Annotated in this window: 122 protein-coding genes, 1 tRNA gene and 1 pseudogene (2 of these 124 cut by a window edge); 37 read left to right on the top strand and 87 right to left on the bottom strand. The window is 40.1% G+C overall.

The genetic code is table 11. The features are described 5' to 3' along the window. The 3 genes from DFR63_RS09290 to DFR63_RS09280 all read left to right on the top strand — a co-directional run. Positions 1-89, top strand: partial view of a pyridoxamine 5'-phosphate oxidase family protein gene (locus DFR63_RS09290; protein ID WP_115885672.1) — the 3' portion only. Its footprint begins 433 nt before the window's first position; the window shows 89 of its 522 coding nt (coding positions 434-522); its start codon lies off the left edge, out of view; it ends in the stop codon at positions 87-89. Between the two features lie 89 nt (positions 90-178). Continuing rightward, positions 179-697: a GNAT family N-acetyltransferase gene (locus tag DFR63_RS09285; protein WP_115885671.1), complete on the top strand. Its 519-nt coding sequence runs from the start codon at positions 179-181 to the stop codon at positions 695-697. A 21-nt stretch (positions 698-718) separates the two neighbouring features. Next, on the top strand, positions 719-1,924 hold the full coding sequence (locus DFR63_RS09280; protein ID WP_245954169.1) for a CynX/NimT family MFS transporter: 1,206 nt from the start codon (positions 719-721) through the stop codon (positions 1,922-1,924). Between the two features lie 62 nt (positions 1,925-1,986). Here DFR63_RS09280 and DFR63_RS09275 read toward each other — a convergent pair whose 3' ends face one another. From DFR63_RS09275 to DFR63_RS09265, 3 genes are read right to left on the bottom strand one after another with little or no spacing between them, the layout of a single operon-like run. After that, positions 1,987-2,211 carry a DUF896 domain-containing protein gene (locus tag DFR63_RS09275; protein WP_115885669.1) on the bottom strand — a complete coding sequence of 75 codons (225 nt, stop codon included), beginning with the start codon at positions 2,209-2,211 and terminating at the stop codon, positions 1,987-1,989. Positions 2,212-2,229: 18 nt separating this feature from the next. Beyond that, positions 2,230-3,201, bottom strand: a complete 972-nt coding sequence (locus DFR63_RS09270; protein WP_115885668.1) for an LLM class oxidoreductase — start codon at positions 3,199-3,201, stop codon at positions 2,230-2,232. A gap of 15 nt (positions 3,202-3,216) precedes the next feature. Next, complete coding sequence (locus DFR63_RS09265) at positions 3,217-3,699, bottom strand: RrF2 family transcriptional regulator (protein WP_115885667.1); 483 nt, start codon at positions 3,697-3,699, stop codon at positions 3,217-3,219. Between the two features lie 168 nt (positions 3,700-3,867). Between DFR63_RS09265 and DFR63_RS09260 the strand changes: the two genes are divergently transcribed. After that, on the top strand, positions 3,868-4,407 hold the full coding sequence (locus tag DFR63_RS09260) for a VOC family protein (protein ID WP_115885666.1): 540 nt from the start codon (positions 3,868-3,870) through the stop codon (positions 4,405-4,407). Between the two features lie 15 nt (positions 4,408-4,422). Here the strand turns inward: DFR63_RS09260 and DFR63_RS09255 are convergent, their stop codons facing one another. The 8 genes from DFR63_RS09255 to DFR63_RS09220 all read right to left on the bottom strand — a co-directional run bounded on the left by DFR63_RS09255 (position 4,423) and on the right by DFR63_RS09220 (position 12,787). After that, positions 4,423-5,022, bottom strand: a complete 600-nt coding sequence (locus DFR63_RS09255; protein ID WP_115885665.1) for a response regulator transcription factor — start codon at positions 5,020-5,022, stop codon at positions 4,423-4,425. Between the two features lies 1 nt (position 5,023). Then, positions 5,024-6,145 (bottom strand): sensor histidine kinase, encoded by a 1,122-nt coding sequence (locus tag DFR63_RS09250; protein ID WP_115885664.1) that lies wholly within the window; start codon positions 6,143-6,145, stop codon positions 5,024-5,026. A gap of 101 nt (positions 6,146-6,246) precedes the next feature. Then, positions 6,247-7,275, bottom strand: a complete 1,029-nt coding sequence (desA, locus tag DFR63_RS09245) for a Delta(5) desaturase DesA (protein WP_115885663.1) — start codon at positions 7,273-7,275, stop codon at positions 6,247-6,249. A gap of 105 nt (positions 7,276-7,380) precedes the next feature. Next, the gene (locus DFR63_RS09240; protein ID WP_115885662.1) at positions 7,381-8,148 is read right to left on the bottom strand and encodes an aspartate dehydrogenase; all 768 of its coding nucleotides are present in this window, start codon (positions 8,146-8,148) and stop codon (positions 7,381-7,383) included. A gap of 111 nt (positions 8,149-8,259) precedes the next feature. After that, complete coding sequence (locus tag DFR63_RS09235; RefSeq protein ID WP_170133375.1) at positions 8,260-9,480, bottom strand: Nramp family divalent metal transporter; 1,221 nt, start codon at positions 9,478-9,480, stop codon at positions 8,260-8,262. Positions 9,481-9,502: 22 nt separating this feature from the next. Beyond that, positions 9,503-10,444, bottom strand: a complete 942-nt coding sequence (locus tag DFR63_RS09230; protein ID WP_115885661.1) for an agmatinase family protein — start codon at positions 10,442-10,444, stop codon at positions 9,503-9,505. Positions 10,445-10,532: 88 nt separating this feature from the next. Beyond that, the gene (locus DFR63_RS09225) at positions 10,533-11,372 is read right to left on the bottom strand and encodes an NAD(P)H-hydrate dehydratase (RefSeq protein WP_115885660.1); all 840 of its coding nucleotides are present in this window, start codon (positions 11,370-11,372) and stop codon (positions 10,533-10,535) included. A gap of 137 nt (positions 11,373-11,509) precedes the next feature. After that, complete coding sequence (locus tag DFR63_RS09220; protein WP_115885659.1) at positions 11,510-12,787, bottom strand: O-acetylhomoserine aminocarboxypropyltransferase/cysteine synthase family protein; 1,278 nt, start codon at positions 12,785-12,787, stop codon at positions 11,510-11,512. 161 nt (positions 12,788-12,948) lie between these two features. Between DFR63_RS09220 and DFR63_RS09215 the strand changes: the two genes are divergently transcribed. Next, the gene (locus DFR63_RS09215) at positions 12,949-13,746 is read left to right on the top strand and encodes a carbon-nitrogen family hydrolase (protein WP_115885658.1); all 798 of its coding nucleotides are present in this window, start codon (positions 12,949-12,951) and stop codon (positions 13,744-13,746) included. On the opposite strand, the gene DFR63_RS09210 is transcribed toward DFR63_RS09215, so the two are convergent. From DFR63_RS09210 to DFR63_RS09145, 14 genes are all read right to left on the bottom strand, one after another. Next, positions 13,741-14,343, bottom strand: a complete 603-nt coding sequence (locus DFR63_RS09210; protein ID WP_162842334.1) for an RBBP9/YdeN family alpha/beta hydrolase — start codon at positions 14,341-14,343, stop codon at positions 13,741-13,743. The genes DFR63_RS09215 and DFR63_RS09210 overlap by 6 nt on opposite strands. 381 nt (positions 14,344-14,724) lie before the next feature. Continuing rightward, entirely contained in the window at positions 14,725-16,041 is a 1,317-nt protein-coding gene (locus tag DFR63_RS09205; RefSeq protein WP_115885656.1) for a purine-cytosine permease family protein, read from the bottom strand. A gap of 13 nt (positions 16,042-16,054) precedes the next feature. Beyond that, positions 16,055-16,381, bottom strand: coding sequence for a cupin domain-containing protein (locus DFR63_RS09200; RefSeq protein WP_115885655.1), 327 nt, complete (start codon positions 16,379-16,381; stop codon positions 16,055-16,057). A 6-nt stretch (positions 16,382-16,387) separates the two neighbouring features. Beyond that, positions 16,388-18,067 carry a hydantoinase B/oxoprolinase family protein gene (locus tag DFR63_RS09195; RefSeq protein ID WP_115885654.1) on the bottom strand — a complete coding sequence of 560 codons (1,680 nt, stop codon included), beginning with the start codon at positions 18,065-18,067 and terminating at the stop codon, positions 16,388-16,390. A gap of 1 nt (position 18,068) precedes the next feature. Beyond that, positions 18,069-20,105 (bottom strand): hydantoinase/oxoprolinase family protein, encoded by a 2,037-nt coding sequence (locus DFR63_RS09190; protein WP_115885653.1) that lies wholly within the window; start codon positions 20,103-20,105, stop codon positions 18,069-18,071. 18 nt (positions 20,106-20,123) lie between these two features. Beyond that, positions 20,124-20,663, bottom strand: coding sequence for a helix-turn-helix domain-containing protein (locus DFR63_RS09185; RefSeq protein WP_115885652.1), 540 nt, complete (start codon positions 20,661-20,663; stop codon positions 20,124-20,126). Positions 20,664-20,816: 153 nt separating this feature from the next. Next, positions 20,817-21,143 carry a branched-chain amino acid transporter permease gene (locus DFR63_RS09180; protein ID WP_115885651.1) on the bottom strand — a complete coding sequence of 109 codons (327 nt, stop codon included), beginning with the start codon at positions 21,141-21,143 and terminating at the stop codon, positions 20,817-20,819. Beyond that, positions 21,143-21,850: an AzlC family ABC transporter permease gene (locus tag DFR63_RS09175; protein WP_115885650.1), complete on the bottom strand. Its 708-nt coding sequence runs from the start codon at positions 21,848-21,850 to the stop codon at positions 21,143-21,145. The genes DFR63_RS09180 and DFR63_RS09175 overlap by 1 nt, the downstream gene beginning before the upstream one ends. A gap of 27 nt (positions 21,851-21,877) precedes the next feature. Next, positions 21,878-22,432 carry a helix-turn-helix domain-containing protein gene (locus tag DFR63_RS09170; RefSeq protein WP_115885649.1) on the bottom strand — a complete coding sequence of 185 codons (555 nt, stop codon included), beginning with the start codon at positions 22,430-22,432 and terminating at the stop codon, positions 21,878-21,880. A gap of 110 nt (positions 22,433-22,542) precedes the next feature. Beyond that, positions 22,543-23,013, bottom strand: coding sequence for a nucleoside 2-deoxyribosyltransferase (locus DFR63_RS09165; RefSeq protein ID WP_115885648.1), 471 nt, complete (start codon positions 23,011-23,013; stop codon positions 22,543-22,545). A 37-nt stretch (positions 23,014-23,050) separates the two neighbouring features. Continuing rightward, positions 23,051-24,484 carry a Na+/H+ antiporter NhaC gene (nhaC, locus tag DFR63_RS09160; protein ID WP_162842339.1) on the bottom strand — a complete coding sequence of 478 codons (1,434 nt, stop codon included), beginning with the start codon at positions 24,482-24,484 and terminating at the stop codon, positions 23,051-23,053. A gap of 19 nt (positions 24,485-24,503) precedes the next feature. After that, positions 24,504-25,253, bottom strand: a complete 750-nt coding sequence (locus DFR63_RS09155; protein WP_115885646.1) for a hypothetical protein — start codon at positions 25,251-25,253, stop codon at positions 24,504-24,506. Positions 25,254-25,266: 13 nt separating this feature from the next. Next, positions 25,267-26,268 carry a proline racemase family protein gene (locus tag DFR63_RS09150; RefSeq protein ID WP_115885645.1) on the bottom strand — a complete coding sequence of 334 codons (1,002 nt, stop codon included), beginning with the start codon at positions 26,266-26,268 and terminating at the stop codon, positions 25,267-25,269. Beyond that, positions 26,265-27,443 carry an NAD(P)/FAD-dependent oxidoreductase gene (locus tag DFR63_RS09145; protein ID WP_115885644.1) on the bottom strand — a complete coding sequence of 393 codons (1,179 nt, stop codon included), beginning with the start codon at positions 27,441-27,443 and terminating at the stop codon, positions 26,265-26,267. The genes DFR63_RS09150 and DFR63_RS09145 overlap by 4 nt, the downstream gene beginning before the upstream one ends. Positions 27,444-27,582: 139 nt before the next feature. Here DFR63_RS09145 and DFR63_RS09140 point away from each other — a divergent pair, with 139 nt between their 5' ends. From DFR63_RS09140 to DFR63_RS09120, 5 genes are all read left to right on the top strand, one after another. Then, a complete protein-coding gene (locus DFR63_RS09140) occupies positions 27,583-28,947 on the top strand; it encodes a sigma-54 interaction domain-containing protein (RefSeq protein WP_115885643.1) in 1,365 nt (454 codons plus the stop codon). 58 nt (positions 28,948-29,005) lie between these two features. After that, entirely contained in the window at positions 29,006-29,284 is a 279-nt protein-coding gene (locus tag DFR63_RS09135; RefSeq protein ID WP_115885642.1) for a (2Fe-2S)-binding protein, read from the top strand. Continuing rightward, complete coding sequence (locus DFR63_RS09130; protein WP_115885641.1) at positions 29,277-29,609, top strand: (2Fe-2S)-binding protein; 333 nt, start codon at positions 29,277-29,279, stop codon at positions 29,607-29,609. The genes DFR63_RS09135 and DFR63_RS09130 overlap by 8 nt, the downstream gene beginning before the upstream one ends. After that, on the top strand, positions 29,602-30,786 hold the full coding sequence (locus DFR63_RS09125) for an NAD(P)/FAD-dependent oxidoreductase (protein WP_115885640.1): 1,185 nt from the start codon (positions 29,602-29,604) through the stop codon (positions 30,784-30,786). Before DFR63_RS09130 ends, DFR63_RS09125 begins: the two co-directional genes overlap by 8 nt. 125 nt (positions 30,787-30,911) lie before the next feature. Further along, the gene (locus DFR63_RS09120; RefSeq protein ID WP_115885639.1) at positions 30,912-32,117 is read left to right on the top strand and encodes an RNA polymerase factor sigma-54; all 1,206 of its coding nucleotides are present in this window, start codon (positions 30,912-30,914) and stop codon (positions 32,115-32,117) included. A gap of 47 nt (positions 32,118-32,164) precedes the next feature. Here DFR63_RS09120 and DFR63_RS09115 read toward each other — a convergent pair whose 3' ends face one another. The 10 genes from DFR63_RS09115 to DFR63_RS09070 all read right to left on the bottom strand — a co-directional run bounded on the left by DFR63_RS09115 (position 32,165) and on the right by DFR63_RS09070 (position 41,625). Then, the gene (locus DFR63_RS09115; protein ID WP_115885638.1) at positions 32,165-33,046 is read right to left on the bottom strand and encodes a dihydrodipicolinate synthase family protein; all 882 of its coding nucleotides are present in this window, start codon (positions 33,044-33,046) and stop codon (positions 32,165-32,167) included. Positions 33,047-33,076: 30 nt separating this feature from the next. After that, the gene (locus DFR63_RS09110) at positions 33,077-34,396 is read right to left on the bottom strand and encodes a TRAP transporter large permease (RefSeq protein WP_115885637.1); all 1,320 of its coding nucleotides are present in this window, start codon (positions 34,394-34,396) and stop codon (positions 33,077-33,079) included. A 1-nt stretch (position 34,397) separates the two neighbouring features. Then, entirely contained in the window at positions 34,398-34,892 is a 495-nt protein-coding gene (locus DFR63_RS09105) for a TRAP transporter small permease subunit (RefSeq protein WP_115885636.1), read from the bottom strand. 12 nt (positions 34,893-34,904) lie between these two features. Then, complete coding sequence (locus DFR63_RS09100) at positions 34,905-35,987, bottom strand: type 2 periplasmic-binding domain-containing protein (protein WP_115885635.1); 1,083 nt, start codon at positions 35,985-35,987, stop codon at positions 34,905-34,907. A 104-nt stretch (positions 35,988-36,091) separates the two neighbouring features. After that, positions 36,092-36,622, bottom strand: a complete 531-nt coding sequence (locus DFR63_RS09095) for a helix-turn-helix domain-containing protein (RefSeq protein WP_115885634.1) — start codon at positions 36,620-36,622, stop codon at positions 36,092-36,094. A gap of 27 nt (positions 36,623-36,649) precedes the next feature. Next, positions 36,650-38,137, bottom strand: coding sequence for an aldehyde dehydrogenase family protein (locus DFR63_RS09090; protein WP_115885633.1), 1,488 nt, complete (start codon positions 38,135-38,137; stop codon positions 36,650-36,652). 139 nt (positions 38,138-38,276) lie between these two features. Next, complete coding sequence (gene nhaC / locus DFR63_RS09085) at positions 38,277-39,677, bottom strand: Na+/H+ antiporter NhaC (RefSeq protein ID WP_115885632.1); 1,401 nt, start codon at positions 39,675-39,677, stop codon at positions 38,277-38,279. A 29-nt stretch (positions 39,678-39,706) separates the two neighbouring features. Beyond that, the gene (locus tag DFR63_RS09080; protein ID WP_115885631.1) at positions 39,707-40,801 is read right to left on the bottom strand and encodes an NAD/NADP octopine/nopaline dehydrogenase family protein; all 1,095 of its coding nucleotides are present in this window, start codon (positions 40,799-40,801) and stop codon (positions 39,707-39,709) included. Between the two features lie 128 nt (positions 40,802-40,929). After that, positions 40,930-41,199 carry a 30S ribosomal protein S14 gene (gene rpsN, locus DFR63_RS09075; RefSeq protein ID WP_115885630.1) on the bottom strand — a complete coding sequence of 90 codons (270 nt, stop codon included), beginning with the start codon at positions 41,197-41,199 and terminating at the stop codon, positions 40,930-40,932. A 36-nt stretch (positions 41,200-41,235) separates the two neighbouring features. After that, positions 41,236-41,625: a DUF2200 domain-containing protein gene (locus tag DFR63_RS09070; RefSeq protein ID WP_115885629.1), complete on the bottom strand. Its 390-nt coding sequence runs from the start codon at positions 41,623-41,625 to the stop codon at positions 41,236-41,238. A gap of 96 nt (positions 41,626-41,721) precedes the next feature. Here DFR63_RS09070 and DFR63_RS09065 point away from each other — a divergent pair, with 96 nt between their 5' ends. The 4 genes from DFR63_RS09065 (at position 41,722) to DFR63_RS09050 (ending at position 45,208) form a co-directional block, all read left to right on the top strand. Beyond that, positions 41,722-42,624, top strand: a complete 903-nt coding sequence (locus tag DFR63_RS09065) for an SAP domain-containing protein (protein ID WP_115885628.1) — start codon at positions 41,722-41,724, stop codon at positions 42,622-42,624. Positions 42,625-42,754: 130 nt separating this feature from the next. Beyond that, entirely contained in the window at positions 42,755-43,933 is a 1,179-nt protein-coding gene (locus DFR63_RS09060; RefSeq protein WP_115885627.1) for a M20 family metallopeptidase, read from the top strand. 17 nt (positions 43,934-43,950) lie between these two features. Beyond that, the gene (locus tag DFR63_RS09055; protein WP_115885626.1) at positions 43,951-44,748 is read left to right on the top strand and encodes a DUF3100 domain-containing protein; all 798 of its coding nucleotides are present in this window, start codon (positions 43,951-43,953) and stop codon (positions 44,746-44,748) included. 4 nt (positions 44,749-44,752) lie between these two features. Next, complete coding sequence (locus tag DFR63_RS09050) at positions 44,753-45,208, top strand: hypothetical protein (protein WP_115885625.1); 456 nt, start codon at positions 44,753-44,755, stop codon at positions 45,206-45,208. 43 nt (positions 45,209-45,251) lie between these two features. Here DFR63_RS09050 and DFR63_RS09045 read toward each other — a convergent pair whose 3' ends face one another. The 7 genes from DFR63_RS09045 to DFR63_RS09020 form a co-directional block, all read right to left on the bottom strand. After that, positions 45,252-45,647, bottom strand: a complete 396-nt coding sequence (locus DFR63_RS09045; RefSeq protein WP_115885624.1) for a hypothetical protein — start codon at positions 45,645-45,647, stop codon at positions 45,252-45,254. Positions 45,648-45,750: 103 nt separating this feature from the next. Next, positions 45,751-45,900, bottom strand: a complete 150-nt coding sequence (locus DFR63_RS11840; RefSeq protein WP_162842333.1) for a cupin domain-containing protein — start codon at positions 45,898-45,900, stop codon at positions 45,751-45,753. 110 nt (positions 45,901-46,010) lie between these two features. Continuing rightward, entirely contained in the window at positions 46,011-47,657 is a 1,647-nt protein-coding gene (locus DFR63_RS09040; protein ID WP_115885623.1) for a BCCT family transporter, read from the bottom strand. A gap of 419 nt (positions 47,658-48,076) precedes the next feature. Then, on the bottom strand, positions 48,077-48,562 hold the full coding sequence (locus DFR63_RS09035; RefSeq protein WP_115885622.1) for a pyrimidine dimer DNA glycosylase/endonuclease V: 486 nt from the start codon (positions 48,560-48,562) through the stop codon (positions 48,077-48,079). Between the two features lie 14 nt (positions 48,563-48,576). Continuing rightward, positions 48,577-49,476 (bottom strand): RluA family pseudouridine synthase, encoded by a 900-nt coding sequence (locus tag DFR63_RS09030; RefSeq protein ID WP_115885621.1) that lies wholly within the window; start codon positions 49,474-49,476, stop codon positions 48,577-48,579. A gap of 155 nt (positions 49,477-49,631) precedes the next feature. Then, the gene (locus DFR63_RS09025; protein ID WP_115885620.1) at positions 49,632-50,078 is read right to left on the bottom strand and encodes an SRPBCC family protein; all 447 of its coding nucleotides are present in this window, start codon (positions 50,076-50,078) and stop codon (positions 49,632-49,634) included. A 66-nt stretch (positions 50,079-50,144) separates the two neighbouring features. Then, positions 50,145-51,545, bottom strand: coding sequence for a YfcC family protein (locus DFR63_RS09020; protein ID WP_115885619.1), 1,401 nt, complete (start codon positions 51,543-51,545; stop codon positions 50,145-50,147). 199 nt (positions 51,546-51,744) lie between these two features. Here DFR63_RS09020 and DFR63_RS09015 point away from each other — a divergent pair, with 199 nt between their 5' ends. From DFR63_RS09015 to DFR63_RS08995, 6 genes are all read left to right on the top strand, one after another. Next, on the top strand, positions 51,745-53,739 hold the full coding sequence (locus DFR63_RS09015; RefSeq protein WP_115885618.1) for a catalase: 1,995 nt from the start codon (positions 51,745-51,747) through the stop codon (positions 53,737-53,739). 286 nt (positions 53,740-54,025) lie between these two features. After that, positions 54,026-55,306, top strand: a complete 1,281-nt coding sequence (codB, locus tag DFR63_RS09010) for a cytosine permease (RefSeq protein WP_115885617.1) — start codon at positions 54,026-54,028, stop codon at positions 55,304-55,306. After that, positions 55,296-56,558, top strand: a complete 1,263-nt coding sequence (gene codA, locus DFR63_RS09005) for a cytosine deaminase (protein ID WP_115885616.1) — start codon at positions 55,296-55,298, stop codon at positions 56,556-56,558. The genes codB and codA overlap by 11 nt, the downstream gene beginning before the upstream one ends. Positions 56,559-56,662: 104 nt before the next feature. Further along, positions 56,663-56,899, top strand: coding sequence for a glutaredoxin family protein (locus tag DFR63_RS09000; protein WP_115885615.1), 237 nt, complete (start codon positions 56,663-56,665; stop codon positions 56,897-56,899). 85 nt (positions 56,900-56,984) lie between these two features. Next, positions 56,985-57,140: a hypothetical protein gene (locus tag DFR63_RS11835; protein ID WP_162842332.1), complete on the top strand. Its 156-nt coding sequence runs from the start codon at positions 56,985-56,987 to the stop codon at positions 57,138-57,140. Continuing rightward, positions 57,140-57,787 (top strand): DsbA family oxidoreductase, encoded by a 648-nt coding sequence (locus DFR63_RS08995; protein WP_115885614.1) that lies wholly within the window; start codon positions 57,140-57,142, stop codon positions 57,785-57,787. Before DFR63_RS11835 ends, DFR63_RS08995 begins: the two co-directional genes overlap by 1 nt. Before the next feature lie 370 nt (positions 57,788-58,157). Here DFR63_RS08995 and DFR63_RS08990 read toward each other — a convergent pair whose 3' ends face one another. The 3 genes from DFR63_RS08990 to fmdA form a co-directional block, all read right to left on the bottom strand. Then, a complete protein-coding gene (locus tag DFR63_RS08990; RefSeq protein ID WP_211313793.1) occupies positions 58,158-58,706 on the bottom strand; it encodes a superoxide dismutase family protein in 549 nt (182 codons plus the stop codon). 356 nt (positions 58,707-59,062) lie between these two features. Continuing rightward, the gene (locus tag DFR63_RS08985) at positions 59,063-59,326 is read right to left on the bottom strand and encodes an FmdB family zinc ribbon protein (protein ID WP_115885612.1); all 264 of its coding nucleotides are present in this window, start codon (positions 59,324-59,326) and stop codon (positions 59,063-59,065) included. Further along, the gene (gene fmdA / locus DFR63_RS08980; protein WP_115885611.1) at positions 59,327-60,514 is read right to left on the bottom strand and encodes a formamidase; all 1,188 of its coding nucleotides are present in this window, start codon (positions 60,512-60,514) and stop codon (positions 59,327-59,329) included. Positions 60,515-60,703: 189 nt separating this feature from the next. On the opposite strand from fmdA, the gene DFR63_RS08975 reads away from it, so the two are divergent. Then, positions 60,704-61,699 (top strand): acrylyl-CoA reductase family protein, encoded by a 996-nt coding sequence (locus DFR63_RS08975; RefSeq protein WP_115885610.1) that lies wholly within the window; start codon positions 60,704-60,706, stop codon positions 61,697-61,699. A 183-nt stretch (positions 61,700-61,882) separates the two neighbouring features. On the opposite strand, the gene DFR63_RS08970 is transcribed toward DFR63_RS08975, so the two are convergent. From DFR63_RS08970 to DFR63_RS08950, 5 genes are all read right to left on the bottom strand, one after another. Continuing rightward, complete coding sequence (locus DFR63_RS08970; protein WP_115885609.1) at positions 61,883-62,662, bottom strand: sulfite exporter TauE/SafE family protein; 780 nt, start codon at positions 62,660-62,662, stop codon at positions 61,883-61,885. Beyond that, positions 62,662-64,023, bottom strand: coding sequence for an MBL fold metallo-hydrolase (locus DFR63_RS08965; RefSeq protein WP_115885608.1), 1,362 nt, complete (start codon positions 64,021-64,023; stop codon positions 62,662-62,664). Before DFR63_RS08965 ends, DFR63_RS08970 begins: the two co-directional genes overlap by 1 nt. 32 nt (positions 64,024-64,055) lie before the next feature. Further along, the gene (locus tag DFR63_RS08960; protein ID WP_245954168.1) at positions 64,056-65,159 is read right to left on the bottom strand and encodes a DsrE/DsrF/DrsH-like family protein; all 1,104 of its coding nucleotides are present in this window, start codon (positions 65,157-65,159) and stop codon (positions 64,056-64,058) included. 109 nt (positions 65,160-65,268) lie between these two features. Then, complete coding sequence (locus tag DFR63_RS08955; RefSeq protein ID WP_115885607.1) at positions 65,269-65,553, bottom strand: metal-sensitive transcriptional regulator; 285 nt, start codon at positions 65,551-65,553, stop codon at positions 65,269-65,271. 299 nt (positions 65,554-65,852) lie between these two features. After that, on the bottom strand, positions 65,853-67,475 hold the full coding sequence (locus tag DFR63_RS08950; RefSeq protein WP_115885606.1) for a M20/M25/M40 family metallo-hydrolase: 1,623 nt from the start codon (positions 67,473-67,475) through the stop codon (positions 65,853-65,855). 212 nt (positions 67,476-67,687) lie between these two features. Between DFR63_RS08950 and DFR63_RS08945 the strand changes: the two genes are divergently transcribed. Next, a tRNA-Ala gene (locus DFR63_RS08945) sits at positions 67,688-67,760 on the top strand. A 54-nt stretch (positions 67,761-67,814) separates the two neighbouring features. On the opposite strand, the gene DFR63_RS08940 is transcribed toward DFR63_RS08945, so the two are convergent. The 9 genes from DFR63_RS08940 to DFR63_RS08900 form a co-directional block, all read right to left on the bottom strand. After that, positions 67,815-68,822 carry a beta propeller repeat protein gene (locus tag DFR63_RS08940; RefSeq protein WP_115885605.1) on the bottom strand — a complete coding sequence of 336 codons (1,008 nt, stop codon included), beginning with the start codon at positions 68,820-68,822 and terminating at the stop codon, positions 67,815-67,817. A gap of 16 nt (positions 68,823-68,838) precedes the next feature. Beyond that, positions 68,839-69,477, bottom strand: a complete 639-nt coding sequence (locus DFR63_RS08935; protein WP_162842331.1) for a pentapeptide repeat-containing protein — start codon at positions 69,475-69,477, stop codon at positions 68,839-68,841. Between the two features lie 303 nt (positions 69,478-69,780). After that, entirely contained in the window at positions 69,781-70,278 is a 498-nt protein-coding gene (locus DFR63_RS08930; protein WP_162842330.1) for a hypothetical protein, read from the bottom strand. Beyond that, positions 70,223-70,588: a hypothetical protein gene (locus tag DFR63_RS08925; RefSeq protein WP_115885602.1), complete on the bottom strand. Its 366-nt coding sequence runs from the start codon at positions 70,586-70,588 to the stop codon at positions 70,223-70,225. Before DFR63_RS08925 ends, DFR63_RS08930 begins: the two co-directional genes overlap by 56 nt. Before the next feature lie 79 nt (positions 70,589-70,667). After that, the gene (locus DFR63_RS11830) at positions 70,668-71,060 is read right to left on the bottom strand and encodes a hypothetical protein (RefSeq protein WP_115885601.1); all 393 of its coding nucleotides are present in this window, start codon (positions 71,058-71,060) and stop codon (positions 70,668-70,670) included. A 152-nt stretch (positions 71,061-71,212) separates the two neighbouring features. Further along, positions 71,213-72,241, bottom strand: a complete 1,029-nt coding sequence (locus tag DFR63_RS08915) for a M42 family metallopeptidase (RefSeq protein ID WP_115885600.1) — start codon at positions 72,239-72,241, stop codon at positions 71,213-71,215. 69 nt (positions 72,242-72,310) lie between these two features. Continuing rightward, entirely contained in the window at positions 72,311-72,613 is a 303-nt protein-coding gene (locus tag DFR63_RS08910) for a cupin domain-containing protein (RefSeq protein WP_162842329.1), read from the bottom strand. Between the two features lie 82 nt (positions 72,614-72,695). Further along, positions 72,696-74,450, bottom strand: a complete 1,755-nt coding sequence (locus DFR63_RS08905; protein WP_115885598.1) for a GMC family oxidoreductase — start codon at positions 74,448-74,450, stop codon at positions 72,696-72,698. Then, positions 74,450-75,262 (bottom strand): gluconate 2-dehydrogenase subunit 3 family protein, encoded by an 813-nt coding sequence (locus DFR63_RS08900; protein ID WP_115885597.1) that lies wholly within the window; start codon positions 75,260-75,262, stop codon positions 74,450-74,452. Before DFR63_RS08900 ends, DFR63_RS08905 begins: the two co-directional genes overlap by 1 nt. Before the next feature lie 214 nt (positions 75,263-75,476). Between DFR63_RS08900 and DFR63_RS08895 the strand changes: the two genes are divergently transcribed. The 4 genes from DFR63_RS08895 to DFR63_RS08880 all read left to right on the top strand — a co-directional run bounded on the left by DFR63_RS08895 (position 75,477) and on the right by DFR63_RS08880 (position 79,673). Beyond that, the gene (locus DFR63_RS08895) at positions 75,477-75,893 is read left to right on the top strand and encodes an LCP family protein (protein WP_115885596.1); all 417 of its coding nucleotides are present in this window, start codon (positions 75,477-75,479) and stop codon (positions 75,891-75,893) included. A gap of 96 nt (positions 75,894-75,989) precedes the next feature. Next, positions 75,990-76,661: a hypothetical protein gene (locus DFR63_RS08890; RefSeq protein WP_115885595.1), complete on the top strand. Its 672-nt coding sequence runs from the start codon at positions 75,990-75,992 to the stop codon at positions 76,659-76,661. Positions 76,662-76,689: 28 nt separating this feature from the next. Further along, entirely contained in the window at positions 76,690-77,418 is a 729-nt protein-coding gene (locus DFR63_RS08885) for a hypothetical protein (RefSeq protein ID WP_115885594.1), read from the top strand. A 110-nt stretch (positions 77,419-77,528) separates the two neighbouring features. Then, positions 77,529-79,673 (top strand): DNA topoisomerase III, encoded by a 2,145-nt coding sequence (locus tag DFR63_RS08880; RefSeq protein WP_115885593.1) that lies wholly within the window; start codon positions 77,529-77,531, stop codon positions 79,671-79,673. 440 nt (positions 79,674-80,113) lie between these two features. Here the strand turns inward: DFR63_RS08880 and DFR63_RS08875 are convergent, their stop codons facing one another. Further along, positions 80,114-80,800: a phosphoribosylaminoimidazolesuccinocarboxamide synthase gene (locus DFR63_RS08875; RefSeq protein WP_115885592.1), complete on the bottom strand. Its 687-nt coding sequence runs from the start codon at positions 80,798-80,800 to the stop codon at positions 80,114-80,116. A gap of 172 nt (positions 80,801-80,972) precedes the next feature. Beyond that, positions 80,973-81,896 carry a DMT family transporter gene (locus DFR63_RS08870; protein WP_115885591.1) on the bottom strand — a complete coding sequence of 308 codons (924 nt, stop codon included), beginning with the start codon at positions 81,894-81,896 and terminating at the stop codon, positions 80,973-80,975. 78 nt (positions 81,897-81,974) lie between these two features. Here DFR63_RS08870 and DFR63_RS11825 point away from each other — a divergent pair, with 78 nt between their 5' ends. Continuing rightward, positions 81,975-82,136: a hypothetical protein gene (locus DFR63_RS11825; RefSeq protein WP_162842325.1), complete on the top strand. Its 162-nt coding sequence runs from the start codon at positions 81,975-81,977 to the stop codon at positions 82,134-82,136. Here DFR63_RS11825 and DFR63_RS08865 read toward each other — a convergent pair. From DFR63_RS08865 to guaB, 3 genes and pseudogenes are all read right to left on the bottom strand, one after another. Further along, positions 82,110-82,400: pseudogene (locus DFR63_RS08865) on the bottom strand (D-cysteine desulfhydrase); the annotation flags it as partial. The gene DFR63_RS11825 and the pseudogene DFR63_RS08865 overlap by 27 nt on opposite strands. A gap of 130 nt (positions 82,401-82,530) precedes the next feature. Then, positions 82,531-84,075 (bottom strand): glutamine-hydrolyzing GMP synthase, encoded by a 1,545-nt coding sequence (gene guaA, locus DFR63_RS08860; RefSeq protein WP_115885590.1) that lies wholly within the window; start codon positions 84,073-84,075, stop codon positions 82,531-82,533. A gap of 14 nt (positions 84,076-84,089) precedes the next feature. Beyond that, on the bottom strand, positions 84,090-85,559 hold the full coding sequence (guaB, locus tag DFR63_RS08855; RefSeq protein WP_115885589.1) for an IMP dehydrogenase: 1,470 nt from the start codon (positions 85,557-85,559) through the stop codon (positions 84,090-84,092). A gap of 260 nt (positions 85,560-85,819) precedes the next feature. Between guaB and DFR63_RS08850 the strand changes: the two genes are divergently transcribed. Beyond that, positions 85,820-86,200 carry a hypothetical protein gene (locus tag DFR63_RS08850; protein WP_115885588.1) on the top strand — a complete coding sequence of 127 codons (381 nt, stop codon included), beginning with the start codon at positions 85,820-85,822 and terminating at the stop codon, positions 86,198-86,200. A 15-nt stretch (positions 86,201-86,215) separates the two neighbouring features. Here the strand turns inward: DFR63_RS08850 and DFR63_RS08845 are convergent, their stop codons facing one another. The 3 genes from DFR63_RS08845 to DFR63_RS08840 all read right to left on the bottom strand — a co-directional run bounded on the left by DFR63_RS08845 (position 86,216) and on the right by DFR63_RS08840 (position 87,798). After that, a complete protein-coding gene (locus tag DFR63_RS08845) occupies positions 86,216-86,776 on the bottom strand; it encodes a YfbU family protein (RefSeq protein WP_115885587.1) in 561 nt (186 codons plus the stop codon). Next, on the bottom strand, positions 86,777-86,908 hold the full coding sequence (locus DFR63_RS12010; protein WP_281271287.1) for a hypothetical protein: 132 nt from the start codon (positions 86,906-86,908) through the stop codon (positions 86,777-86,779). 152 nt (positions 86,909-87,060) lie between these two features. Next, positions 87,061-87,798, bottom strand: coding sequence for a helix-turn-helix transcriptional regulator (locus DFR63_RS08840; protein WP_115885586.1), 738 nt, complete (start codon positions 87,796-87,798; stop codon positions 87,061-87,063). Positions 87,799-87,923: 125 nt separating this feature from the next. Here DFR63_RS08840 and DFR63_RS08835 point away from each other — a divergent pair, with 125 nt between their 5' ends. Both DFR63_RS08835 and DFR63_RS08830 read left to right on the top strand, forming a co-directional pair. After that, positions 87,924-88,511 carry a general stress protein gene (locus tag DFR63_RS08835; RefSeq protein WP_115885585.1) on the top strand — a complete coding sequence of 196 codons (588 nt, stop codon included), beginning with the start codon at positions 87,924-87,926 and terminating at the stop codon, positions 88,509-88,511. Positions 88,512-89,148: 637 nt separating this feature from the next. Further along, a complete protein-coding gene (locus DFR63_RS08830; RefSeq protein ID WP_115885584.1) occupies positions 89,149-90,210 on the top strand; it encodes a nitric oxide synthase oxygenase in 1,062 nt (353 codons plus the stop codon). A 420-nt stretch (positions 90,211-90,630) separates the two neighbouring features. Here the strand turns inward: DFR63_RS08830 and rpsR are convergent, their stop codons facing one another. The 19 genes from rpsR to rpmH all read right to left on the bottom strand — a co-directional run bounded on the left by rpsR (position 90,631) and on the right by rpmH (position 105,641). Then, positions 90,631-90,870 (bottom strand): 30S ribosomal protein S18, encoded by a 240-nt coding sequence (gene rpsR, locus DFR63_RS08825; protein ID WP_035810211.1) that lies wholly within the window; start codon positions 90,868-90,870, stop codon positions 90,631-90,633. A 138-nt stretch (positions 90,871-91,008) separates the two neighbouring features. Beyond that, positions 91,009-91,794 carry a hypothetical protein gene (locus tag DFR63_RS08820; RefSeq protein WP_115885583.1) on the bottom strand — a complete coding sequence of 262 codons (786 nt, stop codon included), beginning with the start codon at positions 91,792-91,794 and terminating at the stop codon, positions 91,009-91,011. Position 91,795: 1 nt separating this feature from the next. Next, entirely contained in the window at positions 91,796-92,122 is a 327-nt protein-coding gene (locus tag DFR63_RS08815) for a PadR family transcriptional regulator (protein ID WP_115885582.1), read from the bottom strand. A gap of 282 nt (positions 92,123-92,404) precedes the next feature. Further along, on the bottom strand, positions 92,405-93,094 hold the full coding sequence (modB, locus tag DFR63_RS08810; RefSeq protein ID WP_115885581.1) for a molybdate ABC transporter permease subunit: 690 nt from the start codon (positions 93,092-93,094) through the stop codon (positions 92,405-92,407). Continuing rightward, the gene (modA, locus tag DFR63_RS08805; protein WP_245954167.1) at positions 93,075-93,863 is read right to left on the bottom strand and encodes a molybdate ABC transporter substrate-binding protein; all 789 of its coding nucleotides are present in this window, start codon (positions 93,861-93,863) and stop codon (positions 93,075-93,077) included. The genes modB and modA (DFR63_RS08805) overlap by 20 nt, the downstream gene beginning before the upstream one ends. A 117-nt stretch (positions 93,864-93,980) precedes the next feature. Then, entirely contained in the window at positions 93,981-94,877 is an 897-nt protein-coding gene (gene modA, locus DFR63_RS08800; protein WP_115885580.1) for a molybdate ABC transporter substrate-binding protein, read from the bottom strand. Positions 94,878-95,101: 224 nt separating this feature from the next. After that, positions 95,102-95,614 (bottom strand): single-stranded DNA-binding protein, encoded by a 513-nt coding sequence (gene ssb, locus DFR63_RS08795; RefSeq protein WP_115885579.1) that lies wholly within the window; start codon positions 95,612-95,614, stop codon positions 95,102-95,104. A 26-nt stretch (positions 95,615-95,640) separates the two neighbouring features. Then, the gene (gene rpsF / locus DFR63_RS08790) at positions 95,641-95,943 is read right to left on the bottom strand and encodes a 30S ribosomal protein S6 (RefSeq protein WP_115885578.1); all 303 of its coding nucleotides are present in this window, start codon (positions 95,941-95,943) and stop codon (positions 95,641-95,643) included. A gap of 297 nt (positions 95,944-96,240) precedes the next feature. Further along, positions 96,241-97,341: a redox-regulated ATPase YchF gene (gene ychF, locus DFR63_RS08785; RefSeq protein ID WP_115885577.1), complete on the bottom strand. Its 1,101-nt coding sequence runs from the start codon at positions 97,339-97,341 to the stop codon at positions 96,241-96,243. A gap of 13 nt (positions 97,342-97,354) precedes the next feature. Then, on the bottom strand, positions 97,355-97,540 hold the full coding sequence (locus DFR63_RS08780; RefSeq protein ID WP_115885576.1) for a DUF951 domain-containing protein: 186 nt from the start codon (positions 97,538-97,540) through the stop codon (positions 97,355-97,357). A 6-nt stretch (positions 97,541-97,546) separates the two neighbouring features. Further along, positions 97,547-98,470 (bottom strand): mechanosensitive ion channel family protein, encoded by a 924-nt coding sequence (locus DFR63_RS08775; protein WP_115885575.1) that lies wholly within the window; start codon positions 98,468-98,470, stop codon positions 97,547-97,549. A gap of 18 nt (positions 98,471-98,488) precedes the next feature. Beyond that, positions 98,489-99,262, bottom strand: a complete 774-nt coding sequence (locus DFR63_RS08770) for a ParB/RepB/Spo0J family partition protein (RefSeq protein WP_245954166.1) — start codon at positions 99,260-99,262, stop codon at positions 98,489-98,491. Positions 99,263-99,363: 101 nt separating this feature from the next. After that, on the bottom strand, positions 99,364-100,176 hold the full coding sequence (locus DFR63_RS08765; protein ID WP_115885573.1) for a ParB/RepB/Spo0J family partition protein: 813 nt from the start codon (positions 100,174-100,176) through the stop codon (positions 99,364-99,366). A 16-nt stretch (positions 100,177-100,192) separates the two neighbouring features. Next, a complete protein-coding gene (rsmG, locus tag DFR63_RS08760; protein WP_115885572.1) occupies positions 100,193-100,906 on the bottom strand; it encodes a 16S rRNA (guanine(527)-N(7))-methyltransferase RsmG in 714 nt (237 codons plus the stop codon). Continuing rightward, positions 100,903-102,786 (bottom strand): tRNA uridine-5-carboxymethylaminomethyl(34) synthesis enzyme MnmG, encoded by a 1,884-nt coding sequence (mnmG, locus tag DFR63_RS08755; RefSeq protein ID WP_115885571.1) that lies wholly within the window; start codon positions 102,784-102,786, stop codon positions 100,903-100,905. Before mnmG ends, rsmG begins: the two co-directional genes overlap by 4 nt. Before the next feature lie 17 nt (positions 102,787-102,803). After that, positions 102,804-104,180 (bottom strand): tRNA uridine-5-carboxymethylaminomethyl(34) synthesis GTPase MnmE, encoded by a 1,377-nt coding sequence (mnmE, locus tag DFR63_RS08750; RefSeq protein WP_115885570.1) that lies wholly within the window; start codon positions 104,178-104,180, stop codon positions 102,804-102,806. 14 nt (positions 104,181-104,194) lie between these two features. Further along, a complete protein-coding gene (gene jag, locus DFR63_RS08745; protein ID WP_115885569.1) occupies positions 104,195-105,037 on the bottom strand; it encodes an RNA-binding cell elongation regulator Jag/EloR in 843 nt (280 codons plus the stop codon). 15 nt (positions 105,038-105,052) lie between these two features. Then, on the bottom strand, positions 105,053-105,388 hold the full coding sequence (rnpA, locus tag DFR63_RS08740) for a ribonuclease P protein component (RefSeq protein WP_162842338.1): 336 nt from the start codon (positions 105,386-105,388) through the stop codon (positions 105,053-105,055). A gap of 115 nt (positions 105,389-105,503) precedes the next feature. Beyond that, complete coding sequence (gene rpmH, locus DFR63_RS08735) at positions 105,504-105,641, bottom strand: 50S ribosomal protein L34 (protein WP_026859410.1); 138 nt, start codon at positions 105,639-105,641, stop codon at positions 105,504-105,506. A gap of 436 nt (positions 105,642-106,077) precedes the next feature. Here rpmH and dnaA point away from each other — a divergent pair, with 436 nt between their 5' ends. The 6 genes from dnaA to gyrA all read left to right on the top strand — a co-directional run bounded on the left by dnaA (position 106,078) and on the right by gyrA (position 114,761). Further along, entirely contained in the window at positions 106,078-107,418 is a 1,341-nt protein-coding gene (gene dnaA, locus DFR63_RS08730; RefSeq protein ID WP_115885567.1) for a chromosomal replication initiator protein DnaA, read from the top strand. Positions 107,419-107,587: 169 nt separating this feature from the next. Continuing rightward, complete coding sequence (gene dnaN / locus DFR63_RS08725) at positions 107,588-108,721, top strand: DNA polymerase III subunit beta (RefSeq protein ID WP_115885566.1); 1,134 nt, start codon at positions 107,588-107,590, stop codon at positions 108,719-108,721. 190 nt (positions 108,722-108,911) lie between these two features. Next, complete coding sequence (locus DFR63_RS08720) at positions 108,912-109,130, top strand: RNA-binding S4 domain-containing protein (protein ID WP_115885565.1); 219 nt, start codon at positions 108,912-108,914, stop codon at positions 109,128-109,130. Beyond that, positions 109,127-110,230 carry a DNA replication/repair protein RecF gene (gene recF / locus DFR63_RS08715; RefSeq protein ID WP_115885564.1) on the top strand — a complete coding sequence of 368 codons (1,104 nt, stop codon included), beginning with the start codon at positions 109,127-109,129 and terminating at the stop codon, positions 110,228-110,230. The genes DFR63_RS08720 and recF overlap by 4 nt, the downstream gene beginning before the upstream one ends. A 14-nt stretch (positions 110,231-110,244) precedes the next feature. Further along, a complete protein-coding gene (gyrB, locus tag DFR63_RS08710; RefSeq protein WP_115885563.1) occupies positions 110,245-112,164 on the top strand; it encodes a DNA topoisomerase (ATP-hydrolyzing) subunit B in 1,920 nt (639 codons plus the stop codon). A 17-nt stretch (positions 112,165-112,181) separates the two neighbouring features. Continuing rightward, positions 112,182-114,761 carry a DNA gyrase subunit A gene (gene gyrA, locus DFR63_RS08705; protein ID WP_115885562.1) on the top strand — a complete coding sequence of 860 codons (2,580 nt, stop codon included), beginning with the start codon at positions 112,182-112,184 and terminating at the stop codon, positions 114,759-114,761. A gap of 89 nt (positions 114,762-114,850) precedes the next feature. On the opposite strand, the gene DFR63_RS08700 is transcribed toward gyrA, so the two are convergent. Beyond that, positions 114,851-115,057: a helix-turn-helix domain-containing protein gene (locus DFR63_RS08700; protein WP_115885561.1), complete on the bottom strand. Its 207-nt coding sequence runs from the start codon at positions 115,055-115,057 to the stop codon at positions 114,851-114,853. 180 nt (positions 115,058-115,237) lie between these two features. On the opposite strand from DFR63_RS08700, the gene hutP reads away from it, so the two are divergent. Beyond that, on the top strand, positions 115,238-115,343 hold the 5' portion of the coding sequence (gene hutP / locus DFR63_RS08695; RefSeq protein WP_228063433.1) for a histidine utilization transcription antiterminator HutP. It continues 338 nt past the right edge of the window; only the first 106 of its 444 coding nucleotides appear in the window; it begins with the start codon at positions 115,238-115,240; its stop codon lies beyond the right edge, outside the window.

Here is a 115,343-nt window from a genome sequence, read left to right as displayed (position 1 = left end):
TAGAGTTTTATCAGGCATTAAATGAAGGCGGCTATGCCCGTCTCTTCTATAAATCAATAAACGGTACATGGAAGTGCGACTGGCTGTAGCCGGCGCACTTTTTTATTTACTATGCAGACTATGATTAAATCCCCTGTTTCATGTATAGTAGGAAATAAATTAATATAGAGGTGACTCCATGATTCCGCATATAGTACAGTGTACTGTCAATGATACTGATACGCTGCTAAGATTAAGTTATCGTACTTTCTATGAAGCGTTTGAAGCTCAAAATACAGCTGAAAACATGAAGGCTTATTCAGATTCTGCCTTTACGGCCGAAAAAATCCGGAAAGAACTGAGTCATCCGGATTCCCGTTTTTATTTTATTTACAGTTCTGAGACACTTGCAGGATATTTAAAAGTAAACATTAATTCCGCTCAGTCCGAACCCATGGGACCGGATGCACTTGAAGTGGAAAGAATTTACGTTCTCCAAGAATATCACAAACAGGGGCTCGGCAAAGCACTGCTGAGCTATGCCCACGATATTGCCCGCCAGCTTAATAAAAACAAAATCTGGCTCGGTGTCTGGGAAAAAAATGAGAATGCCATCGGTTTTTATAAAAAACAGGGCTTTAAGAAATCAGGTTCCCATTCTTTCTTTATGGGGGATGATGAACAGACGGATATTATAGCCGAGAAAATTTTATCATAAAAACAGAAGGAGAAACTGCTATTGAATAATAGAATAGATCAGCCCTTATTGAACAGCAGAAATTTAAGATGGCTGTTAATTATCGGTGTTATTTTAGTCGGTGCCAACCTCAGGGTTCCGTTGACTTCTGCAGGCGCACTGGTGTCTTTTATACGCGATGACTTCAGAATCAGTAATGCCCTTGCTGGAGCAATTACGACACTGCCGCTCATTGCATTTGCACTGCTGTCGCCTTTTGCACCGAAAATTGCAAATAAAATCGGCATGGAGCGGACGATCGCCATTTCCCTCGCACTCCTTATTATAGGAATTCTCATCAGATCTGCAGGCGCTATTGAATTATTGTTTACAGGCACCTTGCTGGTCGGGCTTGGCATTGCCGTCGGGAATGTTTTAATCCCGGGTATCATCAAGATGAATTTCCCGTTTAAAATCGGTTTGATGACCGGGCTGTATGCGATTGTAATGAACGTGTTCGGTGCCCTCGGTTCCGGTTTAAGTATTCCTATTGCTACATCAGGCAGCTTTGGCTGGCGCGGTTCTTTAGTTATATGGAGCGGGCTTGTACTGATTACACTGCTTATCTGGCTGCCTCAGCTGATGAAAAAACACGATACTAAAAAGAAAATTAACAACCAGAAAATCGGCGGCATGCTGCGGTCCCCGCTTGCATGGAAAATTACTGTCTTTATGGGGGCCCAGTCCTTAATATTTTATACATTGATTACATGGCTGCCGACAATTTTAACTGCTAACGGCTACGATATACATCTTGCCGGCTGGGGTGTATTTATCTTCCAGTTTGCAAGTATCCCTTTTACATTTATTATTCCCGTTATAGCCGATAGAATGAAAAATCAGGTAATGCTTGCCTTTGTCAGCAGCGGACTGATTCTTGCAGGAATCATCGGGCTCTTGGCGGGTCTGTCAGAGCTTTCAATACTCTGGGCAGTATTTCTTGGTATCGGGAACGGCAGCGCATTTTCACTGTCGATGATGTTCTTTACACTCAGAACTAAAGACGGCTATGAAGCTGCTGAACTGTCCGGCATGGCACAGTCATTAGGTTATCTGCTTGCTGCAGTCGGCCCTGTGCTGGTCGGCGGCCTGCAGGATATTACTGGCAGCTGGACGCTGCCGCTGTCAATGATGGCTCTCTTTGCCATTGTAATGCTCATCATGGGCGTTGCGTCCGGTAAGAACAAACAGGTTTCAGGCAATCTGTAATATATGAATGAAAAAGGCTTTCGGCATATGAATTTTACATATGCCGAAAGCCTCTTTTAATACTATATTTTATTTTTTTCCTGTTCTCTTTTCAATTTTTCAGGAGTTACGTCATTTCCGAGCGGATCGACGACTGTCAGTCCTGAAAAGGAATCAAGTACCTGCCCTCTAATTTGACGAAGATAATCTTCTCTTAAGACTTTCTGCTCCTGTTTCTGTTCTTCAGTCAAACCGACTGTTTTTTGTATTTTTGCCAATTCATTTATTCTGTCTAATCCTGCGATCATATTTGACCCTTCTTCCTTTTATTGATTAAAAAATGTAAATTTCTGTTCTCTGTGTACCGGAAACTTCGGTACAACAAATTCTCCGAGTTCTTGGATTACTTCTGCCGCCGGGCGGCGGCTGCCTTTAAGCCCGATTGATATATGATTGACGCCCGCTTCCTGATAGGCATTCAGGTAATCCACTAAAAAATTGCGTCCTGCTCTAAAGCTGATGTCGAGTGTTTTCGGTGCTTCGTTTGCCCGCTCAGACAAATCAATCATCAGAGGCTGCGTAAATGGTTTAAATTCTTCAGTCAGCCCGCGCCACTTATTTATCAGCGCTTTTTGTCCTTCTAATTTCTGAGGATAAAACATCCAGCCGTCTGTATGCTCAGCAAGCCACTCTATTGTCTGGCTGCTGTAGCCTGTACCAAAGACCGGAATTGTTCCGAAGTCGGGTTTCGGTACGACATCACCTTCGGTTAAGTTTGTCCGTTCTGTCTGAGTAACTGAAAATTCTTCGGCCCACAACTGTTTCATCACATCAAGCGACTCTCTGAATAATTCACCTTTATTATCCCGGTCTACTTTAAAAGCCGGGAATTCTATTTGCCGGTCACCTGTTGCGACTCCCATTATAAACCGCTGACCAGATATACTGTCGAGCGTTGCAGCAGATTTTGCTGTATGAAAAGGATGACGTAATGTCGTTACAATACTCCCGGTTGTTAAGGCAATACTTTTCGTGTGAGCCGCTGCATATGTTAAAAACATAAATGGATCGTACAGTCCGCCGACATCACCGAAATTCGGATCATACAGCGGCGCATCACGTACAGTTAAAGCTGCAAAACCGTAATCTTCAGCCTCTTTGGCAAGCTTCATCTGTTCATTCAAGTCCATCTCGGGAAAGCTGCCTGTATAAGCTTCCAGAGGAAAACCTAAACCCAGTGTCAATTTATCTTCTTTAAACATACGTTTGAAACCTTTATGCTCTTGAAATTTCGCCATGTATCATCACCGCCTTTAAATCACTTTATTGTTTTCGACCCATGTATACAGCTGTTCACACTTCACTGCATAACGGCCTTCTTTTACTTTTTCGTGTAAGGAGAAAATTGTTTCACTCTGCAGTATTCTCTGCCACGATTGTTCCGCTTCAGTCATTAAATTATCAAGCAGACACGGCTCTTTCGCGTTCTCGAGACGAAACATTTCATTGAATATTCCGCTTGAAGAATACAGAGACTGGCGTCCTTCCACCGCGAGATAAACATCGTAAACTGTAATATCTTCCGCAACCTTATTCAGTTTAAAACCGCCTTTGACACCGGGTGTCGATGATATAATACCGGCACCGACAAGTTTCCTCAGTAATTTTTGAAAGTATGTCGGAGATGCTCCGATACATTCGCTGAGAGAATCTCCCTGAAGCAATTCTCTCTTTTCCAGCATATTTAACAAAATCAATGCATACACACCTTGTTCCACACCTGTTTTCATTTGCATCTATATCACCATTTAATTATTTTTATATCGTGGATAATATTTATCCGAGTTAGTATACTAACACAGGCTAAAAGAGATATCAAGGGTCTTGTCTGTTTAGAGGTTTAGAACACTGCATAATAAGGGAATGGAGATACTATTACAGTTTATTGCGAAGGAGTGAATCTTATGGGTGTAATTCGAGGTATAAATCATATTGGAATGACTGTTCCGGATATAGAAATTGCAACCGAATTTTTTAAAAACAGCCTCGGTGCAAAAATTGCTTATGATTCACAGACGCTTGATGACCGGCCGAGAGGCGGACCCTTAGTCGAAAAGCTGCTCGGTATTCCTGAAGAGTCTTATATAGTCAAAAAAAGAATGCTGACTATCGGCAACGGACCGAATATAGAAATGTTCCAGTTTTATAATGTACATTCCAGAAAACCGTTAAGTTTGGAAGACTACGGTTATACGCACCTCTCTTTTTATACAGATGATATTAAAAAATCATATCAGCAGATGAAGGAGGCAGGGGGCCAGCCGCTGTCAAATATTCATGCCAATACCCGGTTTGAAGATACAGAAGGCAACGGTACAGTTTATTTTAAAACGCCCTGGGGCAGTTTAATCGAACTTCAGACCTTGCCGGAAGGTTATTATTATCCGCCCTACAGTGAAGCGGAAGTTTTTGTCCCAGATGAAAAGCAGTCTTCTGAAAGTTAATCAGAAGACTGCTTTTTATTTTAGCCAGCCCTTATCAAGAGCCTTTTTAATCGCTTCTATTCTATTACTTACGCCGAGCTTTTCAAGCACAATTGATACGTAATTTCTGATAGTTCCGTTCGATAAATGCAGTTCTTCGGCGATGGATTTCGTTGTCTTTCCATCTGCGAGCAGCTGGACAATTTCAATTTCCCGTGATGTCAGAGGGTTATCAGTTTCAAATGCGATATCGATCAGTTCAGGGGAGTAAATCCGCTTCCCGTTCATAATCTGCCTGATTGACTCTGCGAGGGTTTCGCTCGGCGTATCTTTCAGCAAATAGCCGCTGACCTGCGCTTTTTTGGCACGTTCAAAATATCCCGGCCTTGCATAAGTAGTCAGTATAATCACCTTGCAGGCGGTCCCCGCGAGCTTTTCTGCAGCATCCAGTCCCGTCATGACGGGCATTTCAATATCCATTAAACAAATATCCGGCTGCTTCTCTTCAACAAGTTTAAGTGCTTCTCTGCCGTTCCCTGCCGTGCCGACTACCGAAATATCTTCTTCCAGGCTCAGCAGCGAACTGAGCGCACTCAGCAGCAGATTCTGATCTTCAGCCAATACAATGCTGATCATTCTACCCCTCCTCTATTTGCCGCAATACTTTCGGCACTGTCATATTCACTTCAAAGCCGCTCATAGAGCTGTGAACATGCGATTCACCGTTAACAAACTGCAGTCGTTCTTTCATGCCCTGCAGGCCATTGCCGTAATTAAAACTGTCCGCACCCGTGCCGTTATCAGATACTTTTAAAAATATATCTCTGTCTGATTCTGTCATAATAATCATGCATTCTGTCGCATCGCTGTGCTTTAAAATATTGGTCACGGATTCTCTTAAACACATGCTCAGCACATTTTCTATCAGTATAGGAACATTGTCAAAATCCGTTTCTAAAATTTCCTGGTGTTTGACTCCTGCAGTATCTAAAATCATTTTTGTGTTTTTCAATTCTTCTGCAAAGCTGACATGTCTCATATCGCTGATCATTTCACGGACTTCTTTTAAAGCATGACGCGCAGTATTCTGGATATCCTGAAGCTCGGCCTTTGCCTCTTCCGGCCGGCTGTCAATCAACTTTCTCGATAAATCACTTTTCAACCCGATCATCGACAATCTTTGCCCGAGTGTATCGTGAAGATCACGGGCAATACGATGGCGTTCTTCTTTTATCGCGAGTTCCGCAATGCGCTGATTGGCATCTTCCAGCTGAGCTTCCAGTTCCTCCTGCTTGAGCCTGCTGCGTTTATTCAGCGGGATTAAAATGACTCCGAGAATCGTCATAATTAAAAAGGGCAGATGATTTAAAAATATCATGTAGTTAAAGAACGAAGCATAGACTATCGCCAGTACCGTAGTCACCAGTAACACGACGTACATCGTAATAAAGCCTGCTTTTTTTCTAATGTTACCAATATAAATTGCGATAAATAAGGCAAAGTATACATAACTGAATAATATCGTCATTATAATATTAATAATAATCTCGACACTGATTCCGATATAAATTAACGCGCCTTTTGATTTAAACGTCAGCCAATATACTGCAAAAAATATTAACGTTGTTACAATACCGGTAATTATTTCACTGAGCGATGTGGCACGAAAAATGAAATAAAAAGGCAGCACACAAAAGATAATCCAGATATAAAGACTCAGTCCCGTATTCGCCGGGAATATATGATACCAATCTTTCATTTTTCTCTGCTCCTCCGTTTTTCTGTTCAGCCCATTATATCAAACGACGGTCCGCACAGACGAAACATCCTCCTATTTGTATAGGAGGATGGTGGTGATTCTTATTCTGCAGTGGGATTCTGGCTGGTTTTCCCTGCCAGACGTTCCCTCATATTTTTAAATGTGATGAAAGTATTATTCTCTTCATCGTACAGACGGAATTTTATCGATTCCAGACTTGTCTTCAAGGTAATTGTCGTCGCTTTGTGAAGCGGCGGTGTGTTTTCATGCGCCTCTTCAAGATGGTAGTTCGGCACGCGCGGTGCCAGATGATGCACGTGATGATAGCCGATACTTCCCGTCATCCATTCGAGCCATGCAGGAAGTTTGTAGTAAGAACTGCCATCTACCGCAGCTTTTACGAAGTCCCACTCGGATTCATTTTCAAAGTATGAATCTTCAAACTGATGCTGGACATAGAACAGCCAGATGCCTGCCATACCGGCAACGTATATAATCGGCAGCTGCACCATCAGTAAAACGTGCCAGCCTAAAGTGAAACCGATAATTAAGTAAATCGCAACGATAATCAATGTAAGGACATGTGTATTAATACGTTCCTGGCGTTTCGCCGCTTTACGATTCACACGGTTGGCAATCAGAAAGAGGTACAATGGACCGAAACCGAACATTACAATCGGATTGCGGTATAGGCGGTATTGCAGTCTTTCCCACTTACTCGCTTCTTCGTATTCCTTCACCGTCATTACCCAGATATCACCGACGCCGCGTTTATCCAAATTCCCGCTCGTCGCGTGATGAATTGCATGTTCTTTTTTCCATTTCTCATATGCAAAATGTGTAATAACTCCGGTTAAGTTCCCGAAAAAATTATTTAATTTCTTATTTTTAAAGAACGAACCGTGCGTGCAGTCGTGGAAAATAATAAATGAGCGAATCATGAATCCCGCTGCCAGTATTGAGAACGGCAGGCTCAGCCAAAATGATACGCTGAGTGACTGATACGCTAAAAACCATAGTAAGAAGAATGGCAGTATCGTATTCAACAGCTGTATGACACTTGTTTTAGTTTGTGATTTTGCGTAAGGCATAACACTTTTTCTAAGAGCTGCCTGTTTTTCTTTAGTCATATGCTTTCCTCTTTTCCATATCTATTCATATATAAGTATGAATGATGGTCACTTAAGGGTATAGACTAAACTGTCAGGACATTCACATGACATTTGTCATATCAGCTAGCCGATTTTTACTTTTTCAGCCATTCTTTCCAGTGTTGCGTACACGCTCAGTGCTGCCAGCGCACTTGTTTTCGGATTTTCAGGCAGCGGATTGTTGCTGACAGTCAGCTCTGCATCACCAAATCCACCGGATATATTAATCGTATGCGTATTTTTATCTGCCTCAGGATCTGCTATCAAAACAACTTCAGTCTTATCAATACCTAAGCCCGCTAACGATAAAATAATCGATATATTCATGTTTTTCGGGAATTTATCGATTGCCTCCCGGGCTTTCCCTTTAAAGACCGTGGTTTCAGCGCTGACCGGTTCATCAATAAGCGATGATGCAGGTTTCCGGGTCGTTAAAGTAACTTTTTCCAGATTGCCGAGTGCTCTGGCATTTTGAACGAGATCAAGCCCGCCGATTCCGCCTGAAGGCAGGTGCAGGGTTTTACTGGTTTCAGCAGTTACTGTTTTCAGCAGTTCTTCATCCGCCAAGGCACCGATGCTGATCAGCATTGTGTCCTTTTCTTTAATGATGTCAGGAAGCAGGGTTTTAACCGTCCCAACATTGGCTGCTTCCACGATAAGATCTGTATCTGCAGCAAGAAATTTTTTCAGATCTGTAAAGAGTTCTACATTATACTGTTCTTCAAGGTGCTTATACTTATCGTAATTTCTTACAAAGACGCTTCTAATGTTTAAGTGTTCGTGAGTTTTTCCGTTAATATTTTTTAACAAATACTGTCCGATTGCTCCGGAACCGACCAAACCGATATTCATATAACTTTCTCCTCCTGTTAAAATTACCATTCCATTTATCTTAAGCATGATCGCTGATGAAAGCAATTTTATAAAAAAACAGCTCCTTATCAGGAGCCGTTTCTTAATTTTTTATCCGAAAAATGCTGTCACTGCATCAATCATGCTGTAAATTCCTAAAAACGAAACAACCGCAACCACTGCAAATCCGATGACATTTAATACAGGGCCATTTTTATACTGTCCCATAAGCCCTTTTTTATTAATAATAATGTAAATTAAAATTGCAATAACAGGCAGAACAATACCGTTTAGCGCCTGGGCGATAAGAATCACTTCAAGCGGCTCAAAACCGATTGCGGATGTGACGACACCGATTAATATAACGGTACCGAACACCATTTTAAATTTCTTGCCTTTCATTCCGCCTTCCCATTTGAAGAAAGAACTGACCGTAGCCGCAGCCCCCATCGGTGATGCCAGTGCAGATGAGAATCCTGCTGCGAACAAACCTATACTGATAAAGACAGGCGCCCATGTTTCACCGAGAATCGGTACAAGAGGGCCGGCAAGTGCAACCACGTTATCTACTTCCTGTCCGTAAATTAAAGCACCGGCAGAAATTAAAATTGCACCTGAAATAAGACCGCCGATAGCGATTGAAATAATTGTGTCCCAGCGTGCCAGGTTCAAGTCTTTCATACCGTTAAATCTTTCATGCACCGCAGTCGCGTGCAGGAAAAAATTATACGGTACAACTGTCGTTCCAATTAATGCAATGACCATAATAATGGAACCATCCGGTATGGAAGGTAAAAATGCACCGCTGAACACTTCGTCCCAGTTCGGCTTTACCAGGAACATTGTTGTAATGAATATTGAGCCCATGATTACCATCAGTCCGAGCATAATTTTTTCTATAATTTTGTAACTGCCCAGTAGTCCAATTGTCAGTATTATTATTCCGACTATCGGGGCAAGTATATTCGTTGGTATATTAAGCAGATATCCAAGACCGAGTGAGGTTCCGAGCAAGTCTCCGCTCATGTATGCCGCACAACCTATAGCAACTGCCAGCATAGAAATCCAGACGACAAGAAATTTCCCTACTGTATGATTAAATAAATCGTAAATGGCTTCCCCGAGACCGCGCCTCGTTACTAAAGCCAGACGGATAATCATTTCCTGAAGAACGATTGTTGCAATGACGGAGAATAAAACCGCCCATAAGATACTGTAGCCAAATCCAGCCCCGGCACGTGTCATTGTTGTCACTGTCCCCGGACCGATGAATGAAGCTGTGATGACCATACCGGGTCCCAGAGCTTTTAGTATTTCCTTAAATCTGTTCATCAAGATCCCATCCCTTGTTCAATCAGATTTTGCCTAAATATTTTAAGTGTCCGGCTAGGACATACAGTACTGCGTAGCTGACAAAATGAGCCGAATTCTGATTGGCATCCATCATCGGATACACTTCAACATAATCCATGCCGACGAGACCATATTTACCGAATTCATGTATTAAAGTGAGTAATTCATAAGATGTTAAACCATTCCCGTCGACAGGGCCGCCTGGATTGTAGGCAAAATCCAGCACGTCACTGCAGATAGATAAATAGACAACATCCACATCTTCTGCCGCCATATCGTAAATTTCTTTCGCATAGGCACGTAAATCTTTAGCTTCCCTAATTTCGTTAATCGTAATTGTCACAGCGCCGTTTTCTTTTGCGTAGCGTCCTGTTTCAGGTTTGTTACGCGGACCGTGAATTCCCGTATGAATAATCGATTGGTTGCGCACTCCTTCAGTTTCATACAAACGCATAAATGGCGTATTGCGTGCATAGCGCTCTCCTTCATAATCAGGCATATTATCGTAGTGAGCATCTAAATGTATAATGCCGACTTTCTTACCGCTGTCCGCAAGAGACTTCAGTATCGGATATGTAACACCATGTTCTCCGCCAAAACCGACAAGGAATTTCCCTGTTTTCCATAACTCAGCAGAAAAATCTTCGATGTTCTGATAAGACTGTTCATTATCGTGTGCAACAAAAGGCACATCTCCCGCATCGCCGAAGGATAAATGTTCGGTAACATCAACGTGATCGAGCTCTGGTAAGTAGCCGCTGTAGCGCGCTGAAGAAGAACGAATCTGTTTCGGTCCGAGTTCGACCCCTGTATAATCACCCCAAGTACTCTCACCTTCAAATGGCGCACCGTAAAAGATGACATCTGTATCATAAGAGCCCTTTTCCACAAGATTTTCCGCACCTAAAAAGCATGGGATATTTCCATAAATATTTTCCTTCATAAATATAAAACCCCTTTTTATTTATTTAAGATACAACTGCATTATATATTCTTTTGCTGCCAGACCGCAATTTAATTTTTTGATAATTCTAATTTATCAGTCTTTCGAAAGATGAACTAAGTATTTTTATAACTTTCGATGCAGTTACCGATTCCATCGCTTCACCGTGTTCAATTAAATAATCAGCAGCATAGCCGTGCATATACACTGCACTGGAAACAGCCGGCTGAATATCATCGTAACGTCCTATGAAAGCGAGAATCATTCCGGTTAAAACATCTCCTGTACCGCCTTTTGCGAGACCTGCATTTCCCGTGTGATTTACCCATAATGTACCGTCAGGTTCAGCCACAATCGTTTCCGGGCCTTTAAGCACGACGTAAATACCGTAATCTATAGCCAGTTTTTCCGCTGCTTCATAACGATTACCGGTCACATATTCAATATCCTCATTAATAATGCGGGCCATCTCACCGGCATGAGGTGTGATGATGAGCGGTGCCGTCCTTTTTCTGATTATCACTTCATGGCTCCGCAACTCATATAATCCGTCAGCGTCAATCACCAGCGGTCCATCAAAATTAGTAATCAAATCTTCAATAATATCATCGGATAAACGTCCAAGACCCGGCCCTGCTGCGACAGCATCTTTTCCTTCCATAAAACCGTTCAAATCATCATCCCTGTGGTAAAACGTCGCTTCCGGAACATGTCCCGCAACAATTGGAATTACTGTTCTTACAGTATTGACTGCTGTTAAACCCGCCCCGCTTTCCACTGCAGCACCCGCACAAAGAGCAGCAGCACCGGGCATCAGCTGACTGCCGGCAATAATACCGACTTTTCCGTGGTTACCTTTATGGGAATTCGGATCTCGTTTTGGCCAATGTTCGATAACAAGATTTTCCGACCAGCTGTTCACATTCATTTACTTTACCTCCAAAATATATATTCATCCTCCCTTATACCCTGTTTTTTAAAATTTGACTATTCGTCTTCATATTTACTTTCTATATTAAAATAACAAATACCGTGAGATATCCTCTCACGGCTTCATTTTTTCACTTACACTTCTTTCAATCCCTGCTCCAAATCACTGATAATATCATCGATATTTTCAGTTCCGATGGACAGACGGACCAGCTCTGGCAGCACTCCTGAAGCGATTTGTTCTTCTTCAGACAGCTGCTGATGTGTGGTGCTTGCCGGGTGAATAACCAATGATTTTGAATCTCCAACGTTCGCAACTAAGGAGAACAATCCGAGCCCGTCGACAAACTTCGCTATTTCTTCCACTGAACCGTCGATGCCGAATGTCAGGATAGCACCTTGTCCTTTAGGCAGATATTTTTTACCGAGTTCATGATATTTATTACTTTCAAGTCCCGGGTAATTGACCCATTTCACTTTAGGATGCTGTTCTAAATACTCCGCTACTTTCAAGGCGTTTTCCGAATGGCGTTCCATACGGAGGTGCAGTGTTTCCAGCCCTAAGAGGAATTGCTGAACATTAAACGGCGACACTGCAGAACCTAAATCACGCAGCAGCTGAACACGTGCTTTTGTGATATATGCTGCAGGACCAATATCATTTACATAAGAAACACCGTGATAACTCTCATCCGGCTCAACAAGTCCCGGGAATTTACCGTTATCCCAATTGAAGTTGCCGCCATCGACGATAACCCCGCCGATAGAAGTGCCGTGCCCGCCGATAAATTTCGTCGCTGAATGCACGATAATATCGGCACCGTGTTCAAATGGACGAAGTAAATAAGGTGTTGCAAAAGTACTGTCGACAATAAGCGGCAGATCATGACTGTGTGCAATTTCCGCTACCGCTTCGATATCTAAAACATCAATACGCGGGTTACCTATTGTTTCAGCAAAGACCGCACGTGTTTTATCGTTAATCACTGCTTTAAAGTTTTCAGGATCTGACGGATCGACGAAATGAACTTTAATTCCCATCTTCTTAAACGTTACATTTAAAAGGTTATATGTACCGCCGTACAGATTGGCAGATGCAACAACCTCATAACCAGTTTCTACGATATTTAAGAGTGATAAATGAATAGCCGCTTGTCCTGAAGACGTCGCTAATGCACCAGCGCCGCCCTCCAGCGCCGCAATACGCTCTTCAAAAACATTTTGTGTCGGGTTCATAATGCGTGTGTAAATATTTCCCGGCTTCGCTAAAGAAAATAAATCCTGTGCATGCTGAGTGTCGTCGAACACATAACTTGTAGTCTGTGTAATCGGCACCGCGCGTGATTTTGAATCATCCACTGTTTGTCCTGCATGTATCGTTAAAGTTTCTAAATTCCACTTGTCATTAGTCATATTAACCCTCCATTTTATTGGTTGAATTTTCTGATATTAAATATAATTAAAATCATACTATCTCACTAGGTTTTTTGCAATAATGAAATACTTTTCTTTACATGGAGTTCGTTTATGTATACTGTAGAGTTAAATTCCGGAACTGCTAAAGGAGAGATATTATGAGAATTAAAATCTTCCAGTTTCAAATCACTGATGGCAGCACAGAAAAAAACTTAAATAAGGTAAACAAGCTGTTTACCGAAACGGATTTAGACCATACCGATGTTGTCGTGCTCCCTGAAATGTGGACATCAGGCTATGATCTTGAGAATATCAGGGATTATGCAGCCAATAACCTCGAACCGGTGAAAGCCTTCATTTCGAAATTAGCGGCTGATAATAATGTGACTATCGTTGCAGGCTCGATTCCAAATACTTACGGAGACAGCGGGGTCTATAATACAGCTTTTACGGTAAATAATAATGGAAAACTGATATATGAATATTCAAAAATGCATTTGGTGCCAATGTTAAATGAACCGGAATTTCTGGTCAGCGGAAACAAACCGGCAGAGGTATTTGAAATCAGCGGAGAAGAGTGCGGTCTGGTAATTTGCTATGATTTAAGATTCCCTGAATTATTCAGAGACCTATCTCTGTCAGGCGCAAAAATAATTTTCGTCGTTGCAGAATGGCCAATAGAACGTACAGAACATTGGGTTACACTGCTGAAAGCAAGGGCCATTGAAAATCAGTGCTATATCGTTGCCAGCAACACTGTCGGTACACAGAACAACGGGGCTGAATTCGCAGGACGGTCAATGATTATTAATCCTTTTGGCGAAATTCTTGCTGAAGCAGATACAGATACGGAAGAAGTCGTGACAGCAGAACTGGATTTAAATTATATAGATCAAGTGCGTGCTGATATTCCGATTTTTAAAAGCAGACGTAAAGATTTGTATAAAAATTTATAAAAAGCTTATCTCCTTGCATTCAGCACAAGGAGATAAGCTTTTTAAATTATTTCTCTTAAATATCTCATCTCTCAGCAATCCAAATGTGTCGTATCCTTCTTTACCTAAAAAGTGACCCTCATGATTAACTTCAATAAATTTACCATTCAGTTCTTCTGATAATTCTTTCGATAGACTGCTGTCTACCCTGTCATTTTTTTTAGCAGCTACTGAAATAATATATTCTGCCCGTATATTTTCCTTATTAAAATATGCCTCCTCTATAAATTGATCAAGTTCCGGCAATGCTGCAGTTCTGTTTTTGAATCTTGCCACGAGAAATAACCCGTGCAGCTTATCGTCGTTATTTATTTTTGTTAAATAATCCAAAATGGTAAGCACACCTAAACTATGCCCGATAAAAATTGCGCCGCTGTTTAATACTGGTGAAATTAATTCAATTTTACCTCTCCATTTCTTCAGCTCAGGTTCGCTTGAATCCGTTAAAGCAAAGACTTCGGTGTCATAATTATAACTTTTCAATTCCCGGGTAAGGCATGGGAACCAGTGCGATTCAGGCGTTACTGCATAACCGTGTATAATGTATGCTTTTTTCAAGTTGAACACCCTTTCTCTATTTGTATCTCTTTTCTAGAACACCATCTGCACCAGAATCATATAAAATATAGTGCCCTCGGCTATCGACAACAGCATATTTCCAGTTGCAAATTACTGACAGCGAAACAGAAAGGTTCCAATTAAAGTGGATAAGCTAATTACTGAGGTAGATTTAAATCAAACAAATCTTGTTGAATTTCCTGAAATTTGGAGTTCAAGTTATGATTTTGAAAACATCAGACAGGTTAATGATTATTAATACTTTTGATTTGGTTCTTGCTGAATCGAATAAACGTACAAACAAGGTTCTGACAACAAACGTAAAAAGTTTTAAATAATAAAAGAATCGTAATCCGAGACACTCGGATTACGATTCTTTTATTATTTATTTTTCCACTTTTCAGGAGTAAACTCATCTGGTTTTATTTTACCTTTAATAAACATCATTAAATAATATGAAATTAGAGAGGCGAATAATGATTGTACAGCAGGTAGGCCAACTGGATTCACATATTGAGTATAATAACCAACTGCAATACCAATAATAACAGCTGCTGTTGCAATATAATTCCATTTCTTAATGTTTTGCCATCCCTGTGATCTTAAGAAAAAGAAATCAGCAAATAGTATTCCTGCAATTGCTGGATATACAAGGGCAGTCAAATATAAAAAGTCTTCAAAATACTCAAGAATCCCCATAAGTGCTACACCAATTGCAATCAAGGTTCCCAGTAAAGTTAAAATCATACGTCCAATATTACTATTAACATTTAATAAATTTGAAAATGCTAATCCCATACTATAGTTATTTACTAATTGAGATGTCCAAGTAGCTAGCCATAAAATTAAGAATCCCCAAATTGGAAATCCGAGATTGAGCATCACTGTTACAATATCAGCTTCACCAACACCAACAGACATGACTGCACCAACCATGAATAACGGAACACCCACACTGATTATTCCAAGTGGTATTAAAATGTTATCTTTCCAGCGCGGTTTAGCATATCTGGTGTAGTCCGCTGCAATAACCCATTGAGAAACATTCGCTCCGATAATCAGACTGATAGCTGCTAGTATCGTCATTTCACCTGACGGATTCCATGATAGAATCTCTGTCCACCCTGTATTTTTCAAAGCAAAATATATTCCACCTACTACCAATAATAATCCTGCTGGTACTGCCAGGTAATCAGTCCATTTCATCGAGTTATATCCAATAATAGAAGGTATTGCAAATAATAATCCGGAGACCACTGTTATAAGAGCCCACTTCCCCCATTCTTCTTCATAGTTAATTCCAAACATTGCTGCAATAGCATTTGCAGTTACTGCAGTTTGTAAAGCCCACCAGCCTAGAGAAGCTAAAAAAATTGTGCCCCCGGCAATTATCCTGGCTTGAAAATCTCCAAAACTATTTTTTGCCACTACAGAAGAAGGTCTACCAGTTTTAGCCCCTATATATCCATTCAAAGTGTTTCCAATCCATTGGATTAACACCATTGCTATCATAACTATCCAAAATATTTCAGTTATTCCGAATGCTCCTGCAAGCGTTGCACCCACCATTAAAACTGGAATTGTAAACTCCAAACCGCCAAATATTACAGCTGGAGTTAACCATCTCTCTCTCCGTCCTAAGGGTACACTTTCTAATGGATTATCATTTCCCATACCACTAGCTTCTTTTTTAGACATCTCAACACTCCTTCTAAATTAATAAACTTATGATTCTACAAGTTTCATTATTACGATTATACGACTGATGAGGTGTCCCTTTTTTTATTAAAGTGTAATCTCCTGGACCCACTGTATATACCTTTCCATCAATAATTGATTCTATCTCTCCTTCTATTACAAGTGAAAATTCATCAAAATCATGACTTGTCCAACCATTTTCTGGTAGTTTAGTGTTACCTGAAATTTCCACATAATTAAAAGTTCCATTTATTCCTTTTTCTTGTAACACATCTTCAAACATAGAGTGCATAAACAACGAGCTTTTATTGTCATTTACTGCTAATTTTCTAATTTCCATATCTAATCACCTACTATATCCATAAAACCTATTCGCTTGTTCGACTGTGATGTAACCATTTAGAATATCGTTTTCCACATCTTTTTTACTTCGTTCCTTGGGATCACCGTATCCTCCACCTGTTGCAGTTTTTAGCACTACTTTATCGCCTTTATTCAATTTGTATTGATTGTACTTACCAAATGGACCATCAACAGTCCCATCTGCTTTCTCAATAAGAAATTCATTATTAGAACCGTCCATCCCTCCTGCTGAGCCCCATACATTTAATTTATGATGGCCGTAACTTGCTGTGAAAAATTGATTATCAGTTAATGCACGGTAACTTCTAATAACCCCAGGTCCTCCACGATGTTTTCCTGCCCCAGCTCCATCTGTCCGCATAGAATATTCATCAATGATGACACCATAGGTTGTCTCTGCTATTTCTACAGGAACATTAAACGTTTCACCATCTAATATGCAAAATTGTCCTGTGTCTCCATCCTGGTTATTTCCTGCTCCCCAACCACCAACCGATGGTTCAACAATTAAAAAATCCCCATCTTTATCAGGATGTTTACCACCCATGATAACGGTACAAACGGACATAAGATGTCCTGCCGTTAGTTTATCTGGAAGATATGGAGCGAGAGACTTCCAGATAAGTTCACTGCCATACAACATAGATTCCCAATACATTGAGGTCGGTGCTGGACTAGAAGTATTTACTACAGAACCTTTTTCCGCAATTACTGTTAATGGTCTAAAAGCACCATCATTGATATCTTGTGCGGGGTTAGTTATAGCAAGAAAAATTGTTCTAACAGATGATACTAATCCTGTATATGAACTATTAATGGGGCCTTGCACTTGTGTATCTGTGCCAGTGAAATCACAGATGAATTCATTATCTGTGATTGTAATTTTTATTTGAATATTAATCTGATCATCAGTTATTCCATCATCATCAATCAAGTCACTCAACTCAAAAGTACCCTTTGGAAGTTTTTCAATTTCTTTTAATGCAAGTCTTTCTCCCTGGTCCAAGAATCGCTCCATACTTTCGATAATGACTTCACTTTCATATTTTTCGCATAATTCTTTAAGTCTTTTTTCTCCCGTCCGTAATGAGGCTACTTGTGCCCATAAATCACCGATAGAGATTTCAGGATGTCTCACATTCGTTTCAATAAATTTAAGTAGTGGGTCATTTACTTCGCCTTCTGAAAATAACCTTAAACAAGCGAATTGCAGACCTTCTTGATAAATTTCGGTTGAGTTTGTAGACATAGAGCCAGGATCTTTACCTCCTACATCTGTCCAATGTGCTTTGTTAGCGACAAAGGAAATTAATTGCCCTTTATAAAATATAGGCATCACAAGTCCAACATCATTTAAATGTGACCCCCCACCTTTATATGGATCATTGATAATAAAAATGTCACCTTCTTTTATAGTATCGCCGTGTTTCTCAATCGTATCTTTAACCATAAATGACAACATACCAATAAATCCTGTTACACCATTCCCTTGTGTAACGAGTTCACCTTTATGATTAGTTAATCCACAAGCATAATCTAAAACTTCATAGACAATTGGACTCATAGATGTTTTTGCTAGTGCGATAAACATTTCTTCTCCGGTAGCAATAAGTGCATCTTTAATTACTTCATAAGTAAATGGGTTTGTTTTATAAGATTTCATATTATTGACCTCCTATCTCAATCACTAGATTTCCATATTTATCTTTTTGTAATACGTCTCCATCATGTAATATTATTGAGGTTGACTGTTCCTCGATAATAGCTGGTCCAGTTACACTTTCTTCTACTTTAAGTTTGTTCTTATCATATACCGAAACATGTATCCAGCCACTTTCCTCATAAAAAACTTCTCTCTCTTCTTTTAGTGCTGTGCCTTCCTCAGTATCAGTCTCAATCATTTTAGGTTTTTCAAGTTTACCTAAAGCTTGTATTTTTATATTTACTATTTCTAATTCATTTTCTGGCAGTGTATATGAGTACATACGATCATGGTTCTCGTGGAAATTTTTAATGATTTCCTCAATATTATTTTCATCAATATTCTCATACGGAACATGAATTTCTACAGTATGTTCCTGACCTTCATACCTCATATCTAAGCTTTTTGTAATAACTACATCACTAGCTTCAACACCTTCAGTATTCAAGGTTTCTTCTGCTTTTCGAATAATTTCATCATACACAGAATTAACTTCTTTATAACTTATTCCTCTTGCTGGTAGTAACAGTGTCTGTGAGTAGTCATGTCGAATATCAGACATTAACATTCCCCACGATGCGAATACTGATGATGTTGAAGGAATAACTACTTTTTTAATTCCTAACTCACGTGCCAATGCTTGTGAATGCATCGGACCTCCTCCGCCAATTGCTACTAGCGTGAAGTCCCTTGGGTCATAACCTTTTCTAACTGAAATCAGTTTCAAGGCATTCAACATATTTGAGTTAGCGATTTTTACAATTCCCATTGCTAAATCATCAGTTTTTGTATTTAGCTGTTTGCCCAAACTAATTTCAAATTTATTTTTGATCTCTTCAAGCGATGTACTTGTCTCAAAGTTCCTCAAAGCTAACCTTCCTAAAAGGATATTCGCATCAGTTGTTGTAGGTTTATTTCCCCCGCGCCCATATGCTATTGGTCCAGGATCTGCTCCGGCAGATTTAGGTCCTACTTTTATAGACCCACTATCATCAATCCAGGCTATTGAACCACCACCGTTCCCAATTTCAATAATGTCAACGACAGGCACCTTCAAAGGGTAACCTGCATAGCGTTCCGTTTTCTCCATATGGTAATTCGTCGAAATTTTCACATTTCCATTTTCCACTAATGAACATTTTGCAGTAGTTCCTCCAATATCCAATACAATTAAATTATTTTCATCTATTACTTCTCCTAATATGGAAGCCCCGAATATTCCAGCTACTGGTCCAGATTCAATCATATTTATAGGTGTTTTCTTGGCAATCTCAAAAGTACTCGTACCACCATTAGACTGCATGATGTAATTTTTTTTGCAGCTGCTTTTATCAATCAAGTTCTGTTCTAGATTAGTCAGATAATCGTGGGCAATTGGTTTCACATAAGCATTAAAAGCAGCCGTTGAAGTACGTTCATACTCTCGCCATTCTTTACTTAATTCGCTAGAAATTGTCACACTGAATTCTGGATAATTTGTTCTAATATAATTTAGAACTTGCTTTTCGTGCTCATCATTTTTATAGCTGTGTAGCAAAGATACTGCTATGGCTTTTACGTTATATTCTTTAAAGTAAGTTAGTATCTCATTAAGCTCGTCAGTATTTAAGGGAGAAATCACTTCACCTTTATAGTCTAATCTTTCAGAAATTTCTTTACGCAAATGTCTCTCTACTATAGGCTCAGGTTTCTTATATTTAAGATTAAATAAATCTGGTCTGTTTCCCCTTGCTATTTCTAAAACATCTCTAAATCCTTTTGTTGTAATTAAGCCAGTTTTTACACCAGTTTTTTCCGTTAGTGTGTTTATGACTACTGTTGTTCCATGAAAGAACATTTGTATATCTTTTAAATCTATATTCGCTTGTTCAATAACATTAAAAATACCTTTTTCAAATTTATTTGGTGTAGTATCAGACTTTCCGACTATAATTTTCCCGTTATCATCTACTGCTACTAAATCTGTAAATGTTCCACCTATATCTGTAGCAACTCTCATAAAAAACTTCCTTTCAATTTAAAATAGTGTTGGCGTAACTACGCATAGAATCTTGGCTATATTCTCACTATTATTCTCATAATAATGAGAGATATTAGAAGGAAAATGAATAACATCATTTTGATTCAATTCATATATCTTTTCATTCACGTATACTGTAAGTTTTCCTTCTATTAAGTAGTATAGTTCTTCTCCGACATGACGCATTTTTTCATTTCTTGCTCCTGGGGGAATTTCAATTATGTAGTTTTCTAATGTCCTATTTTCGAAATCACTAGACATGCGATACATCGTTTGAGATGAATGCTCTACTTTAAAAGGTTCTGCAGTTTCAAAAGAAATCATAAAGTCTTCTGACTTGGGAGGATTAAAAAAGTGTGTAATATCAACATCTAAAGCTTCTGCAATTTTATTTAATGATGTAATAGCAGGTGAACTTTCTCCTCTTTCAATTTGTGATAAAAAACTGACAGATAAATCTGTTTTACTGCTCAACTCTTTAAGGGTGAGTTTTTTTTCTAAACGCAAAGATTTAATAGATACGGGTATGCTTTCCATAATACCTCCTTTTTAATTCCAGTATTACTGTAATTAAAAAAATCTTATCATACTATTCTGAAAAATAAAAGCGTTTACAATAAGTTTTCTGAAGTTTTAAATAAATTAAAAAGATGCCTATAAAAAATAAGCATCTTTTCATTAAGTATTCATTTAGAACACCATCTGCACCAGGATCATATAAAATATAGTGCCTCCGGCTATCGACAGCAGCATATTTTTCTTCCAGTAATGCAGTACAATTATCAATCCTACAGCGAGCATCTCCGGGACAAAACCGGACACCGTTGTCAGTTCAACTTCCCGGAGAGCATACACAACCAGCAGACCGAATACAGCCGGCGGCAGCATATAGCCCAAGTATTTTATGTAAGGCGGTGTTTCTTTATCGTTATTAAATATAATAAATGGCAGGAATCTGGTTGTCATCGTTCCAAGCACTACACATCCGATGATAATAATCTGCTGGGTTAAGGTCATCACGAGATCACCTCTCTTTTCTCAATTACTTTCCTGATCAGTGTCAGTGCAATTAAAATAATTACCATCGCGGGAATGATAAAGTTCTCAGGACCGAAAATAACGAGACTCAATATCGATGCACCAATTCCGACAACTGAACTGACATGATATCTTTCTTTCATCCACTGATCTAAAAAGATGACAACAAACAAGGCTGTCATAACAAATTCCAGTCCTTCTGTATTGAAGGTTACTGCTGAACCGAACAGGCTGCCGATTGTTGTGCCGCCGACCCAGTACAGCTGATTCAGGACGGTTACATAAAACATGAACCAGCCGGAGTTAATATGGGCAGGTGCTTTTTCCGTACTGTTAATAACGAATGTTTCATCACACATGCCGTAGATTAAGTAATACTTCTTCTTGCCGATACCTTTAAACTTGTCCAGCATGGAAATACCGTAAAATAAGTGTCTTGCATTAATCATTAAAGTAAGCAATAAAGCACTTAAGGGATTAAATGCACCGAGCAGCATACTGCCGGCAACGAATTCCATCGATCCCGCGAAGATAAATATACTCATTAAGATGGCATAGGCAGGACCGAAACCAAGTGAGTTCATGTAAATCCCGTAAGCAATTCCCAGGAAAGTAAAGCCTGCTAAAATCGGTATGGTTTTTGGAAAAGCGTATTTCAGTGTTGCAATATGGTATTCAAACGACATTGCTGTCACCCTTTTTTGTTTATATTTTTATTTTCTGTAGTGCATGACCATCGTCAGTTTCACCATAACTTCTCCGTCATTTTTATAAACATGCGGCTGATTGCCGTCAAATATTATTGATTCATCTTCCTTGAGAAAGGTTGAAGTCCCGTTAATATCCATCGTCAGCCGTCCTTTATTTATAAATATATACTCCTCCACTCCCGGAGTATGAGAATCTGAACTGTGTCCGCTTCCGGGGTCAATTTCTACATTATAAACTTCGAACAATTTTTCCGGCGAAAAAGGTACGACATTATAAACGCGGTAACGTTTATCATTTTCTGTTACAAGCTGTGTATCCTCTTTTCTGATTACCTGCATAGCTTTTTGCGGACGGGTAATCAAGGAAGAAAAAGAGATTTTTAGACCATCTGCTATTTTCCATAATGTTGTGACCGTCGGCGTTGAGTCACCTCTTTCAATCTGCGCAAGCATCGCCTTGCTGACACCGGTGAGCACTGAAGTTTTATCGAGACTTAAATTTCGTTCTTTGCGGATTTTTTGGAGATTACTGCCGATAAAGGCTACATTTTCTTTCATAATTACTCACCTCTCAATCAGATTTTAATCACCATAACATATTTTTATATGCTATAACATACAAAAATAATAAAAAAACAGCATATTCTGAAAATATGCTGTGAAAAATTTTATTTATCTTCAGCTACCGGAGCATGATAATAATTTTCAAATCTGATTTTTTTCTTCTCATTAAAATCATATTTGGCCAAATCATCAATATCCTGTAAGTAGACATCCAGTGAATCCGTCAGCATCAGATTTACCGGAGCTTCCGTCTCAGGATCTTTTTCCTGATAAAGTACGATAAATTTACCCAGCGCCTTGCCGTAGCCGATTTCAAAACCTGTACCCGGGTCAACATGCTCTCCGATATAATCATGTACAGCTACGACTGCATCGCACCATTCAACATGTTTGATATCATTGTTATAAACAAACTCGCGCCACTCATCCGAACCGTGTTCAAGGTGTTCATCCTGCTGGAGACGCGGTGAAAATACTTCAGTCACTGTTGGGTTTTGTTCCAAGGCAGCTTCCACTCTCTTAACTCTCTCCACTTGCTCAGCATCAAAAAACGGACTTGCCAAATAAATTTTCATTAGATAACCTCTATTCTTTTACTTAAAGAATATCATATTAGTAATTACTTATATCAGTTTCTTTTTCTATTTCTGCATCCAATGCTTTTTCATAATCATCTTTTTCAAGTATAAATAAACCAAAATATCCGTAAATCAAAGAAATGATAATAACCAGGAATCCGTACCAGAAGAATGGAATATACGTGAGAGTAGCAACACCAAGTGTTGTTGCCATAAACACACCACCATCGGACCATGGAACCATCGGTGTCGTAACCGTTCCTCCAGCCTCCACATTTCTGGATAACAGAGTTCTCGATATCTTTTTACGGTCATAGTTCTCTTCGGTAATTTTAGTTCCTGTTAAAAGAGATACATAAGCTGCACCTCCAAAAAACACTCCGAAAAATGATGCCAGCATTGTAGTCAGCGTTAAATTACCGGTATTTGTCGCCCATTTCGCAAATATATCCCCAATAACGGTAAATGCACCAATTGTCTGCAGCAACCCGCCTACTCCAAGGGCCAGAATAATTAACAGAATAACTTCAAGCATGAAAGTGATACCACCGCGATCAAGCAGGATATCAATGAAGTCGATGCCTGTGGAATAGCTGCTGCCGGAATATAATGTCTGAATTGCTTCGATAAATCCGTAACCTTGAAACAAGGCAGCCCATAAACTTCCAAGCAAAGCACCGAATATAATTACCGGTACTGACGGCAACTTAAATATAAGCATTATGATAACAACAGCTGCAGGGACAAGCATGTACCAGGATATTGTGAATGTTTCCTGAAGTCCTGCCATAGTATTTTCCGCTATTGTTAAATCACCTGTCCCCTCATAAATCACTGAACCTGTAATCCAATATGCAATGGCTGCAATGATAAATGCAGGAACCGATACATAGGCCATAGAATGAATATGTCTGAATAAGTCCACTTTGGATAGTGAAGCTGTCATTACAGTTGTATCAGATAAGGGTGACATTTTATCACCGACATAACAACCCGAAATAACAGCACCTGCTACTAAGTAAACTGGCAGTCCAAAACTCTCTCCAATTCCCATCATTGCAATGCCGGCAGTACCTGCTGCACCAAATGATGTACCTGTTGCGATTGCCGTAATTGAGCAAATAATCATTGCTGCCATCAGAAACATACCTGGACTGATTATACCGAGCCCGTAGTAGATCATAGTCGGCACAACACCTCCCGCTATCCATGAGCCGATGAGTGCCCCGACAGCAATCAAAATAAGTATGGCACCCATACCTTCATAGATACCTTTCAGCAGACCTTTCTCCATTTTTAAATAACTGTTGCCAAGGTATAGTCCGAACCCCATAATCATGAACCACACAGCTAAAAGTGCCAATTGAATAGGTAACTCCAGAATTACAATACTGCCAAACATAATTACTACAAATAAGGCCAGGATGCAGAGTAATATAGCGACACTTGGTAATCTTGGGTTTTTCACCATAAAATTCCTCCTATTTTTATATAATAATAAATCCTTCGCTGTAAATATCTGTATCATCAATATAAAATTGTGAGTTGGCTATTAAGTAATATTTATACAAAAAACTGTTATTATTAATTTCAATATTATTACCGGTTAAGCCAGTCAGTTCTTCCCCTTTATACTTTTTATATAATAATGAAATGACCTCTATAACCGGATATGGAATAATGTCTCCATTCTTATTTACAATTGCAAATATTCCTGAGTTATACAAAATAAGATAATCAAGATCCGGCTGATATATTTCTAGTATTGAAGATTTAATTTCTGTCAGATTATTTACTTCAAGATTTAGAGCGGTTTCTTCTATTTTTAGTTTTTTATCATTTATTGTGTAAAACTCTCCGCTATTATGTGCTTCGAACAAAGATGATATCTGTAATTCATCATGTTTATATAAAATATCCTCCCCGTTTAATCGGATTTGATACATCATCTTCTTATTAATTCGCCCCCTGTCAACCAAAGAGGCTATAAAGGATTTAAGCAAAATATCTCTATTATCAATAATATTTGAAGTATCCAGAAAAACTTCTAAAATCTCTTCTTCACAATTTATATTATAAGTAATTAGATTCACGTACTTATTGCCTCTTGGTTCATTCAGCAGTAAATTTTTGATTTTATACGGCGGTATATCCACTTTGAGTTCTGCTTGGTCAGCTATTCTCAATAGTTGTCCATTAATTTGAATATCATAAGTATTAACGGTTTTCACAATCATATTCCTGTCCCCCTTATATTTCAGGAATCAATAAGTATCCTTCACTCATTGAGTCAGTGTCATGCATATAGAAATCATGTCTCGCCATCAGCCATGCTGACCCAGTGATTGAAACTTTATTGTAAATAATTCCTTCTTTTTCTTCTGTTTTGAGCAGCTGGGCTTTAAACTGAGAACCTGTAATGCTTTCGTGGGTAAAAGTATCATTAATATTCATCCTGCCGTTTTTAAACAGCGTTGCCACTTTTGCACATGTACCTGTACCGCAAGGTGACCGGTCAATGCCGCCTGGAGGCACAATCACAGCATTCCTGGTGACCTTTCCTTCCTCATATAATTCCATATGAGTCAATTTATTAATAAAGCTGTATTCCGGATGTATCACTTCATGTTCAGCATTTATAATATCTCTCACTTCCATTGCTTTCATAACTATTTCTTCTGAACGGGAAACATCTAATGCCACGTCTAAATCAGAAGCTTTAATAATGCCGTAAAAATTTCCTCCATATGCAATATCGCAGTGTATAACCTGGTTACGATAATTTACCTCTACTGTTTTTAAATGAAATGATGCGGTGCTATTGAATGTCACCTCAGTGACTTTCCCGTCAGTCACTTTGCATTTTGCTTCTACTATACCTGCAGGGGTGTCGAGCACTACTTCAGTAAACGGCTCTTTTCTCTCAACATAGCCCAGCTCTACGAGAGCTGTGCATGTACCGATGGTGTCGTGACCGCACATCGGCAAATAACCGCCTGTCTCTACAAAAATAACGCTGAAGTCTGCGCGTTTATCCAATGGAGGAAGTAATATCGTTCCACTCATAACATCATGACCGCGAGGCGGATTAACGAGAAATTTTCGGATATAATTATAGTTATCTTTCATATCAAGCATCTGCTCCTGTATAGTGTCTCCTTTCAGACGCGGCATCCCCGCTAAAACTGTACGCGTCGGGTTCCCGCCAGTATGGGTATCAATAGTTATAAACTGCTTACTGTTTAAATTCATACTTTAGCCTCCTTAAACCGATTAATACTTAACGGACTGACGTCATCCGCCAATTTACCTGTCATCATCTGCGACATCCATAAGCCGGTAATTGCTGATAAACCAATGCCGTCCCCTTCATGACCGGCTGCAATGTAAAATCCTGGAACTTTTGTTTCGGAAATGATGGGAAGACTATCGGGAGTCCATGGTCTTAACCCTGCGTAGCTGCGTATAAAACTCATATCTTTCATCGCCGGAAAATATTCAATAGCCCGTTCAGCAATCAGTCTGATTACTTTATGGTTAACATTAGTGTCGTAGCCGGCAAACTCCCTGCTGCTTCCTATTAAAAAATTCTGGCTCTGAGTCGCTTCATGAACCAGTGCGACACCGTAATCATTCATTTCTTTTGAGGCCCGTCTTTCCTTACCGAATTTAGTCATTAAATAACCAAATTCCTGTATTTTACGTGAACCCATTAACTCTGCTCTCGACGATACTAAAATATGTCCCTTTCTCGGCACCACAGGCACCTCGATATCTAAAAGTTTTCCTACGTGAGGAGAGTAAACCCCTGCAGCATTAATTACTTTATGGGCTTTAAACACTTTTTCATTAGACATCACTTTAAACTCTTCATGATTTACAGATTGAATATCCGTTACCGGAGTCATTTCAAATAATGAAAAATTATACTTTCTCGCTTGATTAATTAAGGAAAATGCGAGCATGTAAGGATTGATTGTAGAGTCGTTAGTGCATTCTATTCCTCCAACCAAATGATCTGAGAAATGCTTCGAATCATTTCTCAAGTCTTCTTTAGTCAGCTTTTTAAAAAACTTATCCTTCCCGTTCTCTTTATTATGACGATCAACCCAATCGTATCCCTGTTCTAATTCGTCTTCATCAGCACAAAGAAATATACTGCCCGGGTGTCTGAATTCAAATTCCATTTCAAGTTCATGGGATAATTCTTTAATCAAGGCCTGGCTTTTAATAGCCATTCTGCTGTCAAAACCCGGTTCTTTATCAATAAGAAGAACATTCCCATCGCATTTGGAACTTGTTCCCGAAGCAACTGTTTTACTTTCCAACAGTGCGACTGACAATCCTGTTTTAGCTGTGTAATACGCGACACTTGCACCGATGATACCGCCACCAATAATTAATACATCGTAAATTTTATTATTCATTAGTCCACCTCGTCTCATTGTTAATACATAAGAAAAAAGCATGCCAATTATCAAAATGCGAAATATCATTAATTTTGTTTAAAATTGTAAAGAACTATATAATTATTATGAATAATCTAACAGCTAAGGGGATGAAAATATGTTTGAAAAAGAAATTATAAATATTTTAATTAATTTTCATAATGATTCTTTCACAATCATTGATAAAAAAGAGAATGTAATTTACTGGAGTGACAGAGCTGCGAAAATCTTCGGTATGCCTAAAGATTATGTCCTCGGTAAAAAAATAACTGATATCTTTTCTGAAGATAAGCTGATTATGATTAAATCTCTGCGCGAAAATAAAGTGATTCAAAGACAACAGCACAGGGCGACAGAAAATGTTTATGTTGATATAAAATCAATACCTATTTATATAGATGGCAAAGTAGAAGGCGCGATTGTATCAGAGGTTGATGTAACAGAAAAGATTAAACGGGAAGAACAGATTGAAATGCTGAAAAATAAGGTAAGTTCTCTGTCTAACAGTGTACAGCAGCTCAACGATTCCGAATTTAAGAATATCATTTACAGGAGTCCTGTTATGGAACGTGTGAAAAACCAGATTGAGATGGCTGCGAAAACAAATGCTAACATCCTGATCACCGGAGAAACCGGCGTCGGAAAGGAGCTGTTTGCTCAGGCTGTCCACAGTTCGAGCAAAGCAAAAGGCGATTTGGTTCCGATTAACTGCGGAGCAATACCACATCACTTATTTGAATCAGAGTTATTTGGGTATGAAAAAGGGGCTTTCACCGGAGCGAACAGAGCCGGCAATAGGGGTAAAATCGAATCGGCTGAAAATGGTACATTATTTCTTGATGAAATCGGCGAAATGCCTATTGATATGCAGGTTAAATTTTTAAGAGTGTTACAGGAGAGACAGTATTTTAAACTTGGCGGAAATAAAGAAATGAATACTAATTTCCGTTTGATTTCAGCAACGAACAAAAAAATATCAGACCTTTTATCTTCTGAGGAGTTCAGATCAGATTTGCTGTACAGAGTTAATGTAGTCAACATCCATATTCCGCCCCTGCGTGAGCGTCCCGAAGATATAGAAGCATTATTTTACTATTATTTATACAATATAAGTGAAAAATACGGGATGTCCGTCAGATACGCGAATAAACAGCTGATAAATGAACTGAAAGCATACCGCTGGCCGGGCAATGTCAGGGAACTGATGAATGTAATAGAACGCCTTGTAATTTTTTCCAATGAAGAAACATTAAATAATGAGGTTTTTTATCAATATTTAAATGAAGTCGGTGAGAAAAATACCGTCCCGAAAAATCTATTTAATGATGAAGCAATCGCACTGCGGGATTATGTCGAGAAAGTCGAAGCAGACTATATTAAATATATTCTAGAAGATAATAATAATAACATTGAACAATCCAGTGAAGTTCTTGGAATAAGCAGACCCACTCTCTATGCCAAAGTTAAGAAATTTGGTTTGTAAAAGACAATGGCACGTTTTTTTCTTATAACTTTTATATAGTAAAAAGAGGTGCTTAAGTATGAGAAAAGAAGATGACTTTGTAGTATGCAGATGTGAAAACGTGTATTACTCAGATTTACTGGAAATTATGGAAGACGGTGCTAATAATTCCAGAGAAATTAAATTAAAATCACGTGCAGGCATGGGCTTTTGCAACTCCCGGACATGCGGACCCCTTCTCGAAGCGATGACAGGGGACAACAGCAATGAACTACCCCACTACGTTCATTTAAAATCACAGCCACCGTTACGTACAATTTCATTACTGGATCTCGCAAGGGGGAATAATGATGACTGAAAGAATTATTAAACATAAAATTTTAGAAGATTTAGAGTTAAACACAGTGCCGTTCACATGGAACAACACTGTTCTGTACGGTAATGAGGGGGAAAGTATTACTGCTGCTCTTCTGGCAAATGATATCCGTAAGTTGCGTGAGCATGAAAAAGACAGTCAGCCGCGCGGGATGTACTGCAATATCGGGCACTGCTCAGAGTGTCGGGTTATTGTAAACGGCAAGAAAAATCAGAGAGCCTGTCTGACACCTTTATTAAAAGACATGGCCATAGAACAGCAAATGGAAGTACCTTACGTTGTCAAGGAGGGAAGCCCTTATGTTTGATACCATTATTATCGGTGCCGGCCCTGCCGGCTTATCTGCAGCCCAGATACTTCAAGATGATCAAAAAGTGCTGGTAATTGACGAATATTACCATGCCGGTGGACGACTGCTTGGTCAGCTGTACGAAGAAGAGAAAGGAAAATGGTGGAACGGGCTGAGAATCGCCAAAGAATTAATTTCTGCAGTTGAAAAGAAAAGCGAAATCCTCATCAATACTTCAGTTTACGATGTGGAGCATGATCAGCATTATACTGTACATACAACTGCAGGTGTATTCGACAGTGTTAATTTAATCATCGCAACCGGTGCCAGAGAAAAGTCAACTCCCTTGCCGGGCTGGGATCTGCCCGGTGTGATGACAGTGGGTGCTGCGCAGATACTCACGAATTTCAATCGCGTAAAGCCTGGTAATAAAGGTGTCATTATCGGCATTAATCCTTTATCTATGGTTATTGCAATGGAGTTTGGTTACGCTGATATTGAAGTTGCCAAGATTTGTATGCCGCAGCGCAATATTATAAACACAAAATCACCTAAAGATGCCTTTGAAACGCTGCTCTCTTTAGGCAGTTCCGCCCCGTCGAAATTAATTTCTGCCGGTACGGTACTTGCCGGTAAAGCGAAACCTCTGCATCAAACTGCTTTAAAAATGTTCCCCGCAACCGGCGTAAAAGCATTAGGTTTGCCTATTTCAATTAAAGAACAAGTCCTGTCTATTAACGGCTCTAAAATTGTTGAATCCGTTACAATACAAAAAGCTGGTGCTGAAGGCAGACCAATTCCAAATAGTACATACAATATTGATTGTGACTTCGTATGTATTTCAGACGGACTTGCCCCACTCAGTGAAATTGGCTCTTTACTGAACTTAAAACACGTGTACTCAGAAGCTCTCGGAGGTTACGTGCCGCTGCACAGTAGAACGATGCGAACAGAACTCCCAAATTTGTATGTAGCAGGCAATGTTACGGGAATTGAAAATGCTAAAGTCGCTATGCTTCAAGGAAGGGCAGCCGCTTTTAATATATTAGGATATAGGGGTCGACTATCAGACACTTTAAGGCACATTGATGATGAAAGAAAGAATGCAAAAGTAAAATTTCATAAAGACTTGTTATCCGGCCGCGAAAATCTTGAAAATATATGGCAGGAACATAAAAACACAGTTCATTCCTAACGGAGTGAACTTTTTTATCTCTAATTTTACACTATGTAAACAATACAATAATTTCTTTATAACTATAATTTCATTTTTGGCTTGTGTTAATATAGTCTTAAGCAAAATATTAGAGGATGAATATAATGATTAAACTTGAAAACATTATAGCCGACGACCTGCATATTACTTTAAACAGTTTTTTATATAATTCTATTAACTTATTTAAGTATAATAATGAAGAACTAAACAACTATATTATGAACAAATGTCGTGACAATCCATTAATCTATATCGATGAAGATCATATTCCTATTTCTATATTATCTTACAAACAGACAAATCAGCCGGATGATATCTTGTCAGAACTTTTTCAGTACTTTAATTGCACTCTTTCCGGAAGAAACCAATTAATTATGAATTATTTAATATACTCCTTAAATTCCAACGGTTTTTTGGAAGCGGATACAAATGAGATAGCTCTGTTAATGAGGATAAAAAAAGATATAGTTGAACAATTAATTATTCTGCTCCAAAATTACGACAACAGAGGAATAGGCTGTAAGGATATTACCAGTTTTTTAGCCTTTCAATTAAAGTTAAAACAAGTATATAATGAAAATTTATTTTCGATTTTCACATCTCATTTAGAGGATATTCAAAAGCACGATTACTCATTTCTAAAATCTATTGATGTTAAAAAGACAGAGTTTTTATCCTATGTAGAACTGATTAAAGACTCTTGCGAGTTATTTCCACTTAGCGGAGAAAATTCATCATATACATCACCGGATGCAGCAATTACATTAGATGAAAATAATACCTTCAGCATCCAGATTAATGACTGCTTAATAGATTCCGTAACCTTTGAAGCGATTAGTCTGAATACAGGCAGACAAAAATTTAAGCGCAAAATTGAAAGTTACAAAAAAGACTATGAAGAACTCGTATCCATATTAAATGCGCGGAAGGTTTACTTAGCGGATATACTGACGATTATTGTGAACGTCCAGAATGATTATCTGCTTGGAAATACTTCTTTTCTAAATACTTTAGATCAAAACATGCTGTCAGACTATACTTCGCTCAGTCCAGCGACAATCAGCAGATTGCTGCATAACAAATTTGTCTCAACTCCAAGAGGTATCTTCCCTGTAAAATCGTTACTGTCAAAAAAATGTTCTAAAAATGCTTCAGTCAGTTATGTAATGCATTTTATAAAAAACTTGGCAGGTTTCGAGAAAATGTCTGACAATAAAATTTCAACTATATTAAAAGAGCAGGGAATTTCTATTTCCAGGCGTACCGTCAATAAATATAAAAATCAGTTACTCGAACAACTTTCATTCTAAATAAAAAAGAAGGTATAAAATCTTAAAGATTTTATACCTTCTTAAATTTAATCCAGTTTCTCCATGAGAGATTTCAGTTGATTTACTTCATCTTCCGTTAATCCTAATCTCGGTTTACGTGAAGGTCCTCCGTTTAATCCTTTTAAATCCATTGCTTTTTTAACAATCTGAACGTATTTTCCGGAGTCTTCAAGAAATTCACAAAGTGGCAGCAGATCTTTGTTTAACTTTCTCGCCGCTTCATACTCACCTGTTTTCACATGTTCATATAATTTCTGCGCACTATTCGGTGCTATGTTTGCCGCCACAGACACCCAGCCTGTAGCTCCCAGAACGAAAGATTCATATGCAAGATCATCTGAACCGCAGAAAAATACAAAGTTTGTATTATTAATAATCGCTCGAACTTTGCGGATATCACCGCTGGACTCTTTAATATACTGCACTTTATCCAGCTCTTTATCGATTTTATAAATTGTTTCATTTTCCAAATTCACGTTTGCTGTGAATGGATTATTGTACATCATGATTGGCAAACTGACTGCATCATTAACATCTTTAAACTGCTCAAATGCTTCTTCTTCTGTCGGTGTTTGATAATATGAGTTAATTAATAATAATCCATCTGCATGATTTGCCTCGGCAACTTTTGCATACTCCAGTACTTTGCTGGTTCTCTCATCTGCGATACCTACCAGAAGCTGAGTTTCTGAATCTTTTACCATTTCACCAACGAGTTCAACAATTTGCTCTTTCTCTTCATCATCGAGTGATGCAAATTCTCCTGTACTTCCTACTATAATAATTCCCGGCACTTTAAGATCTAAATAATACTGCACATTTTCTTTCATACCTTCAAAATTTACTGAATAATCCTCGTTCATCGGTGTGATTAAAACTGGAAATGCTCCTTCAAATGTTTTAGTCATAAAAAACCTCTCCTTAAATATAATTTGTATTTATTTACTTAATAAGTTTGGTAACCATGTAACTGAAATTGGTATGAAAATTATTATTATAACTACTAATAATTGAATTAATATAAATGGTATTGTGGCACTGTAAAGCTTTCCAATAGACACTTTTTCTCCTACTGCACTTTTCAGATAAAAAATCGCAAATCCAAAAGGCGGGGTTAAAAATGCCATTTGAAGAACTACCATGAATAATATCGCCCACCATAATGGATCAAATCCTGCTTCAACGATTACTGGCGTGATTATTGGTGCTGCGAGCATAATTAACGCCATTGTTTCTAAAAACATTCCTAGTATTATAATGAACGCTAATGCGAATATTAACACTCCCCATTTACCTCCGGGTGCAGTTGATGCTAAATCTGAGACAAGTTTATTTCCTCCTACACCTGAAAATACTGCGCTAAAAGTAGCTGCTCCAATCAATATCCATGCGACCATTCCTGTCATTTTACTAGATTCAAATATTGACGCTTTTATTTTTTTCCAATCGAGCCTTTTGGTTAAGACACCAATTAAAACTGTACCAAAAACCCCTACACCTGCTCCTTCAGTCGGAGTTGCGATTCCAGTGAAAATTGATCCTAAAACCAAAATTATTAAAATCATCGGGAGTATAATTGTTCTAGTAGATCTAATTTTTTCACCTGTAGATACTCTATCTTCTTTTGCTAATGCAGGCGCGGAGTCTGATTTTGTGTAAGCCATAAATAATATATAGAACACGAAGAGTAAAATAAGAATTATTCCTGCACTCATTCCTCCGGCAAATAAACTAGAAACAGAAACTCCTGTCATAGCACCATAAACAACCATATTTAAACTTGGTGGAATTAATTGACCAAGTGTACCGCCAGCCATAATAGAGCCTAAACTTAACTTTTCATTGTACTTATATTTCATCATCTGAGGCAGCGCAATTAAGCCTAAGCCTATAACTCCTGCGGCAACTACCCCTGATATAGCACCAATAATTGCACCTACAACGATAACAGTAATAGCTAGTCCACCTCGTAAAGATCCTGACCAATGATATATACTTTTAAATAAATCACTAATGATATCGGACTTTTCTAGTAGTATCGACATAAATATAAATAGAGGGATAGCTATCAAAGTGTAATTATTCATTATATTCCAAGTGCCACTTGTAAATAGAGCAGAACTATCGTACCCCCACATTATCAGCGCAAAAATAACACCAGTAAATGCTAAAGAAAATGCGATTGGCACACCCAAGAATAATAAAATTAACAGCAATATAAACATTCCCAAAGGAGCATAATCAAAAATTAAGTCCATTCTACATATCCTCCTTTGTCCAAAGTTTATAAAACTCTGCCAAAGACTGTAACCATAATATAAATGCCGCTATTGGTATGAACCATTTAAACCACCAGATAGAAGGATTAAATGAAGTCTGATGTGCAGAATGTTCCATAATTCTTGTAGATTCAACAGCCAGTTCAATACCTTTTGTTAATAATATAAATGCAGTCACAACGATGATTATATTAACTAAAAATAACAATATTAAGCTTAATTTCCCTTTAATGAAAGGCTGGATTACATCTACGATAATATGACCCTTAATTCTTAAAGTATCTGCTCCCGTAAGCAGAATCATAATTCCAAAGATAAATATAGTAACTTCAAAGCCCCAATCCGGAGAATTACCAAAAAATCTTCTCATTAATACTGTATAAATTACAACTAAAGTGAGCGGTATAATTAAATAAGCCGCAATTGTGCCAGTGAATTTAGATAGTTTTTCTATCCCTTCGATTAATTTTTTCATGGTTACACCTACCTATTCTGTATAGCCTAATTTTTGAGCTTCTTCTGTGTAACCAAGATCATTTAAAACTCTGGCATATTCTTCAACATATTTCTCGCTCAATTCACTTTGTTCTTTATAATCAAGAACCAAATCGAATCCTATCTCTCTCATCTTTTCAACATCTTCTTCTGGTAATTCAATAAATTCTATATCTTCATTCTCTCTCCATACAGTTTCTGCTTTTTTACTCTCTACACCGTATGCTACTGCTGATTCATACCTGACCATATCCCTGGCCACATAGACAGCGGCCTTAATATCTTCTGGTAATTCTTCCCACGCATCAGGATTCACTATTAGTTCTTTATCAGTGCTTGGACCAACATGCAGAGCAGGTTCGATAACATATTTTGTTACTTCATCTAATCCCATTTCTCCGTTAACTAAAAAATCATTAAATTCAGCTGCATCAACAGTACCGAGTTGTAAGCCGGTATATATCTCCGGTGCTGACAGCGATATTGCAGAGGCATCTAAAGCTCCATAAAACTGGGATGCTACTCCAGCTGCTCTAATATTTTTTCCCCTGAAGTCTTCAAGAGATCTAATAGGAACTCTCGAAATTAAAGCTTCTGGAGGCGCATAATCAAATGCTCCTAGATTTTTAATTCCAAACTTCTCATATGCTTTGTTCATTATTGGTTCCAATTCATCAGTTCGATAAAAGTGTTCTTCATATCCTGAAATCGGGTCACCTGGAATAGTACCTCCCCCTAAAGCGAAAACAGGATCTTTACCAGTCCAAAAACCTGTATAAACAGCTCCAATTTCTACAACACCGTTTTTTATCATGTCAAAAGAATCATTCGTAGGAAATAATGTATCTGCTCCAAAAGGTTCAATAATTAATCTACCTCCTGTTATTTCTTCTACAGCTTCTACAAATGGAATTATTGTTCCATCATATCTGGCAGTACCTGGGATTTGATGTGTGACCATGCGCCATTCGTAGACCTCCGTTTCCCCTTCCGGAATTGTTTGCAAAGGCGCACATGCACTCAAAATCACAGAAATAGAAACTGTTAAAAAAATAATAAATGATCTTCGCTTCATATCTTTCCCCCATTGTTATTACCTCTTTATATTTTTACTGTGTGTGAAATTAATGTTTATATAATAAGCATTCTTCAAATATAATTAAAAGAATGCTTATAAGTTTAATGTTTTGATGACGACACTAATAAAATTTTTGTTACTTCATTAGTATCGTTATACCAATGATGTGCTATTGAAGAGTCTATATGAATTGATTCATTTGCACAGAGAGTTTCCTTTTTGCCATCCAATTCAACTTCCAGCTGACCTGAGAGCACATAAACAAATTCCTGACCCGCATGACGGTATGGAACTTGCTGTGACTCACTTGCTTTTAACTCAATAACAGCTGGTATAAAGTCAGGATGTGTCATATCACCAGAGAGACTTGTGTAAGAGAAGGTTTCTCCGCCGATGCTGTCTTGACCTGCTTGTTTCTTTACATTTGAATTGTTGTTTCCAAAGAAAAAGTTTACATCCACTTCCAGTGCATCTGCTATTTTATTCAATGAGGTAAAAGTCAGTGTTCGTAAGCCTCTTTCAATTTGTGACAAAAAGCTGATTGATAAACCGCTGCGGTCACTCAAATCCTGGAGCGTCATCTTTTTGCTTTTTCTTACTTTTCTCAGTTCGCCACCAAATGAATCATTCATATCTTAATTCTTTCCTCTCGTCATATGCTAATCTACTTTATGATTTACAAATACACTTTTCACTTCTATATAATTAGAAATGCCGTATTCTCCGCCCATTTCTCTGCCGATACCTGATTTCTTATATCCGCCAAATGGCATTGTTTCTAATTCAAGGCCAAAATCATTTACCCATACGGTCCCCGCCTGTAATTTACTCGCAATATGGTGTCCTTTCTTAATGCTCTCTGTCCAGACGCTTGCCGCTAAACCATATTCGCTATCATTCGCGCGTTTGATTACTTCATCTACCTCGTCAAACACAAATACAGACATTACGGGCCCAAAAATTTCTTCTCTTGCAATTGTCATATCGTCTTCTACATCCGCAAAAATTGTCGGTTCTACAAAATATCCTTTGTCACCTTTGCGCGATCCTCCAACAAGCAGTCTTGCTCCTTCTTGTTTACCTTTTCTGATATAACCAAGCACAGTGTTTAACTGTTTTTCAGAAACTAACGGACCATATTCAGTGGAATTATCCAGTCCTGGACCGACTACTGCTTTTTCTGCCCTTTCCTTCAATGCTTTTAATACATCATCGTAAATTTTACGCTGAACGAATATTCGCGTCGTTGCACTGCAATTTTGTCCTGAATTGTACATTGTTCCATCAAAAATTCCGTCCAATGCTGTATCAAGATCGGCGTCTTCAAGAACCACTGCCGGTGATTTCCCGCCAAGCTCTAGAGTAGTGCTTTTAATATCCTCCGCAGCATTTTTCATAATAGAACTGCCTGTTTTGGTAGACCCTGTAAATGCGACTTTGTCGACTTGTTTATGTGTAACAAGTGCATTACCAGCTACACTCCCTGAACCGGGTACAACATTGACTACACCATCTGGGAATCCTGCTTCTTTAAACAGTTTAGCTGCATATAATAATGATAATGGAGTCTCCGAAGCAGGTTTAATTACAATTGTGCATCCTGCTGCGAGAGCAGCTCCGAGCTTCCATCCTGCCATCGCCAGCGGATAATTCCATGGAATAATCTGTCCGACCACGCCAACCGGTTCGTGGACTGTGTACGTTAAATATCCGTTTAAGACATTTGTCGTCTGTCCTGATATTTTTGTTGCCCACCCTGAATAATATCTGAAATGCTGTATTGTTCCATCAACATCATCTTCAAGCGCCTGCATATATGGTTTCCCATTATCGAGCGCTTCGAGCTGGGCCAATTCTTCACGATGCTCTTCCAATAAGTCTGCAAATTTGTAAATAATATGTGCACGCTCTGCCGCTTCCATTTTCGTCCATTCGCCATTATCGAAAGCTTCACGTGCAGCTTTTACAGCTGTGTCTATATCTTTTTCATCTGCTTCTGATACTTGAGCAATTACTTCCTCTGTTGCAGGATTCAGTACATCAAAAGTTTTCCCGCTGCTCGCTGGAACATAACTTCCGTTAATGTACAACCCTTTATCCCCATCTAAAAATTCCTGCACACGTGACTTCAAAGTTTCAATTGCCATATGAAAATAATCCCCCTTAAATAGTTTGATTCTTACGACAATTCTAATACCAATTATTTAATAAAGCAATATTTTTTCACTCTGTGTGAAAAAATATCTTAAAAAGACTGCGCTATAATATAATAGCGCAGTCTTTTATTTATCCTTCAGCTTTCTTCAATTTCTTTATGCCGATACCTGTTGCCGCATAGATCATCGCAAATACAATACACAGGTAGCATGGGATTGCCCACATCCAATAGTCGCCAACTCCAACGCCTAATACTTCCAGATAGTAAATTGCGGAAACACCCCATGGAACAAATCCTAATATCATCGTTCCTGAGTCTTCCAGGGTTCTCGACAAGTTTAATCCGTCCATTCCGTTCTTCTTATAGACATCTTTCATCAGGACTCCCATCATAATAATAGATATGGAAGCGACACCCGCTGTAAAGACAATCAGAATACTGCCTAAAATTGTAGAGCCTACAATCTGCCATGATGATTGAACCCACCTCGTAAATGATTCAAGAATCCGGTCCAGACACCCGGCTGCTTCTACAATTCCTGCAAAGGCATAGCCGCAAAATATCGTAACTACAATGGTTACCATAGAGAATATCCCGCCGCGGTTTAATAATGATGATACTGTCTCAGAGAATTCACTGTTTGGATTTACCATATCTACTGAGAATCCGTTAGCCATCGCTGTGAAGCCGTCTACAAAAGAAAAGCCGTTGGAGAACATTCCTATAAAGACTGCGGCAACAGATGATAACAGCATAACCGGTACAATAGGTTTTCTTGAAAAAGCACCCCACAATATAATGACAAAGGGCAGCAGCATAAAAATATTCCAGTTAAATATCGCACTCAGCTCTGAAGTCAAGCCCATTACATTATCGGAGCTCGCAGTACCTGTATCCAGATTCATGCCGACTATCAACCAGACAATCAGACCCGCGAGCGAGGATGGAATCGTCGTCCACAGCATATGTTTTATGTGGTCATATAAATCGACTTCAGCAACTAAAGCTGAAAGATTCGTCGTATCCGAAAGAGGTGACAGTTTATCTCCAAAAATAGCACCGGAAATTATGGCTCCTGCCGCAATTCCTAAAGGAACGTTCATTTCAATTGCAATTCCCATCAGCGCGACACCTGCTGTAGCTGATGAACCCCAGGCAGTTCCTGTGGCAATTGATACTACAGCAGTAATCACAAAGGCTGTAACAAGAAAATAAGTCGGATCTATGATTAATAAGCCGTAATAGATAAGCATTGGAACAGTGCCAGAGTAAATCCATGTACCGACGATAACTCCCACCGCAAAAATAATAAATATTGCCGGCATAGCTGTGTTTAAACGGGTTGTTATACCTTCCTCCATATCTTCCCATGTTAAGCCTACCCTGTAAGCGATAAAAGCCGCATATGCTGCTGATAATAAAAGCAATGGCTGAATAGGTATATCATAATAGCCGAAACCCACCCCAATAATAACTGCCAAAAATAAGAAACAAGATACAGCTTCAAAAAGTGTCGGTGCTCTCTTCATAAAATTTCCCCTTTTGTTTTATTCAAGATCTACAATTTTCTCAGTAATTCCTGCACAGATACCTCTGTTAGCCCCAGCTTGGATAAAGTCAATCCTTCTGAGTAAAAATCACGTTCCAGAATAGTTCCGCCGATGGTAATGACCGCATCGATATTCGGTGTCGCAATACCTGCTGTTTCACCAAGCTCAGACCAGAATACAAGACCATCGGAAATATCTTCTGTAAAGTATCTGGAGTCTACTTCTGTCGGTCCTTTAATTGCACCGTAGACTTCGCTCTTGTTGAACAGTTCCTGAAGTGTACCTTCACTTGTCTCGAAATACCCTCTGTTATATCTGCTCGTAATTGCATCTTCCAGTTCAAAACCAAAAGCTTTGCCGATTGCTATTCGTTCTGCTTCAATTCCTCTCAGCAGTCTGACTGTATGTTTCGTAATACCTTCTTTATATAAGTAAAACTCTCCATTTGAATAGTCTATTCGTCCTGCATTAAGCAATGAAGGCCCTGGATGAACTTCCGGATTGCCATTTTCCATCGTTGAATGCAGCACATTCTCTGCAGGTACCAGACACTGGTAAAGCTCACGGCATATTTCAAGCAGTTCTTCTGTAGCCTCCGCTGGATATGCTGCAAAAAATAATTTTTTCACCCTGAGACCGAGCTCCACTTTAGCTTCTTCAGGAAATGCGCGGGTTCCATATGCAAGAGAATTTGTTTCCCCAATTTTAAAGTTTTTCTCTATGCCGAGCGACCTTGCTTTATTTACAAATCTGAGTGCTCCCATCGCTCCGGCCCCGTTTAAGAATATGACCTGTTCCTCTTTAACAGCAGGGGCCAGCATTTCTGCCATACTTTCTATCGCAAAACCCGGTACGGTCAGCATAATTACATCAGCATCTTTTACTGCTTCTTTGATATCCGTCGTTACCTGGTGAACTTCAATAAAGTTCTCTTCTCCTTTTTCCTGAAGAAAAATACCGCCATTTTCATCAATTTTTTCAAGGTTGCTTGCGAATAATTCATTTTCAAAAAGCACAACTTCAAATCCCCTTTGAGATAAATCCGCTGCTGCAGTAATGCCGCCATTACCGGCTCCAAGTATTGCTATTTTTGAAACTGTCATAGTTAATACATCCCCTTTTTTAAAAATACATTTCAAGAATATCACACCCAGTCGATTTATCAATCACGGTAAATCAATAAAAAAATTCACGGACTGAATTAATCCAGTCCGTGAATTTCTGAAATTATTTACCAGCTCGCTTTTTTCACACCCGGTATCTGTCCTTTGTGCGCCAGCTCTCTGAACTTAATACGTGATAGTCCAAAATCTCTGATGACACCTCTCGGACGTCCGGTTAACTGGCATCTATTGGTTAATCTCGTCGGAGATGAATCTCTCGGCAATTTTCTTAAACCTTCATAATCACCATTAGCCTTCATTTCCGCTCTAAGATTCTTGTAACGTTCTACCATTTCCTGACGCTTTAATTCTTTGACAACTTTTGATTTTTTGGCCATTACAGCCCTCCTTATATAAATCGTAATTATTACGCTTTATAATATACCATATGACTTTAATGACCTCAAACTAATTGTTTCAGCGTAATATTTTTCCATTTTCTTGCCCTTAGCCAGCTCATCGATCATTTTGTCCATATAACGGATTTCCTGCATCAGCGGTTCTTCAATTTCCTCTACTCTCACACCGCAAATGATACCTTTCACTTCATGTCTCGCCGGATTCATTGCAGGTGCCTGGCCAAAGAATTCTTCGAAATTCACTTCCTTGTCTATCTGTGTCTTAAGTTCTTCTTGTGAATATCCTGTCAGCCAGCGGATAATTTCATCTACTTCTTCTTTTGTTCTGTTTTTACGCTCCGCTTTCGCAAGATAATGCGGGTGTACACTGCTGAAACTCATTTTATAAATTTTATGTTCTGCCATAGTCCTTCACCTCTTATTAAGTAGTTATTAACTGACTTGTCTCAATGATTCATTTATAATTAAAACAAACGTACGTTCGTAAGGAGAGTGTGTCAAATGCAGTTAGATGCGGTTGAAGTGCTGTTTTTACATTATGCAGATGGGAAAACTAAAGAAGAAGCTCTCCAGCATGATTTCTGGTTAACTGAATATAACAGAAAACCGGCAGAACTTCTTGCTTCTCTGCTTAATTCAGGCGCCATTGATCAATCACAGGATCTCTCCGTTACTTTAACCAAGTTCACAGTTCCCATTATAAAAGATTTACTCAAAAAGTCGGGCATTAAAGTCTCAGGAAATAAAAACGATTTGATTGAACGAGTTAAACAGCATCAGGAGTTTATCGATTTAACCGGGCTCAAGCTAACCCCTGTCTATATTGTTCATAAATCTTTCGAAACCTTCCTGCATAACACTGCGTTCATAAATTATATCAGCCTTCACGGACCGGTTACCATTGACGAAGCATACAGTTACTACCTGAACCATCCGGACATGACTCCGTCTGAAATCATCATTGCACTGCATGAAGAAAAAATTGCAGAGAACCTCAGCAAACCGAACAAATATGAGGCTGTTAAATGTCATCACCTGCTCTCCGACTATTACAGCAGTGAGCTGAACGACCTTGAAAAGAGTCTTGACCATTTAAATCAGTTCACGATGCTGATTGTCCTGCAGTCCATTCAGAGGTATCTGCAGCTGGAACACGATCAGCAGCGAAACTCTTTTTTTAATATTGATAACTATACGATTGAAAAGTACCGCAATATGTTACTCATGAAACAATTTACGATTAATGAGCTGTACGATAAACTGATGGAACATGCAGCAGTACTTCCTTATTCTGATAATCATATTAGACTGGCTGCCCAATTCATCATCCGGTATATTATCGGCAGTGCACAGGCTGAAATTAAACTGACAGAAGGCCTGGAGGAAACTCAAAACAAAGAATAATTATTTAGACGGAAGCAGAAAACTGCTCCGTCTTTTTTTATGATTTTTTCAGATTATTTTGACTTGGTAAATAATTAAGCTTATAATTTTGCATTATCCAAGCTTTAAATAATATAAGGGAGATGTGAAAATGGATAACTTATTTACTACATTAGATAGTCTGAATGAGGAAATCATTTCAATACGGAGACATTTACATAAGCATCCGGAGCTGTCGTTTGAAGAAGTAGAAACACCAAAATATATTGCTGATTTTCATGAGCAGTTAGGTCATGAAGTTAAGACAGGAGTCGGCGGCAATGGTGTGCTCGCATATTTAAAAGGAAATCATGAAGGACCGACAGTTGCACTCCGTGCAGATTTCGACGCTCTGCCGATTCACGAGGAGACGGACCTGGAATTTCAATCAGTCAACGATGGCGTAATGCACGCCTGCGGCCACGATGGTCACACGGCGACTTTACTTGGCGTAGCCAAAGCTTTAAATAAACATAAAGACGATCTCCACGGCACCGTCGTATTTATTCATCAGCATGCTGAAGAATTACCGCCGGGCGGTGCGAAACCGATGATTGAAGATGGTGTACTTCATGGTGTAGATGTTATTTTCGGCACTCACTTACAGGCACAAATGCCTTTATATGAGATTAATTACAGAACGGATGAGCTGCAGGCATCTTCAGATTCATTCGAAGTCACTATTTTCGGCAAAGGCGGACACGGCGCTATGCCTCAGGATACCAAGGACAGCATTTTAATTGCTTCACAGCTCGTCGATAATTTCCAGCAGATTGTCAGCCGCCGTGTAAACCCGCTTCAGTCAGCTGTTTTATCAGTATGTTCATTTGAAGCAATCGGTCCATATAATGTCATTGCAAATACCGCTAAGATTAAAGGGACTGTTAGAACTCTGAATGAAGAGACGAGAGAACTCATGGAACAGGAAATGCAGCGTGTCATCGAAGGCACCTGTCATTTAAGCGGAGCTGATTTTGAATTTAAATATGACCGCGGCTATCCCGTTTTAATTAATCATAAAGAAGAAACTGAATTTGTTATGGAAGTTGCCGAAACTGTACCGGAAGTTCAGGAGATAAAAGAAACTGAACCGATTATGGGAGGCGAAGATTACTCTTACTATCTGCAGGAAGTAAAAGGGACTTATTTCTTTACCGGTGCACAGCCTGAAGGTACAGAAAATCCGTATCCTCATCATCATCCTAAGTTTGATATTGATGAAAAATCATTGGTGATTGCCGCGAAAATACTGGCAAAATCAACAATGGAATATATGTTAAAAAATAAGTAACCCCAAGGGAGAAATTTATGGATAACAATTCGACACATTTATGGAAAGACTGGCGACTGCACCTGGTAGTTCTTGTCATTGTCATTATTACAGAACTGATCGGGACACATAAAATACCTGTCGGTGCCGGAGCAATCCTGCTGCTTCCTATGCTCTATGCAGTGATTATCGGGCTTGCAGCTTTCTTTACTCCGCTTATTAATAAAGTACAATCCAGAAAAGCTGAGTCCTTAGTGTTCATGTCAGTCACATTGCTGATTGCTAAATTTGGAGTTCAGGCCGGCCCCGCTTTGCCGGAATTAATTAAAGCCGGCCCTGCATTAATCTTTCAGGAGTTTGGAAATCTGGCAACAATTTTAGTTGCACTTCCCGTCGCAATAATGCTCGGCTTAAGACGTGAAACTATCGGTATGACCCACTCTATCGGGAGAGAGGCAAATCTTGCATTAATATCTGAGAAATATGGCATTTCATCTCCGGAAGGCCGGGGCGTCGTATCCATGTATATTTTCGGAACGATTTTTGGAGCAATATTTCTCGGTGTGACATCCGGACTATTTGCGTCAATTTTACCAATCAGTCCTCTGTCTTTTGCCATGGCAACGGGAATAGGCAGCGGAAGCATGACAGCAGCTTCTCTTGGACCTCTTGTGGCAATGTATCCTGAACAAAGCGAACTGATTACAGCTTATTCAGGGGCAAGCAATCTTCTCACCTCGGTAACCGGTTTATATATGAGCATATTCATCGGTTTACCGATGGCGGAAAAATATTACAGTTGGATTACTAAATTAAAATCTAAGAGAAGAGGATGAGAGGATGTTAGAAAAACTAATAGATTGGACTCTAACACTGACCATTGTGGCTGCAATGGCACTGCTCGGCAACTTTATCGGCTATGAAGTAATGCCGCTTGCCGCTCTGCCTGGTATGATCAGTTTGATGGTTATTGTATTAATCGGCATGATTATTCATGAAGTGCTTCCTTTTAAAAGGTTACCCGCCATTGCTTATATCGGCCTGCTTGCTTTTATTTTAACTATCCCCGGTGTCCCCGGAGCGGAAAAAATAGCAGAGTGGACAGCTGAAGTTAATCTGCTTGCTTTGACCACTCCAATTCTTGCCTATGCAGGCATTTCCATCGGTAACTCCTGGGCTGATTTTGCAAAGATGGGCTGGAAAACTATCATTATTGGTATGCTTGTTTTATTAGGAACTTACTTAGGTTCGGCGATTATTGCCGAAATCATTTTAAGAATACAGGGGATTGTATAATCCCATCAAAAAAGGCAAAAGCAGATTATTGCTTTTGCCTTTTTTAAAATTTATCTTTAGAAAATTCTTTATATCCCGTTACTTTTTGAGTCTCATAAAATTCTTTAAACCGTTTTAAAACATCCTCATAACTGAGTCCGTCCAGATGATAGATTAATCCATGTTCTTTTGAATCCCTCGCCGGCAGTGCTTCGAAAGTATAACCTTCTTCCATTTTAATACACTGTATAGTATCGACTTCCAGCGCGTAATGATTAAACGATAATGTAGCAAAACTGTCTTCTTCTTCCACTATATCTTTTACTGCCCTTTCCACCTGAGGCCATGTCGGATTTTGATAATCATCCAGACCAGTTGACAATTCCGTATAAGGTTCCTGCGGCGGCTGTTCCGCTTCAGTCTTGTCGTTATCTTGTTTCAAGAAATCAAATATTCCCATGTCATTACACTCCTTGTTAAATCAGAACAATTTATTCGTTTTACCAATACTTAAACTAGGACCATCAATGCCAAAGACAGAAAAGTCCGCTTTGCCATATACCCTAGTTGTTATAGCTTAATATCTTTTCTGTATCGCCATGTTCATCTATCACATTTTTATAATACAGCAGTGGACAGTTTGCATTATTCGGAATCATACCATTGTCGGCATACTCCAAAGGTTTAGTTTCAATATCTGCTGCTTTTCTCAAAATATGACCTCCTGCAAATTTATATACTTATAGTTGCCCGTTTTATATATTGTGTAATCATAAAAAATAAGCGGATGTCCGTTGCCGGACATCCGCTTATTAAAATTATTTTAATTATCTTCTTTGCTCTGTGCTTCAATTTCCGGCGGCTGTTCATCCGGAAGTGTTTCTTCAAACGCTTCCCGTTTTTCTTCCAGTTCTTTTTGAGTTTCTTCTCTGTAACCCGCTTCATAAACAAGCTGCTGTTTTTCGAGCTTGATTATACCGTACTCACTCCGTAATGCTTTATATAGCGATATTGCGAGCATGATCACGATAAAGGTGAACGGGAATGCCGCAATCAGCATCGCCATCTGGAGAGCATTCAGGCCGCCTGATGCCAGAAGCACCATTGCTGTCGCAGCGAGGATTCCGCCCCAGATCAGTTTGATTTTAAGCGGTGGGTTAAGTGAACCGCCGGTTGTCAGCATACTCAGTACGAAAGTACCGCTGTCTGCTGATGTTACAAAGAATGATGCAATCAGCAATATCGCGATCCCCATAATCAGGGGTGCTGCAGGATAGTTTTCAAGGAAGGCGAATAATGCGACTTCGTTACCCTGTGTTTCTATCAGGCTGTATAATCCTCCGCCAAGTATATTATCGGATTCAATACCTGCAACGCCGAAGATTGCAAACCAGATTGCACTGAATAATACTGGAACACCCATGACACCGATGATGAATTCACGGATAGTTCTGCCTCGGGATACACGTGCAATAAAGCTCCCAACGAATGCAGCCCAGCCGATCCACCAAGCCCAGTAGAATAATGTCCAGCTGTCGAGGAATCCTCTGTCGCCGACAAATGAGTTCATGTTAAAAGTCATGCTCACTAAATTCTGCAGATAGTTTCCTGTGTTCGTCATAAATGAATCAATCATTAATACTGATGACCCAAATATAAATACGAAAATCATTAATGCAATCGCAATCACAACGTTACCCATGCTTAAGTAACGGATACCTTTGTTAACACCTGTTGCTGCCGATGCGATAAATGCAATTGTAATAATAATAACTACTATCATTTGTGTCAGCAAATTATTTTCTATCGCGTCAAAGCTGTAGCTTAAGCCTGCTGTAATCTGCGTGGCACCAAGACCAAGGGACGTTGCGATACCGAAAATAGTACCGAATACTGCGATAACATCAACTGTTGTACCCATCCACCCTTTTGATCTGTCACCGATTAACGGAGATATTGCTGAACTCATTAACAGCGGTGCGTTATGTCTAAAATTAAAGTATGCCAATGCAAGTCCGACTACTGCATATACTGCCCACGGGTGAAATCCCCAATGAAATAACGTATATTGAAGTGCTTCCTGCTGGGCAAGTGCCGTACCGCCTTCTGTAATCGGCGGGTTGTGGAAATGGGTCAGCGGCTCGTTTACACCGTAGAATACAAGACCGACACCCATCCCTGCTGTGAACAGGAATGAGAACCACGTGAAATAACTGTACTGCGGTTTTTCATCTTGTTTGCCCAGGCGGATTTTACCGTAAGGACTGATAACAAGATAAAAAGCGAAAATTACAAAGCCTGTCATTGCGAGCATGTAGACCCAGCCGAGTTCATTAGAAATAAAATTATTAATATAACCTAAATTAGTTTCCAGATTGGTCGGAAAAATCGCCCCCCATAAAATAAATACAAATGCGATAGCAAGTGAAATATAGAAGACAGGGGTTACTGCTGATTTTCTGTTTCTCATGAAATATCCTCCTTATGAAATTGTGATACCCCATATAAAGACATACCAAAAAGAAAGGTCTCTATACAAGATAATCATTGATTCTGCAAAATTTTACTTTTTTGTGAGAAAAAAGATGGTAAGTGCATGCGCACTCCAGAAAAAATTGAAATAAAAAAGATGATGTTTAATAATGTCTGAATAATACTTCAGAACAATAGCGCATTGCGAATAGAATCGCACGACAAAGGGAGGCATAGTTAAATATGCTCTAAACAACTAACAATACTAACATGAATAATCCAAAAATAAAACGGTACAAAAGTATGAATGCGTTTCATCTCATCTATTAGTGTATATTTACAAAAATAATTCCCTATTTTACATAGAATAAACTGTTCGATGATAATATTACTTTTCGAAAAAAACAGACACAAACTTTATAAAATCTGTGTCCGGTTTAATTTTAAGCTGCAGCGCGGAGGGATTTTATCTTTTTGCCATTTGGTAAATAACAGTTCTTCATATCTCTTGTATACTGCTTTACCGTGAATTTTCTCGTCACCGTAAACAAAATACGGCGGGATTTTATTAGAGTTAAAACGTGCTGCATGTATATCAATAAGTTTCTGGAGTGCATCCAGGTCTTTTCTAAATTTTGCAGAGCGTATCCCTCCGCGGCGCTGATGTTCATTGTCCAGTATTTGCAGAAATTCATGTGCATCAATTAAATAAGGATGCCCTTCATTATAAATTGATTTTACAATCGGATGAGAAAGATAGCGGGTGTTCGTGTCAATTATATCCATCGCGCCGAGACACACTCTGATAATCTGGTACATTTCCAGTACTTGTTTTGATAAACGGCGATTGTCTAAAAATTGTGCACTGATTTTATGGTTTTCATGTACTCTGAAAATTTGCATGGAACAACCGTCCTTTATTTAAAGCCTCTTGTAAATGATGCCGGTACTTCCGATTCAAATCTCATGACCTTACCGCTCGTCGGATGTTTAAACTTAATCGCATTCGCATGCAGTCCAAGCCTGTTAATCGAATTAACTTCCGATCCGTATTTTTTATCGCCGGCTATCGGATGACCTAAATCCTGCATATGCACACGAATCTGGTTTTTACGCCCAGTATCCAGATTCACCTTTAATAGCGAGAACTTGCGATTCGTTTTCAGCACTTTATAATGAGTGATTGCTTTTTGGCCGTGATTCGGTTTCGGACTCGAATGCATCATGAACGTTTTGTCCTCTGTCAGCCAGGATGTAATCGTTCCATCCTTTTTCATGACTCCTTCAACCAGAGCGATATATGAACGTTCCTGTACTGCTTCCGTCCATGCTTTTTGCAGGTGCTGCTGAATCATTTTGCTCCGTGCAAATATCATAACACCTGATGTGTCGCGGTCCAGACGATGTACAATAAACACCCGGTTGTTCGGATGAATACTTTGTACATATTCCATCAGCTGCCTGTAAGCAGTCATCTGCCGTTCCTGCTTCGAACCCATGGACAGAAGTCCGCTTTCTTTGTCGATGACGATCAGGTCGTCATCTTCATGAAGTATTTTTAATCCTTTTAATTTTACGCTTGCAGAAGCAACCCGATCGCGTATTTGAACAAGGTCCCCCGGTTTCAGAGCATCGTCAAACTGAGTAGTCGGCTTGTCATTAACGACCACCTGGCCGCGTTTTAAAATACCTTTAACGGCGTTACGGCTTTTTGACGGCATTACTTTGAATAAAAACTCCAGTACCTCTGTATGTTCTTTAACTGTCCATTCTTCATGACGCGGTGTATTTGATTTAGTTTTTGATTTCTTCTTCATTTTAAATTTCCTCTGCTTTATCTTATTTAATAACTTTCACGGATCTAAGCGGTTCTTCTATTGTACTCGGTATATTCCTTAATTACAGTAAAATATTCATATTAAAAAGCTTTCTGTCTGAACAAGACAAAAAGCTTTAGTTATCAGAAAATATATTATTTTAAATTTAAATTGCGCACTGCTTCTTCCAATTTTTTCATTTCTTTATTCATTACTGTCTTAGCAACAGGCTTTACTGTCATCGCAAATACTTTGACTCCCATACTGCTTTCTATAGATGACTTCACGGTAAGTTCAGAATGTCCTCCTCTGGGTTCCACATTAAATAACGTTGTTATAACGCCCTGTTTCAACCTGGTTTTCATTATAATTCGCCTGTTATGAACATATTCTGTAATCTCATTTCTGAAACGGTAAGTCTTATCTCTAACGCCCAGCGTTACTCTGAATTTTGTTCCTTTGGAGCGCTTGCCTTTCGTGCTGTATTCAATTTCTTTAAGAATACTGAAAATATTTTTTAACTGCTTGTCATCATTTATAACTGCAAACACTTCTTCCGGTGATGCTGCCAGTTTGTCATTATAATAACTGTATATATCCATATGCTGTCACCTGCCTTTGTACTTATCTTTTCATTATAGCTATACTTTCGTTTTTTATCCTGCCATTTAAAATGGTCCGAGATTAATCAAAACAGCGACTGCCAGCAGTAGAAAGGCTATACCTGTCCATATTAAAAATAACGGGAAAAACCATTTTGCCCATTTTGCCCACGACACACCTGCTACAGCGAGACTTGCCATTAAAGGTCCTGAAGTCGGATACAGTGCATTTGAAAAACCGTCACCGAATTGAAATGCCAGAACGCTGACTTGCCGAGTGATTCCAATCATATCCGCGAGCGGTGCCTGTATCGGCATCATGATTGCTGCCTGTCCGCTTCCAGAGGGGACAAAGAAATTAAAGAGAGAATTCATGATAAACATGCCAATTGCTGTAGCTACCGGCGGCAAAGCAGATAAAGGATGAGACAGTGTATTGACAAGCGTGTCGAGGATTTGTCCGTTTTCCATTATTACGAGCACAGCTCTGGCCAGTCCGATAATCAGTGCACCATATACAAGGTTTTTACAGCCTTCTAAAAATGTAATTGCGATTGTATTGTAATTCATTCCCGCTATTATTCCTGCTATCAATCCTATAATAACAAAAAATGCCGCCATATGATCTGTTGTCCACTGGAATTTAACTACCGCGAAAATGAAAAATATCAAAGCTGCCCCCGTCCAAATTAAGATCAACTTATGCCGGCCAGTAAACTTCTCATCAAAAGTCATTTCGTTATTCGCTGCATTTTCTATCCCGATTAAGCTTCTCGACGGATCATTTAATATTTTCTTACAGTAACGCCAGGTATACCAAATTGTGACTCCAACCAGAAGGACAAAAGCAATTAGTCTGAATACCATACCGGAAAACAGCGGAAGTTCCGATATGGTATGCGCTATTCCCACCGTATAAGGATTAAGAAAACCTGCAGAAAAACCGACAAATGCTGCGTTAAATGTAATTGCGACCGCCACGAGTGCATCAAGTTTCAAAGCTTTAACAAGCAGCACGCCTATAGCAACAAAAGGAATTACCGAGTTCGCGAGTGCTCCTACTGCTCCTCCCAAGGCAAATAAAATTATTATCGTTGCAATCAGCAGGAATTCTTTCCCTTTCATCGTGTCGATTGCTGAATAGATGCCTTTATGTATCGCACCGGATTTGTTGATAATTTCGAACATACCGCCGGCAAACAATACTAGAAATATCAATCCGGCACTTTCAACCATCCCTGTCTGAACTGCCATAAATACATCCATGAATTCTGCCGGCGAAGATTCAACATTCTCAAATGTCCCCGAGATTACAGTTGTAACCCCGTCTGTTTCCTCCCTGTCAAACGCTCCGGCCGGTACAAAATATGTGGCTGCTGCTGCCATTAACAGCACCGCAAAAACAATGACATATGTATCTGGAAACTCCCACTTCTTCCGCTTTCTTTTATCCGATTCTTTAATCATAAAACAACACCCCTTTTAAAGTCTGAATATTCTATAAATTTAAAAATATATTACTATACTAACATAGATATAAATTATGCAAATTGTATTTTTATGCATTTAAATTAAGTTCTGCTCCAATTATCTTTTATAATTTGGTTAATTACATTAAAGACGGGTATTTATAATATGTATTTTAATTTTCAGGAGGGGATCTTTAATGTCTAAAAAGAAAGACGAACTGAATCAGCGAGATACTATCGATAATACAAAGAAGGCGCCGCTTACGACAAATCAGGGTCTGCCTGTGAGTGAAGACGAATTTTCATTAAAAGCCGGTGAACGCGGGCCGACTTTAATGGAGGATTTTCATTTCCGTGAAAAAATGACTCACTTTGACCATGAAAGAATTCCTGAACGTGTCGTACATGCCCGCGGTTTCGGTTTTCATGGTGAATTCGAAGTTTACGAATCTTTAGAAAAATATACAAAAGCAAAATTCCTTACAGAACCGGGTAAAAAAACACCGGTCTTCGTCAGATTTTCCACCGTTGCCGGAAGCCGCGGTTCAATGGATATTCCGCGTGATGTACGCGGTTTTGCCACTAAGTTTTATACGGAAGAAGGCAACTATGATTTAGTCGGTAACAATATGCCTGTTTTCTTTATGCAGGATGCTATTAAGTTCCCGGACTTCGTCCACGCAGTAAAACCTGAACCTCATAATGAAATGCCTCAAGCAGCTTCGGCCCACAACACTTTCTGGGATTATGTATCAATGAACACTGAAAGTGCCCATATGGTTATGTGGCTGATGAGTGACCGTGCAATTCCAAGAAGTTTTAATATGATGGAAGGTTTTGGTGTGCATACCTTCAGACTAGTAAACGCCGAAGGCAAAAGCCATTTTGTTAAATTCCACTGGAAACCGAAAGACGGCATGCATTCTGTACTTTGGGACGAAGCACAAATAATCAACGGTAAAAACATCGACTTCAACCGACAGACTATGTGGGAAAATGTTGAAAAAGGAATTCCAGCAGAATTCGAGCTCGGGCTTCAGATTATTCCTGAAGAAGATGAATTCAAAATGGACTTTGATATACTGGACCCGACAAAATTATGGCCGGAAGAAGATGTACCTGTACAGATTGTCGGTAAGATGACGCTCAATCAGAATGTTGACAACGTCTTCGCAGAAACAGAACAGGTAGCATTCCATCCCGGCAGTGTAGTTCCGGGAATTGATTTCACTAATGATCCCCTTCTGCAGGGCAGATTGTTCTCCTATACAGATACGCAGTTAATTCGTCTCGGCGGTCCAAATTTCCATCAGCTGCCGATTAACAGACCTCTATGTCCGTTTTCAAATAACCAGCGTGACGGCTATGGACAGATGTCTATTCATAAAGGACAGACGTCGTATCATATTAACCAGATGAATGATAATCAGCCGGAACCGGCAAGCGCTGAAGACGGCGGTTATGAACATTATCATGAAAAAGTAGAAGGCAGAAAAGTTCAGGCACGAAGCGACAGTTTTAAAGATCACTTCAGCCAGGCAAAACTTTTCTTAAATTCATTATCGAAACACGAGAAACAGCACTTGTACGACGCTTTCAGCTTCGAACTCGGCAAGTGTGATATGGAAATTAGAAACCAAGTCATTTCAGAACTGATAAACTATATCGACCGCGACCTGACAGAGTATGTCGCCGATAAGGTTGGTGCTGAACTTCCTGATGAAGTAAATGAATCAACTTATGAAAAAAGTTCACCAGCACTCAGCATGACGAATACTAATTTCTCTCTGAATACACGTACAGTGGGAGTCATTATTATGCCTGATGTTGCTGAGACAACATTGAAAGAAACTAAACACAAACTTGAAGAACAGGGCCTTCAGCCGACGTTCATTTCAGATAAAATTTACCACATCGGTGATATTACGCTGGGTGCGACCTTCGATACCGTACACTCAGTACTGTTTGATTCACTAATTGTCATAAGCGGTGAAAAACCTCTGCCCGCTCCGGCAATTGAAAACCTTGAAATTGCTTATAAACACAAAAAAGCAATTGGTTTCGGCACTGATTCAGTAAATATATTTGATTCTCTGTCATTCTCTCAAAATGACCCGGGAATCACTGATATAGAACAGGATTTCGACGGTTTCTTAAACGATGTTAAAGGTCACAGAGTCTGGGAAAGATAATTTTTTGACTTGAAAAGCGTGACATTAAAAATATTATGTGTAATACTAGTCATTAATTAAATACTGGTGCCTTTAAATCAGTCCAGAGAGACTGACAAGGACAGCGCGACATAATATTAGTGCAGTTAAACACGCCCTCGCCGAGGGAAGTTTGCCGTACCTTATTATAGAAAAAGCTTCTTGTCATGTTTCTGGCAGGAAGCTTTCTTTTTGCCTGAAACCATAACGAGAAGTGCCCTTTTCGGCGCCAGTTTCTTAAATTCAAAAGATACTGGAGGAGTTATGTATGTCAACTTATGACAAAGAATTCTCACTTGAGGCAGTACCTCAGTCAAGTCGCAAAGGTTTTTGGAATATTTTAGCCGTTATGCTATCACTGAGCTTTTTCTCAGCGAGTATGTGGTCAGGCGGGACATTAGGTGAAGGACTGTCGTTTACGAGCTTTATCCTGATTGTTCTTGCTGGTAATTTAATACTCGGTTTATATACAGGTGCACTCGCTTATATCGCTGCTAAAACCGGATTATCGACTCATTTGCTCGCTCGTTACGCTTTTGGTAAACAAGGCTCTTATATTACTTCTTTTCTGCTCGCATCCACCCAGGTCTGCTGGTTCGGTGTCGGTCTTGCAATGTTTGCTGTACCGGTTTCAATTGCTACAGGGATTAACGTATTTGTGTTAATCGGGGCCTTCGGTGCTCTGATGACTATCTCGTCAATTTTCGGTTTGAAAGCTCTCGCGGTTCTCGGTTTTATCAGTGTGCCGACCATCACAATACTTGGCTCTTATTCTGTTTCCGATGCTGTCAATTCAATGGGCGGCATGGAAGCTCTCTTTGCTTATGAACCGGCACAGTCAATCAGCATTGCTCTCGCGCTGACTATCTGTGTGGGATCCTTTATCAGTGCTGGGACACTCACCCCCGATTTCACACGTTTTGCAAAATCAGCTAAATCTGCAGTCAGCTCAAGTATTATCGCATTCTTTTTAGGAAATTCGCTGATGTTCCTCTTTGGGGCTGTCGGTGCAATGGCATTTGGTATTGCTGATATTTCAGAAGTGATGCTGCTTCAAGGGCTAATGATTCCGGCCATTATTGTACTCGGCTTAAATATCTGGACAACAAATGACAGCGCACTTTACGCATCAGGTCTGGGTTTTGCAAATATTTTCAAGCTCCCTAAAAAATATATCGTCGTATTCAATGGTATATTAGGAACCATCGCAGCGATGTGGCTGTACAATAACTTTGTCGGATTCCTGACACTGCTGGGTTCTGCCTTGCCGTCAATCGGTGCAATCATACTCGCAGATTACTTTATTGTCAGACGCGGAAAATATGCAGCTTACAGTACAATGGAATTTAAATCGTTAAACCGCGTTGCTCTCTTCGCCTGGATTGCCGGTATCGCTTTAGCAAACTTTGCACCGGGAATTCCGCCGCTTAACTCTTTACTTGGAAGCAGTGTCATTTACGTTGCAGGTATGAAACTTGCCGCATATAAAGAAACAGTTTCAGTTAAAACTTCAATAAAAACAAAGGATGAGGTCGTACGTGATTATTAAAAATGCTTCACTCAGAGGACAAACAGGATTATGGAACATCACAATTGAAAATGGAAAATTTAAAGATATTACACAGGATAAAGTTAAAGACACCAAGAATACTCTAGATGTAAACGGATCTCTTGTGCTGCCGCCGTTTATCGAACCGCATATTCACTTGGATACAACACTGACCGCCGGTGAACCGGAATGGAACTTAAGCGGCACCTTGTTTGAGGGTATTCAGAGATGGTCCGAGCGCAAGGAATCATTAACACTCGAAGATGTTAAAAATCGCTCGAAAAAAGCAATTAAATGGCAGATTGCCCAGGGTATTCAGCACATCCGTACACATGTAGATGTTACTGATCCGGAACTGACCGCCTTAAAAGCAATGATTGAAGTAAAAGAAGAACTTGCAGAGTTCGTAAACATTCAGCTGGTTGCCTTTCCGCAAGAAGGAATTTTATCGTACCCGAACGGCAAAGAACTGCTGGAAGAAGCAGTAAAACTCGGTGCCGATGTAGTCGGCGGTATTCCCCACTTCGAATTCACCAGAGAGTACGGGGTGGAATCGATGAAAATCGCCTTCGATTTAGCAGAAAAATACGACAAGCTGGTCGATATTCACTGTGATGAAATCGATGATGAGCAGTCGCGCTTCGTGGAAGTTGTCGCAAATGAAGCATATCAGCGCGGCTACGGCGAGAAAACGACGGCGAGTCATACAACAGCAATGGGCTCTTATAATGATGCGTATACAGCTAAATTGTTCCGCCTGCTTAAAATGTCCAATATCAACTTTGTGTCTAATCCGCTGATTAATATTATTCTGCAAGGCCGTTTCGATACATACCCAAAACGCCGTGGACTAACGAGAGTAAAAGAAATCCAGGCAGCAGGCATGAATATCTGTTTCGGCCACGATGATATCTTTGATCCGTGGTACCCGCTCGGCACAGGAAACATGCTGCAGGTGCTTCACATGGGTATTCATGCAGCACAATTAATGGGTTACGAAGAAATCATCAATTCGATTGATCTGGTTACAAAAAACAGTGCAAAAACTCTCCACATTGAAGAAGAATACGGCATAGAAGCAGGCAAACCTGCAAACTTTATCGTGCTGAATGCCGATAATGAATACGATGTTATCCGCAAACAGGCAGCTGTGACACATTCATACCGAAACGGGAAACTGATTGCTGGAACAAAACCTGCAGAAACGATGATTAATCTCGGTACAGAAGAGAAAATTGATTTTGAAAGATAAGACGACTATCCACTGCCGCTGCTCTGCAGCAGGCAGTTTTTTCGTTATTGCACAGCTATCCTGTTAAAATTAAGTAACTAATGGAAAATGAAAGAGGAAACATTATGACTGAAAAAGCAGTAATTTATACATCAGCGACATGTCCAGTATGCGGCATGGCGAAAGATCTTTTAAATTCAATGGATATAGAATATAAAGAAATCAAAGTCGATATCAATCCGGTCTCGACCGTCAGACTGATTGTGAAAACAGGTAAATTCACAGTACCTCAAACGATTATTAAGGGCACAGTTATTTCCGGCTTCAATCCTGATAAAGTCATTGAAGCGGTGCACAGGTAGCAGGCAGTTTTATCGAGTAATTTCATACAGCCTGTTAAAATTAAAGACAGTGATAGATTCGTTTTACATGAAAGGAGTTTTAATCATGAGTGTAAAAGAAAATGAAAACAATATCTCAAAAGAAGAGCCAAAAGAAATTAAAGGAATTGAGACTTTAGATTTTGGTGCTTCAGGTATGGTATGCGACTTCGAGACCGGTATATGCGGTCCAATCAACGAAGAGAAAGAGGATAAAAAATAATGAAAATTACAATCTGGTCAGATTTCGTATGTCCATTCTGCTTTATAGGACAGGCGAACTTAGATAACGCGCTTAAAACATTCGCACATAAAGACGAAGTCGAAATTGAATACAAGAGCTTCCAGCTGATGCCGGACGCCGAATACACACCGGGTGAAACTTACGCTGAAACTTTTGCTAAAATGAAAGGCATTCCTGCTGAACGCGCTAAAGGTATGTTTTCACAAGTAATAGAAACAGCTGAAAAAGCAGGCGTTGAAATTAACTATGATATCGCTAAATTAACGAATACATTCGACGCTCACCGCGTGTTCCAGTATGCTAAAGAACAAGCTAAAGGCACTGACTTCTTTAAAGCACTCTACGATGCACACTTCACAAACGGTGAAGTGCTGAATGATGAAGAAACACTCGTCCGCTTGTCAGAATCAGTCGGTTTAGAGGGTGATACTGTGCGCGGTATCATCAACAGCGACCAGTATAAACAGGACGTCAATGTCGACATCTCGCAGGCATCACAATTAGGAGTCCAGGGCGTACCATTCTTCCTGGTAAACGATAAATATTCTATCTCAGGTGCGCAGCCTGTCGAATTATTCGAAGAAGCACTAGAGAAAATTTACCATGAAGGGCAGGACGCTGAATAAGGAATGATTTTTGGGGGATTGGATACACATGAGATTCAATCATGCCAACCCCGGGACCTTGGGATACACATGAGATTCAATCATGCCAACCCCGGGACCTTGGGATACACATGAGATTCAATCATGCCAACCCCAGGACCTTGGGATACACATGAGATTCAATCATGCCAACCCCAGGACCTTGGGATACACATGAGTTTCGATCATGCCAACCCCAGGACCTTGGGATACACATGAGTTTCGATCATACCAACCCCAGCACCGCCGGATACACATGAAACACTATCATACCAACCCCGGCACTATCTTCAACCTAACGAAAGGCCGGATAATCCATCTTCAGGATTACCCGGCCTTTTTTCATTTAAAATTATTTAGCTTCTGAAATGACACCGCAAGCAACTGGAGTACCAGCATCGCCTGAAGGCTGTGTCATATAATCATCTTCACCTGAGTGAATGATTAATGCAGTGCCTTCTTCTGTCAGCAAAGTAGTATCCAGATTTTCATCTAGAATAGAGACATTCTCGGCATCAATTTCCGTTGAAACTGTACCATCTTCTGCAACTTCAATATTTTCTAAATCTCCTGCATGAGGTCCGTCTTCATGATCAAAGCCGTGAGCTGCATCTGTCGGATTATAGTGATCTCCGGCCGTTTCAAAGTCTGGTCCTTCACACATTCCGGCATTATGAATATGAATGCCGTGCATTCCGGTTTCAAGTCCTTCAGCTTCAAGTGCGATTGTTAATCCATCGTCCGCTTCTGAGAAAGTTGCTGTGCCTATTTCTTCTTCATCGCCGTTTATCATGGTGACTTCAATTTCTTCCGACGGGTCCTGTGTCGGCGCTTCACCATCGCTGCATGCTGCGAGTACCAGAATCGCGAGTAACATTGGCAAGTACATCAAACGCTTCATAATAATCCCTCCAGCTTTTTATAAACCTGTTCCCCTGTTCAAACCATTTAAACCTTCATTCTAAAACAAAGAGTGATATGATAAATTTTAAATACTCGAATATATGAGGCTGTTTTCCTAGTATACTTTTACCTTAGTTCCCTCGCCGCCGTCAGCAATAGCAAATGATTTTACAACAGACTCCGGAACACCTGCTTTATACTCTTTTCAACTACCTGATTCGAATCGATAGAAGACAAGCTCCCTTTAAATGAGTCCATACCTGTGATGACTTTCATCTGGTTCTTTCCTTAATTAACCTGAAATATTAAAAAAACTGTAAAAGCATACAGCAGCCACCTTTACAGTTTCTTATATTACATCATCCAAGGTCTCGGATTTCTGTTTTGCTGCTTCATATTACTTTGAGGCAGATTATTTTTAGTTACGACTTTTGGTGTCATACCCTGTTCAATATGACTTTTCAGCTTGGAGTTCATTTTACTTAGCTGAAATCCATTGTACACACGCTTTGTTTCTTTATTACACTCCGGACAGACGTCATTTGCAACATCAGAGGACATTGATTTCCATGCATCATACTCTCCACATGACTTACATAAAAAAGTATATCTCGGCATTTATTTCTCGATTTCCGGAATGATATTTTCATCAAAAATTTCTTTAGGAAGAGATAACGTACAGCATGCATTAGGAATATCGACTATCCCTGCAATATTCCCCTGTACAGGTGCTGATCCTAACAGCATATATGCCTGCTCTCCAGTGAAACCACGCGTTTTTAAATACTCGATAGCGTTTAGACATGCGTTTCTGTATGCAGTATTCGCATCTAGATAAGTCTGATCGCCTGAAAACTCATTAACTGAAATGCCTTGGAAAACTAGATATTCATTATAATGAGGCATTACAGGTCCCGGCTGGAAGGCAGGATTATGTTCAATTTTATGCTTCTTCATACCGCCTTTAATTACGTCTACTTTAAGCTCAATCCATCCCGGCATTTCTATCCCGCCGCAGAATGTAATTTCTCCATCTCCTTGTGAAAAGTGAAGATCACCAACAGATAGTTTAGCGCCCTCAACAAATACAGGGAAATAAATTCTCGATCCTTTAGATAAATTTTTAATATCACAGTTACCACCATTTTCTCTAGGAGGAACAGTTCTTGCTCCCTCACTTGCAACACGGTCAAAAGCCTCTCCTTTTAATGTCCCTAAGACAACAGAATCTGCATCCGGCAACTCTGCAAGTGCCGGTACACGATCGGGATTAGTATCCACCAAGGCTTTCTCTCTTTTGTTCCACTTATCTAGTAACTCCTGAGACGGCGCAACACCGATTAAACCGGGATGGATAATACCTGCAAATTTAACGTTAGGCACATGTCTGCTCGTTGCGTAAATTCCTTCAAAATCCCAAATTGATTTCGCAGCATTAGGATAATGATCTACCAGGAAACTTCCGCCATTTTCTTTAGCAAAAATACCGTTAAAACCCCACTCATGTGCACTGAATGTGCCAATATCTAAAATATCAACAACGAGTAAATCACCAGGTTCTACACCATTAATATGGACGGGACCGCTCAATACGTGAACGCGTTTTAAGTTTACATCTGCAATATCTGAAGGGTCGTCGTTATTTGAAATCTGACCGTCTGTCCAGTCGAGGCATTCAAGTTTAAATGATTCGCCTGGGTTTACGGAGAAGGCCGCAGGAATGTCAGGGTGCCAGCGATTGTGACCAGGGTGCTTTTGTTCATGCATTTTCTTAGTTAAATCAATCTCAAAAATTTGTTTTGACATGTAACTCCTCCTAGAGAATAATGAATACAATTTGAGTATATTTACATCATCTAAATATTGCAAGTAATTACATGAAAGCGTATACAAAAGGATTGTGATAAATAAACAGATACTTATTTTATTTATTTAACGATTACACTCTTCTGTCTCAGGGAAGATATAAACAATGATATTCTTAGGAGGTTTACAATGGATTCTTTCAAAGCTTTAGTTGCTGATAAAACTGATGAAGGTACTGAGATGAGCATCAAGGTGCTCGAAATAGAAGATTTAACCGAAGGTGACGTTTTAATCGACGTGCATTATTCCAGCGTCAATTATAAAGATGGCATGGTAGCGGCAAAAGGGGAAATTGCGGAGTATTTCCCGATTATCCCGGGCATTGATCTTGCCGGTGAGGTTATCGAGTCAAAAGATGACAAGTTTAAAAAAGGCGATGCTGTCATCGCGACGAGCTACAAAATCGGCACGGGAATTTCAGGCGGTTTTTCTGAAATTGCACGTGTTCCGGCCGAATGGGTTTTACCTTTACCTGAAGGCATGACTTTAAAAGAGTCGATGGAACTTGGTACAGCCGGTTTAACGGCTGGTATTTCAATTACGAAGCTCGAACAGACAGGCATGCATCCTGATAATGGTGATGTTCTGGTTGCCGGTGCTTCCGGCGGTACAGGCAGTTTATCCGTTAATATGCTGTCTTCAGCAGGTTACAATGTTGTTGCAAGCACCGGCAGTATGGATGAAGCTGACTATTTAAAATCAATCGGCGCAGCAAAAGTGATTCATCGTGACGAAGTAATCAACCAGGATAGCAAACCGGTTGTAAAACCTGTGTATCAGGCAGCTATTGACCCGGTCGGCGGCAAGACGACAGAATATATTATTAAGAGCCTTAAACCCGAAGGTGCACTTGCAACATTCGGTCTTGTCGGCGGCATTCAAGTCCGTACAACGGTTCTCCCGTTCATCGGACGCGGCATTCACTGGCTCGGAGTGGACTCCGTTTTTTACCCGATGGAAAAACGTAAAAAAGTCTGGGACAGATTAGCGAATGATTTAAAACTGGACATTCATACAAAAGAAGTCGTCAACGAAGTGAGTCTCGAGGAATTGCCACAGGTGTTTCACGATATTATCGACGGCAAAGTCAGAGGCCGCACGATTGTTAACTTAAAAAACAGCTAGTTTATACAAAAAACCTTCAGCGAGACGGGCACTCCTCATCTCACTGAAGGTTTTAAATATTTATCTTCTATCCAGATAAATTAACGACTGCTTAGAATATGGAACACCAAGCTTTAAGAGTTCTTTTGCAGTTTCTATAAAATGTTTCGTTCGCCAGTTACATAAGTTTTCTCGATTTTCTAGCTATATAAATATTTCCAGCCATATTTTTACGGCTGTTCCTAAAATGAGCAACCCCAGAATCCATTGCAAAACAGTCACATTAATTTTCTGTCCGGCTTTCGCTCCGAGCGGAGCTGCGAGGAGACTCGCTGCAATCATAATCACTGCAGGTCCGTACAATACCTGCTCCGTCAATATTTTCCCCGCTGTTGTTCCGATAGAAGAAATAAAAGTCACTGCAAGGCTCGTTGCAATCGTGATTCGTGTCGGTATTTTAAGAACGACGAGCATAATCGGCACTAATATAAAGGCACCTGCTGCCCCGACAATTCCCGAAGCTGTTCCGGTGATAAAGGCAAGTCCCGCAGCTAGAAATCTATTGAACTGAAGGTCGTCTCCAGGTGAAAAAGGCACTTCCTTTTTAGGCATAAACATCATTACAACTGCAATTGTTGCAAGTACCGCATAGACGATATTAATCTGACTTTCCGTAAGAAAGCCGGAACCGTAGGCTCCAAGGAGACTGCCGAGCAGTATTGCGCCGCCCATATAAAGTATCAGTTTTATATTCAAATAACCGCTGTTTTTATAGGCCAAGACACCGCCTATCGTAGCAAAAAATACCTGCACCGCACTGATACCTGCCACTTCATGGGGTGTGAATGAAGCGAATCCAAACATGGCAGGTATATAGAGCAGCATCGGATATTTTATAATAGAACCGCCGATTCCTACCATACCTGATATAAAAGAACCGATAAAACCAATTAAAAATATAACAATCATAAATGTGATATCCATTATCTCAACGCTTCTTTAATGCCTGCATATCCTTTTTCGATATTTATAATGTTATCGAATCCGCGGGCTTTAAGCACACTCATTGCGATTGCTGAGCGGACTCCCGTTTGGCAGTGAATATATATTTCTTCTTCTTTATCAAATGGAATCTCTTTATCCTGAAGTTGGCCAAAATGAACATGCTCTGCCTGATTAAGATTTCCTTCTTTGTATTCCGCAGTTGAACGCACATCAAGAACAGATTTATCTTCTGCATTTTCAGTAAAATCTTCCGGTGCAATATTTTTATAAGAATCATTAAAGTACTGTTCTGCCTGATCGCTTGGCACAATCAGCTGAAGATTATCAAAGCCGATGGATGCAAAGTCTTTCTGCAGTGTTTCACTCAAGTCTGGATCCGCAATAACAGTCATTGGTTCATCGTAATTGATGCACCATCCTGCAAACTGAAGAAATTTTCTATTATAAGGAATATTAATTGCACCTTTTTTAAATCCTTCTTTAAATTCTTCTTTACTTCTTAAATCGAAGAGCTGTCCCGGTAATACTTCCGGTGTCCCCACATCTATTTTTCTCATTTTGAATTCAGGCAGTCCTTCCTGATTCACTTTTTTCATTTGTGCAAAATAACTTGGAGGTTCCGGCTGATCACTTGTCAATTCGTTGATAAATGCCTCTTTATCTTCATATTTGAAAACCCAGTTATTTTTCTTCTCATAGCCGAGCGCAGACAGAGGTACAGCACCTAGGGATTTACCGCATGCACTGCCTGCCCCGTGACCTGGCCATACTTGGAGGAAGTCAGGATAGTTATCCAATTTTTTCAACGAATCAAACATGGCATTTGCACCTTCTTCTGTAGTTCCTTCCATGTTCGCTGCCTCTTCAAGCAAGTCAGGACGTCCGATATCACCGACAAATAAAAAGTCTCCGGTAAATATACCCATTGGTTCCTCACTGCCGCCTCCGCGGTCAGTCAATACAAACGATATACTCTCCGGGGTATGTCCCGGCGTGTGGATGACACTTAATTCGACTTTACCAACCTTGATAGTATCTCCCTCTTTAAGAAATACAGTCTCTTCAGGAACATTCTGATACTTCCAATTTTCATCGCCTTCATCGGATACGTACAGTTTAGCACCGAAAACTCTCGCAGCGTCACGGAGACCCGAGGCAAAATCAGCATGAATATGTGTTTCCGTTGCTTGTGTAATTTTAAATCCTTCTGCATCTGCTGTTTCTTTATATTCATCAAGCACGCGTTTTGGATCGATGATGATAGCTTCTTTTGTCTGCTGGCATGCAACCATATATGACGTTTGCGAAAGTTTTTGATCGTAAAATTGTTTAAAATACATTTTATATACTCTCCTCTTTTTATTTAAAATTTCTATATGAACAGATTAAGATTTCCGTTTTCTGCATCTCCGAGATAAGTCCCTACTCCGCCGAGCTCCACATTCGGTAATAGCTCATCTTTATCGACTGCCATAATATCCATGCTCATGGTGCAGGCAACCATCTTAACGCCCAGCTGATCTGCTTTTGTAATCATTTCTGATAAAGCGTCAACTTTTTTCTTCTTCATTACATGCTGAATCATCTTAGACCCCATACCAAATATATTCATTTTAGAAATAGGCAGTTTAGATGCCGACTTCGGCATCATCATACTGAATATTTTATCCAGTCCTTTTTTATTCTTTTTAGCTGCATTGGGATTTTTAATTACATTCAATCCCCAGAACGTAAAGAACATTGTGACGTCTTTCCCCATACCTCGGGCACCACTTGCAATAATAAATGAAGCAAGCGCTTTGTCCATGTCACCGCTGAATACAACCATTGTCGCCCCGTCTTTTGTCTCTTTCATCTGATAACCATCAGAAGCAGATGTCGTTAGTACATCGTTTTTTTGAAGTACTGCCGTTACATGTCCATCTGCTAATTCATTTTTTACTACTGCATGACCTTTCTTTTTCGCCCATGCTTCAACATCAGTCGAAAAGCCGGGGTCTGTCACTTTAATTTCCATCTGCTTCCCTGTTTCCAAGTCTTCCATCACTTCATTTACTTTAAGCAACGGCCCCGGACATTGCAGCCCGTACGCTTCAATTTTTAATCTTTCAGGGTCGATATTAATATTGTCCTCATCAGCTTTAGAGCTGGACGCAGAATAATCCGTTCCAGTTTCTGCACTGTTAAATTCTCCTGTATAAGCAGAAAATCCGCCATTCAGGCTAACAGCATTAAAGCCGTTTGCTTTCAGCAGTTCCGCTGCCGTTTCACTTCGTCTTCCACTTTTGCAATAAGTAAATATAGTCTTATCTGCCGGTAATTCTTCCAAACGGTGACTAAGTTCCTGTAATGGAATATGTTTAGCCTGGGAAACATGGCCCATGTCATATTCAAAGTTCTCTCTGACATCCAGCAGATACTCTCCCGCCTGCAGCAGTTCATCTGTGTCATTCATATGATAAGCAGTTTGTTTCAATTTATAACTTCCTCTCTTTTAAATACCTATAGGGGTATGTTAACAAGTGTAATTATTTTTGTCAAATACCCCATAGGGTATGTTAGATTTTAAAATTAAAAGCAGAATCTTATCTGCTTTTATTTAATAATTCTACAGCTTCTTTAATTAAATCATCTGTATTCTGATCTGGATGTACCATTGCTTCTTTCACACATTCGACCAGGTTTTCACTGATGATAACATTCATTGTCCGGTCGAGCGCATTTTTTGCCGCACTCAGCTGGGTTACTACATCTCTGCAGTTTTCACCATCTTCCATCATTTTTTTTGCACCGTTAATTTGTCCCTGCAGCCGATTAATACGATTAATAATCGCTTTATCATATACATAACTTTTCTCTTCAGCAGACATATACATCCTCTTTTCACTTTTATTCATGCAATATCTTATATTAAAAAATCCGAAGAGTCAAATACCCCGCAAGGTATACAGACCATAACGGACAGGTTTCTGTTATTCAGAGCCAGCTGAAAAAATTATAGAACTGCGACAGTTTCTGCTTACAAAAAGACCCTGAATGGAGTGTCCATTTTATCACCCGTAATTATTCCTAATCCTTTCCTGCTGCCGTTCCAAATCGTTTTTAAATGAGCCATATATATCCCTGCCTTTAAGTAATCTGGATAATTTATATATACCCTCTTTGGCACTTACAAAGTAGGCTGCTTGATCAGTGTCTGAACCACTTCCCTCAGCACTGCCGGCATCATTTCAAATGCATTTTTCTTATGCAGCCGTTCGCTCATCTTATGAGCATCCTTGCCGTACGGTCCAATATTCATCACCGGCGCACTCAGCTGCTGCATAGCTTCAAACGGTATTGAATATGTTTTTCCCCATAACGGCGCGTTATTTTTAAATGACTGCCAGCCATTATCTTCGGGGTTATAGTTCACATAACTGAGATCTGAGATGCCGTTGAAGTAATGCTTATTTGTTACGTCATAATTGTATTTATCCTGCATTTCACTTTTTGCCGCTTCAATCAGTCTTTTCACCAATTCATCATCGGAAGAGTTTACTGCCGGCATATACGGCGGAGCAAACATCAGTACTGTTGCCGGTGCCAGCTCCTGGCAGTACTCCATCAGATGGTCCGCAATCAGCAAGGTAATCTTCCGCTCATCTGCTCCATTACTTTCGACCACTTCCCGGATTAATGAATCCGCTTCACCTTTACTGTATTTATCGATAAAGTAATCGAGCACTTCGTGATATTCCAGCACCCTGATGCAGTTCAATGGTTTTACATTATTAGCCCCACATATTTTTTCATAGTCTGTCTTACACTCATGCATCGCGTCTTCAGCAATTTCTTTAAACGTCAGCATGACATCTTTTGCTGTTTGAGACAGTGTAAACACATTATATAAAGCATAGCTGTGATGCGATGTCTGCACATCGTAGTTATCTTTTAAATCATTGGCCTGCAGGCAGACGGGCAGCGGTGTCGTTTCACCGTCAAAAGTTTCTTGAAACTTGTTCGTGAATTCCATCTTTTTCGTTAAATATGAACCGATGAAATGTGATGTGATACCGCTCATCGGTTCACCTGCATGAGTCGGCACACCGTAAAACAGTGCTGCCGGCAATATTTTACCGATTGAACCCGAGTATATGTAATGATTTTTGTCATGCGGCTCTTGTGTAAATGATGGTTCCCCGTTTAAGAACAATTTTATATTTAGTTTGCGCGCTTTGGATATTTCGAGAATACCGGGCACTGCACTGAGCATGCCTGCAGAACTGACTTCTTCATCAGGCACCGTTACAAGCAGTAAATTGACCGGCCATTCCTCACGTACTGCCTGTTCAAGTAAGTGCATGTGCAGCACGAGTCCCATTTTCATATCCATAATGCCGCGTCCGAATATATATTGATTTGTATATAAATCTTCTCTAGCATCCAGTGTTAAGAAATCGGGATTATTGTAAAAGGCTTGCGTCAGTTTTTCAGGACTGAATGCGAGTCCCTGCAGCTGACCGTATTCTTTAATACCAACTGTATCAAAGTGACTGATCAGCACGACAGTATCGGAGCTTTTATCTGTTTTATATAAGGCTGTGAATGCATTCCTGTCTTTTTTCGCATCAAATAATTTAATGTCGTCCGGGTTGAATTTAAAATAATCCAGTTCTTTAAATTTCTCCGTCAGCTTATAAGGAAAATCAATCTCTCCCTCTGTTCCCGATAAACTTCTCCACTCCGTTAACTCATAAAGCAGCGCTTCAAGCTGCGCTGGTGACCCCCATAAACATTCTTGCTGTTCCATATACATAACTCCCTTTTTTTACAATAAAATCGTAGCCGGTAAATTTCCCGGGAAACTTTGTTATTCATGCTTTCCTTCTACTTTATATTAAATATCTTAATATTGAAAATATATAGTGTACTCTTTGATAAGGAGAGGGAGAAAAATAAAATTCAGGAATTATATTGAGTAAAAGCTGAAGATAGCCTACAATGTATATAATGCAATTTTAAGGGGCCATAGCTCAGCTGGGAGAGCGTTGCGCTGGCAGTGCAAAGGTCAGGGGTTCGAGCCCCCTTGGCTCCACTTACTTAAAACAGCCGCCTCATATTAATATGAGGCGGCTGTTTTGTGTTCATTTTAATTAGTCAGACAGGCTGAGTTAATTTTATTCTTTGTGACTTCTTCCGGGAAGTCGACCGGGACTTTCATCCAGCTTTTACCACGGTCGACTGAATGATAGACGCCCTTATTATTAACACCGTAAAACACACTCGGTACGTCAGATGACGTTAACAGATGAGTCACAATCGTTCCTTTGCCCTCCGGCAATCCTTCTGTAACTTCCTGCCACGGCTCATCTTTTTGTTTACGGAAAATCTTCATTTCCGTCTTTTCCCTTTCCGGCATATAAGCAGATGCCGGTCCTCTTGCACCGGAGACAAGGACAGTATCTTTATCCCCCGGGTCAGCTGCGACATGCACTAAATACGTAAAATCACCGAGACCTTCGTTATCAGTCTGCCACGATTCGCCTTTATCGTCACTCCATGCATAACCGCCTCCGCCTGCTTCATACAGCAGATTATCATCATCCGGGTGAATGATCACATTATGCACATCAAACCGGGAACCGTCTTTACGATCTTCAAATGACTCGCCATTATCAATTGAACGCATAATACCGCCAAGTTCAATGCCGGCTAGAACAAATGATTCATCCATAATACCGCTTGTTATATCTTTAACGTGATGTGTATCAGGACGCGGCGGAAAACTCCATTCGGGTTTCGACGGCAGATCCTGAAGTGCAGTCATTTCCGCCCACGTTTCGCCATCGTCGTCTGAATAATGAAGTTCGCTCGGTTCGGTTCCGACGTACAGTCTTTTAGACACAGGACTGATATGAAGCGACATAATTCTTTTCGGTAATGCATCCTCTCCGACCGCTTCAAAAGACTCTCCGTTATCCCGGCTCCGAAACAAACCGTCATCGAAAGTCCCGATGTAAATCGTCTCCGACAATTCATCAGCAGCCACTGCACGCACATCATCATAACCCGTTTCTATCTCTTTAATCGACCAGTCCTGCTCTCTGCCTGAAACCCTGAAAATTTTAGATCCTGAAGTAAAATAAATTGAAGTCATTAATATTCCTCCTTATTTAATCATCTTTCACTACCAGTCCCATCAATGCTGCCATCTGAATCGCCTGCACACTTGAAACGATGCATCCTTCCAGATCTTCGCGTTTAATACTTAATGATTCAAAATGAGATGAACTGATATCGATACCTTTAAGCGGCGTATCAACAAATCTGGCTTCTGACAAATCACAATTGTCGAAACCGATATTTTTAAATTTATTATTAAAGAAATCTGCTGTAACCATTCTCGCATTTTCAAACAGCACATTCTCAAGTTTAGATTCGCTTATTCCCGATAAGTTTAACAGTGATTCAGAAAACTTAACGTTTTTAATTCTGGATTCATCAAAACTGACGCCAATCATTTTGCAGTTAACAAATTCAACATTATGGACAGAAGCGCCGCTAAATACTGTATTTGAAAAGTCACAGTTAACAAATCTTGTATCAGTTAAATCTGCATTATCAAATTCATTATTTGTTAAATTACTGTTCTTAATTACAGTGTTATATGAGATTAACCTTCTAAGGTCAGTAGCAAGAAATTCAGCATCGTTAATTTCAATACCATCAAATATCTGATCCTCATCATTCACAATTGCTTCATAAGAAACGATTTCTAATTCGCCTGCTATTTTCAAAGGTTTTAACTTCATTTTGTCTTCCTCACTCTTCATATTTTCATTTATACCCTCATTATAAAAAACCATAACACATTAAGCGTTATGGTCCTTCTGAAAGCATTCTATTTATTTTTGAAGCTGGATCTCAATTGTTAGCTTATACAACGGCGTTGTACTCCAAACTTCATTCGAGTACAACGGCGAAATGGTGTTGTACTCCAATCCACATCTGATTAATGTTATCCTTTACCCTATATCTAGATGATAAATGCTAAAGCGCGCTTCAGGTCAAGAAAAACCAGCTTCCTCATATTGAGGAAACTGGTTAAAATTTTTTTAAGTCCCGTCTGTGCTTTTCTTATAATGAAACTGTGAAAGTAACGGAAGAATAACCACTAAAATCCAGAATTCTGGATTTTTAATATTAAATATATCACCTTCTGGCTCTCCAACAAAAATGTTCATTGCCATAACGATTAACCATATAAAAGCAATAAAGACCAAGAAGTGATTTCTTCGTTTCCTCTTCTCATCAGCAGATGCTATCTTTTTTGATTCTACTTCTTTTTTCTCAAAAATAGCCATAATAAAAATAATTATCGCAGTCAGTATAAATGGTCCATATTGAATGTACCATTCAGTGCCGGGAAAAAAATCAGTAATAATAAGAGTCAGTAATGAGATAAATACTAAGAGTAGTAAAAAATTGCTTTTTGACACGCTAACAACACCTTGTTTTTTATTTAAAGGTTCAATAACCTGGGGGTGGGAGAAATATTTAAGCTTCTCTTGCTTTAACTTTGTTGTAAACACTGCCGAGTAACGGTAAAGCAATAAAAATTATCCAAAATTTTGAGCTGTATATACTAAATAGTTCTGTCGACGGTTCTCCGATAAAAATATTCATACAAATAACTACTAAACTGAGTGAGATAAGCAGAAAAAGCCGGTATATTATTGGCGCGTCTTCACTTCCTTCTTCGTTATCACCTTTTCTGATGATAACTGACAGCACACTGACAATTCCAACGGCAATTATTGGACCGTACTGTATATACCATGGAATTTCATGAAAGAAATCCAAAATGATAAGATTAATAAAGGTCGCATATAATGAGACTCTTAATAATTCATCTTTAAGCACGCTAACAACACCTTGTTTTTTTATTTAAAGGTTCAATATCCGAGTGTAAATCCAAGCAGCATCAGAAATAATTAAAATATCATGCACTCATCTGTCTTTCTGCCACTTTCACATAGTCCTTGTTTAGAATCGGAAGAGCAACAAAGACTATATAAAAACTAAAGTCAGTTATGTTAAATATATCGTTTCTCGGTGCTCCCACAAAAATATTCATTCCCGCAATCAGAAGTATAATAGACACCAGAATAAGAGTCGGAATGAAATTAACATTCTTTGGTTTTTCGGCTGTTTTATCTAGTGTTTCGTCCTCTTCTCTATCCATATTCCAGATAGTAATAACAGCAGTAAGAGAGCCGAATACAAACAGTGTCCCAAATTGAATGTACCAGGGAATCCCATTAAAGAAGTCTGTAGCAATTAATATAATATATGAGATGTACGAGGGTCCCAACAAAAATATATTTTTAAACATCTGCAGCAGCACCTTATGAATCATTTAATGATTTAATACCCAAATGTAAAAAGTAATATCATAATTTATCGTATAAAGCGTCACCATATGGCTACAATTTCTCTCCCCAATATATATTAATCACCTGCTGTTGGAGGTTACCTTCAATATCATTAATTCTGAATATATTCTCTTATCAATTCAAAAGTATTTTCAAGCGCATCGGTATGCGTGCGTTCCATGCCGTGGCTGCTTGCCACACCTGGTCCAATCAGCGCAGCTTTAATGTTCGCACCGCCGCTCATGGCTGCTGATGCGTCGCTGCCGTACATCGGATAGATATCCACGGCATAACTCAATTCTTTATCTTTTGCATAATTAATCAGTTTAGTCGTCATATCGTAATCATATGGACCTGACGAGTCTTTCGCGCAAATCGACACGTCATATTCCGTACATTCAAGATCGAGTCCGATGCACCCCATATCCACTGCCAGCAGTTCTGTAATATCTTCCGGAATCCATGCAGCACCGTGCCCCACTTCTTCGTAGGTCGAGAAGATAAATTTCAGATTTGTCGACGGCGTTACATTTTCCTGCTTCATCATTTTTAAAATACTGACTAAAATTGCAACTGATGCTTTATCGTCTAAGAAACGCGATTTTATAAAGCCTGAATCCGTAACGACGACTTTCGGATCATAAGCGATAATATCACCATTCTGAATGCCGATATTCTGTACGTCTTCTTTACTTTCAACACGTTCATCCAATTTTACAATGAGGTTATCGATATCCCGCTCTTTTGTAGCCGCGTCTTTAAATACATGAATTGACGGTGATTTAGACAGAATCGTTCCTGTATATACCTTGTCATCGCGCGTAATAATGTCGCAGTATTCCCCGTCCAGTGTCGGTGTTAAAGGGCCGCCAAGTTTAGTCAGTGACAAAGTGCCGTCTGAGTTAATTGAACGGACCATCAGACCTAAAGTATCCACGTGGGCACTCAAACCTCTAGTGACTTCAGTATTTTCACCGTCTACCTGAACAATCAGGTTCCCCTTCGGTGTCGTCAGTGTCTCGTAGCCGATATCTTCAATTGTTTCCCGTAAAAAGCTGACCGCATTAGTCGTGTAGCCTGTCGGACTGTTAATTGATAAAAGCTTCGTCAGAAATGAAATGGTACCGTCTCTTTTAAACATATTATAAATCCCCTTTGTGTTTAAGTATTTGCCTCAATTATACATTAATTTCTGCTGCTTCGTTGCTCCTTACCTTCTTAGAAAAACGACTAAAAAATCAGTGTCTGTCACCGCTTCAACACTATGCTTTTCTTTTGCTTCCACAAAAAGAATATCGCTGGATGTTAAAGTATACTCTTCTCTGGAACAATCGAATTTCACTTCACCTTTACGCACGATAATAAATATCGGGTCTTTGGAGTCGTGTTCTGGAATAATTTCGCCTGTTTTCAGCTGAATATTAACGATATTCGATTTATCATGTCCGAATACTTTTTTCAGTGACTTTTCTTTACCCGCAAGTTCATTTTCAGTATGAATCAGTTTTGCCATATAATCTCCGCTCCTTTTAGCTGCCATTATACATTACAGCAGAAAAAACTCCCCGACTATGCAGTCAGGAAGTTTTCAAATTTTATGCTTTCATTGTTTTGCTTTTAGCCGTTGCAAGCTGGCCGCCCTCGTCGAGGAAACGTTCAACGCCTTCAGCTGCTCTGTATGCTAGTGCACCGATTGTCGGTGTTGGATGATGCCCGCCAAATTGCGGGAAGGCCGAACCGCCGACAACAAATAAGTTATCCACATCCCACATTTGCAGGTAGTTATTTACAGCAGATGTTTCCGGATCGTCTCCCATTACCACACCGCCGGTGTAGTGTCCGCCTGAAAACACATTATCGAATTCTTCGGCAATTTCATCATCTTCAATGATGTCAGCGCCCATTTCTTCCATAATTTCATGGCATTTTTCTACACCAAATTCTGCGATCGGACGTTCATTTGAACCAAATTTATAAGTAACACGCAACAACGGATCTCCATACTCATCCTTATACGTCGGATCAAGATCCAGGTAGTTGTGCCAGTACGACATCGCGATGCTGGTATACCATATCTGAAGCGCACTATAGGCATATTTCAGTGATTCCGCCTTATAATCTGCACCCCAGTTTGATACTTCTCTCGTGTAGTTATTACTGCTTGAAATCGCTCCGAAACCATATTGTCTCAGTTCAATTGCTCCGCCGCCGATAAAGTCGAGATCTGAATGGTCGAAGTTATCCGCCGCGTAGTCATTGACTGCGGCACCTAATGCCCCTGCCCCCATGTACAGGTTGAATTTCTCATTTTCAAAGAAACCTCTGACCCCGTGGAAAGCAGAGTTATGCTGCCCGTTAAAGTTGCGGCCGATCAGCCCTTCACGTGTTTCCGGATCGTACTGCTCACCGATATCAGAAAGCATTAACAGTCTGTTGTTTGTAAATGCAAACGCACACAACGCAACAACGTCGGCAGGCTGCTCATATTCTTCTCCTGTTGTTTCATCAACATACATGACGCCTGTAGCTTTTTTAGTATCTTCGTCATAAAGAACACGGCGCACGTTTGCACGTGTGCGAAGTTCAAAGTTGTCGTGTCTCATCGCTGTTGGAATAACCGTAGCAAGAGGGTCTGATTTCGCATCAAAGTCACACCCTGCTCTCGTACAGAATGAGCAGTACATGCATGCATTTAACTTTTCCCCGTCCGGGTTTTCATAGTTTTGCGACATGTTCCCTGCTGCAATCTGGAATGGATGCAAACCAAGATTTGTCGCAGCGTCTTTGAAAATTTTTAGAGACGGTGTTTCATTTAAAGGCGGGTTTGGCCACGGTTTATTTCGTTCAGGTGCCAGCGGATCCTGCTCACCTGAGATTCCTGCCGTATCTTCCCATTTCTCATAATAAGGTTCCAGTTCTTCATAGGTAATTCCCCAGTCCTGAAGGTTCATATCCTCTGGTATCTTATCTTCTCCATAACGGTCGATTGTCTGGCTGCGAATTTCAAATTCATATGGCCAATAACGGTAAGACGCTCCTGCCCAGTGTACACTCGCACCGCCGAGATCTGCACCCAGCTGGTTATCTGCCATCGTTCTGACCGGCAGGGCAGTTTCATCTATTTCATTTCGTGATGTTACCGTATCACCTCGTAATGGCTGCATGATTTCATAACGGTTATCAAACCGCAGTTCGTCTTTTACACCGATATAGTCACTTCTCGTTGCGTGATTACCTTTTTCAAGGCCTACTACTTTTTTACCTGCTTTGGCAAGTTCTGCACTGACTATACCGCCAGCCCAGCCCATGCCGACAACAACAGCTTCAACTTTTTCGAGTTTTTTGGCCATTACATTCCGCCTCCTTGATATGCTCTCAGACTTTCAGGCTCCAGTTCTACGAACTCCTCAGAAGTAATCTTATCCATCCAGCCCATACGCGGCCCGGGATACTGAATCATCTTCCAGCCTTCCATGTTTTTATTGCCGCCGTATACCGGGTCGGCATAGACGCCTTCAATTGTTGTGTTTCTAAGGAGGGAAAAGAATGCTTCCGCACGCATGCCTGGAATTTCGACATCTCCTGATTCGAATGCCTTCAGAACTTCATCCTGTGTATCTCCATCCAGCTTCACAAACTCTTCGTCGTGTTCTTCAACTGCATATTCTCTTAAACGTCTGATTCCGAGTATGAACATTTCACCGCGGGTTAGTTTCTCCTGACGGCCGTGTGTATCGGATGCCATTGGCTCGAAAGGCCCCATGCGGTAATCCGTTCCATTCGTTCCCCATGTACCGTAAAGTTGTCTGTCGATGAAATAAGGAACACCGAGTTCAATAGCACCTGGCCCGTTATCATCCTCCGGATAAATCCGCTCTGTTGCTGCTGCAAGAGCTGCAAAATCTTCCTGCCTGCTGATGAAAGTACGTGCTGCAAATTCAGGTACATCAGCGCCGCCTTCGCCGCCCGATGCAGTGTCTCCGCCGGTATCCGTTTCCGCTGTTTCAGATTGCTGATCAGAACCGAATTGGAAACCTGTTAAACCGCCTAAAAGTGCACCTCCGGCAATACCGCCGGCTGCCACACCTGTCGTCTTCAGGAAGTCACGGCGTGAAAATTGTTTTTCATTTTGTCCATTATTACCTGATGTGTGTTTGACCATGGAAATTATCCCCCTCTTTTCTTTGATTAAAACATAACATAATCTCATAGCAAGTTTAATACGCATTCACAAAGTTGTCAAAACTACTGGAGAAAAAATATACGTTATATGTATATTTGTACATTGTAGACAGATACAGCAAAAAATCTTAAAATGAAAACATTTATTTGCTGCGGAGAATAGAAATGAAATATATGACCAGGACAGCAGTGAAATGAAGCTTGTTTCGCTCATGCGGGATACATATGTGGAAGTTCCGGGCTATGGTGAAAAGATGCTGGGTTACGTCCGTTTCCGTAAAGACGAAAATAACGATTATGGAAGAGTTGAACGCCAGCAGGAAGTGATTGCGAAACTGACGAAAGAAGCTGTAAATATACAGAATTTCGTCAAACTGCCTAAACTGCTGGGAATGGCAGATCCATATATCGACACAAATATTGATAGTAAAACGCTTCTTTCAATGGGAAAAGGAATAATTTCTGATAAAGACCAGGCCATCGAAACACTAAGAATTCCAGTAGACTATTCATACGAGAATGCATATACCGGTGCGGGGGCAGTTCTGGATATTGATGTGGAGGAAAATGAGCAGCAACTGCAAAACTTTTTATCTGTCCAGGCTCAGTAATATGTATGAAATATGTGTAACATAATTGCAATGATAAGCTTCCTGTGGTAATTTGGCCGTAAGAAATAAAGTTAGATATTCAGGAAGGGGATTTTCATGAAGAAAGTAACTTTATTCAGTTCATTATTAGTCGCAGGCGCATTGACGTTTACAGGAGTCAATAACACAGCACAGGCGGACGAAATTGAATACGATGGCGCGAGAACCGTTTGGGGAACAGTAGTAGATGCAGAAAGCGATCTGAATGGCGACGGCTGGTCAAACGGCGGATACAGTCTGGACTGGCTTCCGGATAACCAGAGAGAAAGAATTTCAGAACTGACAGACCAACGTCAGGCTGGTGAGATTACACAGGTTGAATATAACGAAATAGTCACAGACATTTTTGATGAAGAACACGCACTGATTAACGGACCCTACGGCGGTATTGAAACAACTGAAGAGAATCTGGCCAGTGTTGCATTTAACGCACCGAAAACATTAGATGCGGCACCTGTAAAAGATGAACCATACAACTATAACTTTGTATACGACGGATATGAGTTCGATTTTTCTTATGATGGAAACTCATGGACATGGGGATATGAGGAAGTAGACAAAGAATACACTGATGAAGAGTTAATTCATCTCGTTCACAATAACCCCGAGGTCTTAAACGATGCACCGGTTAAAGACGGCGCTTATGACTTTAAAATATCGGATGACAAATACGTTTATCATTTCGCATCAGACGGTAAAGAATGGACATGGTCTTACGAGAATAAATAACAGTTAAATTTCAGGAAGGTGTTTTCCAATGAAAAAAGTAACTTTATTAGGTTCACTCTTAGTAGCAGGCACATTAACATTCACGGGAATAAGCGGCACAGCACAGGCGGATGAAGAAGAAGGTGCCAAAACTGTCTGGGGTGAAGTGCTGCCTGCAGACGCTGATCCGGATGGTGACGGCTGGGCAAATATCGGATTTGACGCTACTTGGATGTCACAAGAAGGACAGAACAGAATTAATGGGCTCGCAGAGTCTAAAGACAGTGGAGAAATATCACAGGTAGAGTTTAATGAGGCTGTCGCAGAGATTTTTCAAATAGAACAGGCACGTCAGCTGGACGGCTCTAATGAAAATGCTAATCCAGAGAATGACTCACAAGCAATGGTGCCTCATCAAAAAGTTGATGCTATGGATATAGATGTCACAAAGGAAAACCTGGCTAAACTGGCACTGTATTCACCGGCTGCACTTGATGCTGCACCGGTACAGGAAGAGCCTTACAACTATAACTTTGTCTACGGTGATTATGAATTCCATTTCTCATATGACGGTGACTACTGGAACTGGTCATATAGTGAATTAATGCAAGACTTCACAGATGAAGAACTGATGTATCTTGCTCACAACGATCCTGAAGTTTTAAATGAAAATCCGGTGAAAGCCGGCAAGTATAACTTTAAGCTGTACGATGACGATTACGTTTATCACTTCATGTCAGATGGTGAAATGTGGAAATGGTCATATGAAGAAAAATAATATTAAATAGTGAAGCGAACATACTGCAGGAAATCTTCCTGCAGTATGTTTTTTTCTGTAAAACGAGTATAATTAACAGATACATTGAATGAACGAGAGGATGAATATTTTTGGCAAAAAGTGTTGTACTTGCTGAAAAACCTTCAGTAGCACGTGACATTGCCCGTGTGCTGAACTGCAGTAAAAAAGGTAATGGTTATTTAGAAGGCAGTAAATATATTGTGACCTGGGCACTTGGACATTTAGTGACGCTCCAGGACCCTGAAAAATATGATACAAAATATCAAAAGTGGGAACTCAACGATTTACCTATGCTCCCTGCCCCGCTGAAATTGACTCATATTCCGAAAACGACAAAACAGTTTAAAGCTGTCCAGTCCCAGCTGAAACGTCAGGATGTTGATGAGATTATCATCGCAACAGATGCCGGACGTGAGGGTGAACTCGTTGCCCGCTGGATTCTCGATTATGCGAAAGTAAATAAGCCGGTAAAACGTCTCTGGATTTCTTCAGTTACTGATAAAGCGATTGCGAATGGATTTAAAAATCTTCAGCCTGGAAACAAATTCATTAATCTTTATCAGGCAGCCGCTGCAAGAAGTGAAGCGGACTGGTATGTCGGTTTAAACGCGACCCGTGCACTGACGACAAAACACAACGCCCAGCTTAACTGCGGCCGTGTACAGACACCAACACTCGCAATTATTCAGGCGCGGGAAGAGACAATTAAAAACTTTAAACCGAAAACGTTCTACGGACTTGATGTCGTTACGGATAAACTGACCTTTAAATGGACAGATGGCAAAGGCTACTCGACTTTCGATGAAAATCTAATCGATAAAGTCAGCCAAAAGCTGAATGCTGCTTCATTAACTGTTAAAGACGTTCAAAAGAAGAAAAAGAAACAATTCGCTCCTGGTCTGTATGATCTGACAGAACTGCAGAGAGATGCCAATAAGATATTCGGCATGTCTGCAAAAGAAACACTGCAGACGATGCAGGCTCTGTATGAACGTCACAAAGTACTGACGTATCCAAGAACGGATTCTAAATTTATTTCGGAAGATATCGTGGATACATTAAAAGAGAGAGTCGAAGTCAGCGGCATCGGCCAGTTCAGTAAAGTTGCGGCACGTATTTTAAGAACACCACTTAAAACAAACAGTTCCTTCGTCAACGACAGCAAGGTAAGCGATCACCATGCTATTATTCCAACTGAAAGTCCGGTTTTCCTTGCTGACTTTACAGAACGCGAAAAACGGATTTATGAATTAGTTGTTCAGAGATTTATGAGTGTGCTGCTGCCGCCGTATGAGTATGAAGTGACAACTGTCACTGCTGAAATCAACGGTGAACAACTCGAAGCAAAATACAACAGAGTATTAAATCAGGGCTTCAAAATTGTTTATAAAGAAGAATCGTCTGACATTACAACTGATGTAAAACAAGGTGATAAACTGACTGTAAACAAAATCAGGAAAACAACAGGCGAAACAACCCCGCCTGCACGTTTCACGGAAGCATCACTGCTTCAAGCTATGGAAAACCCTGCGAAATACTTCCAGATGGACAAAGAACATAAGAAAACACTGGCAGAATCCGGCGGGCTTGGCACAGTCGCAACACGGGCAGATATTATCGATAAACTGTTCAATACTTTCTATCTGGAGAAGAACGGCCAGGCAATTAAACTCACTTCAAAAGGAAGACAGCTTTTAGATTTGGCACCGGAGATCTTAAAATCCCCTGTCACTACTGCTCAATGGGAAACCCAGCTTGAACAGATTGAAAAAGGTAAAATGAACAGACGGAAGTTTATCGAAGATATGAAAGAACATACGAAAGAGATTGTCAGAGAAATCAAGGCGAGCGAGAAGAAATTCAAGCACGATAATCTCACAGGCAGAGACTGTCCTGAATGCGGCAAACCGCTGCTGGAAGTCAAAGGCAAAAAAGGCACGATGCACGTATGCCAGGACAGAGAATGCGGATATAAACGCAACGTTGAAAAAATAACGAACGCCAGATGTCCGAAATGCAAGAAGAAAATGACGCTGAGCGGCTCGGGTGACGGGCAGGTTTTCAGATGTGTCTGCGGGCACCGTGAAAAAATGTCGAGCTTTGAAGCGCGGAAGAAAAAAGAAAATAAAGGCCGTGTGGATAAGAAAACCGTTAATAAATATGTGAATCAGAAAGAAGAACCGATAAATAATGCACTGGCAGAACAGCTGAAGAAACTGAAGCTGGATAACTAATATCTGCTGATACTGGAGAGAATGTGATGAACAGCGGAATATTCACTTTTGCAGTTATACCTATTATTGTGCTTGCTGTATTTATAATCAGTTCAGCTGCTTAGACAGAAAATATATAAGGGTAAACCTTAAAATTTTTAGGCATGGCATTTGAAGAGAAGTTTCCTACTGAGGATGGAAAGATCCTTATAAAAAAGCATAAATGATGTATTATATAGCCAATTACGGTTACAGATATCTTGTAGAAGACTATCTGGAAGTATTGGAAAACTGATAAACTAAAAATAACCCTTCAACGTTCACTTAGCAGTGAACGTTGAAGGGTATTATTATGGGTTTCATCGGTTTTAAGAGATATATTGTATCTAAAGTAATTGGGGTACATATGAAATGATGTCATTCCAGCCCCAGCCCAAAATTTAAATCTGCAAAGTTCAATATTACTTATCAAACATATAGCCATTCAATTTCAACGGTTCAATATATTCCCCGTCTTTATATACGCGCATGTTGCCGCCTGAAATTTCATCAATCAGCAGCACTTCACCTGTTTCTTCATCACGCCCAAATTCCAATTTAATATCATATAAATCCAGCCCTTTTTCAGCAAGCTCTTCTTTAATCACTTCACTGATTTTAACTGTTAGACTCACTATTTCATCATACTCATCCGCATTTAAAATATTCAGTGCCTCAAGTGCTGCTTCATTAATAAACGGATCCTGTCTTTCATCGTCCTTTAAAGTCATTTCAACGTAAGCAGGGAGCTCAGCGCCCTCTTCAATATAATCTCCGTAACGGCGGATAAAGCTGCCTACTGCTTTAAAACGACAGATAACTTCCAGCCCTTCTCCGAAAACAGATACTTTTTTAACTCTCATCTCGCGGTTTTCAACATCTGCACTTATGTAATGTGTCGGGATATCTGAAGCATTTAATTTTTCGAAGAAAAAGCTTGTCATTTGAAGGCCGGCAATTCCAGATCCTTCAATTTTTAAACCGACCTGATTTTCACCTGGATCAAATACACCGTCTTTTCCTGTCATATCATCTTTAAAATATAAAACAGTTTCACCATCATCATCTTTGTAAACGTCTTTGGTCTTACCGCGGTAAATTAAGTCCAATTGAATACACTCCTATAATCAATTTATCATGTTTCATATTTTACTTGTTAAAATTGAGTTAATCAAGTTAAATAACGAATGTATTTTTATATAAATTATAAAATGTTCGGATTATATAACTTTTTAATGATGATTACTTAGATTTTCACATATAATATACGATTTTTATGCTTCAGCGGTTTACTCTTTTCTGCTGATTTTTAAACCACACTCTTTCCAAATAACCTGTACCAAACAGCACACCCGCCACAATAAATACAAATCCAATCAGTTGGGCAGGTTCAATCACTTCGTTTAGAAAAATCACCGAGAACAGGACACCAAAGAACGGAACAAAGTTATTAAAAATTGCCGTTTTTGATGCGCCAATCTTTTGGATTGCTGAATTAAATACCATGTGACCGATTCCCGTCGCCACGATACCCGAAGTAAAGAGCACGACATACACCCCTGCAGAAGCTGTCGTCATTTCTGCTAAACCTCCAGGTTCTAAAACAAGAGCAATAAGAAGCAGGCCGATTGATCCCGCAAAGTTCATAATCGCTGTGACGGCTTTTGAGTCCAGAGTCGCAGTCGCTTTTTTAATAAAAATAAAACTGATTGCCTGAGAAAACATCGAAATAAACAAAAATATCTCACCTGAAGATAACTTAAGCCCTGAAAATGAGCCGCCCTGAATAAAGAAGACGCCTGCCAATGCTAATATGAAACCCAATACTCTCATTTTTGTCAGCTGCTCTCCTAAAAACATCATACCGAGAACGGCGGTTGCCAAAGGGACTAACGATAAAATCAGCGATCCAGTTGAGGCTGCTGTTGTTACAAGTCCCAAAGCCAGTGTGAGGTGATGCAGAATAACACCGAAAGTCATACCAAATAGTGTGAAGATCCACTCTCTTATCGTTAAACCCCTGAGTGATCTAGCGAAGTAAACAATGATTATCGCTGTAATACCAGCTATCATAATACGAAAAGCTGTCATCGTCTGAGGCGGTAAATTTTCTACGAGCACTTTTAAGAATACAACGTTCAAACCCCAAATTGCAGTAATTAAAAAAACAAGTCCATAAGTTAACCATAATCCATGCTGCTTCACACATTCACCACCATTTTTATTTCATTAAACATATCATACTTATAGTTTTAATTATAAGACAGGGAAAGATATAAAATAATGGAGAACGAGCTCTACTCCAAAAACTTATCCCTTTTACAGGTAAATAACGGCACGGCGACTTCTATATTCATCCCGCAGGATACTTTCGGTGTCTTTATTAACGGTACACTCGTCGTAACTGCCAGACTCCCTATCTTCCAGTACAAGATGACAGTCTAATTGTTCTTTCTTCGCTGCCGATAAAGTTAGCCTGCAATGATTAGATTGCACAGCTCCTCAAGTAATTAACGTATCAGCATCATTCTTTAAAGCATCAGCAATCAAAATTCCAATTTTTTTATTTCCTCCGCCCGCTAAACCGAGCTGTTCATCTCTCTTTTTATAAATATCAGGACCATTTAAAAGCTTGGAAAGATTCCTTAAATCTTCAATTGCTATTGTTCCATTGAAATAATTTCTTCTCGTTATGCTTGTTAAATTCAAACTGACGACCTCCAATATTATTATTAAAATAATATCATCTATATATTTAATAGTACGATACCCCGTTAAAGCTTAAATGATATAGAAAAGAGCCAAAAACCTTGATACAAGGTTTTTGGCTCTCAACTATTTACTCCCACTCAATCGTAGCCGGCGGCTTACTCGTAATATCATAAACCACGCGGTTGATGTGTTTCGATTCGTTTACCAGACGTTTAGAGATTTTCTCAAGCACGTTCCAGTCAATTCTCGCAAAGTTACTTGTCATACCGTCGATGCTTGTTACAGCTCTGATTCCAATCGTATAGTCATACGTTCTGTAATCTCCTGTCACACCGACTGAACGGATATTCGGCAGCACCGTGAAGTATTGCCAGATATCTCTTTCAAGTCCTGCTTTTGCGATTTCATCTCTTAAAATCCAGTCACTTTCTCTGACGATTTCAAGTTTTTCTTCTGTAATCTCACCAAGAACACGGATACCAAGTCCCGGACCTGGGAATGGCTGTCTCCATACTAAGTGTTCTGGAATTCCGAGTTCAATACCTAGTTCACGTACTTCATCTTTAAACAGCGTGTTTAACGGTTCAATCAGCTGGAACTGCATATCTTCAGGCAGTCCGCCCACGTTGTGGTGCGATTTGATTGTCGTTGCTGTTTCCGTACCCGACTCTATGATGTCCGTGTACAGCGTGCCTTGTGCAAGGTAGTCCACATCTGTAAGTTTAGATGCTTCGTCATCAAATACGTAAATAAATTCGTTACCGATAATTTTACGTTTCTGTTCCGGATCTGATACGCCTTTAAGTTTCGACATGAAACGGTCTTTCGCATCTACTCTGATGATGTTCATGTTGAAGCCTTCGCCAAACTGTTCCATAACCATGTCGCCTTCACCTTTACGAAGAAGACCGTGGTCGACAAAAATACATGTCAGCTGGTCGCCGATTGCTTTATGAAGAAGTACAGCTGTTACTGATGAGTCTACACCGCCGCTCATCGCACATAATACTTTTTTGTCGCCGACTGTTTCACGAATTTTATCGATTTCGATATCAATAAAGTTATCCATCGTCCAGTCACCTGTGCAGTCACAAATATCACGGATAAAGTTCTTCAGGAACTGTTCGCCGTTTTGCGTGTGTTTTGATTCCGGATGGAACTGAACACCGTAAAATGGTTTTTCATCGTGTTTAACTGCAGCATTCGGACATAATACTGTTTCAGCGATAACCGAGAAGCCGTCACCGAGTCGTGTAACTTTGTCGCCGTGGCTCATTAAGACTGATTCAATCTTTTCCCAGCCTTTAAAGATGTCCACTTCGTTGTTTAAGTTCATTTCTGTCACGCCGGATTCTTTCTGATCTGAATTCACGACTTCTCCGCCGTTCAGCTGCATCATCAGCTGCATACCGTAGCAGATACCAAGAACCGGTACGCCGAGTTCAAATACTTCAGGGTCTACTGTAAATGCATCGTCTGCATATACTGAACGCGGTCCGCCCGACAGAATAATTCCTTTGGGTTCAAGTTCTTTAATTTCTTCGATTGTAATACTCGGGTTGTGCAGTTCACTGTACACGCCAAGTTCACGTATACGGCGCGTAATCAGCTGGTTATACTGACTGCCGTAATCTATTACTAAAATAAGTTCCTGCTCTTTAGCCATTTCCATGAAAGAATTACTCCTTATATGCTGTAGTTTGGTGCTTCTTTAGTGACTTGTACATTATGCGGGTGACTTTCAATCAGACCTGCGCCTGTGATTTTAATGAATTGCGCTTCTTCTCTCAAAGCTTTAAGGTCTGCACTTCCAGTATACCCCATACCTGAACGAAGACCGCCGATGAGCTGGTAAACTGTTTCTGATACTGGTCCTTTGTACTCTGTGCGTCCTTCAATACCTTCCGGAACAAATTTCTTCGCTTCAGTGTCTTCCTGGAAGTAACGGTCTTTAGAACCCTGCTCCATTGCACCGAGTGAGCCCATACCGCGGTATGTTTTGTAGCGGCGTCCCTGGAACATTTCAGTTTCTCCCGGAGATTCCGCAGTACCTGCTAACAGACTGCCGAGCATTACAGCATGTCCGCCTGCAGCCAAGGCTTTCACGATATCTCCTGACAGCTTAATACCGCCGTCTGCAATAATCGATTTTCCGTGTTTGCGTGCTTCTGTTGCTGCATCGTATACCGCTGTAACCTGCGGTACGCCGACACCTGTAACGACGCGTGTCGTACAGATTGAGCCGGGACCGATACCCACTTTGACAACATCTACGCCCGCTTCAATCAGCGCACGTGTACCTTCAGCTGTAGCGACATTTCCTGCGATTAAAGTTGTTTCCGGGAACTTGCTGCGGATATCTTTAATTGCTTCCAGCACGCCTTGTGAGTGACCGTGTGCAGTGTCGATAACAAGTGCATCTGCGCCGCCTGCAATTAATTCTTCTGCACGTTTTTCTGTTTCTTTTGCAATACCGATTGCTGCTGCAACAAGAAGTCTTCCCTGATCGTCTTTTGCAGCATTCGGGAATTCGATGACTTTTTCAATATCTTTAATCGTAATTAACCCTTTAAGTACATAGTTATCATCCACTAAAGGTAATTTTTCGATGCGGTGCTGCTGTAAAATGCGGCCTGCCTCTTCCAGTTTCGTACCGACAGGTGCAGTAATCAGATTATCCTTAGTCATAACATCGTCGATTGTCATCGAGAAGTTTTCGATAAAGCGCATATCTCTGTTCGTAATAATACCAATCAGTTTTTTCTCCTCTGGATTATTAACAATAGGCACACCTGAAATTCTGTATTTACTCATCAGATGTTCAGCTGCAAATACCTGCTCCTCTTTCGTCAGGAAGAACGGATCTTTAATAACGCCGTTTTCGGAACGCTTAACTTTTTCTACTTCATCGCGCTGACGTTCGATAGACATGTTCTTATGAATAACTCCAAGACCGCCCTGGCGCGCAATTGCGATTGCCATTTGAGATTCAGTCACCGTATCCATTCCCGCGCTGATTAAAGGAATGTTTAACTTCAGATTCGGTGCCAATTCGACACTTAAATCAACCTCTTTAGGTAGTACTGCTGAATGAGCCGGCAGAAGTAATACATCATCAAATGTAAGTCCTTCTTTTTTAAACTTATCTTCCCACATAAAAAACTGCCTCCTGGTTATAATAATTTGTCGTATGCTGCATCTGGTATAAAATATTAATTTCCCTATTATAACAAAATACGAACTGTCAAACAATAAAGTGAACTTAATAAATATGTCTTATTATAAAACACTATCATGAGATATGAAAGATGCTCTTAATGTTCGGAATTTTATGAATTTAATAACAAAGCAAAAGTTTGAGAAATTATCTCCGGGGAATAGATGATTAACATACTATTTATATAGAGGTGGACGTAATGCAATACATTGAAAAGTATAATTCATTAGACGAAATTTTAGAAAGAATTGACCTTTTAAAGCAGGAAGAAAACTACTATGAAGAAGACTTTAATATTTTAGGGCTGGCAGACCTTGAACCGGACTGGACAGATTATATGGGCTGCACGTACAACCCTCATTCAAACAGTCTGTCTTTTAAAGACTTTTTTACACAAAATGCAAAAGCGGAAGATTTTCTCTACGCTTCGGGACTCAATGCTGACTTAGTGGAAACATATCTGAAGATAATACAGGACGGAGACTTCCTGCTGGCTTTCGACGATAAATCACTAAACCGCGAAGTGAACCGCAACAGTACTGAGGCGGACGTAGAAAAAGGACCCGGAGATAATCTCTAATTATCTCCGGTTTTTTTATAATATAAATTTAATCTGCTGCTCGCGAGGAATACAAATATCCACTATCATCTCCTGCGACAGATATACATTTCTTTTATACCGTTCGTACTTCAGCATCATTTCACGGTAATGACTTAAGGTTAACGGCAGTGATTCTTTAAAAACAGGCACACGATGCTTATTAGTTTTGACGAGAAATATGTAATAAGACAAATGTGCAGGTAAGGACGGTTCAAAACCGCAAAACTTCGTATAGCATTCGAGTGCCGCATGATGTGCGTCTGCAGCTGGAAGTCTCGATAGTGATAGAGAAATATGCTCGAACATTTCCATTAAAAAGATGACTTCAACTGAAACTTCAGCAGGCACAGGCTCTCTTGTCGCCCCGATAAAATCCAGCACTTCATCATAATTCATTTCAATTCCCTGCCTGATGATATCAAGACAGTATTCACAGTGAACGATATAATCTTTATCAGTACTTCTTTGCTGCATACTATCCAATAAACTGATCAGCTGAATTTTTCCTGACGTGCTGGTAAAGTCCAGACGGTCAGGAGGCATCACGCTGCCCATTTAAAATACCAGCGTAAAGCAGTCATCTTTATTATGCTGAGGAAATTCTTCAGCATCAGCTGCCGTATTTGAAAAAAATAAAAGTGCGATGAGTCCGAGTGACATTAGTGTCTTTTTAAAAATACTCCTCATTACCTTACCCTCTTTAATATTTTTTTCTCTGTTTTCGTCTGTATGTATCAGAGTAGCTTAATTATAATAAATTAAATTGTCAGAATACTATCTAAATATACAGCAGTTCCCATATATGGTAAATTGTTTGGATTTCTTATACAATTCTATCGTTATTCAGGCCATTTTTTAGCTTTCATTTCGATTTCTTCAATTTTATCGAGAAGAAAAGTCGATTCATTCTTTTTAAGCAGGCATTTCGCTCTTAAAGCATAGGCTAAGACTTTATCGAATTCTTTGGTCTGATAATATCCCCACATGACGTTAGCGTACAGTTTAACACCTGTTCTGTAATGTATTTTATCGATGTTATTGCTGTATATCTGACCAGCCATTACGTAATATTCCTGTCCGATGCTTTTTGAACAATAAAGCACATTCCCTTTTGCCATGTACAAATCCGCTTTTAAATATTCCAGAGAACTTTTATTTTCAATCAATGTAAGGGCCTTGTCGAGACACTTAAGTGCATCTTCATATTTTTCTTCCTGCTTAAATATAATCGCTTTATGCCAATCGTAATAGATAGACAGCTTCTTATTGCTCCGCCATTCCTGAACCGTTAATTTGTTCAGCACTCCTTCAATTAAATGCAGAGCAGACTGATCTCTAATCCTATCAAGCTCTTTCACTATTTTTATATCCACAGCAGGTGTCAATTTAATGGTTATATCTTCAATTGTTAAGTCCAGTGCCGTCATTATTTTTACAACGTAGATAAAGCCGACATTCTCCCCTTTTTCGAGCCGGCTAATCGTTGAACTCGGCACTCTGGTTTTTAGTGCTAAAGACTTTTGAGACATACCGTATTCTATACGGCGCGATATAATTGCTGAATTGTTTATTTGCATAAATTTCCCCCTTATTTACAAATATAGTTAATTTGAAATATATGTCAATAATTAACCTCAATAAAAGTTTTGCATAATTCAATTAGGGTACAAAGAGAGTAAAAGAACGTGATGGAGGATTGAGTATGACAACAATTGAAATATATTCAAATACCAATGAACTCAGCGATAAAATCTACAGTCTCCGTGCAGAAGGTGTGAAAGATAATAATATGACAGTCGTTGCCAAAGATCGTTTTGACGCAGCGTTTTTAAGATACACACGCGTGCCGTTTAAAAAAGCAGACGGTACGATGTGGGATAAGGTTGCTGCCAAGTTTTTAGATGAAAACTCAAAAGAGCGTGTTGCAGAGCAATTGAATTTAACGGGAGAAGACCATTCGAAATTCAGAAACGCTGTCGACAACGGAGACATATTACTGCTGGTACGTACAGAAGAAGAGAAAACGAAGCAAGAAGAAGCAGCAGCCGGCGATCTCGAAACTCAGAGCGAAGCGATGAAAGCTTACGGGCTGCAGTCAGAACAGCCGCTTCAAATTGAAAAAACACCGGAAGAAACGAAAGACAAAGCGAAGAAAAAACATGATAGTTATACAGATGCTGCACAGATTATTCATGAAGACGGCAGCAGACGCACCGTAGAACTGGAAGGCAAATCATTTACGATTGTTAACCTGAAGGAAGAACTGATAGAAACAGAAGACAGCAAATAAGATGATTAATACAGGAATCTCTTATAAGATTTAAATGAAAGAATATTCAGTTATTAAATAAGGGGTAATATTTAATTATAAAAAAGAAAAACTCCTGATATCAGAGATATCAGGAGTTCAGTAATTTCTTAATCTTCTTCTTTTATAGTGACTTACTTTACACCATTCTAGCCTTAATTAAAACGTTGGTGTAATAGGCTTCCGCCGTATCATCTGTTAAATACTATTCCTAAGCTGTGCACAGCTGTTCCCCAGATTCACCCCGAGATTGACCCATAAACGCTACAGTAGTTAGATATTACCGTTAGCATACGCTAAGTGATTATACTAGAAAACTCAAATGTGAGTTCTCTGATTGATTTAACAGGGTATGTTATCGCCGGGGCCGTCAATATTCATAGCTCTGTCTATACCACCCCTGCAACCTATAATTTATACCCTCATTCTTACATATCCACTAATAGGAAATCATTAAAATCCCTCTTTCGTCAACGTCTCAAATTGAGAATATATTTGAGTAAGAGTTCGATAAGCTTTCATCAAATGAACCTATGTATATTTCGAATTCATGTAATATATTAATTAATAGCAAAGATTATCTACTATTAATAATATTTAAATTAAAGGTGGGGACGATATGTTACTGGAGAAAGCTGCACAGTTTATTCGCAAAATGTATGAAGAAACAGGACAGAGTATGGAAAGAATTAATCATAGATTAAAGCAAGTTGAAAATGAAATTACCATCAGTGGAACTTATACTCACACAAAAGATGAATTAGTCTATGGCGCAAGAGTGGCATGGAGAAATTCGAATCGCTGTATAGGTAGATTATTCTGGGACAAGTTAGAGGTTCGTGACCTAAGAGGTGTTAAAACAGAGAATGATTTCATAGATTCTATTGAAGATCACATTGAATACGCTACTAACGGTGGAAGAATAAAACCATTAATCTCTATATTTTCTAATGATATTAAAATATATAATGAGCAGCTGCTCAGGTACGCAGGATATGAAGACATGGGAGACCCAAAGTCAATTGAAGCCACGTCCCTTGCCGAAAAATTAGGATGGATTCAAGAGAAAGGTGAATTTAATATCTTACCTTTAATGTATCGACTGCATACTCAAGATATGAAGTATCATGAGTATCGTCCGGAAATCATTCAAGAAATTAATATCCAACATGAAAAATATCCCGCTTTAGAAAAGTTAGGACTTAAATGGTATGCTGTCCCTATAATTTCTAATATGGATTTAGAAATTGGTGGCATAAAATATCACACTGCGCCTTTTAATGGATGGTATATGGAAACCGAGATCGGGGTTAGAAACTTTACGGATGAATATCGCTATAACAAGCTCAAAGAGATTGCAACAGCCTTTAAGCTAGATACTTCAAAGACTTCTACATATTGGAGAGATCGTGCTTTAGTTGAATTTAACTATGCTGTCTATCACTCTTTTAAAAATGCAGGCGTTTCAATGGTCGATCATATTACTGCATCTAAACAATTCAAACAGTTTGAGGAAAAAGAACAAAAAGCAGGACGAGAAGTCACAGGAAAATGGAGCTGGCTAGCACCTCCACTATCTCCTTCGCTGACTTATAATTATCACAAAGGATTTAACAATACTATCGAATCTCCAAGTCTTTTATATAGAACTATTGAAAAAGGATGTCCGTTTCGTGAATAGTCATATCCCGATTATAATAAAAAAGCCCCAGAAATCGGATGAGGGATCTCTGGGGGATGGTAAGGCAGTATTTCAGTATTTCACTATATCGTTAATATATAAACAAGACAATATAAAATGCCATTCTTTAGGTTAATTTGCAGCTTTAAATATTGAACTTAAAACAATCATGCACCGTGTAGTACACTCCGATTATAAGACAATCCTATCAATTTATAATCATGTTACTGATGAGATGCACGAGGACACAATGAATAAATTAGAAAATGTGAATCTATGACACCCGGAATATTTTAATTATGAGTGTCTTTTTTATGTGAATTCTTACACTTTGCCCTTTCTTCGCCCCGAAAACAAATATTAGACAAAGAAAAAAGCCTACAGACCTCAGTCTGATAGGCTTTCAGTAAGGAATCACTCTTACTGCTCTTCTTTAACGTATGGTAATAATGCCATGTGACGTGCACGTTTGATAGCACCAGTTAACTGACGCTGATACTTCGCTGAAGTACCTGTTACACGTCTAGGAAGAATTTTCCCACGTTCAGAAATGAACTTTTTAAGAAGTTCTACTTCTTTGTAGTCGATGTGCGTAATGCCATTTGCTGTGAAATAACAAACTTTTTTACGACGACGACCGCCTCTTCTTGGACCTGCCATAGTAAGCCCTCCTCTACAGATTATTGTATTCGACTGTGTGGATCGAATTTGATAATCCATAACTTAGTTATTTACTAAACGTGTGTTTTATAATGTGTGTATGTGCACGATATATATTACAACTTTTGTGGTAAAAAGTCAATTATTTTTTTGTGCATCCTTCCGGTTTTTGAGATACATTCCAACGAATAGTAATATTGCAAACACTAATAAGACAATGCTTGAAATGATAATATAATTTTCACTCTGCGGTCCGCCATCAGCAAATATCTGTGCGATAATTTCCGGTGCTGCCAGGCCGAATGCAAGAAGCGCGTAGAACCACTGCCTCATAATTAAAGAACCGATGACCAGAACTGCAAGCAGGATAAATCCTATTGTAATGTTAAAGCTGCTTGATGGTTCGAAGAAAGTCACGAGCGGATAATTTCTTACAAGCAATAGAGATCCGACTAAAAATCCCATATACAAGAAACTGAAAACAAAGATTAATATAGTGCCTTTCAGTTCAATTTTCTCTGACTTAAAGCTGGCAAAGTTAACCAGTACATATTTAAAACCGTAATAAATAAGTAAGGGACCCAGTATAATTATAGCTGCATAATAAAGAATATTACTTAAAGTCCAATCAAAATCACCACTGATTAAACTAGGGACTGTCAATATGCCGGCAAGATACACGATAAACAAAGTAATATACCGTTTTATATTATTCACAACAGGCATCTCTCCAGAAATATTTTTAATATACTCTTTAACTGATCCGCCTGTTACATCTTTGACTGATTTTCCGTCCTGTTCCGCCTGAATCAAGTGGTCTTCCAACTCCGCTTCCATATCATCAATCGCTTCATCCTGTTTACCATGTGCCATCATTTCTAATCTAAACTCTGTTAAAAATTTTTCTGCTTCTTTACTTAACATACTACTCACCTCTTACCAGACTATTCATGCCTGAGTTTAGTTTTTCCCATTTATCCTTAAATATTTTCAATTCTTCTCTTCCTGTTTCACTGATGGAATAATATTTTCTTTTAGGTCCGCCGGTATCCGACTTGACCATCCGTGTGCTCACATAACCTTTTTTACTCAGCCTGAGCAGCACTGGATAAATACTCCCTTCACTGATATCCGGAAAATTATGGTCTTCCAGCTTTTTCGTAATTTCATAACCGTACGTCTCACCCTGGGAAATTAACCCCAGTATCGCACCGTCCAACAGGCCTTTCATTATCTGATCGCTGACCGACATCACTGACCTCCTAATCTAACTATGTTATATTAAAAGATAGTTAGTTATTTAAAAAGACAGCCGTTTGTTTGACTATCATGTAATAAAAGATACTATATTCTGATTGCTGCGTCAACTATCTTATATAAAAAGATAGTTGTTTTTTTATCTTTGGATTCCTCCGAGGAAGTCATGAAGGGATTCGACATAACACAGAACCCGTCACTAAATCCATGAAGGGATCCAAATCCTTAAAACAAGAAAAACCCGGCTCCACCAAGCCGGGTTTCCCACTTTCAATATTCAATCTGCTGATTTCGTCCTCACAAACAGCAGCATTATAAATGAAATCACAATTATTGTAATGACCCAGAGCCAGGCGAGCTGCATATTGCCTGACTGAAGCGCCACGTATATAGCAGTCGGCAATGTCTGTGTGCGTCCGGGTATGTTTCCTGCAATCATTAAAGTCGCTCCGAATTCTCCGAGTGCACGAGCAAAGCTCAGTATAGCACCGGTCATCAACGGTACTGATGCCAGCGGCAGAGTAATTTTCATGAACACCTGAAAATTTCCAGCCCCGTCGACTCTTGCTGCATCTTCTATATTTTTATCGATACTTAAAAATCCGGTTTTCGCAGCCTGATACATCAGCGGAAATGATACTACTGTACTTGCAAGCACTGCGGCATACCAGGTAAAAATAATCGACTGACTGAAGATCAATTCAACAATATTACCCGCGATGCTGTTATTCCCGAAAATCACAATAAGAATAAAACCGACCACCGTCGGCGGCAGCACAATCGGCAGCATAATAATTGTTTCTAAAATGATTTTTCCTTTAAATTTTTTCCGCGTCATAAAATGCGCGATTAATGTCCCGAAGACAAATGATAGTATCAGGGCAATGAACGCAACCCGCAGCGATAGAAGGACCGGTGTCAGAAATTCTTCTGCTGTGATGCCGTAGTTATTCACGGGTAAAACCATAATCTTCAAATATTGTTAAAGCTTCTTCCGACTGCAGAAATTCGTAAAATATTTCTGCCGCTTCAGCTTTTTCTGACTCAGTAATTAAGCCTGCAGGATAAACTATCGGTTCATGCCATTCTTTCCGAGCCGTATCAACAATCTCAACTTTGTCGCTCGTCAGGGCATCTGTTCTGTACACCAGTCCCGCATCAACTTCACCGCGCTCTACGTAAGTTAACACCGCACGAACGTCTTCTGCATATACGAGTAAAGGTTCAATATCTTCTTTAATCCCAAGAGAATTAAATGTCTGCATACTGTATTTTCCTGCCGGTACTGACTCCGGTGTGCCGACAGCAATTTGATCGGCTTTTGTAATATCATTAAAGGACTTTACATTACCGCTGTTTGCCGGCGCAATCAGCACAAGATCATTCCTCAGCAGATTGACCGAGTTCTCTTCAGCGATACTGCCGTTATCAATCAACATATTAAAATCACTTTCTGATGCAGAAAAGAACAGGTCTGCAGGCGCTCCTTGTGAAATTTGCTGCTGCAGAGCGCCTGAGCCGCCAAAGTTAAAATCTGCTTTAATTTCAGGGTGCGATTCATGAAAGACATCTGCTGCTTCCTCGAGTGCATCTGTCAGGCTTGCTGCTGCTGAAATCGTCAATGTAACAGACTCCTCCTCGCCGTCTGTTTCGTCACTGCCGCACGCCGACAAAATGATGAGTACTGATAATGAACAAAAAAACACAGCCAGTCTCATTTTATTAAAGTGATTCATGTCGATTGTCCTCTCAAAACCTGTATTTAAATCAATATTAGACTTTTAGTTTATAAAAGTAAACGCATTAAAAAAACAGGACCTTTATCACTAAAGGTCCTGTTTAAATATTATATATTAAACGATATATCCGTAATTCGTAAAGATTTCCAGAGCTTCTGACGATTGTAAATAATCGTAGAAGGCACGGGCAGCACTGCCGTCTTCAACGCTGTCGGACAAGCCTAGTCCGTAAACAAACGGTTCCAGAATTGAACGCGGCGCACGTGAAATTATACGCAGACCATCATCGTCTGAAATATCTGTTCTGAGGAGGAATCCTGCATCTGTATCGCCTTGTGCTATGTCTTTAGCAGCAGTTTCTGCATCTGCTGCTGTTTCGATGCTGTCGGCGTTCAGATTTTTTTCCTCTTCCTGATTAAGGAGTTCTTCAGCATAGGTGCCGGATAAAGAATGCTCCGGATCAACAATTGTCAATGAGACATCATCATTATTAAAAATATCGTTGTATCGGTTGATATCTTCATTATCAGTTCCTGTAACAAGTACAAGTTCATTGATGAGCAGATATTTAGTTGCAAGCTGATTTAAAATACCCGCTTCGACGAGCGATTCGTACCCTGCATCATCACTTGAGAAATAAATATCCATATCCCGGTCATTACCTTCAATTAAATCTTCAGTCAGTTTTTCTGTATGACCATATTGGACGTCAACTTTAATACCTTCGTTATTTTCTTCAAAGAGGGCGATCAGTTCATCCATTACATCTTCGAGGCTCTGCTCGGCAGTAATATGTACAACTTCATCCTCTTCAGCGACCGGCTCTTCTCCGACAGATTGATCTGCCTCTTCTATTGCATCTTCAGCTTCTTCCTCTGTACTCTTTTCGGTTTCCTGGGTTTCGTCAGTTTCCGACTCATTATCAGAAGATTCGTCATTATTACTACAAGCTGCTAAAATCACGCACAGCGATAGTAAAAGTGCCCATCCGAGGACATTTTTTCTAATCATTGCGATTTCGCTCCTACATAAAAAATTGTATATATTTCATTATAAACACTATGAGCTCAAAACTACACCAATATATAATTATAAAGACGATAAAAGTTGCTTATGTATTATGATTTTCTCCAAAATTAAAATAAAAACCTGAGATACAGTATCTCAGGTTTTTCACACATTTCACACACATTAATAAAACACACGATAACAAAGTCTGGATTGTTATATTTTATTTAGAATGGTAGATCATCATCGCTGATGTCTACTGGACCTTTAGAGTTTGCAAATGGATTTTCCTCTGCGTTATCCTGACGCTGCTGGCTGCGTCCTGTTGACTGATTGCCAGTCGACTGGTTGCCGCCGTACGCGTTTTGATAAGAGTCAGCAGAGTTATAATCATTATTGCCTTGAGATTGATTACCGCTGCCTTTAGGCTCTAAGAACTGAACACTTTCACACACAACTTCAGTTACATATACTCTTTGCCCGTCTTTATTCTCGTAGTTACGAGTTTGAATTCTGCCGTCGATACCAACTAAACTGCCTTTTTTAACATACTGATTAACATTCTCTGCCTGTTTGCGGAAAACGACACAGTTGATAAAGTCAGCGCCTCTCTCACCATTCGCACCGGTAAAAGGACGGTTTACAGCTAAGTTGAAAGTAGCGACAGCAACATTGTTTTGACTGACTCTAAGTTCAGGGTCTCTTGTTAAGCGACCAACTAAAACTACACGGTTTAGCATGTAATCAACTCCACTCAATATTTAACTTATTTTTTATCTTCAGCTTGTTCGTCACGAACAACGATATGACGGATAATGTCATTGTTGATCTTCGCTAAGCGGTCAAACTCATCAGCAGCGGCACTGTCACCGTTATACTTAATGATTTGGTAGTATCCATCTTTGAAATCTTCGATTTCGTAAGCCAGACGGCGTTTACCCCACTCTTTAGATTCGACGATTTCCGCGCCATTGTTAGTAAGAACCTCATCAAAACGTTTAACTAACGTTGCTTTAGCTTCTTCTTCAATATCCGGGCGGATTACATATAAAATTTCATATGATCTCATCTTCTGCACCTCCTTATGGTCTTTGCGGCCGAAAACACACATTTTCAGCAAGGAATAATTTTCATTACTCACAATCAGAAATTATAGCAATAAAACAAGCTTTTTACAATAGATACCTTGTAATTGTCCTTAAATTTTTGCGGTGTTTGGGATTTTTTGCTGAGGTTTTTTGCTGGGATTGGTATGATACGAGTTCATATGTATCCGGAGCCCATAGGGTTGGCATAGCACCAACCTCCACCTTCTCCCACAAAAAAACTGCGGAATCCTAAAATAGATTCCGCAGCACTTATTATATTAAACGTTAAATCTGAAGTGAACGACGTCTCCGTCTTTCATAATGTAATCTTTACCTTCAAGGCGGACTTTCCCCGCTTCTTTCGCTTTTGCTTCGTTACCCGCTTCTACTAAGTCTTCGTAACCAACGGTCTCAGCACGGATAAATCCTTTTTGGAAATCGGTATGAATAATTCCGGCACATTCCGGAGCCGTCATGCCTTTTTTAAATGTCCAGGCTCTGACTTCCTGCACTCCTGCAGTGAAGTATGTTGCCAAACCAAGGAGATCGTAAGAAGCTCTGACGAGTTTATCAAGTCCTGATTCTTCGAGGCCGAGTTCTTCTAAGAACATTTCTTTTTCATCGTCATCAAGAGCTGCGATTTCTTCTTCCACTTTTGCAGAAATCACGATAACTTCCGAACCTTCTTCTTCAGCATATTTTTTAATTGCTGATAAATGTTCGTTGTCTTCAAGTGATGATAAATCATCTTCAGAAACGTTCGCCACATACAGTGTCGGTTTTTGAGTCAGCAGGTGGAAATGCTTCACTGATTTAATTTCTTCATCGGAAAAATCAAGTGCGCGGACAGGTGTTCCTTCTTCCAGTCCTTCTTTAATTTTCGTCAGAATTTTTGCTTCAGCCATCGCATCTTTATCTTTCTGCTTCGCCATTTTTTCCACCTTCGGCAGACGTTTATCAACACTTTCAAGATCGGCAAAGATCAATTCCATGTTAATGACTTCAATATCATCCAGCGGATTGACTTTACCTGAGACGTGAGTCACATTATCATCATCGAAAGCGCGGACGACCTGACAAATTGCATCGACTTCGCGAATGTTGGCTAAGAACTTGTTTCCAAGGCCTTCACCTTTTGACGCTCCCTTTACAATTCCGGCAATATCCGTAAATTCAAATGCTGTCGGGACAGTTTTTTTAGGCTCGACAATTTGTGTTAAAACATTCAGACGCTCATCCGGCACTTCAACGATACCGACGTTCGGGTCAATTGTTGCGAACGGATAGTTGGCAGCAAGTGCGCCCGCTTTCGTTATTGCATTAAAGAGTGTTGATTTACCGACGTTCGGCAATCCAACAATTCCTGCAGTTAAAGACATAATAGTTGCTCCTTTAGTTTATAATTACTTTTTTAAGTCGTTTATCAAAATCTCTGCGCGGCATCATAATCGTCCGTTCGCAATTCGTACATCTGATTTTTATGTCCGCACCCATCCGCACAATCTGGAAACTGTTTGTGCCGCAGGGATGCGGTTTTTTCATCTCTACAATATTATTTAAATCGTATTTTTTCTCCATAATTACTTACTCCCCGGCATCATTTTGATCGAAATCGTTAATGTCCATAGTAGGTACAGATACAAATACTCCTTGTGACTCGAGATACTGTTTCAGGCGTCTGCGCATGCGTCTCGTCGCACCGAAATGCTCCATCGGCTGGGTGGTCAGCATAACTCGGATTGTAGCTTCGCCCTGCTGAATATCCTGCACGCCTAATATTGCCGGCTGTTCGACGAGCACTTCTTCTTCGCGCCAATGGTTTTCGAAATACTTATTCATTGTCTCTTCAACCTTATCCAGATCTTCCTGAATAGAAAAGTTCATGTCGAGATATGAAATTGAATTGTAGCGTGAAAAGTTAATGACTTCGTTAATCGTGCCGTTCGGAATCATATACAATTCGCCTTCGTAGCCTTGAATACGGGATGATCGCAATCCTAATGATAACACTTCACCTTCGGCAACAGTAGTACCGGAAGTATTTACTCTGACGAAATCACCTTTATCGAACTGGTTTTCCAAAATGATAAAGAATCCGGTAATCATATCTTTCACTAAGCTCTGTGCGCCAAAACCAATAGCCAGACCAACGACCCCAGCACCGGCAAGGAGCGTAGCAACCGGAATACTGAACAGTTCCAGCACCCCTACGATAACGAAGAACCAGATAAAGATGGTGACACCGTTCTGCAGCACGTTAATTAAAGTCTGATTGCGCTTATCCGAACCCCTCAGACGGGATTTTGATTTATATTTAAAGAAATTATCAATCAGACGGTTGGCAACTTTAGTTAAAATATATCCGGCAATTATAAAAATTAATGCAAATAAAATATTCCTGCCAATAGCAGCCCATATCTCTGGTTTCTGAAACTGTGCAATAAGTTCCTGTACAAACCCTATCGGGTCTTCAGTATCTGCTGTACTAAGTAAAGTTAAAAAACGCATATATTAAAGCCTCTTTCTTTATTTTTTCTGGAGCATCGCAAGGATTCTCTCAAACTCTTCCTGAGACGTAAACTCCAGCTGAATCATTCCTTTATTTTTTACTTTTTTGATTTCCACATTCGTACCGTAATGTTCTTTCAGCTGATTTTCATAACCTTGTAAAAATTTCAGCTTTTTACCTGTCTTTTTTATTTTTCTCTTTTTATCGAACGTTTTTACATACGCTTCAAGCGACCGTACACTCATATTCTCTTTAATCGCTTCCTCTGCCACCTGTTCCATTAACAGCGGATCTTTCAGCGACAGCAGGGTTCTGCCGTGCGCGCTGCTCAGCTTCTGCTCGTTCATAGCCTGCTTTACCGCAGCCGGCAAATTTAACAGCCGGAGCATATTCGCGATATAAGATCTCGATTTGCCGAGCCGCTGCGACAGTTCATCCTGAGTGAGTTCTGCTTTGGTCATAAGTTCCCTGTAGCTTTCCGCCTCTTCAAGCGCACTTAAATCTTCCCGCTGCAGGTTTTCTATAATCGCAAGTTCCATCATTTCTTTGTCGGACATGCCGGTAATAATCGCAGGAATTTTCTCTAGTCCCGCTCTCATACTGGCCCGGAGCCGCCGCTCTCCTGCAACCAGCGTATAGCCTTTTACCGACTTTCTGACGGTAATCGGCTGCATTACGCCGTGAATTAAAATACTGTTTTTTAAATCCTCCAGCTTATCGTCGTCAAAAGTCTGTCTCGGCTGGTATGGATTTTTGCGGATATCTTTAAGGGGCAGTTCTATAATTTCCACCGTAATCTCACCGACTTTATATAGTTAAAATACAGTTCAATTATAACAGCAACCTTACTGTTTGTAAGTCAAAAAAGAACTCACACTGTCATGTGTGAGCACTATTTGTATATACGTATCGTGACTTCATGCAGCTCATCGGTTTCAGACGTCTCAATATTGACATCGATACCTTTGTCCTGCAGCTTCTTAATGTCACGCTCAAAGTCATTCAGCATAAAAGCAACATCGTCATTAAAGTTAATCTGCTCGATGCGGACCTTCTTCCGGTTCTTCACAGCGAGCTCTGTTTCTTTTACCGTCAAATTATCCTTAACGATATTTTTTAAAACGTCGCATTGGGTATCGTTATCGAGTATAAGCAGTGCCCGCGCGTGTCTTTCGGTGATATCATCTTTTTCGAGCGCCGTTATAACGTCGTTAGAGAGCTTCAAAAGCCTTAATTTATTGGCGATAAAAGACTGGCTTTTCCCGATACTCTCCGCGAGATCTTTCTGTGTAATATCATCCATTGCGAGGAGCTGTTTATAAGCTCTCGCTTCTTCGATACTCGATAAGTTTTCCCGCTGGATATTTTCAATCAGAGCAATTGCTGCTGATTCCTGGTCTGTTAAATACTTAACGATTGCCTGGGTGTCTTCGTAACCGAGATGTTTCAGGGCTCTAAATCTGCGCTCGCCTGCAATAATTTCATACATGCCTTCTTCAATAGGACGCAGTGTAATCGGCTGCAGCAGTCCGTGCGCTTTGATGGAATGTGCGAGTTCCTCAATACGCTGATGATTAAATACAGTACGCGGCTGGTACTGGTTCGGGACGATATGTTCTACAGACACAGTCACTAGCGAATCATCATCGGAACGCGTTTCGCTTTTATCTATTAGATTAAATAATTTTGAAAATGGTTTTTTCACACATTCCACCACCCTTTTATTTTAATGGGGATTTGTTAGCCGTCCCCGGTTTACGGGGGTATTTCTTAGGTGTCTTACGCTTCTTGTCGATGATCATAATATAACGGTCGCTTTCTTCCTTGGGCAGTGACAGCTGATGAATTTTCGTCAGTTCCCCGCCGAGCAGGTCCAGCGCAAATTTACTCTCATCGAGTTCCTCCTGCGCTTTTTTGCCTTTCATCACGATAAACTGGCCACCTGTGCGGACGAGCGGCAGACACAGCTCAGACAAGACATTCAGCTGGGCAACAGCACGTGCCGTTACCACATCAAACATATGTCTCGCCTGGTGCTGGCCGAACGTTTCCGCTCTGTCGTGAACCAGGTGTATTTTATCAAGACCGAGCACAGCAGTTAATTCATTTAAAAACGTAATGCGCTTATTCAAAGAATCAACGATTGTAATTTTTAAGTCCGGACGGATAATTTTCATTGGAATGCTCGGAAAGCCGGCGCCTGCGCCTACATCGCAAAGGCTCGCGCCTTCTTCAATATCCGCGTAGAAAAGCGGTGTAATGGAATCGTAGAAGTGTTTTAAATAGACTTCTTCGAGTTCGGTTACAGCAGTTAAGTTAATCTTTTCATTCCATTCTACAAGCATCTTGTAATAGGTCTTGAACTGGCTGATCTGTACCGCGGACAGCTCAATTCCTTTATCTTTTAAAGTGTTTATGAATTCTGTTTCGTTCATGCTTCTACCCTTTTCACATTACCTTGTTCGATATAGACAAGCAGAATGGAAATATCTGCCGGATTAACCCCTGAAATACGGGATGCCTGAGCGATATTCAGCGGTTTAACTTCTTTCAGTTTCATGCGCGCTTCTGTCGCGATTGAGTGCACTGCATCGTAATCGATGTTTTCAGGTATAACCTTTTCTTCCATACGTTTCATTTTATCGACTTGCTGTAATGATTTTTTAATATAACCATCGTATTTAATCTGTACTTCAACCTGTTCGTATTCTTCCTGGTTCAGCGTAATCTCTTCATTTAAAATTTCCATGATTGACGCATAATCCATTTCTGGACGTCTTAATAAGTCCGCAGCGAGAATGCCGTCTTTCAGTGCTGTGCCGCCGCGCTCTGAAACGATATTCTGCGTGTGCTCATTCGGTTTAATGCGCACTTTCTGCAGGCGTTCCAGTTCCGCGTCGATGTTTGCTTTTTTCTTATTGAAACGAGCCAGACGCTCTTCGCTGATGAGGCCATTATCATAACCGATTTCAGTCAGGCGGATGTCTGCATTGTCATGACGGAGCAGCAATCTGTGTTCTGCACGTGATGTTAAGAGGCGGTACGGTTCATTGGTCCCTTTCGTTACCAGATCATCAATCAGTACGCCGATATATGCATCTGTACGGCTTAAGATTAACTCTTCTTTACCGAGCAGATTGTTCGCTGCGTTAATGCCCGCGATCAGACCCTGACCGGCCGCTTCTTCATAACCGCTCGTGCCGTTGATTTGCCCTGCCGTATAAAGATTTTTAATTTTCTTCGTTTCAAGCGTCGGCCACAGCTGAGTCGGTACTAATGCATCGTACTCAATTGCGTAGCCTGCGCGCATCATCCGTGCATTTTCAAGTCCCGGTATGCTCGTTACCATATCGCGCTGCACACTTTCCGGCATACTTGTTGATAAGCCCTGCACGTAAACTTCCTTCGTGTTGCGGCCTTCCGGCTCAAGGAAAATCTGGTGGCGCGGTTTATCGTTAAAACGGACAATCTTGTCTTCAATTGACGGACAGTATCTCGGACCTGTTCCCTGAACCACACCTGAATACATAGCAGACAGGTGCAGGTTCGCTGTAATAATTTCGTGTGTTTCCTGTGATGTGTATGTTAACCAGCAAGGCAGCTGATCCATAATGAATTCTGTCGTATCAAAGCTGAAAGCGCGCGGTACATCGTCCCCCGGCTGAATTTCAGTTTTCGAGTAATCGATAGAATCCGCGTTAACGCGCGGCGGTGTTCCCGTTTTAAAACGGATAATTTCAAAACCGAGCTCTTTCAGCTGATCTGCAAGCGCAAGTGATGGAATCTGATGATTCGGTCCGCTTGAATATTTTAAGTCGCCTAAAATAATTTCACCGCGCAGGAAAGTCCCTGTTGTAATAATTACTGCATCAGCATCGTATACGGTGCCGACATTCGTTTTCACACCGCGGATAACGTCATCTTCTATAATGAGTTCATCAACCATTCCCTGCAATATGTCGAGGTTCGGCTCCTGTTCAAGTACCGATTTCATTTCCTGCTGATAAAGGACTTTATCAGCCTGAGCGCGCAGTGCACGCACCGCAGGTCCTTTACCTGTATTCAGCATTCTCATTTGAATATGAGTTTTGTCTATTACTTTGGCCATCTGGCCGCCTAATGCATCCACTTCGCGCACGACGATTCCTTTTGCCGGACCTCCGACTGAAGGGTTACATGGCATAAATGCGATGTTATCCAGATTAATCGTCAGCATCAGTGTTTTTAATCCTTTACGGCTTGCTGCAAGCCCCGCTTCAACACCAGCATGACCTGCGCCGATAACTATCACATCATATTTAATATTGCCGGTCATTATTTAACCTCCTGTATTTACTTCCCTAGACAGAATTGACTAAAGAGTTTATCAATTAATTGTTCCGATACGTCTTCTCCGATAACTTCTCCGAGCAATTCCCATGTTTTTATAAGATCAATTTGGATAATATCCACGGGTACGTCCATTTCAGCCGAAGAGATTGCATCTTCAATCGCTGTTTTTGCCTGCTCGAGCAAATTAATGTGACGGTTATTCGACACGTAAGTCGAATCCGTAGATGAAAGGCTGCCTTCGAAAAACATCTCCTGGATTTCGTTTTCCAAATCGTCGACACCTTCACCATTTATAATGGACGTTTTAATTAACGGTATTTTAAAATGTTCTTCCAGATAATTAATATTCAGTTTATTTTCAAGATCGAGCTTATTTACGATACCGATCACTTTTTTATCATCTGCAGATTCCAGCAGTTCAAGGTCTTCCGGTGTCAGCTCATCGTTATTGTTCATCACGTATAAAATCAGTTCCGCGTCTTTAAGTGCTTCACGCGAACGTTCCACACCGATTTTTTCAACGATATCATCCGTTTCGCGGATACCGGCGGTATCCACGAGTTTCAGCGGAATGCCGTTGACGTTAACATATTCTTCTAAAATATCGCGCGTCGTTCCCGCAACATCAGTAACGATTGCTTTATTATCCTGAATTAAATAGTTTAATAAAGAACTTTTTCCGACGTTCGGCTTGCCGACGATAACCGTGCTTAAACCTTCACGTAAAATACGGCCTTCCGTACTCGATTTCAGCAGTTTATCGATATTATCACTGACTTTTTTCGCTTCCGACAGCAGAAATGATGTCGTCGCTTCTTCGACGTCATCGTATTCTGGATAGTCGATGTTTACTTCAACCTGGGCAAGAATATTTAAAATGCTCTGACGGAGTTCTTCAATATACGTTTTCAAGCGTCCCTGCACCTGCTGGTTCGCAACTTTAGATGCTTCGTTCGTTTTCGCGCGGATAAAGTCCATAACCGCTTCAGCCTGCGATAAGTCTACCCGGCCGTTTAAAAAGGCGCGTTTCGTAAATTCGCCCGGTTCCGCCATTCTCGCACCGTTGTTCAGCGTCAGCTGCAGCACACGGTTCACTGTATGAATACCGCCGTGGCAATTAATTTCCACGATGTCTTCTCTCGTGTAAGTCTTCGGTGCACGCATTAAAGCCACCATAACTTCTTCGACCGTTTCACCAGTTTTCGGATCGATAATATGTCCGTAATTAATCGTGTGGCTGTCAGTATCGCTTAATTTTTTCGCCCCTTTATACAGACGGTCTGCAATTTCAATCGCATCTTCACCTGATAAACGAACGATGGCAATCGCCCCTTCACCAACCGGTGTGGAGATGCTTGAGATCGTTTCAAATTGCATGTTAAAAACTCCTTTTATTTCTTAGTTATCACGACGTAGCGGTTCGGTTCCCGTCCTTCTGAATACGTATCAATATGTTTTACCCTGCTTAAGACATGATGCATTATTTTACGTTCGAATGAAGGCATCGGTTCCATTTTAACCGATTCGCCCGTACGCATTGCTTTTTTCGACATATTAATAGCGAGACTCTCCAGCGTTTCGCGCCGTTTTGCACGGTAATTTTCTACATCCAAAACGACTGTGCCGTAACTTTTATATATCGTATTGAAGTAGTTTTGCGCGAGTTCCTGCAGCGCGTTTAAAGTCTGCCCGCGTTTGCCGATAATTTTAGCTGCAAGCTCTGCATGAAATTCAATTGTGACCGTTGTGTTTTTAACACTCACTTCAATGTCGTTGGGAATATTCATTTCACGTACGACGCTGGAAATATAAGCTGCTGTGTCATCCGCCGCACTATTAACCGAGGATTCGTACAGCGTTTCTTCATCCTCGGCACCGTCTTCAGTTTCAGGACGAAACTCAGCTGCCGGATTTTCCTGGTTTGGAGCTTCCGCTCTTTCAGGCATCTTTTCTGTTATTGCAGGTTCAGGATTTGCCGGTTCTTCAGCTTCTTCAAGCTGTCTCTGCACCTTCCGAGACTGCTGTTCAAGCATCGCATCGATGGAACCGTATGTTTTTAATTCCGGATTGATGATTGTCAGTTTCACTTCAGCATCGCGTCTGCCAAAACCTAAGAAACCGCCGCTCCCGCTGTCGATTACTTCAATCTTAATATCGTCTTCAGTTACGCCAAGCTCGTCTAATCCTTTTGCGACTGCATCATCTACTGTTTTTTCAGTATAAATTCTGTACATAATACTACCCCCGTATTATTTAATACATTTCGCGATTTTTAAGACATGCAATAATGATTTTTCCATCTCGTGATAGTTCATATCTTTGACGGGATTTCGGGCGATAACTACATATTCACGCGGTTTCAGTTCTGTTTTGTGAAGCTGATAAAATGCTCGGATGCGCCGTTTTATCTGGTTTCTTTTTACCGCGTTGCCGAGACGCTTGGACACACTGATGCCGAGTCTCAAATGCGGAATTTCACCGTTGTCCTTTAAGTAAACGACAAACTGCCTGTTAGCATATGATTTTCCTCTTTTAAAAATCAGTTTAAAATCTTTTTCTTTCTTAATTCTATATCGCTTTTTCATCATTATTACGCTCTTTCATATCTATGATTAATTATTATACTAAAAAGCACTCATTTTATAAAACATCCGGTATTGGCGCAAAAAAAAAGATCATCCTCGTCAGATGATCTAATGGTTATGCAGAAAGAACTTTTCTTCCTTTTCTTCTACGGCGTGCAAGAACTTTGCGGCCGTTTTTAGTACTCATTCTCTCACGGAAACCGTGTACTTTTGCACGTTTACGTTTATTTGGTTGATAGGTACGTTTTACCATTAATGACACCTCCGTTTAAATATATATCTCTGTCTTTTATCTTCTCTTAGAATTGCAACTATTAAAGAATACCAAAAATGTGTTGTCTTTTCAACTTTTTATTTGATATTCCTTCTATGAGATTACGGGAAAACCATAATAAAATGTGGATAACTTTTTTGCAGGATAAAGTTATCAACAGTTTAAAAAGGGCTTCTCCCACAAATCCACAGGCTGTATGTAAGATTTTGTGGAAAACTGTTGATTATGTGCATAACTCTTAAAACTATTGATATACATAAGAAAATCAGTTATAATTTTACCCATATCGCTGTGGATAAGTAAGTTCTTCTGGGTATTTATCCACAGAATGTGCATAAGCTGTGCATAACTTTTCTACACCTGTGTATATGAGTTATCCACAGCCTGTTATTTGTGAATAAGAAAGGATTATTTTATGAGCAGCTTAAATAGTATTTGGGATAATGTCCTTGAAAATATCAGTGAAAATATCCCGACCGTCAGCTTTCAGACATGGTTTAAAGATACAAAACTGATTGATTTAAACAGCAGCAGCGCAATTGTCAAAGCGGATAACGAATTCCAGCAGGGCTGGCTGTCCGAAAAATATTTAACACTGATTGAAGAAAGCATCTACCGAGCAATCGGTGAAAAAGTTTCAGTTAAAATCGTTTTTCAAGATGAACAGCTGGATAATCCAGCACCCGCGAAAAATCCAGCATCTGAAAAAAGCAGCCAGATAATGGATGTTCCTGTTAAACATGCTTTAAATGCCCAGCATACATTTGATACGTTCGTCATCGGCAACGGCAACCGCTTCTCGCATGCAGCTTCACTCGCAGTAGCGGAAGCCCCTGCGAAAGCATATAACCCGCTGTTTATATACGGGGGAGTAGGTCTCGGCAAAACGCATCTTATGCATGCTATCGGGAATTATGTGCTGGAGCACCGTCCAAATGCGAAAGTCGTTTATTTATCGAGTGAAAAATTTACGAATGAATTCATCAACTCTATCCGCGATAACAAAACTGAAGAATTCCGCAACAAGTACCGCAATGTCGACGTCTTGTTAATCGATGATATTCAATTTCTGGCAGGCAAGGAATCAACGCAGGAAGAGTTTTTCCACACCTTTAACTCGCTGCATGAGAATGACAAGCAGATCGTTATCTCCAGCGACCGGACACCGAAGGAAATTCCGACGCTTGAAGACCGTTTGCGCTCGCGCTTTGAATGGGGGCTGATGACAGACGTCACACCGCCTGACCTCGAGACGAGAATTGCGATTCTGCGGAAGAAATGCGAAGAAGAAAATGTAGAGATTCCAAATGAAGCAATGATTTACATCGCCAACCATATTCATACAAATATCCGTGAACTGGAAGGCGCACTCACGCGCGTTGCAGCATACTCAAAAATTTCAAATCAGCCGATGACTCCGGAAGTAGTGTCTGAAGCGCTGAAAGACCTCGTTGTTACAACCAAGTCAAAACGTATGACAATACACGATATTCAAGTAGCCGTCAGCGAATATTACGGCATTCACATCGATGAGCTCGCCTCTAAAAAGCGAACCAAGTCCATCGCTTTCCCGAGACACGTCGCAATGTACCTATCACGCGAACTCACTGACAACTCACTGCCTAAAATCGGTGAAGTATTCGGCGGGCGGGATCATACAACTGTCATTCACGCGCATGAGAAAATTTCAAAGCTTGTTTCAGAAGATGAGTTATTCAGAGATGAATTAAAAGAAATCGAGAAAAAGCTTAATTAAATCTAATGTGAATACTGTGGATAAATGTTACACTGTAGTCAACACTTTGTGCACATGTGGATAACTTTCTCTGTATAGCTTCAACCCGGTTTTCCACATATCCACAGGACCTACTATTATTACTATTATTTTATATACTATATATCTATTTAATAAGGAGTACTCGCTTATGAAAATCAGTATTAAAAGACAATATTTTATCGAACAATTAAATCATTGTTTAAAAGCTATTTCACCAAGAACTACTTTGCCTATTTTAAACGGGATAAAAATCGATGTCTCTGATGATCAAATGATACTTACCGGCAGTGATTCGGAAATATCTATTGAAATTACAATACCTGCAGAAATTGATAATGAAGAAATTCTTGAAATCGAAGAACCCGGTTCAGTCGTTTTAACAGGCCGTTTCTTTGTAGACATCATTAAAAAACTTTCCGGTGATTTTGTAGATCTGGAAACAACTGAAAATTTCCAGACTAAAATTACCGCAGGAAAATCAGAATTTAACTTAAGCGGAAATGATTCAAATCAGTACCCTCTGCTTCCTGAAGTTAACGATGCAGACAGTTTAGTACTTTCTTCTGCAGTATTAAAAACAATTATTAACCAGACAAACTTTGCAGTGTCTTTATCTGAAACACGTCCTGTTTTAACAGGTGTAAACTGGAACTTTAACAAAGATAATATTTCATTTACTGCAACGGACTCCCACCGTCTTGCTTTAAGAAGACTGCTGGATAAAACATTTAACACGGAAATTTCAAATGCGATTATTCCAGGTAAATCATTGTCTGAACTCAGCAAGATACTCACAGACTCGGATGAAGATGTAGAAATTAACCTGTCGCAGAATCAGGTGCTGTTCACATACGGCAATATGCGCTTTATCTCGCGTTTACTTGAAGGAAACTATCCGGATACCTCCCGTCTGTTCCCTGAAAATTATGAAACTAAGGTCAGCGTTAACAACTCCGAGTTTTACCATGCAATTGACCGTGTTTCACTCCTGGCACGTGAAGGCGGCAACAACGTTATCCGCATGACTGTGGAAAACAATAATGTGGAATTAACTTCGAACTCACCTGAAGTCGGTACCGTAAACGAAGCTGTAAACGCTTCTGCTATCGAAGGTGAAGACATTAAAATTTCCTTTAACTCAAAATATATGATGGAAGCACTTCGTGCGATTCAGGACGAAGAAGTAACCATTGAATTCTTCGGCACGATGAGACCGTTCACTATTACACCGAGCGAATCTTCCGAAGTCGTACAGCTGATTTTACCGATTAGAACATACTAATCAGTACGCAAATATTTAAGACCATGCCTTTTTTCATGAAAAACAGGCCTCTGGTCTCTTTTTTATGTTTACCGGTAGGTAAAAGCCTTCATGCCTATAAAAGGCTCTAAACGCTTTATTTGGGCTTAAATAATGAAAATATATGTAAAATGTAGTATAATGAATGAGTATGTAATAGGAGGTTATGTCTATGGAAACGATTCATTTGGATAGCATGATAACACTCGGTAAATTTTTAAAATATAAAAATATTATCGGTACAGGCGGCGAAGCTAAATGGTTCTTAAGTGAACATGAAGTATTTTTAAACGGAGAGCCTGAGAACCGACGCGGCAAAAAACTGCACGATGGTGACGAATTGGTCATTGCAGGTGTCGGCGAATATAAATTTAAGTATCCGGTGCAATGATACTAAACGAAATCAAGCTCACAGATTTCAGGAATTATGATTCCCTGTCTCTGGCCTTTCATCCTAAGCTGAATATTTTTATCGGCCATAATGCCCAGGGAAAAACAAATCTTCTTGAAGCAATTTACTTTTTGTCCCTTGCGAAGAGCCACCGGACGTCAAAAGACAGGGAACTGATCCGGTTCGGCGCGGAAGATGCGTATATTAACGGGGTCATTACGACAGAGCACAGCACGCTGCCGCTCTCAATCGGTATTGCAAAGGGCGGGAAGCGGGCCAAGGTGAATCATCTTGAAGTCGCAAAACTGTCGCAGTACATCGGTCATTTGAATACGGTGCTGTTTGCTCCGGAAGATCTCAATATCGTTAAAGGATCACCGCAGGTCAGAAGAAAATTTATTAATATGGAATGCGGTCAGATATCGAAAATATATTTGAATCATCTATCCGACTATAACAAGGTTCTCGCTCAGAAAAATCAGTACTTAAAATCGCGCAGCGTCGATCAGATTATGATTGAAGTGCTGAATGACCAGCTTGCTCATCATGCAAGCCTGATTATTTTAAAACGTGAGCAGTTTATCGCCACGATTGAACGTCACGCTTCAAGAATTCATGCTGATATTTCAAACGGCAGAGAAATTTTAAATGTAGTCTATAACCCCAATATTAAATATGAGAGCGATAATCCGGAAGCATTGAAAGCGGAAATATCTGCTCTTTTAGCTGAGAATTTAAATAAAGAAATCGAACGAGGGACTTCACTTGTCGGTCCGCATCGGGACGATATCGGTTTTACGATTAATGATTTTGACGTTCAGACTTACGGCTCCCAAGGCCAGCAGCGTTCAACTGCGCTGTCTGTAAAACTTGCGGAGCTCGAATTAATCAAGGAGGAAGTTGGAGAATATCCGGTCCTGCTCTTGGACGACGTGCTCAGTGAACTTGATGAAGTGAGACAGGCGCATTTATTAACTTCAATCAGAAACCGGGTGCAGACGTTCGTTACGACGACTTCAATCAGCGATATCAACCATCAGATTATGGATGATATGCAGCTATTTGAAATAGAAAACGGCAAAATCAAAATCGATGAATAACGGAAGGTGAAAACATGGCTGAACAAAATATGGATCAATACGGTGCAAGTCAGATACAGGTGCTGGAAGGTCTTGAAGCGGTAAGAAAAAGACCGGGGATGTACATTGGTTCTACGTCATCACGCGGCTTGCACCACCTCGTATGGGAAATTATTGACAACAGTATCGACGAGGCGCTTGCAGGATATGCGTCTGAAATTAATGTCACTGTTGAAAAAGATAACTGGATTAAAGTTACGGACAATGGACGCGGTATTCCTGTAGATATCCAGGAGAAAATGGGACGTCCGGCAGTCGAGGTTATTTTAACAGTGCTGCACGCCGGCGGTAAGTTTGACGGCGGCAGCTATAAAGTTTCCGGCGGTCTGCACGGTGTCGGGTCATCCGTAGTTAATGCACTGAGTTCAAAACTTGAAGTATACGTGCATAAGAACGGCGAAATTCATTACCAGAGATACACCCGCGGTGTACCGGATGCAGACTTAAAAGTCATTGGCGAAACGGATAAAACAGGAACGGTCATCCGTTTTAAAGCGGATGAAGAAATATTTACTGAAACGACAGAATACGAAATCGAAATTCTGCAGAAGCGTATTAAAGAACTCGCTTTCCTGAACAAGGGACTCGAAATTAAATTAATCGACGAGCGCGGCGAAGAAAATCTTGAATTTAAATACCACTATGAAGGCGGTATTAAATCCTACGTCGAGGAATTGAATAAGACGAAAGAAGCACTGCATGAAGAAATTATTTATATGGATGATTCAAAAGATGAAATCGAAGTTGAAATCGCAATGCAGTACAACCTCGGCTACACATCCACCCTTTTAACTTATGCCAATAATATTTATACACATGAAGGCGGAACACACGAAGACGGCTTTAAGCGTGCACTGACAAAAGTGATTAACAACTATGCCACAAAACAGAATCTGATTAAATCGACAGAAGAACGTTTATCTGGTGAGGATGTCAGAGAAGGCTTAACAGCAATCGTGTCAATTAAGCATACGGATCCGCAGTTTGAAGGCCAGACGAAGACCAAACTCGGCAACTCCGAAGCCCGTACGATTACAGATCAGCTGTTCTCGGCAGGTTTTGAAAGATTCCTGATGGAAAACCCTCAGACTGCACGCGTTATTGTAGAAAAAGGGATCACAGCTCAGCATGCCCGCGTTGCAGCGAAAAAAGCACGTGAAATGACGCGCCGCAAGTCGGCACTCGAAGTGTCGAGCCTGCCCGGAAAACTTGCAGACTGCTCGAGCAAAGACCCTGCGAAAAGCGAGCTCTTTATCGTAGAGGGTGACTCTGCCGGCGGTTCGGCAAAATCAGGACGCAACTCAAAAATACAGGCAATTTTACCGCTCCGGGGTAAAATTTTAAACGTTGAAAAAGCACGTCTCGACAGAATTTTAGGCAATAATGAAATTCGTTCAATGGTGACGGCGCTCGGCAGCGGTATCGGCGAAGAATTCGATATTTCAAAAGCACGCTACCACAAAATTGTTATTATGACCGATGCGGATGTGGACGGTGCGCATATTCGAACACTGCTGTTAACGTTCTTCTACCGTTTTATGAGACCGTTAATTGAACACGGCTATGTTTATATTGCACAGCCGCCGCTTTACAAGCTGGAACAGGGCAAGAAAAAACATTACGTATACGATGATGAAGCGCTCGATATTCTGCGCAGTACCTTACCTGAAACACCTAAAATTTCTATGTCGAGATATAAAGGTCTTGGTGAGATGAACGCCGATCAGCTGTGGGAAACGACGATGGATCCAGAACAGAGAAACCTTCTTCAGGTGGAACTGGATGATGCGATTGAAGCGGATCAGATCTTTGAAATGCTGATGGGTGACATCGTTGAACACAGACGCAACTTTATCGAAGAAAATGCGAGATACGTTGAGAATCTCGACGTTTAATAAAGGAGATTTAATTTATGGCGGACCATGATGAACAATTTCAGCAAATAAATATTACGAAAACGATGCGCAGCTCGTTTTTAAGCTATGCCATGAGTGTTATCGTATCTCGTGCGCTGCCCGATGTCAGAGACGGCATGAAACCGGTGCACCGCAGAATTTTGTACGGTATGCACGATAACGGTATGACTTCTGACAAGCCGTTTAAAAAATCAGCCCGTATCGTCGGAGATGTTATGGGTAAATACCACCCGCACGGCGACTCCTCAATTTACGATGCGATGGTGCGTATGGCTCAGGACTTCAGTTACCGCTACCCGCTCGTTCACGGCCAGGGGAACTTCGGTTCTATGGATGGCGACGGTGCAGCAGCAATGCGTTATACCGAAGCAAAAATGAGTAAAATCTCGATGGAATTAATGCGTGATATAAATAAAGATACAGTGGATTTCCAGCCGAACTACGATGAAAACGAAAGAGAACCATCTGTCCTGCCGGCACGCTTCCCTAACCTTCTCGTCAACGGTACGAGCGGAATCGCTGTCGGTATGGCGACGAACATTCCGCCGCATAATCTGACGGAAGTCATCAATGCGGTACTCGAGCTTGCGGACAATCCGAATGTTACGACCATGGAACTGATGGAACATGTTAAGGGACCAGACTTCCCGACTGCAGGTCTGATTATCGGTAAAAGCGGAATTAAGCGCGCGTATGAAACAGGACACGGTTCTGTTATTATGCGGGCACGCTGTGAAGTGGAACTCATGAAGAACGGTAAAGAACGTATCGTTATTTCAGAAATCCCATATCAGGTAAACAAGGCACGCCTCGTTGAGAAAATCGCTGAGTTAGTACGCGATAAAAAAATCGAAGGCATTACGGATCTGCGTGATGAAACGTCCCTTAAAGAAGGCGTCAGAATCATTATTGAGATCCGCAAGGACAAAAATGCGAATGTGATTTTAAATAATCTTTATAAACAGACGCCGCTGCAGACATCATTCGGTGTTAACATGCTGGCGCTTGTGAACGGCGAACCGAAAGTACTCGCTTTAAAAGAAGTACTTTATCATTATTTAGAGCATCAGAAAGTTGTCGTGACGCGACGGACGAAATACGAATTAAAACGTGCTGAAGACCGCGCGCATATTCTGGAAGGCTTGCTGATTGCACTCGATCACATCGATGAAATCATTAAGACAATCCGTGCATCCGATACGGATGAAGAAGCGAAAAACAGCCTGATGAGTCATTTTGACTTGTCAGAACGCCAGTCCCAGGCTATTCTCGATATGAGATTACGCCGTCTGACCGGACTTGAACGCGGCAAAATCCAAAATGAATATGATGAGATTCTTAAAAATATCGAATATCTGAAAAGTATTCTGAACGATGATGAAAAACTGCTTGAAGTCATCAAAGAAGAACTAACGGATATCCGCGAACGATTCGGAGATGAACGCCGGACGGAGATTACACTCGGCAGCATTCACGATATTGAAGATGAAGATTTAATTCCGAGAGAACAGATTGTTGTGACCCTGAGCCATAACAACTACATCAAACGCCTGCCGGCTTCAACATACCGCGCCCAGCACCGCGGCGGACGCGGAATCCAGGGTATGAATACGATCGATGATGACTTCGTCAGCCAGATTGTGACGATGAGCACGCATGATTATATTCTGTTCTTTACGAACACAGGACGCGTCTACCGCCTGAAAGGTTATGAAATTCCTGAACTGTCACGCCAGTCGAAAGGACTGCCGATTGTTAACCTGATTGAAATCGAAAAAGATGAAAAAATCAGTACGATGATCAGCGTGAAAGACAAAGACGAAACTGAAGGCTACCAGTTATTATTTGCAACGAAAAATGGTCTTGTGAAGCGGACACCGCTGGATGACTTTAAGCAAATTAATAAAAACGGTAAAATTGCCATCAGCTTCAGAGGCGAAGACGAACTCCTCGGTGTGCGTCTGACGGATGGTTCAACAGAAGTCATGCTCGGAACACGCGAAGGTTCATTAATACGCTTTGAAGAAGAACAGGTCAGAAGCATGGGCCGTACAGCAGCTGGTGTGAAAGGGATTAACCTTCGCGTTGACGACGAAGTCGTCGGTGTCGATGTCCTTGATCCGGGTCAGCATGTCCTTATCGTTACGGATAAAGGCTACGGCAAGCTAACACATGAAGAAGAATACCGCTCCATTAAACGTGGCGGTTTCGGTGTGAAAACTGCGAACCTGACAGACAAAAACGGTAAACTGGTGTTTATCGCGTCAGTAGACCGTGATGAAGATATGATGATTGTTACAGACAAAGGTGTTATTATCCGCCTGACAATCGATGCGATATCAATTACAAGCCGTAATACGCAAGGTGTGAGACTCATTCGCTTAGACGAAGAGCAGGATGTTGCGACGGTTGCGGTAGTGAAAAATGAAATTGCAGAAGAAGAACTGGAAGATGAAGGTTCTGAGATGGCCGAAGAAACACTGGAAGCGGAAGACAACCTTGAAGTTGAAACCGATGAAGTCGAAGAAGACTTAAATCCTGAAACTGAAGACGATTCGGAATCAGAAGAAGAATAAATGGTTAATAAAAGCACCTGAAACTCTCAAATCTGAGAATTTTGGGTGCTTTTTGTGTTTGTTGGACTTTTGCTCCGTAATGAACCGCTCTATTTCCGGTATTCCAGTATATCGCCGGGCTGACAGTCCAGCACTTCGCAGATTTTCTCCAGTGTCGAAAAACGGACGGCTTTTGCTTTATTGTTTTTCAATACTGATAAGTTCGCCATAGTCACGCCGACCTCATTGGCGAGTTCCGTCATGCTCATTTTTCGTTTTGCGAGCATTACGTCAAGATTTACGATTATTTTCGTCATATTGTCAGCTCATTTTCCTGTTTGATTGATACTGCTTTCATATTTTATAAATTAAATTTACCACCTAATGTACCTAAAAATATATTGTTTATCGATAAATTAAAGAAAACATACCTTCTTGTTTTTATTTTATGAAAGCGCTATAATAAAAATAGTTATTAGTGATTAGGCAGGTATATTATGACTCAAAGTACACATCGTGAATTTGGTAAATTCACTACACTCGTTGCATTGACTGATGAAGAAACAGCACTCCGTATACTGCCCCACTTTAAGTCATTTAAAG

This window comes from Jeotgalicoccus halotolerans (genome assembly GCF_003387165.1).
Taxonomy (GTDB): domain Bacteria; phylum Bacillota; class Bacilli; order Staphylococcales; family Salinicoccaceae; genus Jeotgalicoccus; species Jeotgalicoccus halotolerans.
Note: the sequence above shows the minus strand (reverse complement) of the source record. Positions and strands in the feature narration are given on the sequence as shown.

Bases quoted from the DNA above. Each gene is read 5' to 3' on its own strand.
- DFR63_RS09285 (WP_115885671.1), top strand. From the start codon at position 179: ATGATTCCGCATATAGTACAGTGTACTGTCAATGATACTGATACGCTG.
- DFR63_RS09275 (WP_115885669.1), bottom strand. From the start codon at position 2,211: ATGATCGCAGGATTAGACAGAATAAATGAATTGGCAAAAATACAAAAA.
- DFR63_RS09270 (WP_115885668.1), bottom strand. From the start codon at position 3,201: ATGGCGAAATTTCAAGAGCATAAAGGTTTCAAACGTATGTTTAAAGAA.
- DFR63_RS09265 (WP_115885667.1), bottom strand. From the start codon at position 3,699: ATGCAAATGAAAACAGGTGTGGAACAAGGTGTGTATGCATTGATTTTG.
- DFR63_RS09260 (WP_115885666.1), top strand. From the start codon at position 3,868: ATGGGTGTAATTCGAGGTATAAATCATATTGGAATGACTGTTCCGGAT.
- DFR63_RS09255 (WP_115885665.1), bottom strand. From the start codon at position 5,022: ATGATCAGCATTGTATTGGCTGAAGATCAGAATCTGCTGCTGAGTGCG.
- DFR63_RS09250 (WP_115885664.1), bottom strand. From the start codon at position 6,145: ATGAAAGATTGGTATCATATATTCCCGGCGAATACGGGACTGAGTCTT.
- desA (WP_115885663.1), bottom strand. From the start codon at position 7,275: ATGACTAAAGAAAAACAGGCAGCTCTTAGAAAAAGTGTTATGCCTTAC.
- DFR63_RS09240 (WP_115885662.1), bottom strand. From the start codon at position 8,148: ATGAATATCGGTTTGGTCGGTTCCGGAGCAATCGGACAGTATTTGTTA.
- DFR63_RS09235 (WP_170133375.1), bottom strand. From the start codon at position 9,480: ATGAACAGATTTAAGGAAATACTAAAAGCTCTGGGACCCGGTATGGTC.
- DFR63_RS09230 (WP_115885661.1), bottom strand. From the start codon at position 10,444: ATGAAGGAAAATATTTATGGAAATATCCCATGCTTTTTAGGTGCGGAA.
- DFR63_RS09225 (WP_115885660.1), bottom strand. From the start codon at position 11,372: ATGAATGTGAACAGCTGGTCGGAAAATCTTGTTATCGAACATTGGCCA.
- DFR63_RS09220 (WP_115885659.1), bottom strand. From the start codon at position 12,787: ATGACTAATGACAAGTGGAATTTAGAAACTTTAACGATACATGCAGGA.
- DFR63_RS09215 (WP_115885658.1), top strand. From the start codon at position 12,949: ATGAGAATTAAAATCTTCCAGTTTCAAATCACTGATGGCAGCACAGAA.
- DFR63_RS09205 (WP_115885656.1), bottom strand. From the start codon at position 16,041: ATGTCTAAAAAAGAAGCTAGTGGTATGGGAAATGATAATCCATTAGAA.
- DFR63_RS09200 (WP_115885655.1), bottom strand. From the start codon at position 16,381: ATGGAAATTAGAAAATTAGCAGTAAATGACAATAAAAGCTCGTTGTTT.
- DFR63_RS09195 (WP_115885654.1), bottom strand. From the start codon at position 18,067: ATGAAATCTTATAAAACAAACCCATTTACTTATGAAGTAATTAAAGAT.
- DFR63_RS09190 (WP_115885653.1), bottom strand. From the start codon at position 20,105: ATGAGAGTTGCTACAGATATAGGTGGAACATTTACAGATTTAGTAGCA.
- DFR63_RS09185 (WP_115885652.1), bottom strand. From the start codon at position 20,663: ATGGAAAGCATACCCGTATCTATTAAATCTTTGCGTTTAGAAAAAAAA.
- DFR63_RS09180 (WP_115885651.1), bottom strand. From the start codon at position 21,143: ATGACCTTAACCCAGCAGATTATTATCATCGGATGTGTAGTGCTTGGA.
- DFR63_RS09175 (WP_115885650.1), bottom strand. From the start codon at position 21,850: ATGTCGTTTGAATACCATATTGCAACACTGAAATACGCTTTTCCAAAA.
- DFR63_RS09170 (WP_115885649.1), bottom strand. From the start codon at position 22,432: ATGAAAGAAAATGTAGCCTTTATCGGCAGTAATCTCCAAAAAATCCGC.
- DFR63_RS09165 (WP_115885648.1), bottom strand. From the start codon at position 23,013: ATGAAAATTTATTTGGCAAGTCCGTTTTTTGATGCTGAGCAAGTGGAG.
- DFR63_RS09155 (WP_115885646.1), bottom strand. From the start codon at position 25,253: ATGATTGTGAAAACCGTTAATACTTATGATATTCAAATTAATGGACAA.
- DFR63_RS09150 (WP_115885645.1), bottom strand. From the start codon at position 26,268: ATGAATTTAAACAGTAAGCAGTTTATAACTATTGATACCCATACTGGC.
- DFR63_RS09145 (WP_115885644.1), bottom strand. From the start codon at position 27,443: ATGAATAATAAAATTTACGATGTATTAATTATTGGTGGCGGTATCATC.
- DFR63_RS09140 (WP_115885643.1), top strand. From the start codon at position 27,583: ATGTTTGAAAAAGAAATTATAAATATTTTAATTAATTTTCATAATGAT.
- DFR63_RS09135 (WP_115885642.1), top strand. From the start codon at position 29,006: ATGAGAAAAGAAGATGACTTTGTAGTATGCAGATGTGAAAACGTGTAT.
- DFR63_RS09130 (WP_115885641.1), top strand. From the start codon at position 29,277: ATGACTGAAAGAATTATTAAACATAAAATTTTAGAAGATTTAGAGTTA.
- DFR63_RS09125 (WP_115885640.1), top strand. From the start codon at position 29,602: ATGTTTGATACCATTATTATCGGTGCCGGCCCTGCCGGCTTATCTGCA.
- DFR63_RS09120 (WP_115885639.1), top strand. From the start codon at position 30,912: ATGATTAAACTTGAAAACATTATAGCCGACGACCTGCATATTACTTTA.
- DFR63_RS09115 (WP_115885638.1), bottom strand. From the start codon at position 33,046: ATGACTAAAACATTTGAAGGAGCATTTCCAGTTTTAATCACACCGATG.
- DFR63_RS09110 (WP_115885637.1), bottom strand. From the start codon at position 34,396: ATGGACTTAATTTTTGATTATGCTCCTTTGGGAATGTTTATATTGCTG.
- DFR63_RS09105 (WP_115885636.1), bottom strand. From the start codon at position 34,892: ATGAAAAAATTAATCGAAGGGATAGAAAAACTATCTAAATTCACTGGC.
- DFR63_RS09100 (WP_115885635.1), bottom strand. From the start codon at position 35,987: ATGAAGCGAAGATCATTTATTATTTTTTTAACAGTTTCTATTTCTGTG.
- DFR63_RS09095 (WP_115885634.1), bottom strand. From the start codon at position 36,622: ATGAATGATTCATTTGGTGGCGAACTGAGAAAAGTAAGAAAAAGCAAA.
- DFR63_RS09090 (WP_115885633.1), bottom strand. From the start codon at position 38,137: ATGGCAATTGAAACTTTGAAGTCACGTGTGCAGGAATTTTTAGATGGG.
- nhaC (WP_115885632.1), bottom strand. From the start codon at position 39,677: ATGAAGAGAGCACCGACACTTTTTGAAGCTGTATCTTGTTTCTTATTT.
- DFR63_RS09080 (WP_115885631.1), bottom strand. From the start codon at position 40,801: ATGACAGTTTCAAAAATAGCAATACTTGGAGCCGGTAATGGCGGCATT.
- rpsN (WP_115885630.1), bottom strand. From the start codon at position 41,199: ATGGCCAAAAAATCAAAAGTTGTCAAAGAATTAAAGCGTCAGGAAATG.
- DFR63_RS09070 (WP_115885629.1), bottom strand. From the start codon at position 41,625: ATGGCAGAACATAAAATTTATAAAATGAGTTTCAGCAGTGTACACCCG.
- DFR63_RS09065 (WP_115885628.1), top strand. From the start codon at position 41,722: ATGCAGTTAGATGCGGTTGAAGTGCTGTTTTTACATTATGCAGATGGG.
- DFR63_RS09060 (WP_115885627.1), top strand. From the start codon at position 42,755: ATGGATAACTTATTTACTACATTAGATAGTCTGAATGAGGAAATCATT.
- DFR63_RS09055 (WP_115885626.1), top strand. From the start codon at position 43,951: ATGGATAACAATTCGACACATTTATGGAAAGACTGGCGACTGCACCTG.
- DFR63_RS09050 (WP_115885625.1), top strand. From the start codon at position 44,753: ATGTTAGAAAAACTAATAGATTGGACTCTAACACTGACCATTGTGGCT.
- DFR63_RS09045 (WP_115885624.1), bottom strand. From the start codon at position 45,647: ATGGGAATATTTGATTTCTTGAAACAAGATAACGACAAGACTGAAGCG.
- DFR63_RS09040 (WP_115885623.1), bottom strand. From the start codon at position 47,657: ATGAGAAACAGAAAATCAGCAGTAACCCCTGTCTTCTATATTTCACTT.
- DFR63_RS09035 (WP_115885622.1), bottom strand. From the start codon at position 48,562: ATGCAAATTTTCAGAGTACATGAAAACCATAAAATCAGTGCACAATTT.
- DFR63_RS09030 (WP_115885621.1), bottom strand. From the start codon at position 49,476: ATGAAGAAGAAATCAAAAACTAAATCAAATACACCGCGTCATGAAGAA.
- DFR63_RS09025 (WP_115885620.1), bottom strand. From the start codon at position 50,078: ATGGATATATACAGTTATTATAATGACAAACTGGCAGCATCACCGGAA.
- DFR63_RS09020 (WP_115885619.1), bottom strand. From the start codon at position 51,545: ATGATTAAAGAATCGGATAAAAGAAAGCGGAAGAAGTGGGAGTTTCCA.
- DFR63_RS09015 (WP_115885618.1), top strand. From the start codon at position 51,745: ATGTCTAAAAAGAAAGACGAACTGAATCAGCGAGATACTATCGATAAT.
- codB (WP_115885617.1), top strand. From the start codon at position 54,026: ATGTCAACTTATGACAAAGAATTCTCACTTGAGGCAGTACCTCAGTCA.
- DFR63_RS09000 (WP_115885615.1), top strand. From the start codon at position 56,663: ATGACTGAAAAAGCAGTAATTTATACATCAGCGACATGTCCAGTATGC.
- DFR63_RS11835 (WP_162842332.1), top strand. From the start codon at position 56,985: ATGAGTGTAAAAGAAAATGAAAACAATATCTCAAAAGAAGAGCCAAAA.
- DFR63_RS08995 (WP_115885614.1), top strand. From the start codon at position 57,140: ATGAAAATTACAATCTGGTCAGATTTCGTATGTCCATTCTGCTTTATA.
- DFR63_RS08990 (WP_211313793.1), bottom strand. From the start codon at position 58,706: ATGAAGCGTTTGATGTACTTGCCAATGTTACTCGCGATTCTGGTACTC.
- DFR63_RS08985 (WP_115885612.1), bottom strand. From the start codon at position 59,326: ATGCCGAGATATACTTTTTTATGTAAGTCATGTGGAGAGTATGATGCA.
- fmdA (WP_115885611.1), bottom strand. From the start codon at position 60,514: ATGTCAAAACAAATTTTTGAGATTGATTTAACTAAGAAAATGCATGAA.
- DFR63_RS08975 (WP_115885610.1), top strand. From the start codon at position 60,704: ATGGATTCTTTCAAAGCTTTAGTTGCTGATAAAACTGATGAAGGTACT.
- DFR63_RS08970 (WP_115885609.1), bottom strand. From the start codon at position 62,662: ATGGATATCACATTTATGATTGTTATATTTTTAATTGGTTTTATCGGT.
- DFR63_RS08965 (WP_115885608.1), bottom strand. From the start codon at position 64,023: ATGTATTTTAAACAATTTTACGATCAAAAACTTTCGCAAACGTCATAT.
- DFR63_RS08955 (WP_115885607.1), bottom strand. From the start codon at position 65,553: ATGTCTGCTGAAGAGAAAAGTTATGTATATGATAAAGCGATTATTAAT.
- DFR63_RS08950 (WP_115885606.1), bottom strand. From the start codon at position 67,475: ATGGAACAGCAAGAATGTTTATGGGGGTCACCAGCGCAGCTTGAAGCG.
- DFR63_RS08940 (WP_115885605.1), bottom strand. From the start codon at position 68,822: ATGACTTCAATTTATTTTACTTCAGGATCTAAAATTTTCAGGGTTTCA.
- DFR63_RS08935 (WP_162842331.1), bottom strand. From the start codon at position 69,477: ATGAAGTTAAAACCTTTGAAAATAGCAGGCGAATTAGAAATCGTTTCT.
- DFR63_RS11830 (WP_115885601.1), bottom strand. From the start codon at position 71,060: ATGTTTAAAAATATATTTTTGTTGGGACCCTCGTACATCTCATATATT.
- DFR63_RS08915 (WP_115885600.1), bottom strand. From the start codon at position 72,241: ATGTTTAAAAGAGACGGTACCATTTCATTTCTGACGAAGCTTTTATCA.
- DFR63_RS08910 (WP_162842329.1), bottom strand. From the start codon at position 72,613: ATGGCAAAACTGATTCATACTGAAAATGAACTTGCGGGTAAAGAAAAG.
- DFR63_RS08905 (WP_115885598.1), bottom strand. From the start codon at position 74,450: ATGGCCAAAAAACTCGAAAAAGTTGAAGCTGTTGTTGTCGGCATGGGC.
- DFR63_RS08900 (WP_115885597.1), bottom strand. From the start codon at position 75,262: ATGGTCAAACACACATCAGGTAATAATGGACAAAATGAAAAACAATTT.
- DFR63_RS08895 (WP_115885596.1), top strand. From the start codon at position 75,477: ATGAAGCTTGTTTCGCTCATGCGGGATACATATGTGGAAGTTCCGGGC.
- DFR63_RS08890 (WP_115885595.1), top strand. From the start codon at position 75,990: ATGAAGAAAGTAACTTTATTCAGTTCATTATTAGTCGCAGGCGCATTG.
- DFR63_RS08885 (WP_115885594.1), top strand. From the start codon at position 76,690: ATGAAAAAAGTAACTTTATTAGGTTCACTCTTAGTAGCAGGCACATTA.
- DFR63_RS11825 (WP_162842325.1), top strand. From the start codon at position 81,975: ATGGAGAACGAGCTCTACTCCAAAAACTTATCCCTTTTACAGGTAAAT.
- guaA (WP_115885590.1), bottom strand. From the start codon at position 84,075: ATGGAAATGGCTAAAGAGCAGGAACTTATTTTAGTAATAGATTACGGC.
- guaB (WP_115885589.1), bottom strand. From the start codon at position 85,559: ATGTGGGAAGATAAGTTTAAAAAAGAAGGACTTACATTTGATGATGTA.
- DFR63_RS08850 (WP_115885588.1), top strand. From the start codon at position 85,820: ATGCAATACATTGAAAAGTATAATTCATTAGACGAAATTTTAGAAAGA.
- DFR63_RS08845 (WP_115885587.1), bottom strand. From the start codon at position 86,776: ATGGGCAGCGTGATGCCTCCTGACCGTCTGGACTTTACCAGCACGTCA.
- DFR63_RS12010 (WP_281271287.1), bottom strand. From the start codon at position 86,908: ATGAGGAGTATTTTTAAAAAGACACTAATGTCACTCGGACTCATCGCA.
- DFR63_RS08840 (WP_115885586.1), bottom strand. From the start codon at position 87,798: ATGCAAATAAACAATTCAGCAATTATATCGCGCCGTATAGAATACGGT.
- DFR63_RS08835 (WP_115885585.1), top strand. From the start codon at position 87,924: ATGACAACAATTGAAATATATTCAAATACCAATGAACTCAGCGATAAA.
- DFR63_RS08830 (WP_115885584.1), top strand. From the start codon at position 89,149: ATGTTACTGGAGAAAGCTGCACAGTTTATTCGCAAAATGTATGAAGAA.
- rpsR (WP_035810211.1), bottom strand. From the start codon at position 90,870: ATGGCAGGTCCAAGAAGAGGCGGTCGTCGTCGTAAAAAAGTTTGTTAT.
- DFR63_RS08820 (WP_115885583.1), bottom strand. From the start codon at position 91,794: ATGTTAAGTAAAGAAGCAGAAAAATTTTTAACAGAGTTTAGATTAGAA.
- DFR63_RS08815 (WP_115885582.1), bottom strand. From the start codon at position 92,122: ATGTCGGTCAGCGATCAGATAATGAAAGGCCTGTTGGACGGTGCGATA.
- modB (WP_115885581.1), bottom strand. From the start codon at position 93,094: ATGGTTTTACCCGTGAATAACTACGGCATCACAGCAGAAGAATTTCTG.
- modA (WP_245954167.1), bottom strand. From the start codon at position 93,863: ATGAATCACTTTAATAAAATGAGACTGGCTGTGTTTTTTTGTTCATTA.
- modA (WP_115885580.1), bottom strand. From the start codon at position 94,877: ATGATTAGAAAAAATGTCCTCGGATGGGCACTTTTACTATCGCTGTGC.
- ssb (WP_115885579.1), bottom strand. From the start codon at position 95,614: ATGCTAAACCGTGTAGTTTTAGTTGGTCGCTTAACAAGAGACCCTGAA.
- rpsF (WP_115885578.1), bottom strand. From the start codon at position 95,943: ATGAGATCATATGAAATTTTATATGTAATCCGCCCGGATATTGAAGAA.
- ychF (WP_115885577.1), bottom strand. From the start codon at position 97,341: ATGTCTTTAACTGCAGGAATTGTTGGATTGCCGAACGTCGGTAAATCA.
- DFR63_RS08780 (WP_115885576.1), bottom strand. From the start codon at position 97,540: ATGGAGAAAAAATACGATTTAAATAATATTGTAGAGATGAAAAAACCG.
- DFR63_RS08775 (WP_115885575.1), bottom strand. From the start codon at position 98,470: ATGCGTTTTTTAACTTTACTTAGTACAGCAGATACTGAAGACCCGATA.
- rsmG (WP_115885572.1), bottom strand. From the start codon at position 100,906: ATGAACGAAACAGAATTCATAAACACTTTAAAAGATAAAGGAATTGAG.
- mnmG (WP_115885571.1), bottom strand. From the start codon at position 102,786: ATGACCGGCAATATTAAATATGATGTGATAGTTATCGGCGCAGGTCAT.
- mnmE (WP_115885570.1), bottom strand. From the start codon at position 104,180: ATGCAATTTGAAACGATCTCAAGCATCTCCACACCGGTTGGTGAAGGG.
- jag (WP_115885569.1), bottom strand. From the start codon at position 105,037: ATGTACAGAATTTATACTGAAAAAACAGTAGATGATGCAGTCGCAAAA.
- rnpA (WP_162842338.1), bottom strand. From the start codon at position 105,388: ATGAAAAAGCGATATAGAATTAAGAAAGAAAAAGATTTTAAACTGATT.
- rpmH (WP_026859410.1), bottom strand. From the start codon at position 105,641: ATGGTAAAACGTACCTATCAACCAAATAAACGTAAACGTGCAAAAGTA.
- dnaA (WP_115885567.1), top strand. From the start codon at position 106,078: ATGAGCAGCTTAAATAGTATTTGGGATAATGTCCTTGAAAATATCAGT.
- dnaN (WP_115885566.1), top strand. From the start codon at position 107,588: ATGAAAATCAGTATTAAAAGACAATATTTTATCGAACAATTAAATCAT.
- DFR63_RS08720 (WP_115885565.1), top strand. From the start codon at position 108,912: ATGGAAACGATTCATTTGGATAGCATGATAACACTCGGTAAATTTTTA.
- recF (WP_115885564.1), top strand. From the start codon at position 109,127: ATGATACTAAACGAAATCAAGCTCACAGATTTCAGGAATTATGATTCC.
- gyrB (WP_115885563.1), top strand. From the start codon at position 110,245: ATGGCTGAACAAAATATGGATCAATACGGTGCAAGTCAGATACAGGTG.
- gyrA (WP_115885562.1), top strand. From the start codon at position 112,182: ATGGCGGACCATGATGAACAATTTCAGCAAATAAATATTACGAAAACG.
- DFR63_RS08700 (WP_115885561.1), bottom strand. From the start codon at position 115,057: ATGACGAAAATAATCGTAAATCTTGACGTAATGCTCGCAAAACGAAAA.